A 115,343-nucleotide genomic window follows, 5' to 3' on the forward strand; every position below is an offset into this window, starting at 1 on the left:
GGCAAAGGTTTTTTAGTGAACTGGGGACTGACCTTTGCTTGATAGCCATGGCGTTTGGCGAGTGTCTCAACAATCTCCCCAACAGTTTTGTGATCAAAATGTTCACTCATCTGTTCTTTGAGCTCTTTACGCATCGAGGCGCTTTTACCACAAAGGCGCAAAATCTCTCCATCACTGCCCCCACAATTTACAACCGATTCGACAACAAAACACCCCATAAAAGCACTGATGCTGTTCTCATAGCCAAAGATCACCTGGAGCGCACTGTTGCTCTGTGGAACCTCTAAATCATTGCCGTTATCATCAAATTCTGCTTCAAATGTATCGGCTTCATTACCGGCATGGTCCGTAATGGTTGCGGTTAAAAGACGTTGGTAAAAAACCGCGTGAACAGGTTTGTCTCCCACCTTGACCACAATAAAGGGGTGTGTACGCATTAATCCCATAGCCGCTTCACCGTGCTTTGGGGATTAGACAACACAAATTCAGGCAGAATGACCTTCAAGCCCCGCGGTAAAAGCACACCATATTGGGCAATCTCTGGATTGGCTTCCAATGTAGCTTCTAAAAAGAGGTATTGGAATAGTAATGACAAAAATTGCTATTGAGCATTTAAAAAGAAAGAAATATCATGTTATTGGTATGCAAGCCTCTCACGAGGGAATTGGCATTTATAAAAAATTGGGTTTTATAAAATTTGGTGAATTCAAAGTTTGTTCCAATAAACACATAGCGGTTTAGCTATGAACTCTTTTTTTGCTAATCTACAAGAGAATTTATTATTTTCAGCAAAACTCAAATATAGAAAACAAATCTATACAACCAAGAAAGTTTAGCCAATCTCCTTTAATACTGATAGTGAAAAGCTAACAGCAGTTATTACAAATATAATTATTTCAAATGACTCACTCAAATTTTCTTACTTTCATGATTTTCAGGGTCATTGTCTTAAAAAAGATATCTATCACAGATCTAAGCTTAACAAGTGAATTTTTTTATTTGATATGATCGATAATTTACTGTTTGTTACTCATATTTATGAAGAACTCGAAAGCAAATATTTAAAAATACAGTTGCATCATATTTTTTAGATAGTTACTCTGTTAGTCAATTAATAGAAAAAATCAATGTTAGATATATTCAATAATTTTGATACCGATTTTGGCTCATCCTGTTTTGCCACCAATATAAGAAACAGCAAATATAGTGGGATCAGCCAGCTTTAATATCGCCTTGTAAAAAGTCTTTCCTTCTATCCTTTTTGCTATCAAATTCTGATTTTACAATTCCTAGCTCTCTTTTTTATACTCAAAATTGCCTCTGAAACAGGGTACATTAATCTTAAAAAATATATAAAAGAAGCAAATTATAACATTTTTCTCATCCTTCTTAATACAAAATAACTGTTAAACTACAATGCGCTAATACTTAACAGTCATACCTCCAAAACAGCATATAATGACAAAACAAATTCATAAAGTGAAGATTTTTCACAATCAATTGTTGTATTAATCTTTCCATAATGCATAAAAATGATGAAGCGGCCCTCGCCCTTTACCTACTTTTAAAGCATTTGAGGCAGTTAAAGCGCCATGCAAATAATCTTTTGCTTGTTTAACAGCGCAATCCAAAGGTTGGGTAGGTAACAGAGCTGCAATAGCGGCAGAAATGGTACACCCTGTCCCGTGATCATGAGTGGTTGAAAGACGAGAAGCTTCAAGCATAACAAGGTTTTCACAATCACAATAAAGATCTGGACTAGAACAATCGTAATTTTCTGTACTATTTCTGCTAAGCGTATTCAAATGCCCCCCTTTTAACAAAACTGCATGACACCCTAGCGCCAAAAGTCGTGGAGCATATTGATACATACTCTCTAAAGACCATTGCACTTCACCTCCCAATAACAGTGCAGCTTCAGGCAAATTTGGCGTGATCAAAGTTGACATCGGCACAAGAACGTCACGCATAATTTCAATTGCATCAAACTTTAAAAGAACATCACCACTTTTTGCAACCATAACCGGATCAAAAACAATGAAACGCGCTTTATGATAAGCAAGACGCTCTGCAATAACCTGTGCAATCTGAGCATTTGCAACCATACCAATTTTAACGGCATCAACATGGATATCCTCAAAAACAGAATCAATTTGATCTGCAACAAAAGAAGCATCTAATGCCTGAAAAGAACGCACACCCTGAGTATTTTGTGCAACAACAGCTGTAACCACACTCATACCATAAGTTTTCATAGCTGAAAAAACCTTCAAATCCGCCTGCATTCCAGCGCCACCAGAAGGATCTGTTCCCGCAATAGATAAAATCCGTGGAATAAAAAGTTTATCTTTTTGTAATTCCATCAACCTCTTTCCTTCTGTTTTTAAATATCGGAAAATAAGTTACCGAAAAAATAGATGTTTGAAAAAACATAAAGAAGATGTTTTCTCATGTGAGTTATATTATATATGAAGTCTTCTTATAGATATAAAATGGAAAATGTAGTGCTTATCCTTCGTTCTATTCTTTTTACGTTCGCTTTTTATACAACAACTCTCATACAAATGATTCTTTACGCTCCCGTTTATTTTTTAATGCCCCGCAAAAAGGCATGGATTGTCCCTAAAACATGGGCGCGCGTTACACTCTTTTTGCAAAAATACATCGCAGGCACAAGTTATGAGATTGAAGGATTAGAAAATCTTCCCAAAGGACCCTATATCATTGCTCCAAAGCATCAATCGGCTTGGGAAACTTTCAGTCTTGTTCCCTATTTTGATGACCCCACTCTCATTTTAAAACGTGAATTGATGTGGATTCCATTGTTTGGCTGGTATATGGCAAAAACACAAATTATCCCCATTAACCGCACAACGCCCATCAAAGCCTTAAAAATGGTTATACAAAAATCAAAAGAAAAAGTAAAACAAGGGCGCCAAATCTTGATTTTTCCCGAAGGAACACGCCGACAACCTGGTCAAGAACCAGATTATAAGTCAGGAATTGTCGCGCTCTATAATGAATTAGGACTTCAAGTTGTTCCTATTGCACACAATGCGGGTTTATATTGGCCACGCAATAATTTTCGCCGCTATCCCGGAACAATTCGTGTCCGTATTCTTCCCCCGATAGAAGCGGGTTTAAGCAAACGTGATTTTCTAGATCAACTTGTCCAAAAAACTGAAAAAGCGTGTGATGAACTGCTTCTCTTAGCAGCTCAAGATCCCACCCCTCCTCCTATGCCACCATACGCTGTTCAGAAACTGCAAAAACTAAATCATCATGAAACAATGCGCTGATTGATCAGAATAACGTATCACTTTGTATATTGGTATATTGAGCGAAGTATATGGAAACAAAAATATTAAGAAAAATACTTCAAACTTTCTAATTCAAAATTATAAAACACATGTACATGATAAGAAATGATCAATGTGTGATTTTTTTTGAGAAAGAGTTCTTCCTCTCTTTAAAATTGTTTAAATAACATACATCACATTGATTTACAATGATCTTTTATAGCCATTCAACTTGAATGGGAATCCTGAATACCGTAAGATTCTCTCATTTCAAATCTATTTGATGTTGAATCAATTAGAATCATTTGCTTGCACATTACAAGCGGGAATACCTCGTGTGAATAAAATGATATAAGAAAAGATTAAAATGCTTTTTACGAACCTTCTCAATCTCAAGTGCCAAGGGCTATCCTAACAGGAGGACAAGAAAAATGTATGATTATGCCGATTCGTTCCTTCCTGAGAAACATCAATCCCCCCCCCAAGAACCTGAAATCTTGTACAATCTTCATTATTTAACTTGTATAATCTTCATCATTTAAAAAGTATTTCTTGAGATACTTAAGTCATCAAACCAAATTCAAGGGGAAAATAAAAGATGAGTGTTGGTTTTTATCTCTGAGACACAACGGATACAGCAATTAACCATCTTTCCTCCCTATCCTAGACTTAAAAGCTTTGTGTGCTACATTAAAACAATTCTAAATAACGAATAAGAGGGAACTCAATTTAAATTAATGCAACGTCTCTTCTATAATTTATTTTTTTCTTTCATTTTGATTTTATCCAGCGCTGTTGCTCAAGCGCAGCCTTTTATTTCTGTTGATGTTACAACGGGGCATATCTTAAAACATAATCAAGCTTTTGAGCGTTGGTATCCTGCTTCCTTGACAAAGTTAATGACCGCTTATGTTATTTTTCGTGCCATGAGCCGAGGGGAAATTTCACCAGACAAACATATCACCATCAGCGACTACGCCGCAAAAGCTCCCTCATATCGTTCAGGCTATAAAGCTGGTTCTGTACTCACACTTGATACAGCTTTAAGTATCACCATGGTTAAATCGACCAATGATTTGGCCATTGCCATGAGTGAAGCTGTTGCAGGTTCACAGAAAGATTTTGTACGTAAAATGAATAGCGAAGCTAAACGTTTAGGCATGTTTGGCACCCATTTTGCGAACGCAAGTGGTTTACCAGACCCTCAAAACTACTCCACGGCACGCGATATTGCTCTCTTAGCTGTTCAAATACGTCGAGAATTTCCACAATATGCTCATTATTTTTCTATTCCAGCCATTGATTTTGGTAATAATCGAAAAATCCAGCATAACTCAAACAATCTCATTGGCCGTTTTTATGGAATAGACGGTATGAAAACAGGCTTTATTTGTGCCTCTGGTTTTAATCTTGTTGCCTCAGCCACCCGCAATAAACGTACAATTATTGCTGTCATTCTGGGTGCTAACAACATAAGTGAAAGAGAAGAAAAAGCTGCACAACTTCTTGAAATAGGATTTTTGCACCAAGGAAGCCCCCAATTAACACTAGCAACATTAAAACCTTATGGGAGCAACATAACACAAGCCAACAATATGAGACAACAAACATGCACACCTGAAGCCATAAAAATGCATGCAAATTCATATGATGATCAAGGAAATATTATTCTCACTTCTCCTTTTATCACTGCTCCACCTTCTTTTTCTCATCCTTTATCAGTACACCTCATTCGTACGCCACAAACACCTAAAATGACAGTAAAACCACTAAGAAAACCCTATATTCCGTATAAAAGGCACGCAAACCATTCTATAAAAAACCATAAATCATAACCTTACAATTCATTATAATACTTTGATTTATAATGATAAATTAATTATTTTGTACCTTATGTCAGCACCACAAGTATGTAAAATTCTCTCATTTCAAATCTGTATTTGTTGAATCAATAAAAACCAGTCACTTGCGCGCCACAAGGTGGATGAACATGTAGATAAAATAATAAAAACAAAGAATAAAAATTCTTCCTATAAGTCCTTTCAAGAACCAAGAATTATCATAACATTGACGCTAAAAAGTGTATGATATACCATGTGCACTTAACCTTATAAGCGTAAAGATAGTGGTACAATGGATTCATAGGAGATTGACCATTATATCCCTCGTGAATACCATTATAAATTGGTTAGACGTACTAAGATATGTTTTTTTAAACAAAACCATGATTGATGATTAACATGAAAATAAAGCGCATCCCTCTCACGCTTATTACTGGTTTTTTAGGCTCTGGCAAAACAACTTTGCTCAACCGTATGCTACAAGACCCTCTTTTAAGAGAATGTGCTATTATCATCAATGAATTCGGTGAAATCAGTATTGATCACCTTCTAGTTGAAAAAACGACAGAAGGAATTATTGAGCTTGCCAATGGTTGCTTATGCTGCAATTTACGTAGTGATCTCATCGATACATTAATTGATTTAATAAATCGCGTTCAGACAGGACAGATCAAACAACTCCATCATATTATCATTGAAACCACAGGGATGGCTGATCCCGCCCCTATTTTACAAATACTTTTAAGCCACCCGTTATTTATTCAAACATTGTCTATAAATGCTGTTCTTGCAACATTTGATACATTAAGCACACTTTCCATATGTGAGCGCTATCCTGAAATATATAAACAATTAATATTTGCTGATAAAATTATTCTCACCAAAACAGACCTTATGGTCCAACAAACACCTTCAGATACGCTCCTTAACACACTTAAAACAATAAATCCTACAGCACAAATCATTGACGCCCATTCTGAAGATTTTTGTTCAAAGCTGTTAATAAATAACACATTCTGGGATGAAAAAGTAGAAAATACAAAACTTAAACAAAATCTTATGACCACCCCACATGATCATACCCCCCATAAAACCATTCGTACCTTTTCACTAAACTGTGAAGATCCCGTTGATTACACCACAATTGAAGCTTTTTTAGATATCCTACAAGAGCGTTATGGTACAAAATTATTACGTATTAAAGCAATTATCGCATTGCGTGATGACCCTTGTCGCCCACTTGTATTACATGGCGTACAAACATTTTTTCATGCTCCCATAAGATTGCCAGCATGGCCAAAAGGAATAAAACAAACACGTTTTGTCATCATTGCCGATGGTGTTGAAAAAGAAGCAATACAAAAGCTCCTCAATGCTTTTTTTAATAAACCAGCAATAGATACTGCAGACAAAACAGCTCTCTTAGAAAATCCTCTAGTCATTCCAGGAATAAAATTTTAATTTTTTCTCCCCTTCAATGATACAACATTAAATTCATTGGCACCACCATCTTTATGCTTTTAAAGGAGTAAACCAGCACCATCACACACTTTGCTAATTGCCAATGTTGAAACAAAAAGCTCTTGGCACTTTAAATGGTTCGTAAAAAGCATATTAGTCTTTTCTTGCACCGTTTCACCCACATGGCTATCCTCGCTCGTAATGTGCAAGCAAATGGTTTTAATTAATTCAACATAGAAAAGCTTTGAAATGAGAGAATCCTACGATATTCAGAATCCTAATTTAAATCGAATAACGCTAAAATAGCATTATAAATCAATATGTTATAAATATTCTTATTCAAGTTTATTCACATAATGGAATAAAAAATAAGAAAATACATATTTTTAACAATGCTTTCCACACCATAATGCCTCCCATAAAATTATTCCTACCTTTTCACTGGACGGCAAAATTCCCATAGACTACCACAATTGAAACTTTTTAGCTTTCTTACAAAACCGCATGACGCAAAATAACCACGTAGTAAAACACTCCAGCGCTAACATATTACCTTTATTTGTAAAATAATCGCCCTAACACAAAATAGAACATCATTGTATCACGAATTCACGCATTCGTTTAAAAACACCGTCTCTCAATACGCATCATCCCTATTTCAAGACGCTACCCATAAATAATATAATACAAATTCTCCATGAAATGTATGAGCCCCATTCTTCATCTTTACTCCATAAATATGCAAGCTGGTAGCCTCATGCTCTTGCCAGTTGAAAATGCTCTAGAAAACCTTGGTATTTTAGAGTACTCATGAGAAATATCCGTACTCCTTTCTTTAAGAGTTTTGCTCACATACCAATCCAATTTTATGGCGTGCAAAAAATGGTTTTGATTAATTCATTATAAACAGATGTTAAGATAAAAGGATCTGATGATATTGAGTCCATTAACTCAAATTGCAAAATGATAAATTATTATAAATCAAATTGTTATGATGAAAAATTTAATATCCATCAATCTGTAATCAGATTGTTTTCTCTCTAAATGCGCTTCATCTGCAAACCACTTCATGTGATTCATTTCACAAACCGATTGGACAAATTCTTGGTTCTAAAATATTCTGCTCAACTCTATGATTTACTCCAGCTAATTGAAATCAAAATCCCTGTTGAGGCAAAAAACCAAAATCAGACAGAGGCAATATCGCATTTTAAAATATGTGAATGTATCTTATATAACAGCGACAAGATAATATTTTACAGCATGAAAGAATAAAACTCTTTGAAAGAAATAAAAAGAGAGGTACATTTTATGTTAACTTACTCTTCACTAAAAACGAAGATTGGCACCAGTACTGATGTGCAAACAATCCAACTTCTTTGAGAAAATTCCTCTTGGTTTCTCACTTCATCTGATTTACTTTCATAAGACTCTATGAAAAAAATCTGCACTTTAAAATATTGGCCACTCACTAAAAAAACTTATGCGTAAAGTTTTTGCATATCCTGTCGAGATCACCATTTATTAAGTGATAGTGTTTACGGTGCAGTAAGATACAATCACATTCACTGCATTCGAGAAACTGAAGTTTTATCAATATCGTGATTAAAAACGTAACGTTTTCCATAAACTTCAACAGTTGGAGGTTGACGATTTTTTTCAAAAAAATCATAACCTTTCTTAAGCATAACCCAGAATTGATAATGAGGATCATTGCTATGACGTGACATATTATCCTCGGTCATGCGGAAAGGAAAAGCCTGCAACTGAAACTCTGTTTGTCCTCCCTTAAAAGCATCCCGTGCAAACGCATAAATCTGAGCCATGTTCTTATCACTCATAGAATAACAACCTGCGGAAAAGCAAGAACCATGCACCATAAGATTGCTTCCTGTGCGACCATTTTCCTGATCATAAAGGTTAGGAAATCCTATATTAAAAGAAAGATAATATTTTGAATAAGGATTCATTTGGTTTGCGCTAATAGTATAAAAACCCTCTGGTGTCTGAAGATCCCCTTCTTTATATTTAGGTCCAAGCTTACCAGACCATTTGCAAATGCCATAGCGAGCAACCAAGATAAAAGGCCCTGAACGAGATTGCTTCCAAACTTCAGCAAGATTTTCTTCCTTGAAAAATCGCATTACAATTGGTGCATAAGGATCAATATCGTACAAAGCCATTCTATTCTGGATTTCTTGCGGCAACGGCTGCTCAACCTTAGCACGAATAGATGCTGGTAATCTTCCTTCACATGCCGTCAATATTCCCATTACAATCAACACACACACAGCGAGGAATCTGCTAAATGTCATCGAATAAAACTCCAATCAACACCTCTCACAAAAATAATCTATGTTAGAGATCGACCAATTTGAAGGTATTTTTCCCTTCGCTCTTGTTTAAGAGCTTCACCATCTTTTCCAGCCATAGCTTTTAAAGCCTCTGAAATAACATCACCCGTTGCATCAATGACAATCTCTTTGCCACGATGCGCTCCCCCTAAAGGTTCCGAAATAATGCCATCAATAATCTTTAAGCGATACAAATCTTGAGCGGTAATACGCATATTCATTGCAGCATCTTTTGCACGAGCTGGATCACGCCATAAGATAGAAGCTGCTCCTTCTGGTGAAATAACAGAATAAATTGCGTGCTCCAACATATAAACTTTGTTGGCAGCCGCGATTGCTATCGCCCCTCCAGAACCGCCTTCTCCAATAACAACGGAAACCACAGGAACTTTTAGGCGCAAAGTTGCAGCTGTTGATTGAGCAATTGCTTCCGCTTGCCCACGTTCTTCAGCGCTTACCCCAGGATAAGCACCTGCTGTATCAATAAAAGTGAGGAGAGGCAAACCAAAGCGGTCAGCCATTTCCATAATACGTACAGCTTTACGATAGCCTTCTGGACGTGCAGAACCAAAATTATAACGCAAACGTGTTTGCGTATCGTGACCTTTCTCTTGACCGATATAAGCAACGGCCTCACCTTTAAAGCGTGCAAACCCCGCTTGAATAGCCTCATCTTCAGCAAACTTGCGATCTCCGGCCAAAGGCGTAACATCACTCAATAGGCGTTTAGAATAGTCCATAAAATGGGGACGATCAGGATGACGAGCGACTTGTGTTTTTTGCCACGGCGATAATTTTTTATAAATATCGCGCAACGCTGTTTGAGATCGCGCTTCAAGACGAGCAATCTCATCGCTCATATCAAGACTGCCTTTTTCCTGAGAAATTTTTTTTAATTCAAGAATTTTCCCATCAAGATCAGCAACGGGTTTTTCAAAATCAAGATAATTATACATTTGTACCAACTCATTCAGTGTCACTTATACACTTATAATTTGCTTTATAAAGTCTTTTTCAAAAACATCACCTTTTCTTTAACGAGCCTTTTGCTCATCGGCAAGTGGATGATGCTCATTGACTAAACGATAAAGTCCCTCTTCCAACACGTGGGTATAAATCTGAGTAGTAGAAATATCAGAATGACCTAACAAATGTTGAACTGCACGCAAATCAGCACCATTTTGCAAAAGATGGCTAGCAAAAGCATGGCGCAACACATGGGGAGAAAAGCTATCACTTTCTACCCCTGCTCTTCTAGCGAGATTTTTCAACTCCCGCGCAACGACTTGACGAGCAATATATCCTGTCTCGGAATGCGCAGGAAAAAGATAAGGACTTGCGGCATCCTTCCCATGATCACGCAAATCCAACCACTGTAAAAGCACTTGGCATGCTTTTTTTGATAACAGCACCATTCGTTCTTTTTTGCCCTTACCACGAACCAAAACGCTGTACTCCTTCCTTCGAACAGACTGAACCGGCAAACTCACCAATTCACTGATGCGCAAACCCGTTGCATACAGCATTTCAATCAATAGCTGAAGACGCAGTGAACGGAAATACTCTTTGGACCCATAATCTGCTTGATTAACCTCCAACTGTGCCAAATCAAGCAATTTTATCACTGCATCTTCACTCATGATTTTGGGCAAAGGACGCCCCTGACGAGGTGCATCAATATCATGAGAGGGATCATCTGCTCTCAACCCTTCAGCATAAAGAAATTGATAAAACTGACGCAAAGTCGATAAACGTCGCGCTTGCGAAGATGCCGCAAAACCAAAAGTATGCATAAGCGACAAAAGGGTAATTAAATCTTCTTTTTGTGCTGAAAAAAGCGAAACAGAATGTGAAGACAATTCGTCTTGTGCCCACTGCAAATCATGCTGATAAGCCGCAAGCGTATGAGGTGAAGCCCCTCTCTCCGCGCTCATCATCTCAAGAAAATGATCTATCACAGCACCACTTTTCATTTCATTGATTCGCTTCTGTAGAAAGATTCCATGAATCCAAGGGAACATCAATGTACATATCCACACTTACTGGTTCAACCCAAACCACAAGAGCACCCATTATAACGAAAAGAACAGAAAGCAAAATGAAAAGAATCATCAAAAATCTGGTCAATGTTGGCATAAGACAATAACCTACCCAAAAATATTCTATCTTGTATTATGCCTCACAAAGATTAACAGGAATTGACTTTAAGATGGATAAATGCCGAAATAAAGTTATGAAAAGCAATCAACCAAAACGCGTTCCCATAACACAGATAAAGAATCAGCTCTTATCGTCCCTTGATAAAAGAGCACTTGTCCTTGTTGGTCTTATGGGGGCAGGCAAATCAGTGATCGGAAAACGCGTTGCCACCATGCTTCGTTTACCCTTTTATGATTCTGACCAAGAAATTGAAAAAGCTGCACAAATGACAATCACTGAACTCTTTGAAATTTATGGTGAATCCGAATTTCGTGCTCTTGAACAGCGTGTTATTCTAAACCTCATGAAAAAAAGTCCCCTTGTTTTAGCAACAGGTGGTGGTGCCTACATAAATGAAAATATCCGAAAAGCCATTCACAAAAATGGTATATCCATATGGCTAAAAGTCGATCTTGATATCCTCATGCAACGTGTCTCAAAGCACCCAACACGCCCCCTGCTTCAAACAGCCAATCCTAAAGAAACCATGCAAAAACTCATGGAACAGCGTTATCCTATCTATGAAAAGGCAAATTTAACAATTAACAGCCATAAAGAAAGCCGTCATACCGTAGCACAAAATGTTATACGATCTGTACAGCACTACCTATACACAGAAATTAAAAATAGGGATAACCAGCATGCAAACTAAAACAGTCACCGTTAAACTGGACAAACGCTGTTACGATATCATCATTGGTCCGGGTCTAATTGCACAAGCTGCTTCACAGATTAAAAATGCTCTTAACAAAAAAGATCCTCATCCAACGCGCTTGGCACTTGTTACAGATACAAATGTCGCGTCCCTTCATTTGGAGATACTACAAGCAGAGTTAACAAAAAATAACATTCATACTATCCCTATTATTGTAGAAGCGGGAGAACAATCAAAATCATTTTCAACCCTGCAAGTTGTCATCGATCAAATTCTTGCCGCGCGTTTAGAAAGAGGCGACTGTGTTATTGCTTTTGGCGGTGGTGTCATTGGCGATTTAGCAGGATTTGCTGCAAGTATAATCCGCCGTGGTATGAACTTCATTCAAATGCCCACAACGCTTCTTGCACAAATTGATTCCTCTGTCGGTGGAAAAACAGGCATCAACAGCCGATATGGCAAAAATCTTATTGGTACTTTTTATCAACCGCAATGCGTTATTGCTGACACCTGTGTCCTTGATACCCTATCGCTGCGCGAATTTCGTGCTGGTTACGCGGAAATGGTCAAATATGGACTCATTAACCAGCCTGATTTTTTTGAATGGCTTGAAAAAAATGGACAAGAAGTCTTTTCTAATGGCCCTATACGAACAGAGGCCATTGTCCGCTCCTGCCAATTTAAAGCTGACATTGTAGCACGTGACGAACACGAAACAGGAGAGCGCGCACTCTTAAATCTCGGCCATACATTTGGACACATGCTTGAAACAGCAACCGCTTATGACTCAAAACGTTTAATTCACGGTGAAGCTGTATCAATTGGAATGATTCTAGCGCATCAATTTTCTGCTCAACTAAATTTAATAAGCCCCGCACTTACACAACGCATTGAAGCGCACTTCAAATCTATAGGATTACCTACACAATTAAAGGATATCCCAGGGTCTCTACCAGATTCTGAAACTTTCATGACTCTCATTGCTCAAGATAAAAAAGTTTCTCAAAACAATTTGACCTTCATCTTAACACGCGGACTTGGTCAATCATTTATTGCAAAAAATGTTTCACCAGATGCAGTTTTGACTTTTCTGGAACAAAAATTAGCAGAAATCCGTTAATTCATATTGAATATAATTGATTCGTTTTTATACTTCTATTAAAGGTTAAATATGATGATGTCTGCGTAGCTCAGTAGGATAGAGCACAGGATTCCTAAAGAAATTGGGCACTTTAAGGAGAAATCCTCAAAGTGGATCTGCTCAAATTCGGGGAAAGCTTCATGGGAAACTATATGCCAATCCCGAGCCAAGTCTCTCTTAAAATGAGAGAAAGGTGTAGAGACTGAACGGGCAGCACCTAAAGAGCTAAAAGCTTCAAGGTGAAGAGACAGTCCAGACCACAAACAGTCGATAAGGCTGGCGGTGAAAATCGAAGTGGTATGAATCCTGGGGTCGCAGGTTCGAATCCTGCCGTAGACACCATCGTATCAATCAATTATTCTTTGTGCGCAATATAGGAATATAGGGAAGCATCATGAAAAAAACTTTACACTTTTTAGGATTTTTCACCGCTTTAAGTTTATCGCTCTTCAGCTCAAACAATAGCTTAGCTGGTTCTTTAATCATTGAAGTACCAGATAATCCAGAACCAACAACCCAGACTGTTACCTACCAATGCGATACTGGAACAACTAAAGAACGCGTTGAGGCAGTCTATCTTAATGCTGACAATATTTCGTTGGTTGATTTCAAATGGAAAGGTGATCGCGTCATTGCTGCTAATGTCATCGCTGCGACAGGAGCAAAATTTGCAGGAGCTCAGTATATCTGGTGGGAGAAGAACAACGAAGTCACGCTTTATGACCTTGCTCAGGATCCAGAAGAAAAAACACCTATCCTCTGTAAAGATGAGTCAACATTATTATTTTAAATAACACGGGAAATATTATGAAAAAAATTTCTTTTACTAAACAATTTTTCATTACGTTAAGTGTGTTCCTCCTAGGTTCAATTAATGCATTAGCAAGTTCTTTAGTCATTGAAGTACCAGATGATCTAGAACCAACAACAGAGACCGTCTCCTATCAATGCGATATGGGAACAAGCAAAGAGCATGTTGAGGCAACTTATCATAATGCTGGCAATATTGCGCTTGTTGATTTAAAATGGAACGATAAGCGCATCATTGGTTCTAATGTAATTGCCGCTTCTGGAGGAAAATATGTGGGTGGTCAATACATTTGGTGGGTAACTAAAAATGAAGCCATATTTTACGATCTTATTAATGATCCAAAAGAAGAAAAGCCCATCCACTGTGTAGAAGAAAAAAGCACAGAATAAGGAAGGTTCTTACATTTCAAGAACCGCGCTGGCTCTCATCGCTTGATGTTCCTTCTGACATGGATAATTTTTTCTCCGTCTGGTGTGATAAAAGAGCCAGCGGTTTTTCTGACTGTTCTTCTGAATGATGTCGATAAGCTGCTGTATGTGAAAGCAACATAGAAGCTACTGGTGCCGTTAAAAATAAAAAAAACATCAGCAAAACTTCATGAAAAGCAAAATAATGATCCACAAATATTGAATAAAGAAATGAAGAAATGAGAATGCTATAAGCGCCCCAACTCGTACATATTGAAAGCATATGCAAACGCTTATAAAAATTGGAAAAACGCACCAAGCCTATCGTTGCGATCAGAGTCAGTCCAGACCCTAATATTAAGAAAACTGTGATAGCAATAGCAACTACAAGCGATACATCATCTTTCATTCAATAATCTCCCCCCGCATGAGAAATTTCGCCAAAGCAATACTCGAGACAGGACCCAACAACCCAATAATGAGAGCTGCTACGAAATAAATGGTTGTTCCTGAACGGATATCGAATGTAAGAAATAAAAGAATAGTGGTTATATAAAGAGCATCCAAACCAACAATCCGATCCTGCGCCCGTGGACCACGAATCAACCGAAACAGCGCGAAAATCACCGCTAAACTTAAAAAAAACTGTGAAAAGAAAAGCCCCCAATAAAGAATCACCATACTCATTAAAAAATCTCCAAAAGCAATTGCTCATACCGTTGTTTGATCAACTGTTTGTAATCATACCCATTTTTAAAATTTAAGACATGGAGCAAAAGTTCACCCTTTTTACTATTATAGGCAACCCAAGCCGTTCCAGGAGTTACCGAAAGAATGCATGCTAAAATAGCCAAAGCAGTGCGATTATGAAGCAGAAGAGGTACTACAATAAAACCAGATTTCTGCTCTCGAGACCTCTTTGTTAAAACAAACCAAGCCACCGAAATATTTGAGAATATAGAATCTATAAATACTCGAAAACCGAGACGAAAAACCGCACTCCAGCTTTTAATAACAGCCTTCTCTGGCTCCAAAAGCCATATCATCCAACCACAAAACAAAGCGGTTAAAATCCCTAAAAGCAATTGCCCTAAACTAAAACCATTTAAAATAAGCCACATAAGGACAATGACACCGCTGAAAAAGGGGGAAGGACAAAAACGATTCATTTATTCATCTCCCTATTTTCGAGAGAAAAATCCGTTAAAACGCCCTCAATATAATTTTGAGGTTCATACAAAGACTTAGCGGTTTCAGACATATAATGACTAACAGGACCGGCTACAATTGTTATAAGAAAACACAAAGCAAGGAGAACGGCAATAGGTGCAAATTCTATCACCTGCACACGGGGAACGCGCCCTTCAAGAGAAACCCAAAAAGTTCGGATACCCGTTCGTGTCAATGCAATCAAAGCCGCAACACCAGAAAGAGTGACAAAAACAACAAAAAGCCAATCTTGGTAAACCGGAAGAGAAGCAGAAAAATCCTCTCTACTGTGGTTTAAAATTGCCATGAACATCATAAGTTTAGCAACAAAACCAGAAAAAGGTGGCAACCCAACAATCAACATGGCACAGATACCAAAACACGCTCCAAGAATTGCCAGGGTTACTGGAAAATAGGTACCAACTTCATCCTCTTCCTCCTCTTCATCGTCACCATACACCTCCATTGTAACAGCAAGAACATTAGCAGCCACATCTTGACAGCGCTCAACCAACTCTACCAAAAGAAAAAAAGCTCCCAGTGCTAAAGTTGAAGAAACAATATAAAAAAGTGCGCCTGCTGTCAGTGCTGCATTGCCGATCCCGATCGCAGCCAACAACGTACCAGAAGAGACAAGGACACTATAAGCTGCCAAACGCACCAAAACTTGGCTCGCTAATACCCCAATAAAACCAACAATCATAGTGGCAAGCCCACCATAAAACAAAACCGTATGACCAAAATGGCTAAAATATACACTTTCAGGACCAAACCATAGCAGCGTTAAACGTAAAATAACATAAATACCAACCTTGCTCAAAAGTGCAAAAGAAGCTCCAACTGGCGCTGCTGCTGCACTGTAAGTTGGTACCAACCAAAAATTAAGCGGCCACATACCCGCTTTAAGCAAAAAAGCAATACCTAAAAGTGCAACACCTATTTCGAACAAAACAATATCTGTAGAAGATATATATTTTATTTTAACAGCCAAATCGGCCATATTAAGAGTACCAACGACTCCATAAATGAGCGCTATACCAACTAAAAAAAATAACGAAGCAACAAGATTAACCACGACATAATGCAACCCTGCGCGCACGCGTGTCTGACCAGAACCATGCAAAGCAAGCCCATAGGAAGCCGTTAACATAACTTCAAAAAACACAAATAAATTAAATAAATCGCCGGTCAAAAAAGCGCCATTTATCCCCACCATAAAAAATTGCATCAGTGACTGAAAATGAGAACCAGCTTTGTACCAATGAGCCCGCGCAAAAACCAACACGCTAGTCACCAACAAGCTGGAAAGTAAAAGCATCATAGCGCTTAAGCGGTCAAGGACTAAAACAATTCCGAAGGAAGAAGGCCAATTGCCAAGTCGATAAACATCGCAAGCCGGTGCTATTTCAAGAGTACGCATAACCAATAAAATGGCAGTAACGACCAACAGTCCAGCAGAAGAAAGACTGATGAATGATTTAAATTTTGCACGACGTTCATCATAAAAAAGAAGAAGTGCTCCAGTGATTAACGGCAAAAGAATAGGCAAAATAAGGAGATGATGCACCCCTACTTCCATTATTGCACCTCACGTCCATCAACGTGATCAGAACCCGTTAAACCACGTGAAACCAGAAGAATAACTAAAAATAAAGCTGTTGTTGCAAAACCAATCACAATCGCAGTTAAAACCAAGGCTTGTGGGAGAGGATCGACATAATTAGCTGGATTAATAACAGTGTTAGGATCAACAATTGGGGCAGCATTACTACGCGGTCTACTCATTGAAAACATAAAAAGATTCACACCATAGGAGATCAAAGACAAACCAAGAATGACTTGAAAAGTACGTGGACGCAAAACAAGCCAAATACCTGATCCAACAAAAACACCGATACCTAAAGAAAGAACAATTTCCATTAATTTTTCTTCTCTTTTAAAACAGGTTTCTTACCGATTCGGTAACTCCGAATTGACTGGTGTGCAAGTGCAATTAAAATGAGAACAGTTGCCCCTAACACAAGAGAAAGCACACCAAAATCAAACAAAAAAGCAGATGCCATGGGAACTTTTCCAATTAACGGAAGATGAATATATCGAAAAAAGGATGTTAAAAAAGGATATCCAAAAAACCAAGAACCCATCCCCGTTACGACTGACAACAATAAGCCAAAGCCTATCCAACGCAAAGGTAAAACTCTCAAATGCGTTTCTACCCACCGAATATCGCGTGCAAGATATTGTAAAATAAATCCTATCGCCAAAGTAATACCACCGACAAATCCGCCTCCTGGCAGATCATGCCCTCGCATGAATAAATAAATAGCAAAAGCGATAATAACCGGAAAGAACCAACCCATAATAACAGCAGGAACAGTGAGATAATTCAACACAGTATCCCCTACATTTCGATTAGGCTGTGCTATATCAAAAGCTTTCTGAATACGCTGTTGAAAAGGCGCATCAATACTCTCAGGCGCAGGACGAAAACGCCGTAAGAGGGCAAAAACAGTAAGGGAAACAACACCCAAAACCACAATTTCTCCCATGGTATCAAAACCACGGAAATCAACCAACAACACATTCACAACATTGCGACCACCAGCATCTGAGTAAGAATGTGTTAGAAAAAAATCAGAAATCGTTGTACCTTGAGGGCGTGTCATCACTGCAAAAGAGAGCCATGCTACACCAGCACCTCCTACAAGGGATATGATGAAATCACGGAGACGACGCAAGCGAACCCAAAAATGAACAGCAGCTGGCCTAGGATCATGCAAACGTTTGGGTAACCACCGCAAACCAAGCAATAATAAGACGACTGTAACAACCTCAACAACCAATTGTGTTATTGCTAAATCAGGGGCAGAGAGCCATAAAAAGGTTGCACAAGTCATCAAACCAGCTCCTCCTAAAAGCATAAGTGAAGCAAGACGATGAAACTTTGCTCGCCAAGCAACTAACAGCGCACATAATCCGCCAACCAACCAAAGAGCGAGAAAAGGAATATCAACTGGAAAAAGCGGTAATGCCCCCACTGAAATGAACCCATCGCACCAAAGTAAAAGACCAACAAATGCAAAACACACCCAAAAAATCCAGTGCAACTGTATCTGCAAACGGCGTGTTGACAAAACAGATTCCACCGCACGTGCCCATTTCCAAGAAATAATCACGAGAATGCGTTCAAAAATACGCGGTCCCTTTAAGTGACGGAAAAAAGGAGCCCCATCATCACAGGATAAAAAATAACGATGCCCGACAGCATAGAGCAATCCGCCTCCTAATAATGCAACAAAACTCATCACTAATGGAGTGTTAAACCCATGCCAAACAGCCAAACTATAAGGAATTGTCATTGGTCCTAAAACAGATACGACCGCATTATCTAAAATAGGTCCTATTGTTAAATTAGGAAAAATACCAACTGCTAAACAAATAAACACCAAAAGCTCCATTGGTAAACGCATAAAATGCGGTGGTTCATGGGGAATTTTGGGTAAATTTTCAGGCTTTGGTCCTAAAAAAACACCATGAATAAAGCGTATAGAATAGGTCACACTAAACAGACTAGCTAGAGTTGCCACATAAGGGGCAATCCAATCGAGCCATGATTCCATATGCGTTTCAACAGCTTCAGCAAAAAACATTTCTTTCGATAAAAAACCATTCAACAAAGGAACTCCAGCCATCGCTGCGCTTGCAACTAAAGCAAGAGTTGCTGTAATAGGCATAGAACGATAAAGCCCTGACAATTTACGCATATCACGTGTTCCCGTCTCGTGATCAATAATGCCAGCAGCCATAAATAAAGAAGCTTTAAAAGTAGCATGATTGGCCATATGAAAGATCGCTGCAACACAAGCAAGTGGACTGCCAAGACTTAAAAGCGTGGTAATCAAACCAAGATGACTAATAGTCGAGTAAGCAAGCAACCCTTTCAAGTCTTGCTGAAACATGGAAAAATAGGCCCCAAGAAGAAGAGTTGAGAGTCCTGAAAAACCAACCAGCCAAAACCAAGATTCTGTTCCAGAGAGCACAGGCCATAAACGAACAAGCAAAAACAATCCTGCTTTTACCATTGTTGCCGAATGCAAATAAGCCGATACGGGGGTTGGAGCAGCCATCGCATTGGGTAGCCAAAAATGAAAGGGAAATTGCGCGCTTTTTGTTAATCCCCCTAATAAAATACAAATAAGGATAGGACTATAAAGAGAACTTGACCGGATCATATCTCCAGACTGAAGCACCTTATCCAAATCAAAACTGCCAACAATATACCCAATCAATAAAACCCCAATAAAAAGGGCAAAACCACCAAAACCTGTGATCGTTAGAGCCATACGCGCACCCTCACGCGCACTTGCATTATGATACCAATAGCCGATCAACAAAAAAGAAAAAATACTGGTGAGTTCCCAGAAAACAACCAAAAAGACGAGATTACCTGATAAAACTATTCCTATCATTGATCCCATAAAGGCCAAAAAAAAGGAAAAAAAACGCGGTACAGAATCCGCCGGATCCATGTAATAACGTGAATAAATGACAACAAGCAGCCCAATTCCTGTAATAAGCAAGCAAAAAAGCCACGACAAACCATCTATACGGAGAATCAAATCGCTCCCCCATTCTGGAAGCCAAGAAATATCTAAACGCACTATGTGGTTTCCGCGAACTTCTGGATAAAGCATTATTGTAAAAATAAGACAGAAAAGTGCAACAATCCCAGCAAACCACGCTTCATTATTTTTTGCTGTCGAACGAAAAAAGCCAATGACAGCACTTCCACCAAAGGGAAGCAAAACGAGCAATACCAACATTGCTTCCCGTGTTGTCATTCTTTAAACTCCATTTTGCCTTAATATTTTGTCATCGACAAAACAAAAACTTATATTCTCACCCCCCCATTCCACACTTAATGATAATAAGATTTAATAAAACTTAAAAGCATTTAAATTTTAAAAAAAACAATGCTTGCATAACAATACTGCGCACCACACAAGTTTTCTCTTTATTGTAAGAACAATAACGCCCACGACAAGAAGCAATTAAAATTTTATTTAATTTCTATCCTTTAAAAAAGCGTGATAAACACTGCTTACGCCCCCCATGAAAAGGCTGAAAACTATTATCAATTTTATTATAAGAGCGATAACGCGCACGGCAAGATTCAATATGTTGTTTAAGCATCCATGGCTCTTTTTTTTCTAATTTTTCCGAAGAAGACGTTAAAAATACTTTTTTAGCATTTGATACAACTTTTAATGATGCGCCTTTTGTGCTTAAGTGCGGTGATGTAACAAATGCCATTTCAGGATACCACCAATTATCACTGTATTTACGATAACCACGCCGATAATGACGATAACCTTTAAAACCATTAATTTCTCTACGCCCCGTAAAAATCAAAGGCACCGAACTATCTTGGACAGAAGTCTGAGTAACCAGTTTGGCTTTAGCATCACTCCTATTTTGCCCCCAATTAACAAGAGTGGTTGTTATAATGAAAAAACTGCTAACAAATACAAAAGCTAAAGCGTAACATAATTTTTTTTTCATACTCATAACAAAAAACTCAACATAATAAATAACAGTAATTACAGAAAGCCTTTCTCTTGCTAGACAGAAACAGATTCTTTTCTTAAGACTCTTTTTTCTTGAGACATTCTGTTACTCTTTGTACTAAACGTTGATCTTGGCAATAAGATCCTTCAAAAAAGAATGAATAAATGATGATAAAAACCCCCTATTACCTTATAGACAAATCGAAACTCATCAAAAACATGCAAACAATTTCTCGTTTACGGGAAATGTCCGGAGCTAAAATTTTACTTGCTTTAAAATGTTTTGCCACATGGAGTGTTTTTGATTTAATGTCTGAATTCATGGATGGAACCACATCATCATCTCTGTATGAATTGCGTTTAGGAAGAGAAAAATTTGGCAAAGAAACCCATGCCTATTCGGTTGCTTGGGCCGATCATGAAATTGATGAAGCCTGTGGCTATGCAGACAAAATTATCTTTAACTCAATCCAACAGCTTCAACGTTTTTCTGATGCAACAAAAACCATTCAAAGAGGTTTAAGGTTAAATCCAGGAATCAGCGCATCCAATTTTGATCTTGCCAACCCTTCCCGCCCTTTTAGCCGCTTAGGCGAAACCAATCAAAGCGCTATTAAAGAAGTTCTACCCCTCATAAATGGCCTGATGATCCACAACAATTGCGAAAATGCTGATTTTAATCTTTTTAACCAAATGCTTGGGTATATGGAAGAAAAATTTGCAGAACTTTTCGCTGCGGTTGACTGGATAAGCCTTGGCGGTGGTATCCATTTTACGGCTGAAAATTATCCTTTAGAAGCTTTCGCAAAACGCTTAAAACAATTTTCTAAAACCCATGGTGTTACTCTTTTTCTAGAACCAGGAGAAGCTGCTATTACCAAAAGCACCACATTAGAAGTCAGTGTTCTTGACACATTGTATAATGAAAAGAATCTAGCCATCGTCGATAGCTCCATTGAAGCTCATATGCTTGATCTTCTCATTTATCGTGAAAATGCCAAATTAGAACCCAATCAAGGACCACACGAAATTATGATTTGTGGAAAATCTTGTCTTGCCGGCGATGTTTTTGGAACATTTCAATTTCAAAAACCTCTTAAAATAGGCGATAGACTGTCTTTTCAGGATGCAGCAGGTTATACAATGGTCAAGAAAAACTGGTTTAATGGCGTTACAATGCCTGCTATTGTTCTCAAAGAGTACGATGGTACATTAACACTTCAACGCCAATTCAGCTATAACGACTATCAGGAAAGCCTTTCATAAAGATAAACCATAAAAAACGTCATGCAACAGTATTAAAAAGGAGATGAACCTACAATGAAAAAAAATGTTCTCATTATTGGTGCTGGAGGTGTTGCACAAGTTGTTGCACACAAATGTGCTCAAAACAACGATATTCTTGGTGAAATTCATATTGCTTCACGAACACTCAAAAAATGTGAAGCCATCATTGCTTCTATTAAAGAAAAAAACACAATGAAAGAGCAAGGTGTTCTCAAAAGCCATTCGCTCAATGCCATGAATGTAGAAGAAACTATAAAGCTCATCCAAAAGACCAAATGCGAAATTGTCATTAATGTTGGTTCTGCCTTTCTTAATATGTCTGTTCTTTCAGCTTGTATTGAAACCAAATGCGCTTATATCGATACCGCAATCCATGAAGACCCATTGAAAATTTGTGAAACACCTCCTTGGTATGGCAATTATGAATGGCCTCGGCGTCCAGAATGTGAAAAAGCTGGTATAACCGCTATTTTAGGAGCAGGTTTTGACCCAGGTGTAGTGAATGCTTATGCAGCATTAGCGCGCGATGATTATTTTGATAAAATCACAGATATTGATATTATTGATATTAATGCCGGAAATCATGGGCGTTGGTTTGCTACAAATTTTGATCCAGAAATTAACTTCCGTGAATTTACAGGACAAGTATGGTCATGGCAAAATAAAAAATGGACTTCCAATAAAATGTTTGAAATCAGCCATGAATGGGATCTTCCCGTTGTTGGAAAACAAAAAGCCTATATGACAGGACATGATGAAATTCATTCACTTTCCAAAAATCTTGATGTAGAGAATGTTCGTTTCTGGATGGGATTTAGTGATCGTTATATCACTGTTTTTACGGTTCTAAAAAACCTCGGACTCTTATCTGAACAACCCATTAAAACGGCAGAAGGTCAAGAAGTCGTGCCCTTGAAAGTTGTGAAGGCCGTCTTACCCGACCCTTCCTCTCTCGCCCCAGACTACACAGGAAAAACCTGTATCGGAGATCTTATTAAAGGCGAAAAAGATGGACACTCGCGAGAAATTTTTATCTATAACATAGCCGATCACAAACAAGCTTTTCATGAAACTGGAGCACAAGGCATTTCCTATACAGCTGGCGTACCAGCAGCCGCAACAGCCCTTCTTATTGCCACAGGCGAATGGGATGTTAAAACTATGGTCAATGTAGAAGAATTATCACCCCGCCCTTTCCTTAAATATCTTGATCATATGGGGCTTCCCACTTTTATAAGAAAACAACAAGAGGATACAAAATTAGAATTTTAACTTACACCTATAGAAAGCATATGCTTGATTCTTTAAGTTATCATAAAACAACCTACTGAAAACAAATTTAATATTCTCATGTAATTATGGTTTTCAAAAAATTTTAGCTATTCGTTATATTTTGGCAACATTGCGATTTCTTAACAGCCTTAAAGAAGAGACATATCATCTTTTTAGACATAGCGATGATCAAGAAAAACAGAGAAGAAAAAGCTAATTTAATCACACTGTATAACTTGTCATTATCATCAAAAAGATAGTGTCATAAACAAAAGATATAAAAATACCGCTCTTTTAAAGAAGAGCGGTATTTTGTAGAATATACAACCCCTCCCCTCTTCATCTTAAATGACAAAGATCCTTAACCCACACCAATCATTAAACAATTCAATTTCTTTGAACAAATTCCTCTTGTCTTCCCTCTTTATATGATTCATCATCATATATAACATGTTGATTTATAACAATAAAACATCATTTTAACTTGATTCATAACGCTGAATACTGTAAGATTCTCTTAATCACAAACTCTCTCACATTGATGCAATTAAAATATTTTGTCTGCACATCACAAACAAAACGAGCGTGTGAGGTAAAATGATAAAAGAACAGAATAAAAATTCTCTTATGAAAACTCTCAAATAATAAAGAGCTTTAGCAATATTGAGAAATGAAAAAGTGTATTATAATGCCAGTGTGTACTTTTACTAAACAGAAAGATGATAGTGCACAATAGATCTTATAACAGTTTGAATGCAATTTATATATTTCAAGAGGAACTTTACAGCGATACCATTCACGATCACCATCGTGAAGTGGATTTGTGCATTTTGAGAGATGTTTTCTTAAAACAAAGCACGCAAATAAACTCAGAATCCTATCTTAAATATTTTATAACAGTATAAAAACCACCCTATATGTAAAACTTTACATAAACCAAACACCACCGCTCTAAACAATAGTGTACAACAGGATAATCAATCAAAACTATACAACAGAGTTCTAAAACAGTAATTATCGAAAAGCATACAACAAATGGAACACTTCAATACAATTGGTTATATTCCTTTTTAAAGTTTTAAAATATTGTTGCATGCTTCACAAATATTTTCTGCTCCCAGAACCTTTTAAAATGTACTTTCTAAAAGCTTTTTAAATATGAAGTGGTTTAGCAAATGTTGCCAAAGCTGCCTCACGCACGGCTTCTGATAAGGTAGGATGCGCATGGCAACAACGTCCCAGATCTTCTGATGAACCACCAAATTCCATCAAAACTGCAATTTCATGGATCATTTCACCAGCACCAAACCCAAGAATATGCCCCCCTAATACCCGATCTGTTTTTTTATCAGAAAGGATTTTAACGAACCCATCACTCTTTTGCATTGCACGTGCACGACCATTGGCCATAAAAGGAAACTTGCCAACATTATATTCAATACCAGCAGTTTTTAGCTCTTCTTCTGTTCTGCCTACACTCGCAATTTCCGGCTGTGTATAAACAACACTAGGAATAACATCAAAATTAACATGCCCTTTTTGACCTGCCAAAATTTCTGCCACCGCAACGCCTTCTTCCTCTGCTTTATGCGCTAACATTGGCCCTTTAACGACATCACCAATCGCATAAATTCCTGGAACATTCGTCTGCCAATGGGCATCAATTGCAATAAAACCACGTTCATCTAACTGAACACCAGCCTCTTGTAAGCCAAGCCCCTCTGTATACGGAGAACGCCCAGTAGCAATGAGCACAACATCAGCCTCTAAAGTTTCAGCTGCACCACCTTTGACGGCTTCAAAAGTCACCTGAGCAGTTGAGCCAGATTGTGTAATAGCTGTTACTTTTGTTCCCGTCTTATATTCTATTCCCTGTTTTTCCATTAATTTCTGAAATTGCCGTGAAACTTCACCATCCATTGAGCCCAAAACTTTATTAAGATACTCAATAATGGTCACCTTAGCACCTAAACGGCTCCAAACTGATCCAAGTTCTGAACCAATGACACCAGCACCTACTACAATCATATGCGCTGGTACTTTTTCAAGTGAAAGAGCTCCCGTAGAAGAAACAATAGTCTTTTCATCAATTTCAACATTCACCCCTGGAATGCCTGAACTCTCTGAACCGGTAGCAATAATAATATTTTTTGTTTCAATTGTTTGTTTATGACCATCTCTGGCAACAACTTCCACATGACCCGCACTCAAAATTTTGGCTGTCCCAAAAAAAGTATCAACTTTATTTTTTTTCATCAAAAAAGAAACACCACTTGTATTGGCTGTCACCACAGCCTTCTTATGAACCATCATTTGTTCAAGATTAAGCTTAGATTTACCAATAGAAATACCAAGCGTTTCAAAACCATGCTGGGTTTCAGAAAACACTTCTGAAGCATGCAACAACGCTTTAGAAGGAATACAACCAACGTTGAGACATGTTCCTCCTAATGTTGTACGCTTTTCAATAATCGCTACTTTAAGTCCCAGTTGTGCCGCCTTTATTGCTGCTACATAACCACCTGGACCTGCTCCGATCACAGCCACATCATAAGACATCCGTTTCTCCTTTCATCCTGAAAACTGTATTTTACAAATCAAGAACAAGGCGTTCCGGATCCTCTAAGCTTTCCTTAACACGTACAAGGAAAGTTACAGCTTCTTGCCCATCCACAATACGGTGATCGTAAGAAAGCGCTAAATACATCATGGGGCGGATCACAACTTGGCCCTCAACAACCATTGCTCGCTCTTTAATCGCATGCATTCCCAAAATACCAGATTGTGGTGCATTCAAAATCGGTGTTGACATCAACGATCCATACACACCACCATTGGTAATGGTAAAAGTCCCGCCCTGCATATCAGAAACGGCTAATTTTCCATCACGCGCAAGGCGCCCCAAACGCCCAATTTCCTTTTCAATCTCTGCCAATGACATTTGATCTGCATCTCGCACGACTGGAACAACAAGCCCTTTATCCGTTCCAACAGCAATTCCAACATTGACATAGTTTTTGTAAACAATATCTGTCCCATCAATCTCGGCATTAACAGCAGGAAGTTCTTTTAATGCATGACAAACAGCCTTGGTAAAAAAACCCATAAAACCAAGTTTAACACCATGTTTCTTTTCAAAAAGATCCTTATAACGCTTACGCAAATCCATCACAGCTGACATGTCAACCTCATTAAATGTGGTTAACATTGCTGCTACATTTTGTGCATCTTTAAGACGGCGAGCAATTGTTTGACGCAATTTCGTCATGCGAACCCGCTCTTCACGTGTTTCTTGGACAGGAGTTGCCGAAGAACTTGTCGCAGAAGAAGAGGGTGTAGGGGCATTTGTACTTTGTTTTAATCCACCAAGAACATCTTCTTTAAGAATTTGTCCACGTTTTCCAGAACCTGAAATATCGCTTTTTGTAACATTATTTTCAGCCATCAATTTTGCTGCTGAAGGAGACGGAGGCATTGTACTGCTCGAAGCAGACTTCTCCGATTCAGATGAAGCCACTGGAACAAGTGTAGCAGAAGGTGAAGATGATTGGGAGACACCAGCTTCTCCAGCTTTCACCACTCCTAAAAGAGCCTTTACTTCAACCGTATCGCCTTCTTTTGCAATGATTTCGGATAATATCCCTGCAATAGGAGAAGGAACTTCAACGGTTACCTTATCAGTTTCTAATTCAACCAAAGGCTCATCCATAGCGACAGCCTCGCCAAGTTTTTTAAACCATTTGCCAACCGTTGCTTCGGTAACCGATTCGCCCAAAGTAGGAACACGAATTTCAGTAGTCATAATATTTTTCCATACATCAGAGTAGTAATAAATTAAGAACCTAACGCGTCTTTAAGAAACGCAGCCAGTTGTTCAAGGTGTTTCACCATTAACCCAGAGGCTGGTGACGCACTCGCAGGACGTCCTGCATAACGAGCACGTGAATATTGCGCATTAATATGCGTCAAAACCCATTCCAAATAAGGCTCAATAAATGACCAAGCCCCCATATTTTTTGGTTCCTCTTGGCACCAAAAAACTTCCGCCTGCAAAAAGCGCGACAACACATTCACCAAAACTTTTGCAGGGAAAGGATAAAGCTGTTCAACACGAAGGAGATAAACATCATCAATACCCTTTTTTTCACGTTCTTCATAAAGGTCGTAATAAACCTTACCAGTACAAAGAACGACACGGCGAATTTTATTATCTTTTTGCAACTTAATGACAGAATCTTTGAGACATTCTGCATCATCAAGCAATACACGACAGAAACTTGTTTCTGGTCCCATTTCATTGAGAAGTGAAACAGCTCGCTTATGACGCAAAAGTGATTTCGGTGTCATTAAGATCAATGGCTTACGGAAATCACGCTTAATTTGTCGACGCAAAATATGAAAATAATTTGCAGGGGTTGTACAATTAGCAACCTGCATATTATCTTCCGCACAAAGTTGAAGAAACCGTTCTAAACGTGCAGAAGAATGCTCCGGCCCTTGCCCCTCAAAACCATGAGGCAATAAACACACAAGACCAGACATACGAAGCCACTTACGCTCTGCAGATGAAATAAATTGATCAAAAATGACCTGTGCACCATTAGAAAAATCACCAAATTGTGCTTCCCAAAGTGTTAATCCTCGTGGTTCAGCAAGAGAATATCCATATTCAAAACCAAGAACAGCTTCTTCAGAAAGCATAGAATTAACAACGTCATAAAGCGCTTGCCCCTTTTGTAAATGATTCAAAGGAATATAACGCGCCTCATTTTCTTGGTCATAAAGAACGGAATGACGTTGTGAAAAAGTTCCCCGCTCAACATCTTCACCGGAAAGACGAACCGGTGCTCCTTCCAAACAAAGTGAACCAAAAGCTAAAGCTTCAGCGGTTGCCCAGTCAACACCTTCACCAGTTTCAAAAATTTTAGCACGATTATTTAAAAAACGTTGAATGGTTTTGTGAACATGAAAATCTGACGGAATTTCAACAATTTTCTGACCAATTTCCTTTAAAATTTTTAATTCAACACCGGTTGTTCTAGAATGCTGCTCATCAGAACTACTAAAAGCTTTGAGTCCCGTCCAGCTTCCATCAAGCCAATCAGCCTTATTAGGTTTATAAGAAGCACTTGCCTCAAGTTCACCTTCAAGCTTATCGCGCCATAATTTTTTTTGTTGCTCAATCTCTTCTAAAGAAACCACCCCTTCTGCTACCAATTGGTCACTGTAAAGTTGAAGTGTTGTTTTATGATTACGAATTGCTTTATACATAAGCGGCTGCGTAAAGGAAGGTTCATCACCTTCATTATGCCCATAACGGCGATAACAAAACATATCAATAACCACTGGTTTATGGAAAATTTGGCGAAATTCTGTTGCTATTTTGGCAACAAAAACAACTGCCTCAGGATCATCGCCATTTACATGGAAAATTGGTGCATCAATCATTTTTGCGACATCTGATGGATAAGGCGAAGAACGCGAAAAACGTGGAGATGTTGTAAAACCAATCTGGTTATTAATAATAACATGAAGTGAGCCTGCAACACGATAACCTTTAAGACCTGAAAGACCAAAAGTTTCTTGGATAACGCCTTGTCCTGCAAAAGCAGCATCACCATGAATAAGCAATGGCATCACTTTTGAACGCTCACTTAATGGGAGTAAATCAGTATGCGCAGGCCCCATAAGTTGATCTTGTTTAGCACGTGCTTTTCCCATAACAACCGGATCAACAATCTCAAGATGAGATGGATTGGCCAACAGCGATAAATGAACTTTTTTACCATCAAAGTCCAGATCAGCGGTAGTTCCCAAATGATATTTAACATCACCGGATCCCTCCACATCATCAGGCTTATAAGATCCTCCTTTGAATTCATGAAAGATAGCCCTATGCGGCTTGGAAAGAACTTGTGAAAGAACATTTAAACGACCACGATGTGCCATTCCTAAAATAACTTCCCTAACCCCTAAAGCACTACCACATTTGATAATCTGTTCAAGAGCGGGAATCAGCGCCTCACCACCATCGAGTCCAAAACGCTTTGTACCTTTGTATTTAGTGTCTAAAAACTGTTCAAATCCCTCTGCCTGAATAAGCTTATTCAAAATAGCTTTCTTGTCTTGTTGTGTGAAAGAATTTTTTTTATCTCTTCCTTCAATGCGTTCTTGAAGCCATGCTTTCTGAACCGGATCAGAAACATGCATATATTCCACACCGATTGTTGAACAATAAGTACGGTTGAGAATTTCAAGCATTTGTGGAATAGTTGCATACTCCAACCCTAAAACATTATCAATAAAAATGGGACGCTCGTAATCATCTGGAGTAAAACCATAAGCTTCTGGAGAAAGTTCCTTATAATCTTCTTGTTTTTCGGCCAATTGAAGAGGGTCTAGCTTTGCCCGAAGATGCCCCCGTGCTCGAAACGCACGAATCATCATAATTGCATGAACGGAATCACGTGTTGCACGAATAATATCTTGCTCGCTGGAAGTTTTTCCCTTTTGTGCAGCACCTGTTATTGCTTTTTCCTTTAATTTATCACCAAGATATTTTTCAAGAGAAGACCAATCACCATCAAGAGCAGAAACCAATTCTCCATTTGCCTTTACTGGCCAATGATCACTTTGCCATGTCGCCCCTTCAGCATTTCTGAGAACATCTTCTTTATTATCGTGAAGTCCTTCAAAAAAAGCACGCCACTGTGAATCAACACTGGTAGGATCTTTTTCATATTGAGCATAAAGTTGATCTATATAATCCGCATTGCCACCATAAAGAAATGATGTCTGTGCAAAAAGGCTATTTATTTCGTCCTGCCTTGCCATATACCTCTCCGGAACATCTATTCCGTCTCCTTATATCTCTTTTCGACCTTTAAATGCTTACAAAACAAGCAATGATTCGAACATTTAAAAAAGTTTTACCTTTTTATACTCAAGTTTTTTTCACCTGAATCTAAGAACTTTTTCTTATCCAGGTGAAATTTTCTTTTAGCCTTTCAAAACTGACATCAAGGTCTTACCTATCTGTGATGGTGAAGGAGACACTCGAATCCCCGCTGATTCCATTGCCGCAATTTTATCTTCTGCTCCACCTTTACCACCAGAAATAACAGCACCAGCATGTCCCATTGTACGTCCTGGAGGAGCTGTACGGCCAGCAATAAAGCCAACAACTGGTTTTTTACGACCTTTTCTTGCTTCATCTTGCAAAAACTGTGCTGCTTCTTCTTCAGCAGAACCACCAATCTCCCCAATCATAACAATAGACTGAGTTTCATCATCCGCTAAAAACATTTCCAACACATCAATAAATTCAGTGCCCTTAACAGGATCGCCACCAATCCCTATCGCTGTTGTTTGCCCGAGACCTTCCTGACTCGTCTGAAAAACGGCTTCATAAGTTAAAGTTCCCGACCTCGAGACAACCCCAACAGAACCTTTTCTAAAAATAGAACCAGGCATAATACCAATTTTACATTCATTTGGTGTAAGAATACCGGGACAATTCGGACCAATAAGACGTGATTTTGAGTTTTCTAATCGCGCCTTCACTTTAACCATATCCATAACGGGAATACCTTCCGTAATACAGATAATTAAACGAACTTCAGCTTCTATAGCTTCTATAATAGCTGCTGCAGCCCCTGCAGGAGGAACGTAAATAACGGAAGCGTCTGCGCCTGTTTTTTCTTTTGCTTCTGCAACATTAGCAAAGATCGGAAGAGTTTCGCCTTTTGAACCTTCCCATGTTTCTCCACCCTTTTTAGGATTAACGCCACCAACCATTTGCGTACCATGATAAGCAAGCGCCTGTTCTGTATGAAATGTTCCTGTTTTTCCTGTAAGCCCTTGAACTAGAACTTTTGTCTCTTTATTAACAAGAATCGACATAGCTTAAGCTCCCTTCACGGCTGCAACAATTTTTTGGGCAGCATCATCTAAATCATCAGCAGGAATAACATTCAAACCACTTTCATTGATAATTGCTTTACCCTGCTCAACATTAGTGCCTTCAAGACGAACAACTAAGGGAACCTTTAAACCAACCTCACGAACAGCAGCAACCACACCTTCAGCAATGACATCACAACGCATAATACCACCAAAAATGTTAACCAAAATACCCTTAACATTCGGATCGGCCGTAATAATTTTAAAAGCAGCTGTCACCTTTTCTTTTGACGCTCCACCACCAACGTCAAGAAAATTTGCAGGCTCAGCTCCATAAAGCTTAATGATATCCATCGTTGCCATAGCAAGACCCGCACCATTAACCATGCAACCAATCGTACCCTCAAGAGCAACATAAGCAAGATCATGCTTTGATGCTTCAATTTCTTTTGGATCCTCTTCTGAAAGATCGCGTAATTCTAAAATATCTGGATGACGAAACAGAGCATTATTATCAAAAGAAACTTTCGCATCAAGAACACGTAAACGACCATCTTTCATCACAATAAGCGGATTGATTTCTAAAAGGCTCATATCTTTTTCACAAAATGCCTTATAGAGAATTGGAAAAAGCTTTTCACCATCTTCTCGCGCAATACTTTGTAGTTTCAACGCATCACAAAGTCTTGCACAATCAGCAGAAGTAACACCCTCTACAGCATCAATCGGAAGCGTGAATATTTTTTCTGGTGTCTCTTCAGCAACCGTCTCAATATCCATTCCACCTTCTGTTGAAACAACAAAAGCAATTCGACCAACACTACGATCAACCAAAAGCGAAAGATAAAGCTCTCGTTCAATATCGGCACCGTCTTCAATATAAAGGCGGTTGACCTGCTTACCCTCTGGACCTGTTTGTTTGGTTACCAAAGTTTTTCCAAGCATTTCTTGAACATTTGCAACAACTTCTTCAACAGATTGTGCAAGCCGAACACCACCCTTTGCATCAGGACCAAGTTCTTTAAACTTACCCTTACCACGGCCACCAGCGTGTATCTGACTTTTAACCACATAAAGAGGTCCGGGCAATTTTTCCGCCCATTTTTCAGCTTGCTCTACAGAATAAACAGCAACACCATTTGCAATTGGTGCTCCATATTCATGAAGCAGACGTTTGGCCTGATACTCATGGATATTCATGCATTTGTCCTTTTCTTTTATGGATCATTATTAATCCTAAAGTTTTAATATTCTAAATACTTATTTTAATGAATTAAATCTTATTCAATTTACTTGAGACTAGGCACAAGAGCAATACAAGCTTCACAAAGCTTTTTAACCGCATTTACTGAATGATCAAAAGCACCTCTTTCTTCTTTATCAAGATCAATTTCAATGACTCGCTCAACACCACCTGCACCAAGTACAACAGGAACACCAACGTAGGTATCATTAACTCCATATTCTCCTGAAAGATAAGCTGCAACAGGCACAACACGCTTAGTATCCTTTAGATAGGCTTCAGCCATAGAAACAGCAGAAGCTGCTGGTGCGTAATAAGCAGAACCTGTTTTTAACAAACCAACAATTTCTGCACCGCCATCACGGGTACGCTTGATAATTTGATCAATTCTTTCCTGTGTTGTCCAGCCCATTTTTACAAGATCAGGCAAAGAAATACCACTAACCGTTGAATAACGCATGAGAGGAACCATTGAATCACCGTGGCCCCCTAAAACAAACGCTGTCACATCTTTAACAGAAACCTTAAATTCCTCAGATAAGAAATAACGAAAACGTGCTGAATCAAGAACACCGGCCATACCAACCACTTTATGAGTAGGGAGACCTGAAAATTTTTGCAATGCCCACACCATCGCATCAAGGGGATTGGTAATACAAATAACAAATGCTGAAGAAGCGTATTTTTTAATTCCAGCGCCAACTTGTTCCATAACCTTTAAATTAATGCCCAAAAGTTCATCACGGCTCATACCAGGTTTTCGCGCAACACCTGCTGTTACAATAACAACATCAGCGCCTTCAATTGCTTCATAAGCATTAGCACCTTTTAGACTGATATCAAAACCGTCAACAGGTGAAGATTCGGCGATATCTAGAGCCTTACCTTGTGGTACACCTTCCGCAATATCAAATAAAACAACGTCACCAAGTTCTTTAAGCCCAATAATATGTGCTAAAGTACCACCAATCATACCTGAACCAATGAGAGCTATTTTTTTTCGTGCCATTTTATTTTTTCCTAACTTTTAGATAATTCAGCGCACACCCATCAGCGTCCCTATACTGAATATTTTTGACTTCAACCATATTCAAACAATATCATAAAAAGGAGTAAAGAAATGAAATTTACAAATTTTTCTCCTTACAGAAACAACAACCCTCCGCTGAAACAACTATTAGAAAATTATCACGATGTATCGATAAAGTGAATTTAAAAAAAATACAACAGAATTATTACATTTCTTTAATTTCAAAGAGTTATTGTTTTTACAGTTTACGTAAAGGTAAAAGTATAATCAATGCTTCTTCTTCAAAAGAAAATGTTCTTCCCAAAGTTTTAAATAATCGTGACTTTGCATTTCAAAAAGACGTGACTGTGTTCTTTGAAATTCAAATGTTTCCGTAATTTGCGCATGCCCTTTATACAAATCCCCCACCTCTGCCGCTGCCGACATAAATAACCGTATGTGGCGCTCATAAAGAATATCAATAAGCAAAATAAACCGTTTTGTTTCATTGCGACATGTATCATCCATAACCGGTACATTATCAATAAAAATCGTATGATAACGCTCCCCTAATACCAAATACTCAGCCGCTGCCAAAGGCTTTGCACATAAATCTCTATAATCAAAGCGTGCACATCCTGCACCAACGCGCGGAATAGGAATAAGGCGCCCTTTTATAGAAAGCTCATCAGATATCTCCTTATGTCCTTGTAATACAAGTGCCCATGCTTGATCCATATATTCATTTGCTTGAACCCCCAACGGCGACACATACACCTGTTGTAGATTTGATTTTTCAAGGCGGTAATCTGTTTTTGCATCAAGATTAACAACACGAACATATGCTTTCAAAACTTGAATAAAAGGCAAAAAGAGTTCACGATTTAAACCATTACAATAAAGGTTATCCGGCGCCACATTTGAGGTCGCAATAAAGAAAACTCCTTTATCAAACAAAGCAGAAATAAGCCGTCCCAATACCATAGCATCAGCAATATCCGTTACACTAAACTCATCAAAACAAAGTACCTTTGCTTCTCGTGCAAGATCTTCAGCAACAGCTAAAATAGGATTATCTTGTTTAAATTTTGCACACCCAGATTCTTGACGATAAAAATTAATACGTTCATGCACATCAGCCATAAAATCATTAAAATGGGCACGCTTTTTATGATCTTTAGGCAAACAAGAAAAGAACAAATCCATCAGCATGGTTTTGCCCCGTCCTACTTCACCATAAATATACAATCCCCGAAAAAAACCTGTTTCATCTCCTTGTTTTACAACACAAGAAGTACTTTGTTTTTTCCTTTTAAATATTCTATTAAAGAAAGAGAAAAATATCCAAGTCCAAGGACGAGAAATGTTTTGTTCCTCAATTTTTTTTAATAAATGATCAAAATATTCTGTTATAGCTAATTGAGCGGGATCAAAACACACCTCTCCTTTAGAGACAATCTCTTTATAGCGTTTTGAAACGAGAATCATCCAAAAAACCTTTTTCAAACCGATCTCAATGAAAAATACAAAGACTTTTCACGAATCTGTCCGTCTAACTTATTTTTTTGATAAACGATCAAAAATGATTTAACGACTTAAAACAACGGGATGATCATCAAGTGTACGTCCCTCAAAACGATCAACATTTGAAGAATAAAGGACAAGGATAACACGTCCAGAGTTATTATAAAAATATAATCTTTTTCCTTTAACAGCCCACGATCTCACTTGGGAAGCAATTCCTGGACAGTGTAAAGGACCAGCACGATACCCTTGTCCAAACTTTGTTTGCGGCGTTGCAATCCGGCAAACTTTTCCCCCCATAGAAAGATTCCATACGCCAGCAATACTAGCAGGAAATAAATCAGTAGCATTACTTGGCAATTCGAGACTAGCCATTCGTCCATCGCTCTGAGAATCTCCTTTTTCATACATCGAAGCGTTTGCATCTTCAGATATTGACGAAGAAGTAGACGACAGATCAGACGCTTCCAATATTGTCATTTGTTGAGATGGATAAAAAACTTCTAATGCGTTACTATCGTCATTACCGTCAAACCGTGTTGTTGAACATCCCCCTAAAAGCATTACAGTTGATAGTGCAACGAAAAACGAAATTTTTGAAAACGACATATCTGTACTCTCTCCCACGACAATAAATAAGTTCACAAAAAAATTAAGTGAATATTTGTTATAGTTACAAAGATAAATTAACAAATTAAAAAAAACAGGTTAAAATCGCTTATTTTAAAAGAAATAATTTATGTACCTGATTTTATATTTATTAAACACTAGAAATTTATAAGATTTTCAGCCATATATCCCTTTATAAGTAATCATTAGAAATAGAGAAGTTTCATGAAAACGCCATTTAGCAAAATGGACGGTCTTGGAAATCAAATTATTGTTGTTGATATGCGTGAAAGCACTCATGCTCTTACACCACAAGCAATCCTTGCTTTGTCAGCAGATCCTGAAATGCATTTTGATCAAATCATGGCTATCCACACACCAACCCAGAAAAAAGCCGACTTCCGGGTCGAAATATGGAATACCGACGGATCAATGGCTAAAGCTTGTGGTAATGGTACCCGCTGTGTCATTGCATGGCTTAAAGATCACAATTTTGGTGAAAAATTTTGTTTAGAAACTCCCACTGGAATTATTGAAGGGAAATACCAAACCGACAATCTCATTTCTGTTGATATGGGATGTCCAAATTTCAATGCAAAAGAGATGCCTGTTTCACGTGAAATAGTTGATACCAATCACGTAGAAATTACGGCTGGTCCCCTAAAAGATGCTTGTCTCATATCCGTTGGCAATCTCCATGCTATCTTTTTTGTTGAAAATGATATTCAACATATTCCATTAGAAAAATATGGGCCAAAACTTGAACATGATCCGCTGTTTCCAGAACGGTGCAATATTTCCATTGCTTGCATAACGTCAAAGAAAAGTCTAAATTTACGTACATGGGAGCGAGGAGCAGGATTAACACAAGCATGTGGGAGTGCTGCTTGTGCAAGTGCAGTGGCCGCTTATCGTCGTGGTCTTACACAACGCCATGTTGATGTAAACTTACCAAAGGGAATACTTAATATTTTTTACCGAGAAGACGATCACGTTATTATGACAGGACCAATAAAATATCAATTTAGTGGTTTTTTAAGCCCTTTAACAGGGTGCTACAAAAAGGATCACTCCTGATGGCTATAGAAATTGTAACTTTTGGTTGTCGACTTAATAGTTACGAATCAGAAATCATTCGCAAAGAAAGTACTTCTTCAGGGCTAGATCAGCTTAAAGATGGTGCTATTATCTTTAATACCTGTGCTGTCACTGCCGAAGCCGTACGACAAGCAAAACAAGCTATCCGTAAAGCACGACGTGAAAATCCTCATGCGCGTATCATTGTAACAGGGTGTGCAGCCCAAATAGAAGCACAAAATTTTGCCTCCATGACAGAAGTGGATCTTGTTTTAGGAAACGAAGATAAACTTCACGCCCATTCTTATCGTCAACTTCCTGATTTTGGCATTAATCATTCTGAAAAGGTGCGTATTAATGACATTATGGAAGTACAAAAAATTGCTCCACATATGGTCAGTGCAATGCAAGAGCGCACCCGCGCTTTTGTACAGGTACAAAATGGATGTGATCATCGCTGTACATTTTGCATTATTCCTTATGGACGAGGACCATCTCGTTCAGTTCCCATGGGCGCTGTCATAGAACAAATTAAAAAGCTGATAGATGACGGTATCCAAGAAGTGGTCCTTACAGGTGTTGACCTTACAAGTTATGGCCACGATCTTCCTGGAAAAGCTACTCTAGGAAAATTAACTTCAGCAATTTTGCATCATATCCCTGACTTAGCGCGATTACGCCTCTCATCTATTGACTCTATTGAAGCAGACGAAGAACTCATCAATCTTTTAGCTTATGAAACAAGGATTATGCCCCATTTGCATTTATCTTTGCAAGCAGGTGATAATATGATTTTAAAACGGATGAAACGGCGACACTTACGCGAACATGCCATTCAATTTTGCCAAGAGTTGCGTGCCAAACGTCCTACAATGGTTTATGGTGCTGACTTAATTGCTGGTTTTCCTACGGAAACAGAAGAGATGTTTCAAAACAGTCTTGTTTTAATCAAAGATTGTAATTTAACCCATCTCCATGTTTTCCCCTTTAGTCCAAGAGAAGGAACACCTGCCGCACGTATGCCACAAATAAACCGTAAAATAGTTAAGATGCGTGCTGAAAAATTGCGTAAAGCAGGTGAGGTGGCTTACCAAAAGCATCTTGCTCATTTACAAAACAGTCTACAAACAATTCTCGTTGAAAAAGATGAAATCGGACGAACAGAAGATTATACTCTTGTACAAGTTAAAGGTGCAAAAGCAGGAACAATTGTTCAAGCCCTTATCGTTGATCATGATGGCAATAAATTGATTGCTGTCCTTCCAAAATTAAACGCTGCTTGAGCAGGAAAATTCTTATGACTAAATCTTTTATTAAAAAAATATTCTCTTTTAACAAATCTCAAGAGCAGGAAATGGAACAACAGATTTCTATTCCTGATAAAAGCGATATAATAGAAGAGAATAAAGACAAAAATGAAAGGACAAAAAATAACCAAATTTCTATAGACACAGAAAAAGAAGAACAAACAAAAAATAGAGAGTCAACACTTACAAAATATAATGAAAAATCTCCATTTCTAGAATCCCATTCTGATAAAATTCCCTTTTCTGGTAAAATTATTGTCACAGACAACATCCGTGAAAAAACGAATGAAGAAATTTTATCTGAACCTTCTGTTGAACAAAAAAAGATAGCGTGGTTTGGGCGCCTTAAAAAAGGTCTGTCGCTTTCTTCACAACGCCTAAGCGGATCAATTGGCGATCTCTTTGTTAAAAGAAAACTTGATGAAGATACATTGCAAGAGCTCGAAGATATCCTTATCCAAGCTGATCTTGGGGTAGAAACGGCGACACGCATCACAAATGCTTTAGCTTCCAGTCGTTACGGAAAAGACCTCTCTCCAGATGATATTCATACTATTGTAGCCGATGAGGTCAAAAAAGTTCTGGAACCTGTTGCAATACCATTAGAACTTGATCTCAGCTGTAAGCCTCATGTTATTTTGCTGGTAGGTGTAAATGGCACTGGAAAAACGACAACAATCGGAAAACTTGCAGCAAAATTAACAGCAGGGGGATTAAAAGTTATGCTGGCAGCTGGTGATACTTTCCGAGCCGCAGCTATTGAGCAACTACATATTTGGGGTAAACGTACTGATTCTCCTGTTATTTCGACAAAATTGGGGGCAGATGCCGCCAGCTTAGCGTTTGATGCTTATGAAAAAGCAAAAAAAACAAACAGTGATGTATTAATTGTTGATACAGCAGGGCGTTTACAAAATAAATCTGAATTGATGGATGAGTTGGCAAAAATTATTCGTGTTTTAAAAAAACACACCCCCCAAGCACCCCATACAATCCTTCAAACACTTGATGCAACTACTGGACAAAATGCACTTAACCAAGTGGAGATTTTCCGTGAGATTGCTGGCGTTAATGGTTTAGTCATGACAAAGCTAGATGGGACTGCACGAGGAGGAATTCTTGTCGCTATCGCAGCAAAATATAAATTACCCGTTTATTTTATCGGTATAGGAGAAGATATTGAAGACCTTCAACCCTTTTCTGCTTCTGACTTTGCCGAAACTATCGCAGGAAAACATACATGAAACAGCCTTTATCTAACCCTAATTCACACAATAATTCTGAAAAAAATATGAATAACAATAAGAAACCCTCTCTCTCACCAACATTTAAGTTTTTTTTGGAAATGGGTCCATTGGTTGCCTTCTTTTTTGCCAATTATAAGGGAGAGTGGCTGATAAAAAACATTGGATTTTTTCAAAACTTTAACAAATCTATTTTCCCTGCAACAGCTATTTTCATGGTAGCGATTATTATTTCTCTAAGCTTATCATGGATCCTTGCAAGACAAATTCCTATTATGCCTCTTATTTCTGGAATATTTGTTTTAGTTTTTGGCTTTCTAACTCTCTGGCTTCATAATGAAACTTTCATAAAAATGAAACCAACAATCATTAATAGCTTATTTGCTTTTATACTTTTTGGTGGGATGTTTTTTAAAAAACCACTTTTACGTTATGCTCTTGATTCTACCTTAAAACTTGATGATTTAGGTTGGCAAAAACTTACCTATCGTTGGGCGTTTTTTTTCATTTTTCTTGCCCTTTTGAATGAAATAATTTGGCGTAATTTTAGCGATAATTTCTGGACAAGTTTCAAAGTATTTGGCGTCATGCCTATAACAGTCCTTTTCATGCTTACCCAAATGCCTATAATTATAAAACATTCAAAAGGACTTTTTACAGAAGAGGAAAAATCTGATTCTTAAAAAAATCACTACTACCGATTATTTTATAGATTCATCACCAAACACTGTTCAGGAGAAAAAACATGTTGATTGAACAGTTTATTTGTCGAGAAGACAATTTCGGTGTACTCATTCATGATGAAAAAAGTGGTATGACAGCTGCAATTGATGCGCCTGAAAGTGAAGCAATTCATAAAGCCTTAAAACGTCGTAACTGGACACTTCAGACTATTTTTGTAACTCATCATCATCATGATCATGTAGAAGCCCTAGAAGAATTAAAACAAGTTTATAAGGCTATCGTTATTGGACCAGAAGCAGAGAAAGAAAAGATTAATCATCTTGATCGAACACTTCAACCTGATGAAAATCTTTTCTTTGGCACGCACCCGCTTTTAGCTCTTTCAACACCTGGTCATACTTTAGGCGCATTATCTTATTACCTTCCCGAGAAAGGTGTACTTTTTGCTGGAGATACACTTTTTTCACTTGGTTGTGGACGTCTTTTCGAAGGAACAGCTGCACAAATGCTAAATTCTTTAAAAAAACTTCGTAACCTTCCTGATGAAACACTTCTCTATTGTGGACATGAGTATACAAAAAACAATGCTTTTTTTGCGCTAACAATTGATCCACATAATAAAAAGCTCCACCAAAGAATAGAGGAAGTTTTTTTATTGCGTGCAGGAAATGCCATGACTTTACCTGTCACTTTAGGACAAGAAAAAACAACAAATCCCTTTCTTCGTTGGGATAATCCTGCAATCAGAGAGAACCTCTCAATGACCAATGCTACAGATGAAGAAGTTTTTGCTGAAATTCGAAAAAGAAAGGATAAATTTTAACCATGCTTAAGTTCGTATTACGTTTGTTTCTCTTTTTTCTTTTCGTGATACATATTCAACTAACAATGGCAGAAGAAAAGGAAACAAATAATTCTTCTCTTATATCACCTCTCATTGCAAATTATCCCTTAACAGAAGATTTTCTTTTAAAGCTGGAAAAAATCGAAAAAGAATGTAAAAATTTACTTCCAGAAACAAAAAATGATCTTATCACTTATGATTCTATTATCCACTCTAGTATTGAAAACTATGCTACTTATATTTCTAGTAAACCAAAATTTGTAAATATTTTAAAAGAAAATAATATCACGCCAAAAGATTTTGCTGCAGGAACCTTAGCACTCAAAGAAATATCAACGCTTCTTACATTTGTACCTGAACAGGAATATTCTACTGAGAAAAATACTATCTTTTTAAACAATATTGAATTTGTTAAAAAACATTTTTACAAAGCAACATTTCTTTTAGATAGCTGTGAAAAACTCATTTTGAGCAACTAATCAGTTATGAAAGGTTAGAAAATATCATCCCACTAATCTAATAAAGAAGTCAGTGCATCAAAAAATCACAGTGTTTTATCATTCCTAATAATCGTTTTATTTCAATTATATTTACAAATATTTTTCTACAAATAAAGAATAACAGATGAAAAAATATTTATTGAAATTCAAAAAAGAAAGGAGAATTTTTAGTCATGTTTAAATTTTTAGTGTGTTTTTTCTTTATCTTTTCTTTTGTATCATATGCTCAAGAAAATAAACAAGAAATAGATGATCCTTCTTTTATACCACCTTTCATTGCAAATTATCCCTTAACAGAAGATCTTCTTTTAAAGATGGAAAAAATCAAAGCAGAATGTAGAAAATTACCTTCAGAACCAGAACAAACAAATACAAAAAGTGATCTCAGTACTTATGATGACAATATTGAAAAATACGCTGCCTATATTTCTAATAATATTTCTAATAATCCAAAACTTGTAAATATTTTGAAAGAAAATAACCTCACACCGAAAGATTTTGTTGTTGCTCACCTAGCTCTTCAAGCTACATTGTATGTACTTACTGATGAGAAAAAATCTACTTATGAAAAAAACGTTTTGCCTTCAAGCAATATAGAATTTGCTAAAGAGCATATGTATAGAATAATCAAAATTTTAAAAGATAACTGTTAAAAAAATCTTTTTAGAACAATTGATTAACTTTGTAAACGTCGACAAATTTCATCTAATTGTTCTAATGAAGAGTAATGTATTTTTAAATCGCCACCTTTCTTACCATGTCGAATAATAACTTTCATTCCTATCACATCTGCAAGTAATTTTTCTAAAGATTTTGTTTCAGTATCTTTTTCCGTATTGGTACGCTTTTTAGCTTTAGGATTGGCTTTCTCATATGCAAGTATTTCTGTTTGACGTACTGAAAGCCCTTCACTAATAATTTTCTCAGCTAAATTTTGTGGATCATCAACGGTTATAAGACAACGTGCATGACCTGCAGAGAGTTGTCCATCAATTAAGAATTGTTGTACTTTTTCTGGAAGTTTTAACAAACGAAGCGTATTTGCAACATGACTACGACTTTTTCCAATAACTTGTGCTAAATCTACCTGTGTATAATCATGTTCATTTAGGAGCATATCATATCCTTTTGCTTCTTCTATAGGATTAAGATCTGCTCGCTGAACATTTTCAATAATAGCCAATTCCAAAGCAGTTTTATCATCTACATCTCGAACAATAACCGGTAATTTATTTAAATTGGCTCGCTGTGCAGCACGCCAACGACGTTCACCAGCGATCAATTCAAACCGATGAGGATAATCTTTTAAAGGTCTTACAATAACAGGTTGGACAACACCGTGCTGACGAATTGATTGTGCTAAATTATCAAGTTCTGAATCAGTAAAATGGCGTCGCGGATTATGTGGATTGCATGAAATAGATTCAAGTGGAACAAATCGTTCAGAAATAGGAGAAACTATATTGGACTCTATAAATTTGTCAGTATTTGATGAACGTGTAAGATCATTGTTTAAACTGATATCCCCAATTAATGCCGCTAATCCACGACCCAGTCTTTTTTTTGATTGATCATCATTCATAATTTTGCTCTTTGAGTTTTCTTATAATTTTTTTACATTTTTAAGCAGCAGCACGTGCTTGTTTTTCACGTTGAATCATTTCTGATGCTAGACGCAAATAAGCTTGGCTCCCAGCACATTTGAGATCATAAAGCAATACAGGTTTTCCAAAAGAAGGCGCTTCTGATACTCTTACATTTCGTGGAATAACAGTACGATAAACTTTATCTCCCATAAAAGAACGTACATCTTCAACAACTTGATTTGAAAGATTATTACGTCCATCATACATTGTTAGAACAATACCTTGAATTTCTAAAGATGGATTAAGTACGGATCGCACTTGTTTTACTGTTTCAAGTAATTGACTTAAACCTTCAAGTGCTAAAAATTCACACTGCATAGGCACTAAAACAGAATCTGCGGCTCCCATAGCATTAAGTGTTAAAAGATTAAGGGAGGGAGGACAATCAATTAAAATATAATTGAATTTTTTTTCCATTTCCGGATCATCATAGAGAGCCTTACGTAAGCGTTGTATGCGATCTTGTGATGAAGAAATTTCCATTTCCACCCCCAAAAGATCAAGTGTAGAGGGAACTATATAAAGATTGGGTACTGCTGTTTTTAAAGCCGCCTGTGTAATTGAAACGCCCGAGACCAAAACATCATAAGAAGACAAAGGACGGTTATTACGATCAATCCCTAAACCTGTACTAGCATTACCTTGTGGATCAACATCCATAATCAGGACATTTTCACCAATAGCTGCTAAAGCTGTTGCAAGATTAATTGCTGTGGTTGTTTTTCCGACTCCACCCTTTTGGTTTGCAATAGCGATAATTCGTGTTTCGCTCATTTTGCTCTACCCTCTATATGACCGAATATGAGAAATTTCTAAAATAACAGAATTTTCATCAACTTTACTTTTATGTTTTAACAGATCAAAGTGCCAATTGGCAGAGGCATTTTTTATTTCTGTAGCGTAATCCCTACCTTTTTGCAAAAGAGCGATTGTTTTTTCTGTTAATAACGGAAAAATAAGTTGTAAAAGAGTATTGAGCGGCGCTAATCCCCGTGCCGTTATAATATCAGATATGGGAATTTTTTGATATACATCTTCAATTCTAGCGTGATAAACTGTTGCTGGAAGATTAAGTTGAGCAATGACTGTTCTCAAAAAAGCAACTTTTTTTCCATTGCTTTCAACAAGATTAATATGTCCTGCTCTTTTTTCTTTCAAAAAGATAGCAATCACAATTGCAGGAAAACCTCCTCCTGATCCTAGATCACACCAATGCAAAGAATGAGAATACAAAGGAAAAATTTGTGCTGAATCTAGAATATGCCGTGTCCATAGATCTGGTATTGTTGTAGCAGATATCAAATTAATATGCGCATTCCATTGAAGTATTAAAGACTCAAACTGAATTAAATTTTCCATCGTTTCACGTGAAACAGAAGGAACAATATTTAATAATTGTTGATATTTTTTTTCTGTAGAAAAATTCATTAAGCTATTTTAGCCTTTTCACGTCGTTTACGTTGAATATATGTAATAATAAGCGATAACGCGGCGGGTGTCATACCATCAATTTTTTGTGCATCAGCAATTGAACGCGGCGACACTTCTTTAATTTTTGATTTAAGTTCATTTGAAAGACCTGAAATTGCTTGAATATCAAGAGAAGAAGGAATTTCTAAACGCTCATCTCTCTGAAGAGAGGCAATATCTTGTGCTTGTTTATCTAAATAAACCGCATATTGTGCTTCAATTTCTAAAGATTCTGCTGTTTTAGAATCAATTGTTTGTAATTGTGGCCAAAAATCTGAAAGACGCTCTAAAGTCATATGAGGATAAGCAAGAAAATCATAAGCCGAACGCCGAATTCCATCATGATTAACGTGTAATCCATGAGCAGAAGCTTCATTAGGTGTTAAAAAAAGATTTTGACATATTGATCGCGCTTGATCAAGCCGTTGTTGTTTTTTCTGATAACATTCCCAACGTATTTTACTAACAATACCCCATTTTTGTGCCAAAGGTGTTAAACGCGCATCAGCATTATCAGATCGTAAAGATAAACGAAATTCAGCACGTGATGTAAACATCCTATAAGGTTCACAAACACCACGTGAAACCAAATCATCAACCATAACACCAATATAAGCAGTAGAACGACTTATAAATATTTCATCTAATTTACCTACTTTACGTGCCGCATTTAATCCAGCTAAAAGTCCTTGTGCTGCTGCTTCCTCATATCCTGTTGTACCATTAATTTGGCCTGCTAAGAACAAACCAGGTAAAGAGCGTAATTCTAAGCTTCTCGTTAATTGTTGTGGATTAACAAAATCATATTCAATAGCATAACCAGGTTGTAAAACTATAGCATTTTCCAATCCTTCAATGGTTTTTAATAGAGAAATTTGTACATCTTCAGGAAGAGAAGTAGAAAGACCATTTGGATAAACAGTATCATCATTTAATCCTTCTGGTTCCAAAAAGATCTGATGTCCATCACGTTCTCCAAATTTAACAATTTTATCTTCAATAGAAGGACAATAACGTGGTCCTAACCCTTCAATATTTCCAGAATATAAAGCAGAACGATAAATATTCTCGCGAATAATTTGATGTGTTTTCTCATTTGTACGTGTTATTGCACATTCAATTTGTTGTTGTTCAATTTTCTCTGTTAAAAGAGAAAAGGGAATGGGATTTTCATCTGCTTGTTGTTTTGGAAGATGATCCCAGGCAATTGTTTTTTTACTCAAGCGAGCAGGAGTTCCTGTTTTTAATCGACCAAGTTTTATATTATAATTTTTTAAACGTTTAGCAAGTTGCACACTTGACTGATCTCCCATCCGTCCAGCAGCCCATGTTTTATCACCAATATGAATAAAACCATTTAAAAATGTCCCTGTTGTTAAAACAACAGCTCCAGATAAAATTGTTCCTTGTTTTTTTAAAATAACACCTGATACACAATTATTTTTAACGACCAGATCAATAACTTCATCCTCAATAAGAGTAAGATTTTCTTGTTCTTTTAATAATTCTTGAATTGCTTTTTTATAAAGTCGTCTATCCGCCTGTGTCCGTGGTCCTCTTACTGCCGGTCCTTTACGTCTGTTAAGTAGTCTAAACTGAATTCCAGCAGTATCTGCTGCTCTTCCCATGAGACCATCCAACGCATCTATTTCACGAACTAGATGCCCTTTTCCAAGACCACCAATAGCAGGATTACACGACATTGTTCCCAATGCTGATATTTTATGTGTAACAAGCGCTGTTTTGGCTCCTACACGCGCTGAAGCTGAAGCCGCTTCACAGCCAGCATGACCACCACCAACAATAACAACATCATATGATTGCATTTAACTCATTCCGTAGAAAATATTCTAAGGTTTCACGTGAAACAGTATATAAATTACATAATCTTTATAATCTGTCTATGAAATAATCAATGTTTCACGTGAATCATTATTTACCAACACAAAACTCTGAAAAAATAATATCGAGTAAATCTTCAACATCAATATCTCCCGTAATTCTCCCAAGAAAATCACTCGCACAACGGAGATGTTCTGCACGTAAACTGAGGTCAAGAGAATGATAATTAAGAGAAAATTCAATCTCTTTAACAGCCTCCTTTAACAATTGAAGTTGTCTTTTACGCGCCGGAACAATATTTCCAATTTCAGAAGCACGATGATAACAAAATGATTCAAGTTCTTTGATAAAATAATCAAAATTTAAACCAGTTAATGCGGAAAATTGTATAGACCAACGCTGATCATTTTTTTCATAAAGATCAAGCTTATTGCCAACACACCATATTTCAGCCGATGTTTCTGGTAAATCAACCTGCTTAGGATTTCCTATATCATAAACCAGAATAACCAAATCAGCTTCCCTAACATGCTGTTTAGCAATTTCTATTCCCATTTGTTCTATTTTATTTTCTGTTTTTCTAAAACCAGCAGTATCCGTTAAAAAAATAGGTAACCCACCAAGAATAATTCTCGTTTCTAAAGCATCACGAGTTGTTCCTTCTTCTTCCGTCACAATAGCAACAGATTTTCCTGAAAGACGATTCATAATGCTTGATTTTCCAGAATTTGGAGCACCAGCAATAACAATTTTTAATCCATCACGTAAAATACTCGCACGCTCTCCTTCAATAATATATTTTCGAAGAGAAGTACAAAGATCCTCAACATCTTCCCAAATTTTATCAGATATTGCTTTAGGAATATCTGCTTCATCAACAAAATCAAGTTCTGCCTCAATAAAAGCACGCGCCTTCATAAGTTTATGACGCCAATCACGATAAAGCGTCGTTAAATGTCCACTTGTACCCATAACAGCTAAACGCCGTTGGCTTTCCGTTTCTGCCTCTATTAAATCAGCAAGACCTTCTGCTTGAACAAGATCTAATTTTCCTTCTATAAAAGCACGACGTGAAAATTCACCTGCCTCTGCAATACGACATCCAGAAAATGTCGACAATTCATCTAAAAAACGATTAACAACTGCTTTTCCTCCATGTAAATGGAATTCTGCACAATCTTCCCCCGTAAAACTATGAGGGGCAGGAAAAAAAACAGTTAAACCAGAATCTAAAAAACTACCATCACGAGCAGTAATATTTCCATAATGCATAAAACGTGCTTTAGGTAAACGACCACAAAGCGTTTTAACTATATCCACAACATGCGGACCAGAAAGCCGAATGACTGCAACCCCTGAAGGTAACAATCCACTCGAAACAGCAAAGATTGTATCCACAGGTTTTATCCTAATAAAAACTTTAATGACTTTACGTATTCATTGAATCAAAAAATTCACTATTGTTTTTTGTTTGCTTTAATTTATCAATCAAAAATTCAATTGCATCTGTGACATTCATAGATGCTAAAATACGACGAAGAACAAAAATTTTATGCAAATCTTGTCGTTCTACCAGAAGTTCTTCCTTACGCGTTCCTGACTTTAAAATATCCATAGCAGGGAAAATACGCTTATCAGCAACTTTTCTATCAAGAACAATTTCTGAATTACCTGTTCCTTTAAATTCTTCAAAAATAACCTCATCCATACGACTTCCTGTATCAATCAAAGCCGTTGCAATAATGGTTAAAGATCCGCCTTCTTCAATATTACGTGCTGCACCAAAAAAACGTTTTGGACGCTGAAGGGCATTTGCATCCACACCACCTGTTAAAACTTTACCCGAAGAAGGAACAACTGTATTATATGCACGCCCAAGACGTGTAATAGAATCGAGGAGAATAACAACATCACGCCCATATTCAACAAGACGTTTGGCTTTTTCAATGACCATTTCTGCCACTTGTACGTGACGTATTGCAGGTTCATCAAAAGTAGAAGAAACCACTTCTCCTTTTACTGAACGCTGCATATCAGTAACTTCTTCTGGTCGCTCATCTATTAAAAGAACAATGAGATAACATTCAGGATGATTAGTAGTAATAGAATGAGCAATATTTTGAAGTAAAACTGTTTTTCCCGTCCGAGGAGGAGCTACAATTAACCCTCTTTGTCCTTTTCCCAATGGAGATATCAAATCAATCACGCGTGATGACATATCTCTCTCTGTAGGATCCTGTATTTCCATTTGGAAACGCTCATTTGAATAAAGAGGTGTAAGATTATCAAAGTGAATTTTATAACGAATTTTTTCAGGTTTTTCGAAATTAATTGTATTAATTTTAAGGAGAGCAAAATAACGTTCTCCCTCTTTTGGACTGCGTATAAGACCTTCAATTGTATCACCTGTTTTTAAAGAAAACGACTGTATTTGTGCAGGTGAAAGATAAATATCATCCGGACCTGGAAGATAATTAGCATCAGCAGATCTCAAAAATCCAAATCCGTCTTGTAAAACTTCAACAACACCCTCTCCTATGATTTCTACATCTTGTAGAGCAAGTTTTTTCAAGATAGCAAACATTAATTCTTGTTTGCGCATAAGGGAGGCATTTTCAACTTCTAATGTTTCAGCAAAAGAAACAAGTTCAACCGGATTTTTGCTTTTAAGCTCTTGTAGTTTCATTTTTTGCATGAAATATGCTCTTTGTAATTTAGGAGAAGATTATCTTAAATAATTTATGGAAATTTATGAATGAAATATTCTTAAGAAAAAAATATTTTACACTCAATTTTTTCAATCTGCAAGTACCATTTATATGAAATTTATTCCTGTGATATTGAGTAATTATATGAAAAACTTTTTAAAATATAAAAATACAAATAGTATTTAATTATTTTATAACAAAAATGTGAATTAAAGTTATAGCATTAATGAAACACTATTCAAAAGTATTTTTCACAGAAATTTATATTAATAAATTTATATTAAAAGAGAGATTCTTCTTATTTATAACTGTGTTTAGTGTGGATTATTATTTATCCTCAATTTTATCCACAAAAGGAAATAAAAAAAGAATAAAAATAACACTATCTTAAAGATATTATCCCCATTTTTTTTATAAAAGGAATTAATTTATCACAAGCATTTTATTTGTGCATAAAAACGGAGAATTTTTCCTAAATTTTAGTTTTATAAAAAACGGCAAGGATATATACACATATCTTAACAAGGAGTTAAAATTTTTGTGATAAAAGAAAAAAAGTTCTTTCATTTACACATGCTTTCTGATGCAACGGGAGAAACATTAATCTCTGTTGGAAGAGCTGTAGCATCACAGTATGCAATGAGTCAGGCAACAGAACATATCTATCCTATGATTCGTAATAAAATGCAGTTACAAAAAGCTCTTGATGAAATACAACAAGAGCCAGGTATTGTTCTTTACACAATGATTGATGAAGAATTTAAACTTCTCCTTCAAAAAAGGTGTAAAAAAATAAAAGTTCCCTGTATTGATATATTGCATCCTGTTTTAAATGCTTTTCAGTCTTACCTTGGAATGCCAACACATTTACGTGCGAGCGCACAACATGATCTTAATGCAGATTATTTTCGCCGTATTGAGGCACTGGATTTTACAATAGAACATGATGATGGACAATCTTCCAGTAGCTTATCCGAAGCAGATGTGATCCTTGTGGGAATTTCAAGAACATCTAAAACACCAACAAGTATCTATTTAGCAAATCGCGGAATAAAAACGGCTAATGTTCCTCTTATTCCTAATATTGATTTGCCAGAATCCCTTTTAGAGGCAAAAAATTCTTTAATTATTGGTTTAATTGCTTCAGCTGAAAGAATTTCACATATTCGCCAAAATAGAGATTTGGGAGAAGGTTTTGCTCTTGATAGTTATACAAATCGTATCAACATAGCTGAAGAATTAATCTATGCAAAACGCATTTGCGAACGTTTTGGTTGGCCTATTATTGATGTCACAAGACGCTCTATTGAAGAAACTGCTGCTGCAATATTTGAACTTTTATCACGATTTCGTGAAGGAAAATGAGAGAAAATTCTTATGAATGCAGATACATTAATATTAGCATCTCTTAGTTTGTATCGTGCAAAATTATTAAAAAAAGCAGGTTTAAATTTTTTCATTGAAGGGGCTTCTTTTGATGAAAGAGAAGTAGAAAAAAAAGCAAAAGAAAAAACACCTAAAGAACTCAGCTGTTTTCTTGCGAGCGCAAAAGCAAAAAATGTTTCAGATCGTTTTCCTGATGCTTTCGTTATTGGTTGTGATCAAGTGCTTGATTTGGAAGGTAAAGTTTTTCATAAAGCAACAAATATTAAGGAAGCACATCAACGTTTATGTAAGTTATCAGGAAAAACCCATTCTCTTCATAGTGCAGTAGCTTTATTTAAAAATGGTCAAAAAATTTGGGTTGAAGCTTTTAGTGCACATATGTCTGTTCGTTTGCTCTCGTCAGAATTTATTGAACATTATTTAGCACGCGTAGGAAAAGATGTTCTAAATAGCGTGGGAGTATATCAAATTGAAGGGGAAGGGATTCATCTCTTTGAAAAAATTGATGGAGATTTTTTTACCATTGTTGGTTTACCTTTGCTACCTCTACTTATAAAACTACGTCATTTAGGAATTATTGATGGTTGACTTAACAATAAAAAAAACAAATTATCCGCGTGCTTTTGTTGTTGGTTATCCAATTAATCATTCAAAATCGCCAAAAATTCACAATTTTTGGCTTAAGCAATATGGTTTACAAGGAGAATATCTTGCACAAGAAGTAACATCTGAAGAATTCAGTCATTTTATTGCGTCTTTACAAAAAATAGGCTTTTGTGGAGGAAATGTTACTTTGCCTTATAAACAGGAAGCTTTTCGTTTAGCAGATTATAAAGATGAGAAAGCAACAATGATTGGTGCTGTTAATACACTTTGGTATGAAGGAGATAAGCTTTGTGCCACGAATAGTGATGCCTATGGTTTTAGTGCTAATCTTGATGATTTTTCATCTGATTGGGGAGGGGAAACAGCTCTTGTTTTTGGAGCAGGTGGTGCCGCACGCGCTATCATATATGCCTTAAAAAAACGCGGATTCGAACAGATTTATTTGATTAACCGTACAAAACAACGCGCTGATAATTTAGCTCAGCATTTTGGAAAATTCATTAAAGTTTACGATTGGCATAAAATCCATGAAATACTTCATCAAGCTGATTTGATTGTTAATACAACATCTATTGGCATAAAAAATCCAGAAGAAAAAAGTGATTCTTTTTTTTGTGATTTTCATAAAGCAAAAAAAACGGCGTTAGTAACAGATATTATTTATACACCATTGATAACTCCTTTTTTACAACGGGCAAAGGCTTGTGATCTCAAGACAGTTGATGGGCTTGGAATGCTTCTACATCAGGCTGTTATAGGGTTTGAACAGTGGTTTGGAATAAGGCCACAGGTAACAAAAGCTTTACGGACAGCCATTTTAGAGGATATGAGTGAAAAGAAAGAATGAAAATCATAGGATTAACGGGATCAATTGCTATGGGAAAATCAACAGTTGCTGATTTTTTCAAGCAAGCGGGTATTTCTGTTTTTAGTGCTGATGAAGCAGTACAACAGCTTTATAAAAGTGAGCCAGCTTTGTCATTTATAGAGCGTATTTTTCCTGGTGTTGTTGAAAACGGTGAAGTTAACCGTTTAAAACTTTCTGAAATTTTGATTGATGATAAGGAAAAATTACAAGCATTAGAAAAAATAATTCATCCTTTGGTGCAAGAAAAAGAAAGGGAATTTATTGATATAGCGCGTAAACAAGGGGAAAAATTAGTTATTCTTGATATTCCACTTCTGTTTGAAAAAAATGGTGAAAGTCGTGTGGATAGCGTTATTGTTGTTTCTGCTCCAGAAGAAATACAAAAAGAACGTGTAATGATTCGCCAAGGTATGAATGAGAAAAAATTTGCCTTTATCAATGCTCAACAAATGCCGGATGAAAAAAAACGAGAACGTGCTGATTTTATTATTTATACAGGGAAAGATTTAGAGAATACACGTCAACAGGTTTTTGATGTGATAAAAAAACTAAAGAATTGAAGTCATGCGGGAAATTATTTTTGATACAGAAACAACAGGTTTAGATAAAGAAAAAGATCGCATAATCGAAATTGGTTGTGTAGAAATGGTTGATCGTTATCTTACGGGGCGCCAATTTCATGTTTATTTAAACCCTGAAGGCGTTATTATTCCTGATGAAGTTGTAGCAATTCACGGATTAACCAATGAACGCCTAAAAAACGAGAAAAGTTTTAGTGATATTGTTGATGAATTTTTGGAATTTATCAAAGGCGCGACAATGATTGCGCATAATGCGAGTTTTGATATTGGTTTTATTAATGCAGAATTAAAACGCGTCAACAAACCGCTCATCAGTGTTGATAATATTCTTGATACATTGGCTATGGCACGGCGTAAATTTCCTATGGGTCCTAATTCTCTTGATATTTTATGCAAACGTTTTGGAATTGATAACAGCCATCGTATTCTTCATGGTGCTTTGCTTGATGCAGAGATTCTAGCCGATGTCTATATTGAACTGATCGGTGGAAAGCAAGGTGTATTGGGTTTTGATAACAAAAGGGGACTTGATGAACATATCCAGAATGATAAAGATACATCTTATGCAGTTAAAATTCGCCCACAGGTTTTACCTTCAAGATTGAGTCCGCAAGAAAAAAGGTTGCACGCTGATTTTATCAACAATATGGGTGAAAAAGCTCTGTGGAATAACTTCAAAATTCATGAATAACATCATCTTTTCTCTAAAAAAATCACTCTTTAAATTAAAGAATATGGATGTCAAAAAAAATGGTCGTTGTGGGGAGGGGAACACCACAACGACCCTGTCGCTACATCGTACCTCAGCTATCATAGGAGGAGCAAAATGAAAGCTATTAATCCTGTAACAGCAAAGAAAAGCTCTAGGTACTTAATATAAAGTGCAACGACTTCATGTCTTATGGAAAGAAAAAATGGCTTTTTAGAGGCAAAATGAAAAAATAAAAATAAAAGTGAAAAAAATATATACAGGTAATTTGCTTTTTAGCTGAAATGGAGAAATAGAATTGTCATGAAAGCAACAGATCATCTTTTTTTGGTTGACGGATCAGGCTATGTTTTTCGTGCTTATTATGCTTTGCCGCCTTTAAAACGTAAAAAGGATGGACTTCCTGTAGGAGCAGTAGCTGGTTTTTGTAATATGCTATGGAAATTACTTTGTGATGCTCGTAATACAGCTACGGGTGTTGTTCCAACGCATTTTGCTGTTATTTTTGATTATTCATCTGATACTTTTCGGAAACAAATTTATCCTGAATATAAAGCAAATCGCGCTGAACCTCCTGAAGATCTAATTCCTCAATTCGCGCTAATACGCCAAGCAACGAAGGCTTTTAATTTACCTTGTATTGAAAAGGAAGGCTTTGAAGCGGATGATTTAATTGCTACCTATGCAAAATTGGCAACAAAGGTTGGGGCAAAAACAACCATTATTTCTTCTGATAAGGATCTTATGCAACTCGTAAATACGCATGTATCTTTGTATGATGGAATGAAAGACAAGCATATAGGTATCTCAGAAGTTGTAGAAAGATGGGGTGTTGCGCCTGAAAAAATGATTGATTTACAAGCATTAATTGGAGATTCAACGGATAATGTACCGGGTATTCCAGGCATTGGTCCAAAAACTGCAGCTCAGTTGTTAGATCAGTTTGATTCTCTTGATCTTTTATTGCAAAACGTAAAAGAAATTAAACAAACAAAACGGCGTGAAAACATTCAAGCTTATAGAGAACAAGTTAAAATTTCTCGTGAACTTGTTAGGCTTAAAACAGATGTTCCTATAGATAATGATTTAGATGATTTTATTTTGGAGCCACAAGATGGTCCACGTTTAATTGCTTTTTTGAAAGCGATGGAATTTTCAACATTAACGCGTCGCGTGGCAGAGGCGACGTCATGCGATGCAGCTGTTATTGATGCACTTGATATAGATGTTGAATGGGAAAAACTGAGCCATGGGCATGATTCTGATATCAAGAATATTGAGCGCACATCTCTTCACAATTTTTCTGAAAATTCTCCACAAGTTTTTGCACAAAAACGTAAAGATCAAGCACTGACTCAAAAAATTACAAGAGATGCTTATACAACAATTCTTGATGAGGAAGTTTTAAAAGAGTGGTTATCACAAGCACAAGAGCAGGGTTTTTTTGCATTTGATATCAAAACAACATCTCTTGATCCGATGCAAGCAAAGCTTGTTGGTTTTTCATTCGCATTACAGCCGGAAAAAGCAGCTTATATACCTCTTGAACATTTTGATGAAGGAGAAGAGGACCTTTTGAGGGGTGGGCGCATTGCCTCGCAGATTGAGACCCAAAAAGCTTTAGCACTTTTAAAACCGATATTAGAAGATTCAGCGGTGTTAAAAATTGGTCATAATATAAAATATGATTGGTTGGTGATGAAGCAATACGACATTATGATAAGCTCTTTTGACGACACCATGCTTTTATCATATGCTTTTGATGCTGGAACGTTAACCCATAATATGAATGATTTGTCTGAACGTTGGCTTGAGCATAAACCAATTGCCTATAAAGATTTAACGCATAACGGAAAAAAAATTACTTCTTTTGCACAAGTAGATTTAAAACAAGCAACTCTTTATGCGGCGGAAAATGCTGATATAACGCTACGTCTTTGGCAAGTATTGAAACCGCAACTTGTTGCTCGTGGAATGACAAAAATTTATGAGCGTCTTGATCGCCCCCTTGTAGAAGTTCTTGCAAGAATGGAAAAACGTGGAATTCTTATTGATCGGCAGATTTTATTGCGTCTTTCAGGAGAATTGGCACAAGCTGCTTTGATTCTAGAAGAGGAAATTTATAAACAAGCTGATGAAAAGTTTAATCTTGCTTCGCCAAAGCAATTAGGGGATATCCTTTTTGGTAAAATGGGATTGCCTGGAGGCGCTAAAACCAAGGGTGGACAATGGTCAACTTCTGCACAGACCTTAGAAGAGTTAGCTGCTGAAGGTCATATTTTACCGCGTAAAATTATTGAGTGGCGTCAACTCACAAAGCTAAAATCTACCTATACAGATGCCTTGCCTTCTTATATTTTTCCAAAAACAGGGCGAGTTCACACGAATTATTCTTTGGCAATAACATCAACAGGGCGGTTATCATCATCAGAGCCAAATTTGCAAAATATTCCAGTGCGAACTGCTGAAGGACGTAAAATTCGAACAGCTTTTATTGCTCCCAAAGGACATGTGTTACTTTCTGCTGATTATAGTCAGATTGAATTGCGCATTCTTGCACACATTGCGGATATAAAAGCATTAAAAGAAGCTTTTGCTAAAGGGCATGATATTCACGCTATAACGGCATCACAAATGTTTGGTGTTGCGATAGAAGGAATGCATTCAGATATACGACGGCGTGCAAAAGCGATTAATTTTGGTATTATTTATGGTATTTCAGCTTTTGGATTAGCCAATCAATTGGGAATTTCACGCCAAGAAGCAGGTCGTTATATTCAACTGTATTTTGAAAGATTTCCAGGAATTAAAGATTATATGGAGAAGACCAAAATCTTTGCACGTGAAAATGGTTATGTAGAAACAATTTTTGGACGTCGTATCCATTATCCAGAAATAAAAGCAAAGAATGTAAAAATTCGTTCTCTTAATGAGCGAGCAGCTATCAATGCTCCAATTCAAGGTTCTGCGGCCGATATTATTCGCCGCGCTATGATACATATGGAAGATGCTTTAAAAGAAGAAAAACTATCAGCAAAAATGTTGCTGCAAGTGCATGATGAACTGATTTTTGAAGTACCAGAAGAAGAAAGTAAAAGAACCATGGCTGTTGTTAAAAATGTTATGGAAAATGCTACAATGCCGGTTTTATCTTTATCTGTACCGCTTGAAGTAAAAGTCATGACGGCTCAAAATTGGGATGAAGCACATTAATTTTTTTATTTATTTTTAAGAATGTTGATTGCGTTGGAAAGATTAAGATAGGCTTTGATAGGCAAATGATCTGAAGCAATACGTGCAAGCGGTGAATGATGATTTTCAATACTTGTTACCAATTGGTGGGGAAAAGAAAAAACGCGATCAAGGGCTAACAAAGGAAAGCGAGAGGGAAAGCTTGGTACAACTTCAAAAGTGCTATCAAAATAGGGAGAAAAATGATTTAAAGATGAGCCTTTTCCCATCCGCCATTCATTAAAATCTCCTATGAGGAGTGTAGGCATAAGAGAGCGTTTTTGAAAAATTTCAAGGAGCATTTTTGTTTGTTGTTTACGAGAGTAACGTAATAAGCCAAAATGAGCCGCAATAATACGAATAGGGCCTGCTGCCATTTCCAACTCTACAACTACAGCCCCACGTGGTTCAATACTAGGAAGAGTGACTTGTAAAGTATCACGTACATATCCCTTTCGCAAAAAAAGAGCATTCCCATGCCAACCATGGCCATGAGGTGACATAGTATTAAGAGGTACAGGAATCAAACCGGTTTCAGCTTTTAATAGCTGAAGATTAATCAAACCGATACGTTCTCCAAAACGTTTATCTGCTTCTTGAAGAGCAAGGATATCAACTTGTAATTCAGTAATAACACGGACAATTCTTGTAGGATTAAAAATTTTATCAACACCTACACATTTATGCACATTATAGGAAGCAACGGTCAGATCATAATTACTATTTTGATTGATGATGTTTGATTGATGATGAGAGCGGCTGTGAATTGCATTTAAAAGGGAGTTATGGAGTTTTTGTTGGATAAAACCGGTAAACCAAGGGAATTTTTGCTTATAAGGTATTTTTGTCATTTTGCGAAAAGAATAGTCTCTAAGAGGCCAAGAGTAAAAACTTACACTAAAAACAAAAGAACCTTGTCTCTTTTAGAAACAAGGTTCTTTAATTAAGTTATGATTTTTGCAATCAATCACGGTTTGAGCCAAGAAACTGTAGCAAGAAAACAAACATATTGATGAAATCAAGATAAAGATTCAACGCGCCCATAATAACTTTACGTCCTCTGGTGTCGCTTTCATCTCCTTCGTAATACATCAACTTAATGCTCTGGGTATCGTAGGCTGTCAAACCAGCAAAGATAAAAACACCAATCACAGAGATAGCAAATTGCAAAGCGCTTGATCCAAGAAAAATGTTCACAATCATGGAAAGCAGCAAGCCGATCAATCCGATGAATAAGAATGAACCGATTGCTGTGAGATCACGCTTTGTTGTGTATCCATAAAGTGAAAGAGCTCCAAAAGTTGCGGCGGAAATGACAAAGGTTTGCACAACACTTTCTGTCGTATAGCGCAAAACAATTGAAGACAGTGAAAGACCAACCAGAGCAGCATAACCAAAAAAGAGACTACGAGCAGCATTTGTGCTCAATGTATTAATTCTAAAACTGAGGAATAAAACTGCTATGAGTGGTGCAAACATAACAATATAAGAGAATGGTGATGTATAAAATGTTACTCCAAATGGTGTTAGATAAACACTGCTATTGATTTGAGCTGCTGCTTGGTTCATATCTGTTGTCGTTGCTAATGATACAATTGCATAAGCGGCAGCAGCTGTAATAAGCAAACCAATGGCCATTGTATTATAGACACCCAACATATAGTCGCGTAATCCCTGATCAATTGATGCATCGGCATGAGAAGCAGGTGCCGAACGTAAATCTTTAAAATTAGCCATAATATAAAATCCTTTAGCATATGTTCCGTCAGGTATAGGGCTTTAAAAGTGTCTCTGTCATTACACAGATAAGCTTGGCATAAGCCTTAATTGGGCAAATACAAAAACCCTCAAGAATCACTGACAGAATTCCAGTATACCTGCCCTTATTATGGCAATTTATTTAAAAATTACAAGAGATTTATATAAGCAAGGAACCTTACAAATTGGTAAGGAAAGAGTTCATTTTAATAAAAAATATTTCCATTTTTGCCATATTTTTGCAAGATAAAAAGACTATACTTAAGAATTTTCTATTATTCACGGGAATATGTAATACAATCATTTATAAAATATCCACTATCTTTACGCTTATAAGAAAAGCGGCAAGTATCATTGCACTATTTTTCAGCCTCAGATTATTGCATCTGTTTTGTATGGTTAGAAGACCTATTGAATTAGATTTTTATATAATATATTGATATATAATGATAAATTGTCTTTTTTGAATGCTAAATGACACTCCGAAAATCGTAAGATTCTCTGGTTGCAAATCTGCTTATTTAAATCAATCAAGATTATTGATTTGCTTGTGTCTTGCAAGAAACATGGTTTTAATGGATTCAGCATGAACAGATTCCAAATAAAAGAGATTTAGGATATTAAAGGCTCCCATTCAATAGGAAAAACGGTATTTTATATTTATAATCAATATGTTGCTTTAACAAGACACCGTTGAAAATAGTTAAAAAAAATGTTTTTTATTAAACAATATATAAAATAAAAAAGGAGAGCTTTTAAACGAAGTACTTAAGAAAGGCTCTGTAAAAACGATACCTGTAAAAACTAAAGAAACATGCGAAAAGCAATTGTTCTAATCAAATAAACAGAACTTTAAATGCTGTGAAATATTTCCTCAAAATTATGATGTAGGACACATGGATAAAAAATATTGATTTCTATATGAGTTTATTTCTTTTGCATTAACCAAGTGTAGAATGTAAGGTTGAAAAGAAAATAAGAGCTTATAATTTTATGAAAAGAAACACGTGAAATAACGAGCAACAAGAACTGATTAAGAAAAATCAATGTGTAATCATACTTGTGATGGTCAATAATCTCTATTTTCTAAAGAAATGAGTATATCAATGAGAAGATGTACTGTTGGAATGACGTTTTGCTTTCATCCAAGTACGCAATTCTTCAATGAGGATGGCAATAACACCGAGAGTGATAAAACTATCTGCAAGATTGAAAATAGCAAAATAAAAAATATCATCAATATGAAAAAGTATATAATCAGTGACATGATGAAAGCGAATACGATCAATGAGATTGCCGATTGCTCCCCCAATAATAAGAATAAGGCCAAAGCGCATTAAAGACTTATTATATTCAGTATTTTTCCATAACCATAGAAGGAAGATAATCACAATGATCGTGATGGCGATGATTCCCCACTGAGAAAAGGAAGAAAAAAACGAAAATGCAATGCCAGAATTGCGCACATGATAAAGGGAAAGAAAAGGAATAAGCGAAATTTCTGTTCCTAAGGGCATATTGTGCATAATCCAGTATTTGACAACTTGATCAAGTACTACTGTCAAAGCCAAGCCCAAGAGAAGAAAAGGGAGTGATTTACGAATCATGTTTTTCCTCAGATGGTTCCAGTATTAAATAGGGGCGACGGATTTCATAAAGCATAACAGCTGTTGCTACAGCTAGATTAAGCGAGTCTGCTCGTCCGCTTTGTGGAATACGCGTAAGTTTATCACACCGATTTGTAAGAAGATCTGATAATCCCTGTTTTTCATTCCCCATTAAAAGGATAATAGGGCCATTTTTGAAATCAAGTGTGCGATAATCCTGAGACCCTTTGAGATGTGTTCCAACGACCATACCTTTAAAGTGAGAAGACCAATTTAAAAAGGCGCTTTCATCAAAACGATAAAGTGGTACAGAGAAAATAGACCCCATGGTTGCACGGACCGTTTCAGGCGAGAAAGGGTCTGTTGTTTCGCCAATTAAAATAACACCTTTAGCACCTACAGCATCAGCGGTTCGAATAATGGTACCAAGATTTCCAGGATCACGTACACGATCAAGCGCGATGTAAACATCTTTAATCTGTCCTTTTATCATTTCAAAAGAGTGCCATTTTTGCTTGAAAATACCAATAACTGTTTGTGGATTATCGCGTCGGGTAAGTGATTCCATAACCTTTTGTGAGGCTTTAATAACAAAACCACCGTTGGCTACAGCACGTGCAGCAGTATTTTCGATAGCAGCATTACCAATTTTACTTTTAGAAAAAATAAGCGTCTGTATTGTCCAGCCGAGATCGAGAGCATCAATGACTAATTTCAATCCCTCTGCCATGAAAAGACCTTCTCTATTACGATTTTTCTTTTGGCTAAGTGCTTTAAGATCTTTTATGATGGGGTTGCTAAGAGAGGTAATTTCTTTCACTCTGCCAGTTTTGGGTCTACACATATTCAAGCAATCCAACGGCTAAAAAGAGAAGTAGAAAGAGCACGTCCTGCAACTTCTTCACGCAAAATGAGTTCTCCTGATTCGACCGTACCATCAAGATTTACAAATGCATCACGCATTAAAGCATGAAGTGCAAAGAAGGAAGCACGAATAGAATAAGCTGTAAGGACAACAGAGAGCGGTTTATCAGAGAGAAGTTTACGACAATTTGTGATCATAGCGGGCAAATGATCAAACAGTTGCCAAATTTCACCATGGGGTCCACGCCCATAAGCGGGAGGATCAAGAAGAATCATGTCATAGCTTTTCTTACGACGCAGTTCACGCTCGACAAATTTCATAGCATCATCGCAAATCCAGCGAATAGAATGATCTGGTAATCCTGCTCTTTCTTGATTAGCTTTTGCCCACGCAATGGCTTTTTTAGAAGCATCAACATGGGTAACATTCGCACCCGCTCGCGCCCCAATCAAAGAGGCGATACCTGTATAGCCAAAAAGATTCAACAATTTTATAGGACGTTCGGCTTTAACAATTTGTTCTTCCATAGAGCGCCAATGGGCATCTTGTTCAGGAAAAACCCCCACATGCCGAAAGGAAGTAAAACGGCCTAGAAAAGACAATCCATTCCAAGCAAGAGTCCATGTTTCATCGAGTGGCTTTTTAGGAAAATGCCAACGACCAACCCCTTCTTCATCAAGGTTTCCTGTGAAAATAGCATCAACATCAGCCCATTGTTTTTGTGGTAAAGCGGGTTTCCATAGTGCTTGACCTTCTGGTCGAATAATGCGGTAAGCTCCATAACGTTCTAATTTTTGTCCATGACCAGAATCAATGAGAGCATAGTTTTCGCTTATACCCGTTTCTAAAATAAGGGGCAGCTTTTCCTGCGGATATCTATTGTTATGGGAAGATTGAAAGCATTGTGCGGGCATGTTTTGTATCACGGTTGAGGTATGAAAATATATTATAAAGTTCTTAAGTGTTTCGTAAAAGTGCAAAAGAGCTAAAATCAATTAAAATATGTATAAAAAAGAAAAAGAGCACTTTTAACTCTGTACTGAATATCAAATACAGAGAGAAAAGATTTCATTTAAATACCATTACACCAGATTTGTGATAGACGTTTTCAATTTTTCAATCTCGGCGTTACTTTTTTTGAGAGCTTTTTTGTATTTGTGATAGGAAAACCAACTGATCAGATTTCCTAATAAAATACCAAAACCAAAGAAAATAAAGAGCCATATAAAGAGGGGAGCATGATAAGTAAAACTTTCAGAATCTGCTCGAAAAGGATCAAGGGTTAACGGAACCATTTGACGATTAGCCACGATAAAAACAATCAAAAACGCTGCGAGAATCACACCGATACTTGTTAGAAGAATACGTTTAATTATCATAAGTTTCTCACTGATTAAGACGGTCGCGTAAATCCTTGCCAGTTTTAAAAAAGGGAATCCACTTCTCTTCAACAGAAACGGCTTCACCTGTTCGTGGATTACGTCCATTACGGGCTGAACGGCTTTTTACAGAAAAAGCTCCAAATCCTCGAAGTTCAACGCGATTGCCATTTGCAAGTGCTGTTGAAATTTCCTCAAAAATAGCGTTTACAATATTCTCCACATCCCGTTGAAAAAGATGCGGGTTATGACGAGCGATAATTTGCACGAGCTCTGATTTTACCACAATAGCCTCACTTTCACACAAATTTTTTTCGTAATTGTGCACTTCATGCATATTACAATATATAAACGGATAAAAGCAAAATAAAACCAAGAAAAAACAAATTGCAAGAAACAAAATTTGAAAATACCTTCTATAAAGGTTATACAGATTAAAAATGCGGAGTATTTAAGAGATTAGGAGAGTATGTCCGTACACAATCATTATGAAGCTTTTCCAACGCAATCATCTTTTGGAGATGTTTTTAAAAAAGCATCCCGTCATTCGCGTCGCATTAGCATATTAAAAATTTTTTTACCTCTTTTAGCGTTGATTTCAGCGCTGGTTTTTTGCTGGTTTACGTTTTTCTTGGTTCCTGTTACTTCTGATTCTACGCCTTTGAATCATGAAGAAAGTGGCGTGATGAATTTGACGATGCTCAATCCAAAATTAGAAGGGTATACGCGTGCTCATGAACCTTATTGGCTTAAAGCAGAAAAGGCATTTCAAGACCATACACACGCTGGAATGATTGGATTGCAAAACATTACAGCTAAAGCATTTATGGGCCAACAAAGACAGGTTTTTCTCGCAGCGCAAGGGGGGGTTTACGATAACATTAATGGTTTTTTACAGTTGGACAAGCCATTTACCATTACGACGAATGATGGGATGATGGTACAGTTTATGTCAGCTAGTATTAACTTATCCGAGGGACAGTTAAAAACAGATCAACGTGTTAATATTCAGCAAGCTGGTTTGCATCTTGCCGCAAACGCCTTACAAATTCGAGAAAAAGGAAAAAACATGTATTTCCATGGTGGTGTGCATCTAGTGTTTCAAAAGCAATGACGCAATATCAATACGAATCTTTAGAGGATATTTATAAAGAGAAGTACATGTATATACAAACAGAAGAATTGAAATAATGAAATCATACAAAAGATGGATAGGTGTGATGTTGGCTTTTAGCATGGGAATGTTAGGAGGAGGAGCTGTTCTAGGATATGCTGAAGTGGCCCATTTTGGAATAAGTCTATCAAGCGACAAAGAACCGGTAGAACTTCATGCAGATTCTTTGGAAATACGTGATAAAGAAGGGATAGCGCTTTTTAAGGGTGATGTTTCAGTGGTGCAAGGTGAACGTCTTTTAAGAACGGCAGAATTAGTTGTTTACTACGATAAAGCATATAAAGAAATTGATAAAAACAAGAAAGATACAAAGGCATCATCTGTTTCTTTATTTGGTTCATCAGGTATACAAAAAATGGAAGCTTTGGGAGAAGTTTATATAAAAATTGCTACGCAAATTGCTACGGGTGATAAAGGCGTTTTTGATGGAAAGTCAAAAATGATGAGTTTGACAGGGAATCATGTTGTGTTAACTGATGGTGACAATGTGGCAACGGGGTGCAAACTAACGGCAAATATGGAAAGCGGAAAGGCTTTTTTAGAAGGTTGTGAGACGCCTAAGAAAAAGGGTCGTGTTTCCATTATTTTAAAACAAAATCAAAAGAATGGCCATTAAGATTTCATGTTTGGAATCAAAAGAAAAAAACAGACCGATAGGTATAATCTTGAAAGTGAAGCTTCAAAAAATCCCTTAAAAGGGACCTTGATTGCCAGTAATTTGATTAAAGTTTATCGAGGAAGACGAACTGTTAATGGTGTTTCTTTTGGCATTCGTACAGGAGAAGCTGTTGGCATTTTAGGGCCCAATGGGGCAGGTAAAACAACTTGTTTTTATATGGTTACGGGGCTCATAAAATCTGATGGAGGATCCATTAAAATTGATGGATTTGATATTACGCATCTTCCGATGTATCGACGTGCGCGTTTGGGTATTGGATATCTTCCACAGGAGGCTTCTATTTTTCGTGGTCTTTCAGTAGAAAATAACATTAAAGCTGTTTTAGAGGTCGTTGAAAAAGATCGCCTTAAACAGCGTGAAGAGTTAGATAGCCTTTTACATGAATTTAAAATTGATCATTTACGTAAAATGTCTGCACTTTCGTTATCTGGAGGTGAACGTCGGCGACTTGAAATTGCGCGCGCTTTAGCTTCTCGTCCCCATTTTATGTTACTTGATGAACCATTTGCAGGAATTGATCCTATAGCTATTTTCGATATTCAACAACTTATTCGTCATCTAACTAGGCGTGGCATTGGTGTTTTAATAACGGATCATAATGTGCGTGAGACATTAGGGCTTGTCGATCGCGCTTATATTATTCATACAGGGCGGGTATTAGTTCACGGCTGTCCTAATGATATTATCAACAACGTTGATGTACGCAGGATTTATTTGGGAAATCAGTTTTCCCTTTGATTTTACAGTTTTCACGAGTTTCGATTTAATTTTAATCAAACATTATTACTGAAAATCTCCTTATTTATGCCAAAACTTCTTTTATGACTATAACCTTAGAATGTTTTTATTGAGTGGTGAAAAAGGATTCATCATTAAAGGGTTAGTTTGTTGTTTTATAAGTTTAGCTTACTCATGATTGTATCATAGAAAAAATATCACTAGATTAACTTGATAATGAGTGATAAACGAAGCTCGCAATAAATGCGTGTATTATTGAAAGGTAAGAGATGTTTATCATATTTTTCTCTGTCGAATCAAATAATATATCGATGATGCTGTTTTAGGTATTTTGATGGGAGCACCGGTTATTCAATGTGAGTTGTCGTATTTTATTGTTTTATATGGCCTATTTAAAAATAGGAGCTCAGCTACAGATATCAGGCTAAATCTATAAATTTTTAAAGTAATCATTAAATCTCTAAAACCTTTATATTCTTGTTATAAGGCGATATTCAAGCTATACAGTAATTTTCAAAGTAAAGGTCCATTTTGCGCAGTACGCTTTTCATCTTAATTTAAGGGATCATTTTTAAAGAAAGAAAAACTCTGATGGCGAATTATACATCAACCCTTATGACAAGTTTAATAAATTTATGAATAATGACCTTTTCTAGAGTCGTAAGGAAATTAACTTTATGAACAACTTCATTTCTTCGTTTTCTCATGCCGTTAATGAGGAGCTAAATACTATTTATTGTTCTGTTAAAAGTGATATGACATGTATTGAGTTATCACCTGCTATAAATTGAAAAATAAAACACATGCGATGTTGCGAAAAGTGAAAAACATTAAATGTCTATACCGTTTATAGGTTTATTTATGAGCATTTGAGCGTGTAAGAGGAAAATTAAAGTATGAATTTGAGTGAGTTAATAGCACCGGAAGCGATCATTCCGGCTCTTAAGGCTAATTCGAAAAAACAAGTTCTACAAATTTTAGCAGAAAAGGCTTCTAAGCTGACAGGTCTTAGTGAGCATGTAATTTTTGATGTTGTTTTGCAACGCGAGAAGCTTGGTTCAACGGGTTTGGGTGGTGGTATTGCGATTCCTCATGGGAAATTACCTAATATTAATCGGATTATTGGTATATTTGCACGTCTTGAAAGTCCTGTTGATTTTGAAGCTCTCGATGACGAACCTATAGATCTTGTTTTTCTCCTTTTGGCACCTGAAAATGCTGGTGCAGATCACTTAAAAGCTTTATCACAGATTGCACGTGTTTTGCGTCATGCTGATGTTGTGCAAAAGTTGCGCAATACGCATAATGCCAATGCGCTTTATGCTTTATTGATTCAAACTTCAGAATCAAATGCAGCTTAAAAGGTATTATGGGTGTATAAATTGCGAGGTATGCATCACAGAGCGTGGGAAATAATATAATTTGCATCTTAAGACTAATAACAAAAGATTATGTCATGAGATTTAAAAAATAATTTCTAAGTGAACCTTCTTGTTAAAGAATAAGCAACAAAAACGAAGGACTTGTCCTTTCTTGTTCTCGTATATTAAAGCATCTAATTATTATGTTCGTGGATTCTTTTATCCTGTTATACTGTAAAAACACTATCGTTTGAGGTGTGGTGAGATAAATCCTGTAAGTCTTCTTAATATATTAAGTGCTTTTAGAGTGCGTAGTAAATATTCTTGAGTAGGACTTGTCTATAGATCCTTTAGTTAAGTGAATCACATGAGTGGGAAGGCAAGAGGAGACCGCTCGACAAGAATACAAACTTTTTCAGTCAAGATTGGATTAAGAATCTTCGTTCTTTGAGGCTGGAGAAGAAATCAATAGGAAAGTTTATTTGTGCATTGAATCTTTTTGTAATTTAAATTTGGGTATTTAGGGATAATATTATTAAGGTTCAAGTAGACAATAAGGGATATTGTATCCTGTATGTATTAGTAGATTGATTTTAAATATAAATCACTATTTTTCATGTTGGATGAGAGATCTGAATATTGTAAGCTTCTCTCATTCCAAATTTGTTTATATTGAATCAATAAAAATCATTTTCTTGCACGTTATAAACGGAATTAGCGTGTGGATAAAACTGTATAAGACAAGGAGTAAAAATGCCTCTTATGAACCGTCTCAAGAGCCAAGGGCTGTAGCAATATTAGAAGCTGGAAATAGTGTGATGGTGCCGGTTTGCTTCTTCAAAATGGGAGATATCAATTATTTTAATAGGTATGATTTAGATGTCAGCTGTTGTATAGAGCTCATACTAAAAAATAATTTTGTACAGTAAGAATGAAAATTATATATTTAGATTGGGTGAAAGAGCTTTGTGCATGGGAAGACTTATACAGATCCACTTTAATTGATTAAAATGTTGTTAAAAAACGATAAAGTTAGAATTGCTGTAGAAAAAAGTTTTATATTTTTGTTTATAAATTACTGAGAAACAAGAGAAGGAAACTTTCCAAAAGAATTTTTAAGAAGCTTTTTATAACAGAAAGAAAAATATCGTCTAATACATTAAAATAATATGATTAAGATATTATAAGCTACTGAAATCAGTTTAGAAATTAACAATTTGAGATGAAATATATAGGGAAATAAGATCAAAAGAAACAAAGTTGTATGTGATTATTGAGATAGAATCAAAATTCTTTATGTTTTATTATTAATATCTTGATAATATTCTATTATTTTTTCAAGATATTTTGAAGATTATGAAAGGGCGGTATGGGGATGATGTTGAATACGAAGTGTGAATGCACTATAATGGGTGAAAGGTAAGGTATTTACGAACATAAATGTATTGAATGTGTGAAGTCGAAAAGTGATATTCGAAAAGCTGTGAAGTTTTTTGGGAGTACGGGGTGTATTTTCAAAATTTTGCAGAAGATTTTTTGTGATATAAAGAGTATAGTTTTTTTCTTAATAGAGTGGTGGTGTATTTTCATCTTGTTATGAAGTTTTATTGCTTGAAGAAATCGTTTTTTACACAAAAACGAAATGAGTAGCATAAAATGAAAATGTTATTTTTTAATGTGGTTATTGAATAAGAAGTTTATATTTTGGTAAAAACTAAAAGGTCACAATGAAACATAGAAATCTATTCTGATGGTGTGAAAATATTTCGCTTATTGGAGGAATTAGGACAGTGATACATGGGTATAGAGAAGTTTTTTGAATTTTTCCAATGAAGAGAATCTTGTTAGAGACTAAAGAAGTGAGCTAAATAAAGATGTTTGAAAAGACTGTTATTACTGCATCTGTAATGGTTCTGGTTACAGCTGGGGCAACATATGCACAAACGCCAAATCGTTTAAATCAATTTGAAGCGTGGGGGGCCTATTCTTATAAATCGCCCAAAAATACGATTTGCTATGTGTTATCTGTACCTTTGAAGGCTCTTCCAACAACGGTTAATCATGGTGATAACTTTTTCTTAATTACCAAGCGTTCTCATTCACCTGTTTCGTTTGAACCGCAGTTTATGGCTGGTTATAAGCTTCAAGAAGGGTCGAGAGTGACAGTGACCATTGGAAATAAGGACTTTGATTTTTTCACGAAGGATTCCTCAGCTTGGTTGGCATCATCAGAGCTAGAAAAGCAGCTTGTTTCTGCTATACGTGCTGGAAACAATATGACAGTGCAAGCGATATCAAAACGAGGAACGCATACTACCTATACTTATTCCTTAAAAGGGGTTACTGCTGCTTTAAATGCAGCTCAAAAGTGCCATTAAGGTTTCGATAATTTCTAAAATAGTGATGTGAATTGGAAAGCAATGGCCATTTCCTATGACCTTAGACCAGTTGGTTCATGTTTTGCGCGAGAAACAGATAATGTGGTCGTGAAGGAGAGTTCTAAGCTCTCTTTAATTGGTTTGTCGCAAGATGAGATGGTGCAAGCTTTAAAGACAGTTGGTGTACCAGAGCATCAAACGCGTATGCGTGTGCGTCAGCTTTGGCATTGGCTTTATGTGCGTGGTGTTTCAAATTTTGATGAGATGCTGAATATTTCCAAAGCAATGCAAGAGACACTTAAGTGTCATTTCTCCATTGCGCGCCCAGAAATTGTTGGAGAACAAATATCAAAAGATGGTACGCGTAAATGGCTCTTACGTTTTCCTGCGCGTGGAGCTGGAAAGCCTGTTGAAATTGAAACGGTTTATATCCCTGAAGAAGGACGTGGTACTTTATGTCTTTCATCGCAAGTAGGGTGTACGTTAACTTGCTCTTTTTGCCATACGGGAACGCAGATGCTTGTTCGCAATCTGACTGCGGAAGAAATTTTGGCACAATTATTGGTTGCACGTGATTGTTTAGGTGATTTTCCTGATAAAAATACCCCTGATGGGGCAATAGTTCCCCTTGAAGGTCGCAAAATTACCAATATTGTTATGATGGGGATGGGAGAACCTCTTTATAATTTTGAAGCTGTTAAAAAAGCTTTATTGATTGCTTCTGATGGTGATGGGCTTTCTTTATCAAAACGTCGGATTACGCTTTCAACCAGTGGAGTTGTTCCTGGAATTATCCGAACCGGAGAAGAAATTGGTGTTATGTTAGCTATTTCACTCCACGCAGTACACGATACATTAAGGGATATGCTTGTTCCTATTAATAAAAAATATCCGCTTGCTTTACTCATGGAGGCTTGCCGTAATTATCCTGGTCTTTCTAATGCAAAACGAATCACTTTTGAATATGTTATGCTTAAAGATATCAATGATAGTTTAGATGACGCTAAGCGATTGATTCAGTTATTGAAAGGGATTCCTGCTAAGATCAATTTAATCCCTTTTAATCCGTGGCCAGGGAGTAATTATCAGTGTTCTGATTGGGAGCAAATCGAACGTTTTGCTGATGTCGTTAATCAAGCGGGCTATGCTTCTCCTATTCGGATACCGCGTGGACGCGATATTTTAGCGGCATGTGGACAACTTAAATCAGCTTCAGAGCGTTTACGGAAATCTGAACGTTTGCGACTTGAAAATGCCATTGGTCATTAGTTAATCCAACTTTCAGCGACATTAAAGCCTATGCTTTTTTTCAGTAAATCAGCATATAATAGCATGTGTGAGACAGAGATTAAGATGGATAAGTGCGAGACGAATAGTTTCAGCTTTTATAAGCTAAATAGGGTAAGATATTGCCTATAATTTGTTTGCATAATCTCTGAAATAAGAAGGAAGCCTAATTTAGAGGGAATATGAAGTGTAAGGATTGTAATTAATTTACACCTTATTATCATACCCTTTAATTCGGTTTTATGACTTTTAAAAGCATTCACGGTAATATCCTTTAAAAAGTGGAGATTGTGCCTTGCCTCACTTTTTTGTTTGTTACGTTCTTTAACAAGATTACGCCTCACACACAAAACGGAGTTTCTAAAATATAAATACCATTGTGTTGTCTATTGACATGTTTTTAAAAAAGTATTCTCTAATGTACTCCCCATTTCATGATAAGGCTTATGAAGAGTATAAAACAAAGGAATCTATGGAATTACGATATTACCTCACTCTTACATTTAATAAAGGTGTCAATTGGTACCACCATTTAATTTTTTAACTCTAAATATTGTAACGCTTTTGGCACTTGAGATAGTTCATAAGAGGTATTTTTATTCTTTTCTTAGATAGTTTTTATCCATACGAAAACTCCTGCTTCCCTTGTGATGTACAAAGGAAATGTATTGTTTTATTCAACATAAACAGGTTTTAAATGAGAGAATCCTACGATGTTTGGGTTCTTATTTAAATTAAAAACGATACATTACACTTATAAATCAATGTTTTGTAACTATAAGGAGATGAAGGGCAAAGCTGGTAAAAGTACCAGCAATAAGCCAGTCGAGAAAGCGAATATAAAGAGGATTTTTCTTGAGAATTTTGGTAAGTTTATGCGCTGTAAAAACGACAGAAATTGTAATAGGAAAAGAAATAGGAATATAAGAGAGTCCTAAAAAGAGTAGCTTTTGTGTTGCCATAGGATCATTCGCATTGATAAATTGTGGTAAGAATGTCGCGTTAAAGAGTATAACTTTAGGATTTAGAAGATTGATTCCAATACCAGCAAGATAGTTACGTTTAGCGCTTTGAGATTTAGAAGATGTCTGTTCAAAGGAAAATGTCGGATTTCTCCGTAATGCTTGAAAGGAAAACCATAAAAGATAAAATGCGCCGGCAATTTTTAGAAGAATAAAAGTGTGTGGCGCGGCAAAAATAAGTGCTGATAAGCCAAGTGCTACAGCGGTAACCTGAATGGCAAACCCTGTTGCACTTCCCAAGGCGCACATAATTCCAGCTTTTTTGCTTTGTGTAATGGTTCGTCCTACAGAAAGCATCATATCTGGTCCTGGAATAAGTGCTAAAATCAACGATGCTAAAGCAAATTGTACAACAATAGACCACTCCGGTAGAAATGACACGTAAATCTCCTTTTATTTTTAACCAGTGTTCACTATTTATACTTTTAGACGCCTTTATTTACGCTTTTTGCGTCTTTTTAATGTTGCTTAAAAAGAATTTATTTTTATACTTCTTGCATCGTTTTGATTTCTGGGTAGAAATAAATGAGCAGCTCATATAGAACTTTGAAATGAAGAAGTGGCAAAATATTAGAAAAGTTGTTTTGGCTTATTCAGGGGGATTGGATACGTCAATTATTCTCAAATGGTTGCAAAGTACGCTAAGCGTTGAAGTTGTAACTTTTACAGCAGATTTGGGGCAGGGGGAAGAGCTAGAATTTGCTCGTCGTAAAGCTGAAATGCTAGGTGTTAAAGAAATCTACATTGAGGATTTGCGCGAAGAATTTGTGCGTGATTTTGTGTTTCCGATGTTTCGAGCCAATACCGTTTATGAGGGGACTTATCTTTTAGGAACATCAATTGCACGCCCACTTATTTCAAAACGGCTTATTGAAATTGCTAAGGAAACAGGAGCAGATGCAATTGCTCATGGGGCAACGGGCAAAGGCAATGATCAGGTACGCTTTGAGCTTTCCGCTTATGCTCTTAATCCTGATATAAAGATTATTGCTCCATGGCGTGATTGGGATTTTAAGAGTCGGACAGATCTGTTTGAATTTGCTCGTACACATCAAATTCCTGTAGAAAAGGATAAGCAAGGCGAAGCGCCTTTTTCAGTGGATGCAAATTTATTGCATTCTTCATCAGAAGGAAAGATTTTAGAAGATCCAGCACTTCCTGCTCCTGAATATGTCCATATGCGTACTCTTTCGGTGGAAGATGCTCCAGATCAAGCAACCAGAATCACTCTTGGCTTTAAAAAAGGTGATGCTGTTTCAATCAATGGAAAAAATTTATCTCCTGCAACTTTACTTGCAGAATTAAATCATTATGGGCGCGATAATGGCATTGGTCGGTTAGATTTGGTGGAAAATCGCTTTGTGGGTATGAAGTCGCGGGGTATTTATGAAACCCCAGGGGGGACCATTCTTTTAACGGCTCACAGAGCTATAGAATCTTTAACGCTAGATCGTGGTGCAGCTCATTTAAAAGATGAATTGATGCCACGTTATGCAGAACTCATTTATTATGGATTTTGGTTTTCGCCGGAACGTAAGATGCTGCAGGCAGCCATTGATTTATCTCAAGAACATGTTGAAGGTGAAGTCACGTTAAAACTCTATAAAGGAAACGTGATTGTTGAAGGACGCCAAAGTAAAAAATCACTTTATTCGAATGAGTTGGTAACTTTCGAGGATGATCAAGGTACTTATGATCAAAGAGATGCAACTGGTTTTATTAAATTAAATGCTCTACGTTTGCGTACATTAGCAATGCGTCATCAAAGTGATAAAGAAAAGAAATAGAAAATTACGGTGACAAGTGTAGTGTGGATTAATGCTTTTGTGTGAAATGCCTAACTTAAGCATTTTATCTGTTGGTTTTTACCATTCTTTCATTCAATATTGGAAGCTTATCTTTTGTGCTAATAAATATAATAAGCAAAACCCATGATGATAATAGCAATGAAGGCTTCAATAATCAAAAACAAGTCAATTTTGCTTTATAATATTGAATGTTTTTGATTTTATCAGAATAAAATATGTTTATAGCGAAGGCAGTTTTTGTATTGTGACTTAAGAGTATAAAGAAATTTTCATCTTTTTGCTTGCTATTATTGACGAATAAATTCAAGAACCATACACCCTATTTTTAAAGAGTGTAATTTTTAGGATAAATAATGATGCGTGATCAGTGTGATACCCTCAGCCTTACGCCTGAATTAAAAGATGCAGCTTCTCAATCGAGAACTTGGCCATTTGAAGAAGCACGTAAGATTATCAAACGGTATGAAAAGACGGGTTATCCAGACAGTGTGATATTTGAAACAGGTTATGGACCTTCTGGTTTACCGCATATTGGAACTTTTGGGGAAGTTGCACGTACAACTATGGTGCGCCATGCATTTCATATTCTTACGGACAATAAAGTAAAAACAAAATTGCTTTGTTTTTCTGATGATATGGATGGTTTGCGCAAGGTTCCTGAGAATGTGCCTGATCGCGAAAGGATGGAACATTATCTTGGTCAACCGTTGAGCCGTGTACCAGACCCTTTTGGAGATGATTATCCTTCTTTTGGGGCAGCAAATAATGCGCGGTTACGGGCTTTCCTTGATCGTTTTGGTTTTGATTATGAATTTGCAAGTGCTACGGATTATTACAGTTCCAGTCGTTTTGATGAAACGCTTTTGAAAATTCTTGCCTGTTATGACAAGGTTATGGCAATTATTTTACCAACATTAGGTGAAGAACGGCAAGCGACCTATTCACTCTTTCTACCGATTTCTCCCTTTTCTGGAAAAGTATTACAGGTGCCGATGATTGCGCGTAATGTTGAAAAAGGTACAGTCACTTATATTGAGCCAGAAACAGGAGAAACCATAGAAACAGAGGTTACAGGGGGCAAGGTTAAGTGTCAGTGGAAGGTAGATTGGGCAATGCGTTGGACAGCGCTTGGCGTTGATTATGAAATGGCAGGAAAAGACCTTATCGATTCCACAAATCTTTCTTCTAAAATTTGTAAAGTATTAGGTGGAAAGCCCCCAGAAGGATTCAACTATGAGCTCTTTTTAGATGAGAAAGGGCAGAAAATTTCCAAATCCAAAGGAAATGGCTTAACCATTGATGAATGGCTTACTTATGCCCCAACAGAGAGTTTAGGGCTTTATATGTTTTCAAAACCGAAAACAGCAAAAAGGCTTTATTTTGATGTTATTCCCAAAGCTGTGGATGAATACTATGCGCATCTTTCAGCCTATGGTCGCCAAGAATGGAAAGAGCGTCTGAATAACCCTGTATGGCATATTCATAATGGTTGTCCACCGCAGGTTGATTTGCCTGTATCCTTTGCGATGCTCCTAAATTTGGTAAGTGCTTCAAATGCGGAGAATGCAGAAGTTCTTTGGGGTTTTATTTCTCGTTACGCTAAAGGAGCAAATGCACAAACTTATCCAGAACTTGATCAATTGGTGAAGTTTGCTATTAAATATTTTGATGTTTTTGTTAAACCAAACAAGAAATTTCGTATACCAGATGATAGTGAACGAGCAACATTAGCACAAATTGATGAAAAACTAGCTAATTTACCTGAAACCGTTGATGGTAACATATTACAAAATATGCTTCTTGATGTTGCACGGTTAACGGAACGCTATCAAGATCATAGCAAAAAAAGCCCTGAAGGTGGGCCTGGTGTTTCCAATGTTTTTTTTCAAATGTTGTATGAAGTCCTTCTGGGACAAGAGCGAGGTCCACGATGGGGATCATTTATAGCGCTTTATGGGATTGATGAAATGCGTGCACTGATTGCTGAAGCGCTTGCACGGCCGACGGAGGAATAATGGAACGAAGAGTGCAGGAAGTAAAGCGACGCCGTACATTTGCAATTATTGCTCACCCAGATGCGGGGAAAACAACATTAACAGAAAAGCTTTTATTGTTTGGTGGTGCTATTCAACTTGCAGGAGAAGTAAAAGCCAAAAAAGATCGTATTCAAACCCGTTCTGATTGGATGAATATTGAGCGTGATCGTGGTATTTCCGTTGTGACTTCGGTGATGACGTTTGAATATGAAAATCATATTTTTAATCTCCTAGATACTCCAGGACATGAGGACTTTGCGGATGATACGTATCGCACTCTCACAGCTGTTGATAGTGCTATCATGGTATTGGATGGGGCACGCGGGATTGAGCCAAGAACACTGAAATTGTTTGAAGTGTGTCGGATGCGGGATATTCCTATTGTTACGTTTATCAATAAAATGGATCGTGAGGCGCGTGATCCTTTAGAGCTTTTAGATGAAATTGAAGAAAAGCTTGCTCTTGATACTGCGCCTATAACATGGCCAATTGGTACGGGTAAAGATTTTGTTGGTACCTATGACCTTCATCATAATCGTTTTCGTCAAAAAGATGATGAGATAACACAGCGGATAGTTTCAAATCCCAGAGAGGTTGTCCATTTACTCCCTGAATATCAACATTCAACTTTTATTGAAGGGGTAGAACTCGCTCAAAGTGTTTGCAAGAATTTTGATCTTCAAGCTTTCCGTGAAGGTCATATGACTCCGGTTTATTTTGGTTCAGCTTTGCGAAATTTTGGTGTTCGTGATTTGATCAATGCGCTTATTGATTTTGGTCAAAGTCCTCGTGATCAAAGTGCAGATCAGCGCAATGTCATAGCCATGGAACCTAAAATGACGGGTTTTGTTTTTAAAATTCAAGCGAATATGGACCCTAATCATCGTGATCGTATTGCATTTTTTCGGGTGTGTTCGGGAACTCTTGAACGTGGTATGAAAACAAAGTTGGTTCGAACAGGAAAACCGATGACACTTTCGGCTCCACAATTTTTCTTTGCGCGTTCACGCCAAATTGCTGATCAAGCCTATGCCGGTGATATCGTAGGGATTCCTAATCATGGAACATTGCGTATTGGCGATACTTTGACTGAAGGAGAAGATATCCTCTTTAAGGGAGTACCAAATTTTGCACCAGAGATTTTGCGTCGTGTTTGTTTAGGCGATCCAATGAAAGCAAAAAAGCTCAAAGAAGCTTTGCAACAAATGGCTGAAGAAGGGGTTGTACAATTGTTTATTCCTGATGATGGGTCGCCTTCTCTCATTGGTGTTATTGGTGCTTTGCAAATTGATGTTTTAACGGAACGACTTAAGGTGGAATACTCTCTGCCGGTAAGTTTTGAATCAGCGCGCTTTAATTTATGCCGTTGGATTTCAGCGCAGAGCAAAGATGAGTTGCAAAAGTTTCTCAGCAATCACCGCTCTGCTATTGCGTATGATTTAGAAGGTGATCCAGTTTTTTTAGCAGAAAATCATTTTTCATTGAATTATGAAGCAGAGCGGGCACCGAAAATAAAATTTGCAGCTTTTAAGGATTATCAAGTACGCTCTTAAAATAAAGAAAAATATTTTCTACAATAATTTGATTTATAATGATAATTTATCGTTTTTCATATTGAAACAATCAACATCATTTGTTTTCACGTCATAAGTAGGATTGGTGTGTGCGTAAAAACACTTGAAGCAAGAAATACAAAGCCTCTTATAAACCTTCTCTATAGCCAAGAGCTTTCAAAATATTGGATGAGGGTAAAAAAGTGATGATGGTAGTGTGTGACGTATCTTATCCCATTCACGGAAGTTACATTATACTATTCATTTATATTATTTACGGGACGACATTACGAGGTAGGCTCAAGTACAATGAAAGATGTCTCTTTAAAAACAAATATATAAAATTGCAACATAATGATATTTTTGGGCATTCTATTTTTCATCAGGGATGTGATCCTAGCAAGATAGAGGCTTGCACAATAAACTTTTGCAAAATTCTCTCCATAAAAGTAATCTATTTTCGCTGTTAAAGGTGGACATATTATTTTTTTCCAAGCTTTTTATGAGCTATGAGCTTCGAAAATATTATTTATGAAACTGATTTTTTAAATTTTGCAATATCATGATATCTATTTTTCTCTGAAAATAGTTGAGTATGTAAAGGATATTTTCAGATTGCACTGTATAAAGAATACGGTAAATTCATTATATCCAAATAGTTATAATGCATTGGTGCCCCTAGCACCTTTTAAAACTTGAATATTTATTTTTATATTACCTATTTGAGTTAGAGAATAAACTGTAGCCAATTCTACGTTGAAAAATATCAAAAAAATTTTACATATTTTTTCGCGATGACTTAAGACATATAATTTACTTCAATATTTTTTTAAACTTAAGCTAAAAAATCTGCTGTATAAATATAGCTTTTCAGTTTTTCATTGTATAAATATTGTATACAGTCAAGATTATACAAATAATCAATAAGCTGAAATTTGTTATCCCAAATATGAGATCATATGACCTATAAACCGCGTGTCTTTTCTATTTCTCCGGGAACTGCTTTTTTGCCTCACTTTGTTGATGCACTACTCTCAGGTAGCCTTATTGATAATTTCGCTTCCAGTGGAGATATTCAAACTGCCCTTGCTGATAGTCTTATTTATGTTCCAACACGTCGTGCTGCTCGCGCTTTGCGTTTAGCTTTTGTTGAAAGAAGTGATACACAATCAACATTTTTGCCAACCATTCGTGCTCTAGGAGATGTAGATGAAGACAGTTTCCTTTTTGTTGAAAATCATACCAGCGCTCTCGATCCGCCTATTGGAGAAAGCGAACGTCTTTTACTTTTAGCGCGCCTTATCCGTCCATGGCGTGAAAATTTGCCTGCGCATCTGCGTGCCATGTTTGGTACAGAAGATGTGCTTATTCCGGCTCATAGTGCTGATGCTATTTGGCTCGCGCAAGATTTAGCACATTTGATGGACGAAATTGAAACAGAAGGAGCAGACTGGTCAAAACTTAAAAATATTGCACCTGATATGGTCGCTGAATGGTGGCAAATAACGCTCGATTTCTTGACTATTGTTACGCAAAATTGGCCAAAAATCTTGAAAGAAAGACAACGAAGTAATCCCGCGGAATGGCGTAATCAAGCACTCACAATGCATGCAGAGACTTTACGACGTATGCCGCCTGATAAACCGGTCATTGCAGCTGGTGTGTCAGGTTCTATGCCCGCAGTTTCTCATCTTTTAAAGGTTATCGCTTCTCTACCAAAAGGGGCTGTTGTTCTTCCTGGCCTTGATCTTCATATGGATGAAGAACAATGGAATGCACTAAGCACAAGCAATGAAGAAAAAACAGCTTGTGACTTTTTTGATCTTGCAGAAAATGTTTTTAGCCATCCTCAATATCATTTAAAAAAACTTCTAACTCTCATGGAGTGTCAACGTCATCATGTTTGCGAAATTGGCCAACAAAGTATAACAAAGAAAAGACGAATGGCTCTTTTATCAGAAGCACTCCGACCTGCTTCTACAACAGATAAATGGGTACAAATTGTTCGTAATGATTATGAAAATCTTTGTGCAGATTGGTCATTTATTGAAGCTATAAATGAACGTGAAGAAGCTCTCGCTATAGCTGTTACCTTACGCAAAGCTATTGAAGAACCCCAAAAAACTGCAGCCCTTATTACAAACGACCGTAATTTAGCACGCCGTGTTGCTGTGGAATTACAGCGATTTGGAATTGAAGCAAATGATTCAGGCGGAATACCACTTGCACAAACATTGCCTGTAACTCTCTTACGACTTATTTTAGAAAATGTGTTTCAACCTGATGATCCCATTGCTTTTCTTTCTCTTCTTAAACATCCACTGACAACACTCCAACAAAACCGTCATCGTTTACGGGAAATGGCAGAAAATTTTGAACTTTTTGTTCTTCGAGGGAATACAGGGCGCATCAATCTTTGCGAGTGTGATCAATTTCTTGAAAAATGGATTGAAACATACTTTCATAATAGTTCTGAAATCAACGCTCTTGATCAGCAGAAATGTGAAGAAGCACGTTTCCTTTGTCGTCTTTTGAGGAAAGCAGTTGAACCTTTAACATCTCTTATGAAAAAAGAGAAAGAATGCACCATCAACGAAGCTGCGATAGCAACTGTTGAGGTTTTTGAAAATTTTGGTCGCAATGAGGATAATTCTCTTGCACATCTTTATCAACACGAAGCAGGACAAGCCCTATCAAAATTTTTACGTGAATTGGTCAGTGATCAATCCGGATTAACATTTCATCTTTGCGAATGGCCCGCTATGTTTTCTGCCATAATAGCAACCCGTTCTGTCACACCTTCGCCTGGAGGACATCCACGTTTATTCATCTGGGGTACGTTGGAATCACGTTTGCAAACGGTTGATACAGTGGTCATCGGCGGTCTTAATGAAGGGTCATGGCCGATATCAACCCGAAATGATGCTTTTTTATCGCGACCGATGAAAATGATGTTAACTCTGGAACCACCAGAGCAGCGTATTGGTCTTTCTGCGCATGATTTTCAATGGGCGATGGGAATGGATAAAGTGGTGATGAGTCGCGCATTGCGCGTTAATCATACGCCTTCCATTCCTTCACGCTGGCTACAACGCATGGAAACAGTTGTAGGAAAACAGGTTTGGGAACAAATCCGTGAACGAGGTGAAATACTACGCCATTGGGCAAAGATGCTTGATCATACAAGCATAACTTCTGAGGTGGAACGTCCTTGTCCTGCTCCACCTCTTGATATACGTCCGCGTCATTTTTCGGTCACTGAAATAGAAACATTGCGGTATGATCCTTATGCTATTTATGCTAAAAAAATCTTACGGCTCAAACCACTTAAAGAACTTATTCATGATCCTAGCGCTTCAGAACGTGGAACACTTTATCATGCTATTCTTGCGGCTTTTTGTACACAAATAAAAAATCCAAATGCTGCAAATGCACTCAATGTACTGCTTGCTATTGGACGCAAAGAGTTTGATAAATTCAATTTTCCACCCGATATTGAAGTAATTTGGTGGAATAGTTTTGAAAATCTTGCTCCGCGCCTTATTCAATGGGAACAAAGTTTAGGACTGCGAGAGCGATATTCGGAAGTGGTATCACAAAAAATCCCTATAGGAACAACAGGGGTAACCCTTTCAGGACGTGCTGATCGTCTTGATGTTTTGCCAGATAAAACGGTTGAAATTCTAGATTTTAAAACCGGAACCCCTCCTTCGTCAAAACAAGTTCGTGAATTATTATTTCCGCAATTGGCTTTAGAAACAGCTTTACTCATGCAAGGGGGATTCCCAGATTTTCAAGATTTTACTCCCTCAAATTTATTTTACATTCCTCTTAACAAAAAAGGTGAAATTAAATCCCAATCAATTCTTTTAAAGAAAAAAGACGGCAAAACTCACCTAAGTGCTGTTAATCTTGGTGAAAATGCATGGGAAAATCTTATCGCACTCATAACTTATTATCAAAATCCACAACAAGGCTATCTCTCACATGCTGTTCCTATGTCAAAACGATATGAAGGTGACTACGACCATTTGGCTCGGTTGTGGGAATGGTCAAGTGGTTTTCATAAAGAAGAGTAATCATGACGTTTTTTTCTATTCCTGAAGCCGCTCTGGATGCACAAGCAACGGCAACACATCCCCAAAAAAACGTGTGGGTTTCTGCAAATGCTGGATCTGGAAAAACTCACGTTTTAAGTGAACGTGTTATCCGTTTGTTATTAAACGGTACGCCTCCAGCACGTATTTTATGCCTTACTTATACCAGAGCTGCTGCTGCTGTTATGCAATCACGAATTTTTCGCACGCTTTCTAGTTGGAATGAACTCGATGATGCACAGCTGCAAGAAACCTTAACACGGTTTGAAAAAAAACCTGTTAATGCGCAAAAACTAACTTATGCACGACAACTCTTCGCGCGTGCTCTCGAAACGCCTGGTGGCTTAAAAATCCAAACGATTCACGCTTTTTGTGAATCTCTCTTGCATCAATTTATGTTAGAAGCCAATATTGCAGGGCATTTTGAACTTCCCGATGATATCAGTCGAAAAAAATTACGACAAGAATCCCGTCGTCAACTTTTAGCCCGTCGTGATGTACAACCTGCTTTGCAACAGTTACTTCAAGTTATTAGCGAACATACTTTTAACCAATTGCTCTATGAAGCAATGGAAAAGCAACATAAACTCTCTGATTTTTTATCTTCTCTTCTATCTGAAAATGGAGAAGAAAAATTGCGCGCGCTTTTTAACTTAGCATCTGATGAAACAAATCAATATCTGCTGGAACAAATTAAACAAACAGCGCGCCTTCCTCTTTATGCTTTTAACCATTGTGAAATCAATGGTAGTCAAAGCTTTAAGGATATGGTGGAAAAACTTTCCCAATTAGAAAAGGTGCATGATGAGACAAATATTCTCAATATTATTTCTGATATTTATTTTACAACAAAAGGTGAGCCGCGTAATTTTTCACATTTATCTCGTAAAAAATCAGATGAAATTTGGCCTTTTATTCAACAAATGCTTGAAGATAAACAAAAAAAGCTTTCTATTCTTTTAGAGAAATATCAATGCGCAAAAGTTGCTACTCTCAATATGGCTGCTTTTCAGTTATGTGCTGTTTATCTCAAAATCTATACGAATCTAAAAAAGGCCAATGGCTTCTTAGACTTTGACGACCTTATTGAGCGTACACTTCATTTGTTACAGCGTAAAGGTGCAAGCCAATGGGTGCATTATAAACTTGATCGTGGGCTTGATCACATTCTACTTGATGAAGCACAAGACACTAATCCTGAGCAATGGCAAATTATTCAACTGTTGGCACAAGAGTTTTTCTCAGGTTATAGCCAACGAACAAATATACGGACTCTTTTTGCTGTTGGAGATGAAAAGCAATCTATTTATTCTTTTCAAGGAGCAGCTCCAGAAAATTTTGATGAAAATGGACGAATCATTCAAAAAAAAGTGCAGCAAACAAATCAACAATTTGAAAAAATACAACTGCATTACTCTTTTCGCTCTACAGCGGATGTTCTTAAAAGCGTTGATATTGTTTTTGAAACACCAGAAAATTATAAAGGACTTTCGGCAGAAAATACAAAAACGGTGCATGAAGCTATTCGTGTTCATAGTCCCGGTGAAGTTGTTATATGGGATGCAATTTCTAGAGAGATGAGTGAATTTCCTCATGATTGGCATTTAAGCGTTGATCATTTAGATACCCCTGAAGTTCGTTTAGCAGAAAAAATTGCTGAAACTATTGCCAACTGGTTACAAAAAGGTGAAATGCTTCCAGCAAAAGGACGCTTAATACGGGCAAGTGATATTATGATATTGGTTCGTAAACGTGATCAATTTGTCTCAGCTCTTACCCGTGCTTTTAAACACCGCAATATTCCCGTAGCAGGGGCTGATCGTTTACAGCTTACCAAACATATTAGTATCCGTGATTTAATGGCGCTTGCACGTTTTGTTTTGCTGCCACAAGATGATCTTTCTCTTGCTTGTGTTTTAAAAAGCCCCCTTTTTTCTTTTAGTGAAGAGGAACTCTATCAGCTTGCTGTACACCGCACCGGCTCTCTTTGGCAAAGCTTATGTACGCACGCATCATCGCAGGTATCTTTTAAAGATGCTTTTGAAAAGCTAAACCATTATCGCGCTTTAGTGGATAAAATACCGGTTTTCGAGTTTTATAGCCATATTTTGAATAATGATAAGGGAAGACAAAAAATTCTGTCTCGTTTAGGATCTGAAGCAAATGATGTGCTCGATGCTTTTATGGATTATACGCTCACTATTCAAAAAACAGGATTACCAGGATTACAAGCTTTTTTAGAAACATTAAGTGCAAGTGAACCAGAAATTAAACGTGAATTTGAACAAAACAATGAAGAAATTCGCATCATGACTGTTCATGCTGCAAAAGGACTAGAGGCTGCTATTGTGTTTTTAGTTGATCCTGGTAGTGCGATTTGGCATCCTCAGCATGCGCCTCACTTGCTTAAAGTTCCTTTAAACAATGCACAATGGAACGGAAAACAAGCCTTTATTTGGCGTCCCAATGAAAAGTTTGACACAAAACTCTCTAAACAAGCAATTTCACATTTAAAAGAGCGTGCAGAAGAAGAATATAGGCGCCTTCTTTATGTAGGAATGACACGTGCTGAAGATCGCTTGTTTATTTGTGGATATAAAGGTCAGAAAACGCAATCGCATACATGGTTACAACTGGTAAAAAAAGCCCTCGAACCGCATGCTCTTGTTATAAAAGATTCTGCGGAAGATATTGCAGCTTGGCGTTTTTGCATCACACCTCCTTCTTCTGCTTCTATAAATCAAGAAGCTCCCCGCGCTGAATGCGAAACATTACCACCTTTGCCTGCTTTTTTCTCCCATAAAGTACCAGAAGAACCAGTGCTACCAAAACCGTTAAAACCCTCAGTCGCGAGTCTTTCCATTGAAGCTGATACAGAGCTGTCCTCGAGTCCAAAACAGCTTACCATCTCACCTGTTTTAGGAGAAACAAATACCAACAGAGCTTTTTCCATTGAATATGGTAATCTCATTCACCGATTGTTACAATATTTACCCGATTACCCCTTACAAAAACGTCAAGATTATGCTCGCAACTATCTCAATATCAAAGCCTCTCATTGGCATGAAAACCAAAGAGAAGATGCTCTTCGCCATGTTTTGAAAATATTAGATCATGTTTACCTCAAGCCTCTTTTCTCTGAGCATTCACGTGCTGAGGTCTCCTTAATGGGTATTGTGAAAATTCGTGGAAAAAAACAAGCAATTTCTGGTCAAATTGACCGTCTCTACATCACGCAAAACAGCATTATCTTTGCCGATTTTAAAACAGGAACCCCGCCAGAAAATGAAGCCGCTATTGCTTCCCATCACTGGTTGCAAATGGCTCTTTACCGAAAATTGTTGCAAGCTATTCATCCCGATAAAGATATCCAAGCTCTGCTTATCTACAGTAAAGAAGCCAAAATTTTTAAACTTTCTCCAGAAAAACTCGAGACATTTCTTGGTGAAGTTGCCTTATAAGTTACTCCTTTTCTTCAAAGGATCCTTATAATTTTTTACTTTCATAAAATCATCCAAACAAACACAATGCACGATCCCTGGTGTAAAAAAGTTCTTTAATAATTTATCTTTGCAATAACTTGATATGAATTGTTATCATACCAATCTATAAAAAGTGAATATAAAGGATAAATCAATGACGTGTATAAAAGTTGATAAGGACAATTTCGAAAGTGAAGTTCTAACCTCTTCCACCCCAGTTGTGGTTGATTTTTGGGCAGAATGGTGTGGCCCTTGCAAAATGATTGCTCCAATTCTGGATGAAATTTCAATGGAAATGCAAAATCAAGTTAAAATTGCTAAGGTAAATATTGATGAAAATCCGGAATTGGCTACCCAATACGGAGTACGTTCTATCCCTACATTATTAATGTTTAAAAATGGAAATATTTCATCGAATATGGTTGGCGCTACCTCTAAAGGACGTCTTTCTGAATGGATAAAAGATGGGCTTAGTTAATTCCACATATAATCACTCTAAAGGAGAGAAGTTTTGTCTCTCCTTTAGACTTTTTTAAAACATTCTTTTTTTGCAATATATTGTAATGAAAAGACAATAAAATAAAAATGTTAGATAAATTTAAGAATTCGTACTTTTATGCATGATTCAATTGCCCATTTTTTATAAAAAAATTGCTCTGTATGAAGAATATAGGCAATTCTTTCCTTATATGCGCGTCAAAAATGTTAGGTGAATGATAATTTCATAACGATATTTTCTTCTTGGATAAGATTGTTGAGATAGATAGTGCTTTCAACACATAAAAAGGCAGTATCAAGCTAGCAATAAGGAGATTTTTGTTTGGAGTCCTTAGCAATTATAAAAGGAGATTTTAAGCAAGAACTTTGCAAATTACCTTTCTGAAGTTTACAATTTTTAAGCAGAAAGAAGCAAGCAATTCCCTACAGATTATATAATGCTCTTCTAAGGGTTACCACTTCAATTTAAAATTCCTTTACACTATTCTGTAGAATCAAAAGACTTTTTTCGAAGCCTTTAACGAAAATATGAAAGGCAAAAAACATTTTCTAAAATAAATTGATGAATTCCTATAAATTAACGGCTGTCCTTTGCAATTTATGTCATTGTTATATGAAAGAGTCAGTATTTCGTGGCATCTGCATGGTTGATGCATCCATGAGGGACTTCTTTGTGTTATTCATCATCTCAAATTTCATAGGTACGTACTGAGGTATTATCAATTAAAAAATGATGATGTCTATGCTCATGTTGATGTTTTTTTTAAAATGTACGAATTACAAAAGATTGTTGCAAACGTTCAATGGAATGTTGTGCTGATCTAACTGTTACATGACGCCCATGTTCTTTATAGTGTAAGGTGAGTGCAAAAGTGGCGAGCTCTAAAAGAGCTGTACTTCTTTCTGGCCATTCAACAAGTAAAATATTTTTCTCACGAGCTTCGTGAAGCCCTAATTCATCAATTTCTTCTTCCATAGAAAGGCGATAAAGATCAGCATGAATAATTTCAAACTGTGGAAGTTGATAGCTTTGCACAAGAGTAAAAGTAGGGCTTGGAACATCCATAGTGTTATCGTTCGCAAGTGTTTTGATGATTGTACGTGCAATGGTTGACTTTCCAGTTCCAAGATCCCCTTGCAGCGTTACAAGATCTCCTGGCTTTAAAGAAAGAGCTAAATTTTGTGCAAAAAGCTTTGTTGCCTCTTCATTTTCAAGAAAAAAACTAAAATTCATTAAGAGTTCCATGAAATGGATGAAAAACTTTTGTTATCATAAAGGTTAAAATTAAAAAATCTTATCTCCTTTGGAAAGTGGGAAAAAACATTTAACTGTTGTTCCTTTTCCAGAACCGGTAAGAATTTCAACATGTCCACCGTGTAGTTCAACGAAACTTTTCACAAGGGAAAGTCCAAGACCCGCTCCTGCACGCCCACCATGGTGTGAATGAGAAGAAAAACGTTTAAAAATACGATCAAGGACGTCTTCTGGGATGTCAGAGCCTTCATTGTGAACGCTAAAGACAATGTTATCATCTTGTTCATCGACGCAAAATTCAATAGTGCTTGCCTCCGTTGCAAAATTAATAGCATTACTCAGTACGTTCACAAAAATTTGATGTAAGCGTTTTTCATCAGCAGAAATAGAATTTAAGGAAGGAGAAATTTGTTGTAAAAGCGTAATATGACGTCCATTAAGGCGATCTTCTACACGTGCTACTGCTTGTATCATAGCATCGGCAATGTTAACCGATTTTATGTCCAACTCCATAATGCCTGCATCAAGGGTAGCAAGATCAAGAATATCGTTAACAATATTTAAAAGAGTTCCTGATTCTGAATGAATGTGCCCAAGATATTCTTGTTGACGTTTATTAATAGAGCCGAAAATTTGATCACGTAAAATATCGGAAAATCCAATAATATTGGTAAGAGGTGTACGCAACTCATAAGAAACATGTTGGACAAATTCATTACGCAAACGATCAGCACTTTCTAATGCTTCATTTCTTTCTTGAAGAGCACGCGCAACATGGACAGTATCCGTAACATTTACAAAAGTAAGCATCGTTTGTCCATCGGGAAGAGGGACCAGAGTATAGTCAATAATCATATCATTTTTAAGCTCTATACGACCTGAATATGTTTCACGTTTTTCAGCAAAACCGGTAATGAATTTGGTAAATTGATCCCATTCTTGTCCTAAGGTTAAGGCTGAACAATGGCTTTGTAACTGTGTAATATGGGTCCCTTCTACCAGTAAATTATAAGGAAGCGACCACAATTTCGACAGGGCAGGATTCGATAAACGAAGGCGTCCATCAGTACCAAAAACGACCACGCCTTCGGAAAGTTTATCAAGTGTTTCACCTTGTATTTTAATAAGTGTATTATAACGGCGTTCAAGATCAATTTTTTCTGTAAGGTTTTCGTAAAGCCAAGTGACACCTCCTTGTGGATGAGGATTAGAGACAACACGCACCGTACGTCCATCTGGAAGATTCCAAATTTGTTGGTTCGATTCTGTTTGTCTATAGGCTTTAAAAAGTTCTTCTTTCCATGCGCGCCAATCGGGGTGTTCAGCAATGAGCCCTTTTTCACGTAGACGTTCAAGAAATAATGTATGGCTTGGTTCACTTTCTAAAAAGGAAGTCTCCAACGGCCATAAAATTTTAAAAGCATGATTACAGAATTTTAATTTTTGGTTTGTATCAAAAATGGCTACAGCTGTTGAAATTTGGTCAAGTGTTTCACAATGGCTTTGAAGGACATATCTTAATTCATGAGCAAGATTTTCATATGCGCTGTCATCACGTGCAAAAGCTGCCATCCCTTCAGATGTTGTAATACGCGTGAGATGAAAACGATGCCGTTCTCCATCAATAACTGTGTGAACATGTTCTTGAAAAATTGTTTCTGTTTCATCTGTTTTGCGTTGTGTATTTTCATTGAAAAGATCCCCCACTTCATCACTGTCTTCACGAAAGTCTGTCATTTCTCTAAAGGCGCGATTGATAAAACAAACTTTTCCTTCACAATCTTTTATCCATACGGGCTCTTGAATAAGATCAAGAAGATTACGCTGCATTCTCAGTTCAGTAAGAAGGCGGGCGATATCTTTCTGTAAACGAGCATTTTCACTCTGTTGTTTTGAGACATCTTGAAAACGAGCAATAGCGACTGTTCCTGCGATGACTCCTGTAACTTGTAGCAGCACATTGTTTGTGGTGGTGATAGAAAGATCAAAAGGGTGACATTTATAACGTAGTTGAGTCAATGAATAATCAAGTTCTCGCAGAGAATTTTCTTCAACCCAGAGCTCAAAACGCTGAAAATCTTTCTGATCGATTCCTATTTTTTGCAATGCAGAAAGAGCACCAACGACACGGGGTAAGGTTGTTGGATTTTCCCAAATAAGAAGGAATTGCTCGGTTTCTTCCAGAAGCCATTCATAATATCTAAGTTTTTCAGAAAAATTTGCCTGAAGTATCTTCAAAGGCTTCTGTGCAGTTTTTTTTGCACGCGTGATAACAGCCATGCACGTGAGAAGTGAAGCACAAGAAATTCCTCCACACAGTGCCAAAAGCAGCCATGGACCATTGGGCAAAGTGAAAGCAAATGGTAAATAACTTTCCAATGACTGAGAAACAGCGCGTGTCGGAGAAAAAAAGAAAAAAAGGCAAAATATACACGTATAGATTCGGATCATTTCTTGAGCTTTTTCTCTGGGGTTATAGTCACCAAAGCTGAGCACGGCATCTTTCCCTTTTTTAACCCAAGGAAACGTATTAGTAACGGTAATGGTTTGGTTTATAAGGTCCTTGTGGTGTGACTCCAATATAGGCGGCTTGTTCTTCTGATAAAACACTTAATTTTATTCCTAACCGATCAAGATGTAGACGTGCAACTTTTTCATCAAGATGTTTAGGCAAAACAGTGACTTCATTTGTATAGTGTTCTGCACGGGTAAAAAGTTCAATTTGCGCTAAAACTTGATTAGTAAATGAAGCTGACATGACAAAAGAGGGATGCCCAGTCGCATTCCCGAGGTTTAACAAACGCCCTTCAGAAAGCAAAATGATGCGTTTTCCATCGGGAAAGGTGATCATATCAACTTGTGGTTTAATATTCGTCCATGGCAAATTTCTAAGGGCTGCGACTTGGATTTCGTTATCAAAATGACCAATATTTCCAAGAATACACATATCCTTTACTTGTCGCATATGATCTAAACGAACAACATCTTTATTGCCTGTTGTCGTGATGATAATATCAGCACTGGCAGCATCATCATCCAAATTAACAACTTCATAGCCATCCATAGCTGCTTGAAGAGCGCAAATAGGATCAATTTCTGTTACTTTAACACGAGCCCCAGCACCAGAAAGAGATGCTGCTGAACCCTTTCCTACATCACCATAACCACAGACAATGGCAGTTTTACCAGCGATCATCACGTCTGTTCCACGTCGAATACCATCGACTAATGATTCTTTACATCCATATTTATTATCAAACTTTGATTTAGTAACGCTATCATTGACATTAATAGCAGGAAAAGGCAGAAGCCCTTCTTTTTGTAACTGATAAAGACGATTTACACCTGTTGTGGTTTCTTCGCTTACACCTTTAATTGCTGCGCGCTGTCGTGTAAAAAATCCTGGCGTTGCATCCATACGCTTTTGTATTTGTTTGAAAAAAATTTCTTCTTCTTCTGTTTTGGGATGCGAGAGGATATCTTTATTTTGTTCTGCACGACTTCCCATTAAAATATAGTTTGTGGCATCAGCTCCATCATCTAAAATAAGATTAGAAGGATTACCATCTGGCCATTGGAAAATTGCATCTATATAAGTCCAATATTCTTCCAATGTTTCACCCTTAACGGCGAATACAGGAATACCAGTTGCGGCAATAGCTGCTGCTGCATGGTCTTGCGTAGAAAAAATATTGCTAGAGCTCCACCGTATATCGGCGCCAATTGCTTTTAATGTTTCAATTAAAACAGCTGTTTGAATTGTCATGTGCAATGAGCCAGAAATACGCGCTCCACGCAAAGGTTGATTAGAGGAAAACTCCTTGCGACAAGCCATCAAACCAGGCATTTCAGTTTCAGCAATATCAAGTTCTTTACGACCATAAGCGGCAAGTGCAATATCTTTGACAACAAAATCTTGAGCTGCCATTTTTCATTCCTTTAAAATAAGTTTTTCCAAGACGGTAGGAGAAATTAAAAAAAAATGCAATACAAGAAGAGGACTTCTTTATGTGAAAAAGCGCTTTTAAAATTTCCATAAATTTGTGCAACAAATATACATTTATAGATCGGAGTAATGATGTTACTGACAGAATAAAAGATCTTCATGATAAGTCTTATTATATAAACAAAACTCTATCCTTTTCACGTAACTTTAAAGCTTTTAAAAATCTCCAGAGGGAATACCTTTTAAATAATAAAAATGGTGCATTGCTTCACAGTTTTTATATCGATTTTTTAAATGGGATAATATCGAAAGTAATATACTCGTATTCTACTCACTTATGCAGTTGTTGAAAAGGGAAGTATTACCTTACTTTAATCTCATGACTAAGCTTTTTAGCAAAATAATATAATGCAAAGCCATAGGCTATCATGTTTATGAATAGACAATTCAGAATCGGTTTTTTAGGATTCCAATGTTGCATCTGCTCTTGGATAAAAACAGTTTATAAGAAGTGCTTTTCTCCTGTTTTCAGCGATTTTTATCAAAATATTATAGACATACGATTAAAAATTTTTTGTGACTCTGAATAGAGCATTTAAAATGCAAAAACATTATTCTATTGAGCATTCTGATTTTAAAACCGCTAACAACGAGCTATGAATTATAAATCAAATAATTAACTCAGTTTTGGAAGAATTTATTCTAGACGAGTAAGTTTTGGGAAAATTGACCATGTGGACGAAATCGCCATAGATAACTTGGCAAAAATGCAGCCATTGCTCTGGGGGTAATTCCCACACCTTCTAGAGTATATCCATTCTCTATAGCCTCTTTAGAAACAATGTTATCCATTTGCAAAAAACGTATCTGATTGGCTGTTATAAGTGTTGGTACAAAAGGCAATTTACCAATAGTTCCCAAAATTCCCCCAATCAATAGACCAACAGAAAGAGGCATGGATAGGATTGTTTTTTTACGGTGAATAATTTTGAGTATATTTTCAAGAGTATTTTGGAAGGTGATAATCTGGGGACCGCCAAGATCATAATTTTTTCCCCAAGCAACCTGTCCATCTAAAGCGCGCGCGATAAACTCAGCAACGTCACCAACATACACGGGTTGCAATTTGCTTTGCCCACCCCCAAAAAGAGGCATAATTGGTAAAAAACGTGACAAATCTGCTAAGGTGTTAAAGAAACAATCCTCTGGTCCAAAAATAACGGATGGACGGATAATAATTGCTTGAGGATGCTTGTTATGAATAATTTGTTCACCCATAAACTTAACACGTGCATAAAGACATGAAGCATTCTCGTTAGCCACAAGTGTTGACATATATATGAGTGGAATAGCAGCTTCTGCTGTTAATTCAGCAACATTGTAAACACCATCAATTTGTGTGTTTTTAAAATTCGATTGATTTGCTTGTTTTAAGCTACCAGGTAAAAATACTGCCGCATCAGCTCCAAGCAATGCGCGTGCAACAGAGGCACGATGCTTGATATCTGTTTTAAGCATTTGGGTTTGTCCTACTTCTCCTATTTGGAGCATGTAATAAGCTTTTTGTGGACAACGAACAGCGATACGAACGCGATATCCCCGCTTAGTCAAAGTTTCAACGACATGTCGTCCTACAAAACCAGATCCGCCAAAAACAGTAATAAGTTTAGGATGTTGATAAAGTGCACAATCAAGTTGCATGATTAAAAAGTCTATCTTTCAAAGCTTTTAAAATAATCGATTCCTAACACGGAGGTGTTTTATTGTCACGCAAAATATCGCCCGCAAGATAAAGGGAACCACCAATAAGGACAATTGCCTCTTTATATTCCGCTCTAATCTTATGCAAAGCATCTTGTAGATGTGCTTGTGGAGTAGCAAAAATTCCTGCTTTTTGCGCTGATTCAGCTAATTTTATTGGAGAGATACTGGCATTATTGTTAATTAGCGGTATCGTATATATTTTATCGACAAGGTTCGCTAAGGAACGAAAATAACCGACAGCATCTTTGGTATTGAGCATGCCAGCAATCATAATAATCGGACGATCTGTTTTTTTTCTCCATTGTGCAAGTTCTACTGCAATAACTTTTCCAGCAGCAGGATTATGACCACCGTCTAACCATAAATCAATATTAGGAGACAGTTGATCAACCAAGTGTCCTTGGATAAGACGTTGCATCCGTGCGGGCCAATAAATATTTTTCAAAGCATCATTTATGGCTTGTTCTGAAAGTCGAAAACCTGCTTGACAAACTGCTTCAAGAGACGCGCCGGCATTGGCGATTTGGTGGTCTCCAATAAGGTTAGGAAGGGGAAGATCCATGAGACCTTGATTGTTTTGGAAAACCATACGTCCATGTTCTTTATAACTTTGATAATCTTGATCAAATAGAGAATAAGGTGCTTTATTTTTATTAGCAAGAGGTATTAAAGTAGCAAGAGTTTCTTCATAATTTTGCTTCCCGATGACTACTGGAACGTTTGGTTTGATAATTCCCCCCTTTTGAAAAGCGATTTGAGCAATTGTGTTTCCAAGAAAGGTCTCATGATCATAATCAATGGGCATAATAAGCGATACAGCTGGTTTATTAATGACATTGGTAGCATCAAAACGTCCTCCCAACCCAACTTCTAAAATGACAACATCAGCTGGATGTATACTAAACAGCATAAAGGCAGCGGCTGTAAAAATTTCAAAAATAGTAATCGGCTCTTGACGATTTACTTTTATAATTTCACTGATTGTTTCAGCCAATTGGTTTTCTGTAACAAGTTGACCACCTCCTTTTTGACCTATCCGGCAGCGTTCATTCCAGTTGACGAGATGAGGTGAGCTATAAACATGAACGCAGTATCCTGCACTTTCCAAAAGAGCACGGCAAATTGCTGAGGCAGATCCTTTGCCATTTGTTCCAGCGATGTGAATAATAGGGGCAAGTTTTAAATGTGGATTACCAAGACGCTCTAAAAGGTGAACAATACGCTCTAAAGAAAGATCAAATTTTTTCGGATAATTTTTTAGTAAATCATCCACCACCCTTTGTATTTGACTTTGTTGCATAAACTTAAGCTGCTTTTGTCCTAGAAAGCGATGTTTGAAAGTCTGTTGGGGATGGATCGGAAGGGTTAAAAACAGCAGGGCGTTTCATCATCAAGCGTAAAAGACGTGCAATGGTTGTTTTCATTTCTAAACGCGATACAACCATATCAATCATACCATGTTCGAGCAGATATTCACTACTTTGAAAGCCTTCTGGTAGGGTTTCACGTATAGTTTGTTGAATCACACGTGGACCAGCAAAACCAATCATAGCGCCAGGTTCGGCAATGTGAATATCACCAAGCATGGCGTAAGAAGCAGTAACACCACCGGTGGTTGGATTAGTCAGCACAACAATATAGGGAAGTTTTGCTTCTTTCAACATTTCAATCGCTACGGTTGTACGAGGCATTTGCATCAACGAGAGCGTTCCTTCTTGCATGCGTGCGCCACCAGAAGCAGAAAAAAGAACTAATGGGCGCTTTTCGGCAATGGCAGTATCAAAAGCTTTGATAATAGCTTCCCCTGAAGCCATACCGAGTGATCCACCCATAAAGGCGAAATCTTGAACGGTTGCAATAATTGGTAAGCCTTCAATCGTACCACGTGCACTTAAAATATTGTCATCAACACCAAGTTTAGAACGATAATCTTTTAACCGGTCAATATAGCGTTTTTCGTCACGAAATTTTAAAGGATCTGTTACAACTTTTGGATTTTCAAGAGTTGTATAAACACCATCATCAAAAAAATGCATGAGACGATTTTTCGCGCTGATACGCATATGATGGCCAGAATTGGGAGCGACAAATTGATTAGCTTCCAGATCTTTATGGAAGATCATTTCACCACTGGTAGGATCTTTAATCCATAGATTTTCTGGAATTTCACGGCGCCCCAATATAGAGTTAATTTTAGGACGAACATAATTTGTAATCCAGTTCATCTTTATAACCTTCCTTTAAATATTACACATCTTTCGCATAATTTGAAAGAATACGAACCTAAACAGTCACATTTGCTTTACCGGTGGAACAAAGAAGCCTATTTAATACTTTTATCAGTGTACGTATAGCTTGTTTTTTAATTTTTCCAATATCATAACAATTATATCTATGAAGAGTGTTCCCTATAACAAATTTCTTATAAGTTTAAAGAACTTATATGTTTTTATTTTTTACTTTGGTATTTAAATTCACTCCTTGCGATGGTTAACAAATCCTTTATTTTTTAATAAAAATGAATATCCAATTAATCATTCGTATCAACAGTTTTGAAGAAAAGAAACCTTATAATATAAGGCGTTAACAAGGCTAAAATAACCCATTTAAGATAAGGATATAATAACACCATATTAGCGAAACGCTAACATCAGAGCAAGATTTTTTTCAAAAGGTTTCTTTAAAGCGCGCGCTTTTCACAATTAAAATAGAATACTCTCAAAAATGCTATTATATTACTCATTCATGTGCTTGTTTTACACAGACATTTTTCAATAATCCCCAAAACTCTCTTATGATGGTGCTCAGAAGAGTATATCTCTCCATAAATGATATAAAATACATTATGCTCTCCATTTTTACTGAAATAGAAGGTACAAATCGATACCATCATACTCTTTTCCAGTTTTTAATGTGACGAAAATGTTTGCATTGAGAGAATTCATAAAAGATATTTCACGCCTTTTTGAAAGTACTTTTATCCACACACCATTTCCGTTTGTGATATATTAACAAACGATTTCACTTGATCTAATATGAATAGGATTAAAATGAGAAGCCTCATGATATTTAGGTTTTTCACTCATGTTGAGTAATGATAATTATTATTATAAATCAATATATTACTTTAATAAAAGATAAAGCATAAAATTTTATATTATGCTTTTTTAGCTGGCAAGTTTTATTAACCTTAAAGTCAAGGAACATTATTTTTGTGTAATGCGTGCCATGGTTTTTTGGGAAAGCATTTTGTGTAAATATGTCATAAAGGCGGCTGCAAAAAGCGGTGTTGCTAAATTAAGAATTGGAATTGAAACAAAAAGCGCTATCAATAACCCTGCACCAAAAACCGTTGTGTAATGAGTATGTAAAAAAGCACGTGCATCTTGCTCTGTTCGAAAACGATAAGCAGCAAACAAGAAATATTCATGACCAAGCAAATAACCATTAATAACATAAAAAGCAATTAAATTAATACCTGGTATGAAGAATAAAATAAAAGCAATTCCATTACCAAGAAGGCTTAAAATAACGAATTTTAAGGAAATGATAAGAGAACGCTGAAACGGTAAAGCTTGTCCAATAGGCTCGTTTGGATAATCCTCTTTTTCAATGACTTCAGCAGCAGAGTCAATGAAAAAACCACCAATCATAGCTGCGATTGGTGCAATTAAAAAAGCCAACAAAAGAGCTAAACCAAGATTAAAAATGATAAGCATGCTAAACCCAATCCATCCCGCCCAACTAGGGAGTCCAGGAAGGAATTGAGCAATCCAGGGCCAAAAGTAAGACACAAAAAGTTGGTGCACACATAACCATAAAATTGTGAGAATGAAAAAAGTAACCCCCAATGCTTTCAGTATCATAATACGATATTGCGAAGTCAAAAGACGTTGTAAAGCACGATAAGAAGCAGTAAAAATCATAGATTAATAAACTAAGGAAAGAAGCAAAAAAACAAGAAATATATTTAAAGAATGTAGAGTGTAATTTTTTCTTTTTTAAATTTCAAGATTTCTTTTCAAGAACATTATAAAAAACGGCTAAGGCTTTTTTGTTTAAAATAAAATTTGAATAAATAGAAATTTTGAATTTTAAAAACCAAGAATAATTTAAAAAACAGCTGTTTTAGAAGAAGTTTTGAATATTTTTGTATAGAGTGTAGATTATTGCATTTGTATGATATATGTGAAAAATTAAGGAATAAGAACTATTTGGGAGGAAAGTTGTTTACTTCTATTTATTCAGTAGAGTTGTCTAGCTTCGTTTATCTACGTGCTTAATTATTTTGCACAATTCCTAATACTCTGTACTTTTCTACTATTTGACGGCATGCTTTTGCCTCTCGCTTTTATTCAAAACAATATTGAGTTCAATGGAATAGGTCCATAGATATTCTGATTTTGGGTAACAGATTAATATGATAGAAGTGGAAAAAATAAGCTTAGGCGATTAACCGCCCATATCCCATGGAAGAACAGTTTCTTGAGAAGAAACAATAGAGTGGGAGACACCACTGATGATTAAAAATGATGAGATTTTAAATTTTAAAAGCTATAAGTGCAACGAAGTAAGAATTCACTGAAGCACTTTTCATACAAATGGTGCACTGTATCAAATAATTTTTAGATAATAACACCATTAATTTATGAAGAGAATTGATCATTTTCAACTTGAATAACAAAATATAGAAATATTCTTTAATTTCAAAGCTTCTGTTCAACATCAAAAAGTTATTTACTTGCACATTACAGGCGAGATCAATGTATGGATACAAAGCTTTCGATAAAGGAATAAAAATTCTTCTCATGAAACATCACAATGTGAAGATATCATGGATCAAATTCTAGTCTTTGTGGTCTTGGTATATTGGAGAGAGGACACGCACATTTAATCTTAAAGACTGATCCATGAGGAAAATAATAAAGACTTCAGTTTTATAAACTTATAGACAGTGGTGCAATGAATTTTGTCTACACTCTTTATGAGCGATTTATAAGTTTTAGTGTGAGGTATGCTTAGAATTGCATTGAGATGTTATAATATATTGATTTATACATTATTTTTCACAGTGAATAAGAACTCCAAATAAAGTTGTCATATTTTCTCATTAGCTGCTCTCATTATGAAACAATCAAAATCATTTATTTGCATATCATAAATAGGACCAATATGGGGATAAAAACATTGAAGAAAGAAAATACTTTTTATAAATTTTATCCAGTGCAAGAGCTTTCTCAAAATTGATAGTAGGCAAAGTGAATGATAGCTTGTTTTTTATAAGCTGGGGAGACAGTGGTGCAATAGATCCTACTTTTATGGAGGCTAGGGTGAGATAGGATTTTAAAAAAAACATTTCCCAACGCTCGTCATACTCATTTCGCAACAGCGCTTGTTAATGGTATAAGGGGAAAGCTCTCGGGAATAATATAAAACTTATAGGGCACCCACTATCTTTACGCTTAATAAAAGGGCACGCCAGCGCCATCATCCTCAGTGTTGCTCGACAACAGCCCTTTGTTTTGAGACGGTCCATTATAAGCATTTTTAGTTCTTTCTCAAACATTTTGTATTCATACAGCTATCCTTGTTTGCAACGTGCAAGAAAATGGGTTTCATTGTTTCATGATGAGAGAGATTGGGAATAAGAGAATCTTACGATATGCGGGATTCTAATTTAATATGAACAACACTAGATTATCATTATAAATCAAAATAATTATATAATAACCGAGGTAGATAGACACTATTTTCAGTTCTATTTTATGAGGTGTTTTAATCAATGCATTTGAAGAGTTATTATGTGGAATAGGGTATATTTTCCTCATGAGGAGTAGGTGTCTGGGGGGCAAAAAATGATACAATCATGTTTGCTAATTTTTGCGCTACGTGCTGTTTACTCATATGGGGCCATTGTTCAACTTTTTCCTTACTCACGAGATAAACTTGATTTGTATCAGCACCCATGACACTTGTTCCATCTAGTTGAAGAGAAATATCATTAGCAAGAATGAAATCAGCTCCTTTTTCAACACATTTTTTTTGTGCATTGGCAATGATATCACATGTTTCAGCAGCAAAACCAATGACCAATGAGGGGCGGTTTGGAGCGTGTCCAATTGTTGCTAAAATGTCAGGATTTTCGACCATATGAAGGGATGGTGGTATTTTATGAGCATTCTTTTTAATTTTGTGTAACGACTGCGTTTGACTGCGCCAATCACAAACAGCGGCAACGAAGATGGCGCCATCAGCAGGCAATGCTGTTTGAACGGCTTGTAACATCTGTTGTGCTGTTTCAACATGAATGGTTTTTACTTCTTGTGGGGCTGCAAGATTAACAGGTCCACAAATAAGTGTTACTTTTGCACCCAAATGCGCAAGAGCGGTTGCGATGGCATGACCTTGTTTACCTGAAGACCGATTAGCAAGATAACGCACCGGATCAATTGGTTCATGGGTAGGGCCAGAGGTAACGATGAAATGGCGGTCAGAGAGAGGTTTTTCATGTACATTCAACAGAGTCTCTATGGTAGCGACAATGTTTAAAGGTTCGCTCATGCGCCCATATCCTATCTCGTCACGTTCAGCCATATTTCCGATTTCTGGTCCAATGATATGAACGCCATCTGCGCGCAGTTGTGCAACATTGCGAATAGTAGCTGGATGCGCCCACATGGACGGATTCATAGCGGGTGCAATTAAGAGTGGACAATGTGCCGCTAAAAGAATGCAATCAGCCAGATCATCTCCTATGCCATTGGCTATTTTTGCAATGCGATTGGCTGTAGCAGGGGCTAAAATAATAAGGTCAGCATTACGTGCTAATCGGATATGTCCAATATCGTGCTCTTCTTCGCGTGAAAATAAATCAGTATATACAGTACCACCGCTTAAAGCTTCAGCGGCTAAAGGCGTAATAAATTTTTGCGCTGCTTTTGTCATCACAACTTTTAAGTGTGCTCCACGTTCTTGTAAACGGCGAATTAAATCAAGTGCTTTATAGGATGCAATACTTCCTCCAATAATAAGAAGGAGTGATTTTGATTTCAATGATTGCACTTCAACAGCACGAGTATGAGAGAGTTGTGCGGTGAAAGGAGGGGGATTGCTTAAAAGGCGTCGGACTTCTTCTTCCATAGAAATACCATTTTGCGCGGCGCGTATGCGCAAAGCTTCTTTGGTTTCAGGAGACAGGTTACGAATAGTAATGCTGGCCATAAAATACCTCCAAGAAATAAAATGCTTGCAATGATTTCATTGTTGATATTTTTAGCATATTAAGGAAATTAGAAAAGATGAAAAAAGTAAAAAGTGAGACAAACGCAACAAAGTGCAATGATGAAAAGGCTATAACGACCATAACGGTTTCTACGACTTTGTTCGACAGCAAGTTGTTTGAGGGTGTCAGGAGAAAGATTAAAACCTGTTTTTCTCATTTGATTAAAATCTTCTTCTATCCGTTGGAAATTTTGAACCAATTGTGGTGTTTTACGTGCCAGCGAAAGGAGAGCTTGCGCTCCTTCACTAAAGTCTTTTGCAACGCCTACGGGTCCTAAATTTTTACTAATCCATTCTTTGACAACAGGTTCAGAAGCTTTCCACATATTAAAAGTTGGGTCTAATGTGCGGGCAACACCTTCCACGACAACCATCGTTTTTTGCAGCAATAAAAGTTCAGGTCGCGTTTGCATGTCAAATAATTCAGTGACTTCAAACAACAATGTGAGCAATTTAGCCATGGAAATGCTTTGTGCTGATTGTCCGTGAATTGGTTCGCCAATAGCCCGGTTGGCTTGCGCAAAGCTTTCAATATTATGGTGTGAAGGAACATAACCTGCCTCAAAATGGGCGCGTGCAACCCGATGATAATCGCGGGTAATAAAGCCATAAAGAATTTCAGCAAGGAAATGCTTTTCTTTTTTGCCAAGCCTTCCTGTAATGCCTAGATCAACAGCAACAATACATCCTTGCGAGTCTACAAATAAATTACCAGGATGCATATCGGCGTGAAAAAAACCATCACGCAATGTATGACGAAGAAAAGATTGAATAAGCGTAATGGCAAGCGCCTGCAAATCAAATCCTGCTTCTTTGAGTTTGGAAATTTCGGATATTCTGATACCATCAATCCATTCCATTGTAAGAACATTACGTCCTGTCCGTTCCCAGTCAATACGTGGAACTCGAAAGCCTGTATCATGTTGAATATTTTCAGCCATTTCAGATATAGCTGCTGCTTCTAAACGTAAATCCATTTCAATGCGTGTTGTTTGTGCTAAAGTATCCACCACACAAACAGGACGAAGCCTTCGAGAGGCAGGGATGTAGCGCTCTTGTAAGTGAGCAATGAGATAGAATCCTCTAAGATCTTTAGAAAAACGTGCTCTGATATTAGGACGAATAACTTTTACAGCACATTTTTTTTTATGACCAGTTTCATCACTGTATTCAGCTGGATGAACTTGAGCAATAGAAGCGGCGGCAATGGGGGGATAAAAATTTACGAATAAATCATCAATAGAGCGACCAAGAGAACTTTCAATTTGAGCAATAGCAGCAGTGCAAGAAAATGTTTGGACACGATCTTGTAGTTGTGACAAATCTTCTGCAATATCACGCCCCACAATATCAGGTCTTGTAGCAAGAAATTGACCAAGTTTTATGTAAGAGGGTCCAAGCTTATTAATGGCATACGAAATATTTTCAGATCGCTGTTTCTTTTTTGTTTTGCGTCGTGCTAATGTACCAGCTATGCGATGACATAGCGCTGGAAATCCTTGAAGATCATCATGAGGAAGAGCACTTAAAACACCTTCACGTGTTAAAACCCATCCTGCACGCATCAATTGAAAGTAAGGGGAAATTTGCACCATTTTTTAAATTTTCCAACCTGAATGCAGCGCTGCAATCGCACCGGTGAGATTGCGGTACGATACCCGCGAAAACCCCGCATTCTTGATCATATGGGCAAAATCATCTTGCCTAGGAAATTTGCGGATAGATTCAACCAAATAACGATAAGCATCGCCATCATTTGCGATAAATTGACCCAGCTTAGGGATAGCATGGAAAGACCAAATATCATAAATTTTATCGAGCCAAGGCATCTCAACATTTGAAAATTCTAAACATAAGAAACGTCCACCGGGCTTTAAAACACGAAAAGCTTCTCTAAGAGCTTGATCAATATGAGGAACATTGCGAATTCCAAAAGCAATAGTGTAAGCGTCAAAGCTTTGATCTTCAAAAGGAAGATTTTCTGCATTGGCTTCAACAAAATCAATCAGAGGGGCAAGACCATTTTTTTGTGCGCGTTTTTTGCCAACGCTGAGCATTGAGCCATTAATATCAAGCACTGTAGCATGGGCTTTTTGGCGTGAAGCATTAAGAATACGAAAAGCAATATCACCTGTACCGCCAGCGACATCAAGAACTTTCCAATGAGAAAGTGCTGGGGGGGAAAGCCAAGCAATCATGGAATTTTTCCACATACGGTGTAGCCCTAAGGATAAGATATCATTCATCTTGTCGTAATTTTCAGCAACAGAATGAAACACACCATCTACCATGGATTGTTTTTGTGTTTCATCTACTCTTGTAAAACCAAAAGAGAGCTCCATGCCACCCTTGGTTCCTACACGTTCTGTTTCAACTGCCATGTGTATGATCTTCCTTATTTTTCTTTTATCGTAAATGAAATAGAGAGGGAATGTTCAACTACGAAAAAACAACGTATAAAACTACGACATTTACACAGCCAAAAGCAGAAGAGTACCTTTAGATATCAAGATTGGCAACGCTTAAGGCATTGTCTTGAATAAAAATACGTCTAGGCTCAACTTCATCACCCATGAGACGAGAAAAGAGTGAATCTGCATCGGTTGCATCATTAATTTTTACTTGTAAAAGAGAACGTGCATTAGGATCAAGAGTTGTTTCCCAAAGCTGTTCAGCATTCATTTCCCCAAGACCTTTATAACGTTGAAGAGTAAGACCTTTTTTACCATTTGTAAAAATGCTCTCTAAAAGGCTAATGGGCCCAAAAATACGCTCTGTTTTATCTTTGCGACGTAAAAGAACAGGAGGGTGGTATATGTCGATAAAATTTTGGGAAATGCGATCAATTTGGCGTGCGTCAGTTGAATTTATAAGCCCCACATCAAGCGTAACAACATCTTTAACACCACGCAAAATACGCTCAAAACATAAGTTTCCATCTGCTGTATATTGTCCACTCCAACCTTGTTCCATATCATCAGCAATCAGATTAAGGCGGTGTGCTATAGTATCTGCTATTTTTTGTGCTTTTTCTTGTGTTGCAAAGACTTCAGGATTAAAAGCGCCAACAATTGCTGCTTGTTCAACAATATTACGGTCATAACGGGTATGAAGACCATTTAAAAGTTGACGTAATATACGAGCATCTTTAGCGAGTTGATACAAATCAGCCCCTGCACGAACTTCTCCTGTTGAAAGCTCAAGCGTTGTTTCTTCTAATCCAGTATCGATCAAGAATTCTTCAAACGCTGCTTCATTTTTAATATATTGGGAAGATTTTCCACGCGATACTTTATAAAGAGGAGGCTGAGCAATATAAAGATGTCCACGTTCAATCAACTCAGGCATCTGTCTAAAAAAGAAAGTGAGCAGCAGAGTACGAATATGAGCTCCATCAACGTCCGCATCCGTCATGATAATAATCTTATGATAACGTAATTTATCCGGTGAAAATTCATCTTTACCGATAGACGTTCCAAGAGCTGTAATAAGTGTTCCAATCATATCAGATGAGAGCATGCGGTCGAAACGTGCTCGTTCAACATTGAGGATTTTACCACGAAGGGGTAAAATTGCTTGATTTTGACGTGAGCGCCCACCTTTTGCTGAACCGCCAGCCGAATCCCCCTCGACAATAAAGATTTCTGATTTTGCAGGATCACGTTCTTGGCAATCGGCAAGCTTTCCTGGCAGAGAAGTGATATCAAGCGCTCCTTTTCGTCTTGTGAGTTCACGTGCTTTGCGTGCTGCTTCACGTGCTGTTGCAGCTTCTACCACTTTACTAATGAGAAGTTTTGCTTCATGAGGATGTTCTTCCAGCCATACTGAAAGACCTTCATTGACCAAATTTTCAACAATAGGGCGCACTTCAGAAGAGACTAGCTTATCCTTTGTTTGTGAAGAAAATTTTGGATCAGGAACTTTGACAGAAAGAATAGCTGTTAATCCTTCACGGCAGTCATCACCGGTTAAGTTCACTTTTTCTTTTTTAGCAATACCTGAAGATTCAGCATAGCCATTAATTTGGCGTGTAAGGGCACTTCTAAAACCTATCAAATGAGTTCCACCATCACGCTGAGGAATATTATTGGTAAAACACAAGACCTTCTCATGATAGGAATCGTTCCACCATAGGGCAACATCAACGCTCATACCATCCTTTTCACTTGCAATGTAAATAGGGTCATCAAGCAGAGCTTTTTTTGATTGGTCAATATATTTGACAAACTCCGTTAATCCACCTTCATAATGCAATTCAACTGATTTAACATCAGCATGACGTTCGTCAACAAGAAGAATATAAACCCCAGAATTTAGAAAGGCTAATTCCCGTAAACGGCGCTCCAAAGTCTCAAAATCAAACTCAACCATAGTAAAAGTTTCAGAACTTGGTAAAAATCTGATTTCTGTTCCACTTTCTTTATCGCAATCGCCAATAACTTTTAATGGAGCATCAGCCACCCCGTGGGTAAAAGATATTTCATGAATTTTACCATTCCGTCTGATTTGCAATTTAAGCCAAACGGATAATGCATTCACAACAGAGACACCAACACCGTGTAATCCACCTGAAACTTTATAAGAGTTTTGATCAAACTTTCCGCCGGCATGAAGCTGTGTCATAATAACTTCAGCTGCAGAAATACCTTCTGTTGGATGGATATCTGTCGGAATTCCACGTCCATTATCACGAACAGAACAAGAACCATCAGCATGGAGTGTGACGTTTACAAGAGTAGCATGACCGGCTAGAGCTTCATCGATAGCATTGTCTACAACTTCATAGACCATATGGTGTAAACCCGATCCATCATCAGTATCACCAATATACATACCAGGACGTTTGCGTACAGCATCAAGACCTTTGAGAACTTTGATAGAAGCGGCGTCATAGTTATTGCTTTGTTCTGGTGAGGTTATTTCATCACTCATAAGTTAGTCCATTCCTGTGTTCAATTTACAATATTTTATCTGCTTTTTTTTAAGCTCAATGTTTTGATCAGTTATTTATGGAATAACCACATTAAATATTTACCGTATATCAGATCTAGATTCAATATCTGTCGATATATAATGGAAAGAATGATAGTGTAGTATTATACAGAAAAATACAGTTTATTTAGGGTGGTGATATAAATATTTAAGCGCTTCCTTGATATATTGTCATCCTTTTATTCAACTTTACAACTTTGAAAACGTTCATGACAATGTTTTTAAATAATAAGGTAATGACACAGTGTTTACGTTTTTTTCTCATTTCTGTAATGGAGGTTACGTCCTCATTTAAAACAACATGCCATTGTGCTACTTATTTACGCACTTTTTAAGAAGCATCTTTCAATGTTCTCAGACTTGTTTTCTATGACGTTTGAATAGCATAAAGTACCTTGTGAATGCTATAAAATCCATTGTCTTATCTTGACAGTAAGGTACAAACCAGTATCATCATTTTATTTTCAGCTTTTAAATGTTGATGCAACCTTAATGTTGAGAAAACCCTTGGCATTTGAGAGGTATTTTTACTCTTTTCTTCAATAGTACTTATATACTCCCTCCGGTTGTGATACACAAAGAAATAGTTTTGATATTTTCAATATAAATAAATTAATATTACAAATCAGTATCTTAATATTTTAAGATACGCGGGATATTTTGATAAAATAGAGTGTATCACTAAAGTATGTACAGCTTATTTCTTATATTTAAAAAATCAAATCGCCTTTCGTTAAAATTACTTTTTATATTCATTTGGGAAAATTAACATCAGAAATCTAAGTATTTTCAGTAGGTTTCAAAAAAATATATGAAAACTGTTAAATTTTTTAACAGTTTTTAAAAATAGCAAGAATTTTATTTATTAAACGCCAGATATTTTGGTGAAGTGCGTTAGATAATAATTGAGAAGAGTTGCATCTTAGTTTTGAAAAATGGGGGAGAAATTTTGAAAATAAAAAAATCTATATATGTAAAACAGCTTCAATCGCGTTTACGGTACTTTTTATTCAATAATCCATATAATATTTTTATTCGTATTTTATTTGTAGCAGGTGGGGTTCTATTTTCCTCTTACGCAGAAGCTGAAAGGTTGCCTTCTTTTTTTGATTCGCATGAACATTTGGTGCAACCTGATACAACGGATATCCTTCGTTTGCGTTTTGTAACAACTTTTGATTTTCCACCTTTTAATTTCCTTGATCAAACGGGGCATCTTGCAGGTTATAATATCGATTTATTGCGCGCTATTTGTTCAAAATTAAAACTAGAGAAGCTTTGTGAAGTAGAAGTAATTCCTTGGAAAGAGCTTGTGGAACATGTTAAAAGTGGTGGTGCAGAAGTCATTATTGCGGGTTTAAAAGAAACAAGTAAAACCCAGCAAGATCTTGTTTTTACAAAGTCATATTTGCGCTTTCCAGCGCGATTTGTTGCTTCTCGATTTTTAAATATCGATGAGCCAATAAGCGATAAATTGCTACACTTAACCAGTGGTGTTTTGTCTAAAAGTGTTCACGAAAAGCTTTTTCATTATTATTTTCCTAAAGCCAAATGGCAAGGATTTAAAAAGAGAGAAGAGCTCTATAAAGCATTACAGGAGCGTAAAATTGACCTTATTTTTGATGATGGATTTGCTTTATCGTTATGGTTCAAAAAACAAAAATCTGTTGATTGCGGTCATTTTGTTGGGGGGGCATATATGGCGCCACAGTTATTGGGACAAGGAATGCAGCTTGCTGTTGCAAAAAAGAATGAAAAATTGGTTGATATACTCAATTATGCGCTGAAATCTCTAGAAGAGGATGGTAAACTTACAGAACTTTATTTGCGTTATTTTCCAATAAGTTTTTATTGATGAATAGTTTTTTAGTTAAGAGCCGTTAATCTTTCTGCGCCTAGTCGATAGGAAATAGCCTCTGCGAGATGATAACGTGAAAGATTATCTGATTCGTCAAGATCAGCAATTGTGCGTGCAACTTTGAGAATGCGATGATAAGCGCGTGCAGAGAGGTGCATTTTTTCACTCACATCTCGTAAGAGTATGGTCGCACTTTTATCGGGAATGGCAATCTGTTCTATAATTTTGGCAGGGCAATCGCCATTGGTACGAATATGATCAAACCCCATTGTTGAAAAACGTTTAGCTTGAATGTTACGGCACCGTGCGACGCGTTCGGCAACGTCGCAGCTTTTTTCTGATTGTTCTGGTTGCATAAGGTCCATAGCTGTTAAAGCAGGGACATCTATCCGTAAATCAATTCGGTCAAGCAGAGGACCAGAAATACGGGACTGATAATCGATTTGACAGCGTATTCCTTTAGGGCAAACATGGTCTTTTTCGCCTGCCATACCACAACGGCAAGGATTCATTGCGGCAATGAGTTGGAAGCGAGCAGGATAGCTAATATGGTGATTAGCGCGGGCGATAACCGATTCTCCGCTTTCTAAGGGTTGACGAAGAGAATCAAGAACCTGCGGAGAAAATTCAGGCAATTCATCAAGAAATAACACACCATTATGGGCAAGGGAGACCTCTCCTGGCCTTCCTTTAAGGCCCCCACCAATCATTGCGGCCATGGAAGCAGAATGATGTGGGGAACGAAAGGGGCAATGAAGTGAGATAGTATTATGAACCGTTTCTCCTGTAATAGAAGCAATAAGAGAGACATCTAAAAGCTCACGGCTATCAAGGGGTGGTAAAATGGAAGGTAAGCGTTGCGCTAACATAGATTTCCCAGCACCAGGAGGACCTACAAACAAAAGGTTATGGCGTCCAGCAGCGCAAACTTCCAAGGCGCGTTTGGCTGTTTTCTGTCCTTTGATTTCGCAAAGATCTGGAAGTTCAGTTTCGATAGTGTATTGGCGCGGTTGTGGACGTTTTTGAATTTGGGTTCCTTTGAAATGGTTGACTATAGTGAGAAGAGTCTCTGGGGCAAGAATATTTATTTCTGCATTTGCCCAGGCAGCTTCAGGTCCACATTGGAAAGGACAAATCAGTCCTTTATCGAGTGATAAAGCTGTCATGGCAGCTGGTAAAACACCATTAACAGCGGTAAGTGAACCATCCAGTGATAATTCTCCTAAAATAATATAGTCTTGCGCTACTTCGGGAGGGAGGATTCCCATAGCAAGCATTAAGCCTACGGCGATTGGCAAATCATAATGCGATCCCTCTTTAGGCAAATCAGCTGGTGCAAGATTAATCGTAATCCGTTTAGTAGGCATAGAAAGTCCACAAGCGTGGAGGGCTGCTTGTACACGTTCACGGCTTTCTGCAACTGCCTTATCAGCTAATCCAACAATAGCCATCCCTATTTTACCAGGGGAAATCATAACCTGTACATCGACAGGAACTGCTTCTAGACCGCGAAAAGCAACAGTTGTAATACGTGCGATCATTTATTTATTTTTCCCCTTTAGACTTGGTAGAGACAATCATATCTATACATAAAAATCAAGAAGCATCTCTATGGTTTTTTTTATAGAGAAATCTATATACATGAGCAGTTTTTAGTGTTCTCATGAAAAGTCATTTGTACAAATTTAACCATGATAGTATGGGACGCAATAAAACATTTATAATAAGCTAAATAAATATGTTAAGAAAAAAGAAAGAGGCTGTTCGTGTTATACAACAGTGCAGAATTTTATGAAAATATAAGGGGAGGGTGACGTTATGTATCGCAGAGTGTTATTTGATGTGATAAAACGTGCAAAATGTGCAAAGTAATTATATTTACCTTTCTTATTTTTATATTATTTAAAGTGTAGTAGACGCAAAGTGTATTATAGGGTATCTGATTTTATGGTATACCAGACAAGAATTTTGTTAAAATCAGGGACTGTGCGCTGTGTATTTATAGGCTTGTGTTTCGCTTTTTCTTTTCCACAGCCACTTGCTGCATTTGATTTTTTCGGCATACCTTTTTTTGGTCAAAAGAAAACAAATGCTTCTTCAAATTATGCCAAAAGTACAGAGAGATTTTATAAAGTTGATGTTGTCGCACCGCCAGGCGCGCCATTAGAAGGTATAAAAATAGTTAAATCTGTTTCTTCTCTTGTTGCTGATAAAGAGAAAGGATCTGCCAGTTCTTCTGGTTTACTAGCCAAGGCGCGTTCAGATTATCGAGCAATTCTTTCTGCTCTTTATGCTGATGGACGCTACGGCGGTGTTATTAGCATTAAAATTAATGGCTTAGAAGTCGCTGATTTAAGTCCGGTAACTCAACTTCCAGCACAATCCAATATTGTCATTACAATTAATGCCGGTCCACAATATGTTTTTAGTGTTGCAAATATTGATAAAGTCGCTCCATTTGAAAAACGTAAAGCGCATAAAATGCCCACAATTGAAGAATTGGGCTATAAAGTTGGGGCGATTGCTAAATCTGAAACCATTTTGAAAGCAGAAAAATGGGCGATAGAAGGATGGCGTCAACAAGGTTATGCTAAAGCTAAAATTATGAAGAGTGAGGTCGTGGCTGATCATGCTGCGTTGCGTGTTGAAGGACGGATTGTTGTTGATCTTGGACAAAAGGCTCATTATGGTCCTTTAAGTGTGCGTAATATAAGTAAAAAACCACGTGTAGATTCAGCTTATATCGCATGGATGACCGGATTGAAGCTAGGACAGAAATACGATTCCGATGCATTAGCTAAGGCAAATGAACGTCTTGCGCGCCTTGGGGTTTTTCGTGCTATCAATATACGTGAGGCTGATACCATTAATCTAGACGGCAGTTTACCGCTTTCACTTGTTGTACAAGAACGTAAACCGCGTCGTTTTGGTGTAGGCGGTAGCTATTCAACATTAGATGGTGCTGGTTTTGAGGCTTATTGGATGCATAACAATCTTTTTGGTCATGCAGAGGTTCTTAAAATTGAAACAAAAATAAGTGGTGTTGGTAGTAATAAAAAGCAATCGTATAATTTTAAAAATTTTGATTATCTTTTTGGTGGCACGTTTATAAAGCCTGGTGTACTCACGCCAGATACAGATCTCAGGTCAGAATTAAAAATACAACAAGATGTTCTAGAAAATTATACGACAAAAGCCATCAAAGGAAGATTAGGTATTACACATATTTTCAATGGTAATCTATCGGGGCAGGCTGCTGTAGAAGTTTCAAATGGTTATTCACGTGATATCTATTTTGGGAGCCGTAATTTTACAACAATAGGTTTCCCTAGCGGTTTGATTTACGATAGTCGTAATAATAAGTTTAATGCAACAAAAGGTTTATATGGGGAAGTTTTCATTGAGCCTTTTTATGAGATGCGTTTTAGCAACTTTGTTGCAAAAGTAACAGCAGAAGGTCGTTCTTATTGGGCGTTGGACGAACGAGATCGTTTTGTTTTTGCTGCGCGGGCAAAGATTGGTACAATTCTTGGGAATGATACAGCACAAATCCCTGCGAATACGCTTTTTTTTGCTGGTGGTGGTGGGTCTGTTCGTGGTTATTCTTACCGTAATATTGGTATCAAAACAGAAAATGATGCGGTTGTTGGTGGACGGGCGGTTGTTGAAGGATCGGCAGAATTGCGTGTTTCTTTAAATGATAAAATAGGGTTTGTCGGTTTTCTTGATGGAGGTGTCGTAGGGGAAAAGGCAAATTTTGATTTTTCTCAAAAAATTAAATGGGGAGCCGGTATAGGAGGTCGTTATATGACGGGTCTTGGTCCTTTACGCGTTGATTTAGCCTTTCCTTTAAAGAGAGAGAAGGGTGATCCTCGCATTGGTTTTTATGTGGGTATAGGGCAAGCATTTTAATGAAAAAAGGTGTACGTTTATCAGCTTTCTTCTTTGTATTTTTGTTTTTTGGGGTGGGTGGTTTTGTTTTTGCGCAAAGAGGAGACATTCTTCCCTCTAGCGAAATGAAAACAGAAGATCGCTCATGGTTTGTTTCTTTAATTGAACGAAAGCTTTCAGCGCCTAATCGTCAAGTTCGTTTACACAATATGCAAGGGACACTGTCTTCTCAAACATCAATTGATACTATTACTGTCAGTGATAAAAAAGGGGTTTGGCTTAAAATTACCAATGCTAAAATGGATTGGAATCGTCTAGCGTTGCTGAGAGGGCGGATGGATATTAACCAGCTTTCGGCAGAACAGGTTACATTTTTACGAAAACCGCAAGGCAATTCTTCTTTTGTTTCTTCCCTTGAGACGGGTAAGTTCTCTTTACCAAAATTGCCGCTTGCTCTTTCTATCAATACGCTTACAGCTCAACATGTGACTTTTGAACAGAATCTTTTGGGTTTTTCTGCTGATATGTCCTTAAAAGGCAATTTCACCTTGGCGAGTGGTAATTTTGATGTCGATATAGCGGCGCACCGTTTAGATGCACCGGGTTCTTTTTCTGTTTTCACCAAGATATCTGATAGTAATCGTACAGCTCAAATTGATATTTCTGCTAACGAACCACAAAATGGTATTTTGGCGAATATTTTTAACATTGAACAACATCCAGCATTAAATCTCGTCGTGAAAGGTGATGGTACTTTTGATGATTTGGTTATCAAACTTACTTTAGAGTCTGATCATCGTTCTATTGTAGATGGTAATGTTATTCTTGCAAGTGTTCCAGAAGGACAGAGTTTGTCTACGAAACTAGAAGGAACACTGAGCCCTTTAATACCTTCTCAATATCGTAGTCTCTTCGAATCTAATATAACATTAAAAGCAAAGGCAAGAAGAACAAAAGAAGGTGTGACACACCTTGATCAGATGGTTATTCAGAACAAAGCAATGAAGGTTATAGCCAATGCTGAAATAACCGCCGATGGATTTTTGCGGCAGCTTTTTGTTGATGGCAAAATGGCTCTTGATAACGAAAAGGAGTCTGTTCATTTACCTGTATCAGAAGTGCCAAAACCTGCGAATACTCTTGCTTTGAACATTGACTATGGTCGCGAAGGGCAACAATCTTGGAATGGGCGGTTGGTTGTAAGTCATTTAAGCAATAAAAATATTTATATTCGCGATGCAATTTTTGATATGGGAGGAGTAAGCGAAAATCTTGATAATGCAGCTTCTCGTCATGTTGGTGTTCAGGTTAAAGGGACGCTTCAAGGGGTTAAAAAGATTAAAGGAGCGTTAGTAGAAAATTTAAGCCAAGCGGTTCATGTGCATTTAGATACGGATATTGTTTCGAATAAACCAATTTTGATTCATGATCTGAGTGTTACGGCTCAGGGTTTTTCTTCTTGGCTAAAGGGGACAATGGAAAATTTTGTTTTTAAAGGCGATCTCGGTTTAAAAGCTCAAACATTAACTCCTTTGGAAGTGTTCAGTAAACAATCACTTTCTGGTAGTGCAGATATTAAAGCCAAAGGAACGATCAATTTATTAAGTGGCATTTTTGATCTCCAATTATCAGGAATGGCTGACGATATGAAAATAGGCGTGCAGTCTTTTGATCGTTTATTCAAAGGAAACATCACTCTTTCAGGTGGTGCTACTCGAAATACGAAGGGTTTTATTTTTCGTCATTTTAATTTGAAAAATCAATATACAAACATAGAGGCTAATGGTTATTTTTCAGATGAAAGCGCTAAAATGGATCTATCTGCTCAAATATCTGATTTGTCCAAATTAGACCCAAAGATAAGCGGTGCGCTTACAATTCAAAGTACGGCGAGAGGGCGCAATAGCCATATAAAACTAAATACACGTGTCCATATTGCTGAGGCATTAATTGTAGGGAAGAAACTTCAAAACACAACACTTAACATAGATGCATTTGTAGATAATACAGCACCAGTTACTTCTTTAACAGGGTTGGTAAAAGGTGAAGGGATTTTTGCTAAGAAACCTTTGCATTTATCGGCCTCTTTTAAAGATTCTCATAAAATTCGAAAACTTGAAAATATCGATATTAGAGGGGGAAGCGCAAAAATAACGGGTGATCTTTCTCAACAACTTGGCGGTTTTTTGAAAGGAGCGCTGCATATTGATGCCGATGATATTTCCGTACTTTCAGCGTTATTTTTGCAGGATGGTAGTGGAAAAGTAAAAGGAGATTTCATTTTTGATGAACAAAATGGTAGACAAAAAACCAATGTGAAGGCGTATGTTAACCATTTGAATTTTTCCAAGAATAAAATAAAAAAATTGGCAATAGATGCTGACATATTCGATCCTTTTGGCAAGACTCAGTTTGAAGGAGTTATCAATGCAGAACATATTCAAACACCTTTGGTAATGGTCAATCGTTTAAATGCTCACGCCGATAGAAATAATGGACAAACGGTTTTTACTGTTCAAGCGATGTTGCATGATACTCTCAATGCTCGGCTTTCTGGTCGTTTAATGGTTGAGGAACTTCCAGAAAGTATAAAACGAGAAGTGCAAATTGAAACTGTGGACCTAAAACAACATACTTTTCATGCAACATTGCCGAAACCATCTATAATTGCTTTTGATAAAGATGGAATAACAATCAATGAATTAGGAATTGCAATAAATGGAGGCAACATCATCTTAGCAGGGAATATTCAAGATACCCTGAATTTGCAACTTACAATGAATGCGCTTCCTGCTACTTTAGTCAATCTGTGGAAATCCGATCTTGGAGCAGCAGGGAGGGTAACAGGGCGGGTTATGATTCGTGGTCATTTTAAAAAACCTGATATAACTTACGATATAAAAGGTGAGGGACTAACAACCGTTGCTTTTCAAGATAAAAAAATTATGCCTTTTTCTCTTTCTGCTACGGGAAACACTGTAGATCAAAATCTTACTTTGAATGCAAATTTAACAGGAGAAGGAGTGCAAGCACAAGCTCAGGGGCATGTATCTCTAGAGAAAAATACGCTTGATCTTCATGTTAATTTGCAAAATTTATCTGCACGTTTGGCGAATGGTTTTATTGCAGGACAAGCGCTTGATGGGACACTGATAGGCAAAATTGATATTGGTGGAACAATGAAGGATCCATCTGCTCATTTTGAGCTTTCTAGTCAAAATTTAACCGCTATGACGCATAAAGGACCAATGTCAATCAATATGAATGCTCGTGGTTCTTATAAAAAATCGACATTTCATATTGAAAATATGATAGCTACTGGAGATAAAGGGTTAGATCTTTCCGTCCATGGGCCTGTATCTCTTAATGGTTCAGAGGCAAAATTAAACGTTAAAGGGATAATGCCTCTTGATTTTGTTAATCTCTTATTAGCTAAGCGTGGTGCACATATAACGGGTACAGCAAGAATTGATACAGTTCTTAATGGAACGTTATCAAAGCCACAATTGATAGGAAATATTTCTATAGGCGACGGTAGCTTTTTTGATTCACAAACAAATGTGGGATTGAATAATATAACGCTTGAAGGCAAATTGAATGGTGATCATATCCTTATAGAGAAAGCTTCAGCTTCTTCGTTTGAGGGGGGAGGGATTTCTGCTTCAGGTCGTATCTCTAATGGTCTAGAGACAGATTTGATATTTCATCTTGATAATGCCAATTATAACGATGGTTCTATGATTCTGGCAACATTATCAGGTGAGATGACAATGAAAGGTCATTTTTTAAATGATCTTGTTATTGGTGGTGATATCATCGTTGAAAAAGCTGAAGTTTTTGTTCCTGATCATTTTAAAAGTGCTAAGTTTCTTGATGTTAGAAATAAGAATTTAACTAAATCGATTCAAACAACACTTGAACGTGCTGATGTTAAGAAAACGAGCAAAAGCCGTATAGTTACACAAGAATCTTCATCTGTCGTGTTATCAAATATGAGTATTACAGCACGCAATCAATTTTTTGTACGCGGAAAAGGCTTAGATGCTGAACTTGGAGGACGCATTAATCTAGCAGGCCCATTGAATGATGTGCATCCAGTTGGTGAATTTAGAATGATTCGTGGACGTTTTGATATTCTTTCGCAACGTCTTAATTTTGATCAAGGGCAAGCGAGTTTTAGCGGTAATCTTAATCCTACGGTTTATTTTGTAACCAACAATAACAGTGGTGATATTCGCGTCACTGTAACGGTAAGTGGGACGATTGATAATCTTGATATTAATTTTTCTTCACAACCGAATTTGCCTCAGGATGAGATTTTGGCGCGTTTGATTTTTAATCGCTCTCTTAATGAATTATCACCATTTCAGATTGCTCAACTTGCAGCAGCAGCGGCTGATCTTGCAGGTGCTTCTAATACATCTTTGTTGAATACTTTACGAACTAAAATTGGGCTTGATGATCTTGATGTTATCGTTAATGAGAAGGGTAATACAGGCTTACGTATTGGACGCTACATACACAATAATATTTATTTGGGCTTTGAAGCAGGGTCTGATGGAACGACGAAAGGGACAATTAATTTAGATATTTCGCGTCATCTCAAAGCTAAAGGTGCCATAGGAAATGAACAAAATTCTAGCATTGGTCTCTTTTATGAAAGGGATTATTAAATATTGAATTTTAAAAAACAAATTCTTCGTTTTTTGTCTCTCATTTCTAAATCTGAGCAAGCAGACATAGACTAGAAACTCTATAAAAGAAGAAGCTTTTTATTGAGACGTGAAGAGATATATCTAAAAATTCGATTTTTTATTTATGCTATTCTCTAAAGGGACAAAATCTTCACGAAAAATAGTATGTTATTTTGCTGTTATATACTTATTGTAGAGAAATACCTTACCTTGTTCTCAAGCCCATCTCGTGCTGTTGCCTAAAGAATGTAGTGTATGCAATATATTGATTTATAAAGATAATTTATCATTATTCAATTTGAATTAGAACTTTGAATATCGTATGATTTTCTCATTGCGAATCTCTCTCATGTTGAATCAAATCATTCACCTTGCATGTTATAAGCGGGGAATCCTGTGTGGATAAAACTATTAAGAAATGACTAAAAATGCCTCTTATGAACCATCTCGAGAGCTAAGCCTGTCGCAACATTAGGGGCTGGCAAAATAGTGTGAATGGTGCTGGCTTGTTACTCCATAAGCGTAAAGATAGGGGGGTAATGGATTTCTCGTTATACAATTCACGGACGTTATCGCGAAATGGGCTTGGGGAAGACTTTGAGAGAAGTCTCTTTAAAACAGGCACCTGAATTTGCAACACAATGGCATTCTGTTTTTACGTGAAGGACATGATTCCATTAAAGAACGTGATAAACAAAAGCGTGAGGCAAGCGGAGAATTCATAAGATATCGATTTTATTGTCAAACGCATTTAAAGCAATATTTTTTAATAATAAAAATTACCTATCTGGACTAGCTGTCATGACGTATTCAACTGCTAGTACAGCGTCTTTACGTCGTTTTTCTGGTAGCAAATTGCGCATTTTTCCCATTGCTTCACTGGATGATTGGGATACATGCTGTTCGTTGTTTTGTGTTTGATCCTTATCAGCATTTGGTGTTTCTCGTTCACGGTAGCAGTGTTGCAGAGCAGCAGCCACACAGCCCATTGTTGCTAGCTTTTTACAACCGCATGATCGCATATACCGCCATGTCTGCCCCTATCTGTTATTCAACCGTTTTACTTGGGGCATCGCAAGGCGGTACCTCCGGTGGTCCACCATAAATGGTGTAACTCACTAGACTTTATTACATAAAGTCGTTCGTGGCTAAAGCCCTTTTTGATGCTGGCTAGCAGAAAAAAGCACTTCCTCCTTATCATGATTCCGGAGCTGTGCGGGAACGTAAAAACAATCCATTAGGTTCTGGGTCAAGGTCGCCGTTAGGCGCCCCGAAGGGGTTGCCTTGAACCTAAGAACCAAGGATTGTTAGTTCCCAAAAGCACGGCTTTTAGATCATGATTTTGGTGAGTGTACGGAGAGTTTGAGAGGCGGTAGCCTCTCATTACTCGTTTGAATCATCAAACATATCTAGGGTACTATCGTCCTTTTTTTCGTTTCTTCTTCGT

The 115,343-nt window shown here is 37.0% G+C and carries 86 protein-coding genes and 3 pseudogenes (1 of these 89 running past the window's edge); 39 read left to right on the forward strand and 50 right to left on the reverse strand.

Features of this window, described 5'->3' with window-relative positions; genetic code table 11:
* Together ACFIKU_RS00005 and ACFIKU_RS00010 are read right to left on the reverse strand one after the other, a co-directional pair.
* Positions 1 to 437: pseudogene (locus tag ACFIKU_RS00005) on the reverse strand (late control protein); the annotation flags it as partial.
* Positions 437 to 571 (reverse strand): annotated as a pseudogene (locus ACFIKU_RS00010) (tail protein X); the annotation flags it as partial. The pseudogenes ACFIKU_RS00010 and ACFIKU_RS00005, both read right to left, overlap by 1 nt.
* A 17-nt stretch (positions 572 to 588) precedes the next feature.
* Here ACFIKU_RS00010 and ACFIKU_RS00015 point away from each other — a divergent pair.
* The gene (locus tag ACFIKU_RS00015) at positions 589 to 741 is read left to right on the forward strand and encodes a hypothetical protein (RefSeq protein WP_375641208.1); all 153 of its coding nucleotides are present in this window, start codon (positions 589 to 591) and stop codon (positions 739 to 741) included.
* A gap of 767 nt (positions 742 to 1,508) precedes the next feature.
* Here the strand turns inward: ACFIKU_RS00015 and thiD are convergent.
* Positions 1,509 to 2,363, reverse strand: a complete 855-nt coding sequence (gene thiD / locus ACFIKU_RS00020; protein ID WP_375656319.1) for a bifunctional hydroxymethylpyrimidine kinase/phosphomethylpyrimidine kinase — start codon at positions 2,361 to 2,363, stop codon at positions 1,509 to 1,511.
* 129 nt (positions 2,364 to 2,492) lie between these two features.
* Here thiD and ACFIKU_RS00025 point away from each other — a divergent pair, with 129 nt between their 5' ends.
* The 3 genes from ACFIKU_RS00025 to ACFIKU_RS00035 all read left to right on the forward strand — a co-directional run bounded on the left by ACFIKU_RS00025 (position 2,493) and on the right by ACFIKU_RS00035 (position 6,601).
* Positions 2,493 to 3,299 carry a lysophospholipid acyltransferase family protein gene (locus ACFIKU_RS00025; protein WP_375656320.1) on the forward strand — a complete coding sequence of 269 codons (807 nt, stop codon included), beginning with the start codon at positions 2,493 to 2,495 and terminating at the stop codon, positions 3,297 to 3,299.
* A gap of 737 nt (positions 3,300 to 4,036) precedes the next feature.
* Entirely contained in the window at positions 4,037 to 5,134 is a 1,098-nt protein-coding gene (locus ACFIKU_RS00030) for a D-alanyl-D-alanine carboxypeptidase family protein (protein WP_375656321.1), read from the forward strand.
* 405 nt (positions 5,135 to 5,539) lie between these two features.
* A complete protein-coding gene (locus ACFIKU_RS00035; RefSeq protein ID WP_375656322.1) occupies positions 5,540 to 6,601 on the forward strand; it encodes a CobW family GTP-binding protein in 1,062 nt (353 codons plus the stop codon).
* Between the two features lie 59 nt (positions 6,602 to 6,660).
* Here the strand turns inward: ACFIKU_RS00035 and ACFIKU_RS00040 are convergent, their stop codons facing one another.
* The 4 genes from ACFIKU_RS00040 to ACFIKU_RS00055 form a co-directional block, all read right to left on the reverse strand.
* Positions 6,661 to 6,783, reverse strand: a complete 123-nt coding sequence (locus tag ACFIKU_RS00040; RefSeq protein WP_375656323.1) for a hypothetical protein — start codon at positions 6,781 to 6,783, stop codon at positions 6,661 to 6,663.
* A 1,383-nt stretch (positions 6,784 to 8,166) separates the two neighbouring features.
* Positions 8,167 to 8,916 carry a L,D-transpeptidase family protein gene (locus ACFIKU_RS00045; RefSeq protein WP_375656324.1) on the reverse strand — a complete coding sequence of 250 codons (750 nt, stop codon included), beginning with the start codon at positions 8,914 to 8,916 and terminating at the stop codon, positions 8,167 to 8,169.
* Between the two features lie 38 nt (positions 8,917 to 8,954).
* On the reverse strand, positions 8,955 to 9,911 hold the full coding sequence (locus ACFIKU_RS00050; RefSeq protein ID WP_273722483.1) for an acetyl-CoA carboxylase carboxyltransferase subunit alpha: 957 nt from the start codon (positions 9,909 to 9,911) through the stop codon (positions 8,955 to 8,957).
* 78 nt (positions 9,912 to 9,989) lie between these two features.
* Entirely contained in the window at positions 9,990 to 10,928 is a 939-nt protein-coding gene (locus ACFIKU_RS00055) for a site-specific tyrosine recombinase XerD (protein WP_375641215.1), read from the reverse strand.
* 260 nt (positions 10,929 to 11,188) lie between these two features.
* Between ACFIKU_RS00055 and ACFIKU_RS00060 the strand changes: the two genes are divergently transcribed.
* From ACFIKU_RS00060 to ACFIKU_RS00075, 4 genes are all read left to right on the forward strand, one after another.
* Positions 11,189 to 11,806, forward strand: coding sequence for a shikimate kinase (locus ACFIKU_RS00060; protein WP_375656404.1), 618 nt, complete (start codon positions 11,189 to 11,191; stop codon positions 11,804 to 11,806).
* A complete protein-coding gene (gene aroB / locus ACFIKU_RS00065) occupies positions 11,796 to 12,929 on the forward strand; it encodes a 3-dehydroquinate synthase (RefSeq protein ID WP_375656325.1) in 1,134 nt (377 codons plus the stop codon). Before ACFIKU_RS00060 ends, aroB begins: the two co-directional genes overlap by 11 nt.
* Positions 12,930 to 13,344: 415 nt before the next feature.
* Positions 13,345 to 13,740 carry an MliC family protein gene (locus ACFIKU_RS00070; protein WP_375641217.1) on the forward strand — a complete coding sequence of 132 codons (396 nt, stop codon included), beginning with the start codon at positions 13,345 to 13,347 and terminating at the stop codon, positions 13,738 to 13,740.
* Positions 13,741 to 13,757: 17 nt separating this feature from the next.
* Positions 13,758 to 14,150 (forward strand): MliC family protein, encoded by a 393-nt coding sequence (locus ACFIKU_RS00075; protein ID WP_375641218.1) that lies wholly within the window; start codon positions 13,758 to 13,760, stop codon positions 14,148 to 14,150.
* A gap of 16 nt (positions 14,151 to 14,166) precedes the next feature.
* On the opposite strand, the gene mnhG is transcribed toward ACFIKU_RS00075, so the two are convergent.
* The 7 genes from mnhG to ACFIKU_RS00110 all read right to left on the reverse strand — a co-directional run bounded on the left by mnhG (position 14,167) and on the right by ACFIKU_RS00110 (position 20,945).
* A complete protein-coding gene (mnhG, locus tag ACFIKU_RS00080) occupies positions 14,167 to 14,577 on the reverse strand; it encodes a monovalent cation/H(+) antiporter subunit G (RefSeq protein ID WP_375656326.1) in 411 nt (136 codons plus the stop codon).
* Positions 14,574 to 14,855: a K+/H+ antiporter subunit F gene (locus tag ACFIKU_RS00085; RefSeq protein WP_273790147.1), complete on the reverse strand. Its 282-nt coding sequence runs from the start codon at positions 14,853 to 14,855 to the stop codon at positions 14,574 to 14,576. Before ACFIKU_RS00085 ends, mnhG begins: the two co-directional genes overlap by 4 nt.
* A complete protein-coding gene (locus ACFIKU_RS00090; RefSeq protein WP_375656327.1) occupies positions 14,855 to 15,337 on the reverse strand; it encodes a Na+/H+ antiporter subunit E in 483 nt (160 codons plus the stop codon). The genes ACFIKU_RS00085 and ACFIKU_RS00090 overlap by 1 nt, the downstream gene beginning before the upstream one ends.
* Positions 15,334 to 16,956, reverse strand: a complete 1,623-nt coding sequence (locus ACFIKU_RS00095; RefSeq protein WP_375656328.1) for a monovalent cation/H+ antiporter subunit D — start codon at positions 16,954 to 16,956, stop codon at positions 15,334 to 15,336. Before ACFIKU_RS00095 ends, ACFIKU_RS00090 begins: the two co-directional genes overlap by 4 nt.
* The gene (locus tag ACFIKU_RS00100; protein ID WP_375641225.1) at positions 16,956 to 17,297 is read right to left on the reverse strand and encodes a Na+/H+ antiporter subunit C; all 342 of its coding nucleotides are present in this window, start codon (positions 17,295 to 17,297) and stop codon (positions 16,956 to 16,958) included. The genes ACFIKU_RS00095 and ACFIKU_RS00100 overlap by 1 nt, the downstream gene beginning before the upstream one ends.
* Positions 17,297 to 20,218 carry a monovalent cation/H+ antiporter subunit A gene (locus ACFIKU_RS00105; protein ID WP_375656329.1) on the reverse strand — a complete coding sequence of 974 codons (2,922 nt, stop codon included), beginning with the start codon at positions 20,216 to 20,218 and terminating at the stop codon, positions 17,297 to 17,299. The genes ACFIKU_RS00100 and ACFIKU_RS00105 overlap by 1 nt, the downstream gene beginning before the upstream one ends.
* 229 nt (positions 20,219 to 20,447) lie before the next feature.
* A complete protein-coding gene (locus ACFIKU_RS00110; protein WP_375641228.1) occupies positions 20,448 to 20,945 on the reverse strand; it encodes a BA14K family protein in 498 nt (165 codons plus the stop codon).
* 167 nt (positions 20,946 to 21,112) lie between these two features.
* Here ACFIKU_RS00110 and ACFIKU_RS00115 point away from each other — a divergent pair, with 167 nt between their 5' ends.
* Positions 21,113 to 22,210, forward strand: a complete 1,098-nt coding sequence (locus tag ACFIKU_RS00115) for a carboxynorspermidine decarboxylase (protein ID WP_375656405.1) — start codon at positions 21,113 to 21,115, stop codon at positions 22,208 to 22,210.
* A gap of 54 nt (positions 22,211 to 22,264) precedes the next feature.
* Positions 22,265 to 23,503 (forward strand): saccharopine dehydrogenase NADP-binding domain-containing protein, encoded by a 1,239-nt coding sequence (locus ACFIKU_RS00120; protein WP_375656330.1) that lies wholly within the window; start codon positions 22,265 to 22,267, stop codon positions 23,501 to 23,503.
* 1,152 nt (positions 23,504 to 24,655) lie between these two features.
* Here the strand turns inward: ACFIKU_RS00120 and lpdA are convergent.
* From lpdA to ACFIKU_RS00160, 8 genes are all read right to left on the reverse strand, one after another.
* Positions 24,656 to 26,062 (reverse strand): dihydrolipoyl dehydrogenase, encoded by a 1,407-nt coding sequence (gene lpdA / locus ACFIKU_RS00125; RefSeq protein WP_375656331.1) that lies wholly within the window; start codon positions 26,060 to 26,062, stop codon positions 24,656 to 24,658.
* 31 nt (positions 26,063 to 26,093) lie between these two features.
* Positions 26,094 to 27,305 carry a 2-oxoglutarate dehydrogenase complex dihydrolipoyllysine-residue succinyltransferase gene (odhB, locus tag ACFIKU_RS00130; protein WP_375656332.1) on the reverse strand — a complete coding sequence of 404 codons (1,212 nt, stop codon included), beginning with the start codon at positions 27,303 to 27,305 and terminating at the stop codon, positions 26,094 to 26,096.
* Positions 27,306 to 27,337: 32 nt separating this feature from the next.
* A complete protein-coding gene (locus ACFIKU_RS00135) occupies positions 27,338 to 30,337 on the reverse strand; it encodes a 2-oxoglutarate dehydrogenase E1 component (RefSeq protein ID WP_375656333.1) in 3,000 nt (999 codons plus the stop codon).
* A gap of 165 nt (positions 30,338 to 30,502) precedes the next feature.
* Positions 30,503 to 31,405 carry a succinate--CoA ligase subunit alpha gene (sucD, locus tag ACFIKU_RS00140; protein WP_375615683.1) on the reverse strand — a complete coding sequence of 301 codons (903 nt, stop codon included), beginning with the start codon at positions 31,403 to 31,405 and terminating at the stop codon, positions 30,503 to 30,505.
* Between the two features lie 3 nt (positions 31,406 to 31,408).
* The gene (gene sucC, locus ACFIKU_RS00145; RefSeq protein ID WP_375656334.1) at positions 31,409 to 32,605 is read right to left on the reverse strand and encodes an ADP-forming succinate--CoA ligase subunit beta; all 1,197 of its coding nucleotides are present in this window, start codon (positions 32,603 to 32,605) and stop codon (positions 31,409 to 31,411) included.
* An 89-nt stretch (positions 32,606 to 32,694) separates the two neighbouring features.
* Complete coding sequence (mdh, locus tag ACFIKU_RS00150; RefSeq protein ID WP_375641242.1) at positions 32,695 to 33,657, reverse strand: malate dehydrogenase; 963 nt, start codon at positions 33,655 to 33,657, stop codon at positions 32,695 to 32,697.
* A gap of 288 nt (positions 33,658 to 33,945) precedes the next feature.
* Entirely contained in the window at positions 33,946 to 35,145 is a 1,200-nt protein-coding gene (gene zapE / locus ACFIKU_RS00155; RefSeq protein ID WP_375656335.1) for a cell division protein ZapE, read from the reverse strand.
* Positions 35,146 to 35,244: 99 nt separating this feature from the next.
* A complete protein-coding gene (locus ACFIKU_RS00160) occupies positions 35,245 to 35,790 on the reverse strand; it encodes an AprI/Inh family metalloprotease inhibitor (RefSeq protein WP_375641246.1) in 546 nt (181 codons plus the stop codon).
* Between the two features lie 225 nt (positions 35,791 to 36,015).
* Between ACFIKU_RS00160 and dapF the strand changes: the two genes are divergently transcribed.
* From dapF to ACFIKU_RS00195, 7 genes are all read left to right on the forward strand, one after another.
* Positions 36,016 to 36,867 (forward strand): diaminopimelate epimerase, encoded by an 852-nt coding sequence (gene dapF / locus ACFIKU_RS00165; RefSeq protein ID WP_375656336.1) that lies wholly within the window; start codon positions 36,016 to 36,018, stop codon positions 36,865 to 36,867.
* Positions 36,867 to 38,150 (forward strand): tRNA (N(6)-L-threonylcarbamoyladenosine(37)-C(2))-methylthiotransferase MtaB, encoded by a 1,284-nt coding sequence (mtaB, locus tag ACFIKU_RS00170; RefSeq protein ID WP_375656337.1) that lies wholly within the window; start codon positions 36,867 to 36,869, stop codon positions 38,148 to 38,150. Before dapF ends, mtaB begins: the two co-directional genes overlap by 1 nt.
* A gap of 14 nt (positions 38,151 to 38,164) precedes the next feature.
* Positions 38,165 to 39,418 carry a signal recognition particle-docking protein FtsY gene (ftsY, locus tag ACFIKU_RS00175; protein WP_375656338.1) on the forward strand — a complete coding sequence of 418 codons (1,254 nt, stop codon included), beginning with the start codon at positions 38,165 to 38,167 and terminating at the stop codon, positions 39,416 to 39,418.
* Complete coding sequence (locus ACFIKU_RS00180) at positions 39,415 to 40,101, forward strand: septation protein A (RefSeq protein WP_375641254.1); 687 nt, start codon at positions 39,415 to 39,417, stop codon at positions 40,099 to 40,101. Before ftsY ends, ACFIKU_RS00180 begins: the two co-directional genes overlap by 4 nt.
* A gap of 62 nt (positions 40,102 to 40,163) precedes the next feature.
* Positions 40,164 to 40,925 (forward strand): hydroxyacylglutathione hydrolase, encoded by a 762-nt coding sequence (gene gloB / locus ACFIKU_RS00185; protein WP_375656339.1) that lies wholly within the window; start codon positions 40,164 to 40,166, stop codon positions 40,923 to 40,925.
* A gap of 65 nt (positions 40,926 to 40,990) precedes the next feature.
* Entirely contained in the window at positions 40,991 to 41,425 is a 435-nt protein-coding gene (locus ACFIKU_RS00190) for a hypothetical protein (RefSeq protein ID WP_375641258.1), read from the forward strand.
* Between the two features lie 194 nt (positions 41,426 to 41,619).
* A complete protein-coding gene (locus tag ACFIKU_RS00195) occupies positions 41,620 to 42,099 on the forward strand; it encodes a hypothetical protein (protein ID WP_375656340.1) in 480 nt (159 codons plus the stop codon).
* Positions 42,100 to 42,122: 23 nt separating this feature from the next.
* Here the strand turns inward: ACFIKU_RS00195 and ACFIKU_RS00200 are convergent, their stop codons facing one another.
* The 6 genes from ACFIKU_RS00200 to rho all read right to left on the reverse strand — a co-directional run bounded on the left by ACFIKU_RS00200 (position 42,123) and on the right by rho (position 49,099).
* On the reverse strand, positions 42,123 to 43,028 hold the full coding sequence (locus ACFIKU_RS00200) for a ParB/RepB/Spo0J family partition protein (RefSeq protein ID WP_375641261.1): 906 nt from the start codon (positions 43,026 to 43,028) through the stop codon (positions 42,123 to 42,125).
* Between the two features lie 40 nt (positions 43,029 to 43,068).
* Positions 43,069 to 43,866 (reverse strand): ParA family protein, encoded by a 798-nt coding sequence (locus tag ACFIKU_RS00205; protein ID WP_273722360.1) that lies wholly within the window; start codon positions 43,864 to 43,866, stop codon positions 43,069 to 43,071.
* A 6-nt stretch (positions 43,867 to 43,872) separates the two neighbouring features.
* Entirely contained in the window at positions 43,873 to 44,520 is a 648-nt protein-coding gene (gene rsmG, locus ACFIKU_RS00210) for a 16S rRNA (guanine(527)-N(7))-methyltransferase RsmG (RefSeq protein WP_375656341.1), read from the reverse strand.
* Positions 44,520 to 46,388, reverse strand: coding sequence for a tRNA uridine-5-carboxymethylaminomethyl(34) synthesis enzyme MnmG (mnmG, locus tag ACFIKU_RS00215; protein WP_375656342.1), 1,869 nt, complete (start codon positions 46,386 to 46,388; stop codon positions 44,520 to 44,522). The genes rsmG and mnmG overlap by 1 nt, the downstream gene beginning before the upstream one ends.
* A gap of 106 nt (positions 46,389 to 46,494) precedes the next feature.
* On the reverse strand, positions 46,495 to 47,802 hold the full coding sequence (gene mnmE / locus ACFIKU_RS00220; RefSeq protein ID WP_375656343.1) for a tRNA uridine-5-carboxymethylaminomethyl(34) synthesis GTPase MnmE: 1,308 nt from the start codon (positions 47,800 to 47,802) through the stop codon (positions 46,495 to 46,497).
* 31 nt (positions 47,803 to 47,833) lie between these two features.
* Positions 47,834 to 49,099 carry a transcription termination factor Rho gene (gene rho / locus ACFIKU_RS00225; protein WP_375641269.1) on the reverse strand — a complete coding sequence of 422 codons (1,266 nt, stop codon included), beginning with the start codon at positions 49,097 to 49,099 and terminating at the stop codon, positions 47,834 to 47,836.
* Positions 49,100 to 49,652: 553 nt separating this feature from the next.
* Between rho and ACFIKU_RS00230 the strand changes: the two genes are divergently transcribed.
* The 6 genes from ACFIKU_RS00230 (at position 49,653) to polA (ending at position 56,475) form a co-directional block, all read left to right on the forward strand.
* Positions 49,653 to 50,477 carry a pyruvate, water dikinase regulatory protein gene (locus tag ACFIKU_RS00230; RefSeq protein WP_375641271.1) on the forward strand — a complete coding sequence of 275 codons (825 nt, stop codon included), beginning with the start codon at positions 49,653 to 49,655 and terminating at the stop codon, positions 50,475 to 50,477.
* Positions 50,478 to 50,489: 12 nt separating this feature from the next.
* Complete coding sequence (locus ACFIKU_RS00235; protein WP_375641273.1) at positions 50,490 to 51,086, forward strand: Maf family nucleotide pyrophosphatase; 597 nt, start codon at positions 50,490 to 50,492, stop codon at positions 51,084 to 51,086.
* On the forward strand, positions 51,079 to 51,951 hold the full coding sequence (locus tag ACFIKU_RS00240; protein WP_375656344.1) for a shikimate dehydrogenase: 873 nt from the start codon (positions 51,079 to 51,081) through the stop codon (positions 51,949 to 51,951). The genes ACFIKU_RS00235 and ACFIKU_RS00240 overlap by 8 nt, the downstream gene beginning before the upstream one ends.
* Entirely contained in the window at positions 51,948 to 52,532 is a 585-nt protein-coding gene (gene coaE, locus ACFIKU_RS00245) for a dephospho-CoA kinase (RefSeq protein WP_375656345.1), read from the forward strand. Before ACFIKU_RS00240 ends, coaE begins: the two co-directional genes overlap by 4 nt.
* Before the next feature lie 4 nt (positions 52,533 to 52,536).
* Positions 52,537 to 53,244, forward strand: a complete 708-nt coding sequence (gene dnaQ, locus ACFIKU_RS00250; RefSeq protein WP_375641279.1) for a DNA polymerase III subunit epsilon — start codon at positions 52,537 to 52,539, stop codon at positions 53,242 to 53,244.
* Positions 53,245 to 53,565: 321 nt separating this feature from the next.
* Positions 53,566 to 56,475 (forward strand): DNA polymerase I, encoded by a 2,910-nt coding sequence (polA, locus tag ACFIKU_RS00255; protein WP_375641281.1) that lies wholly within the window; start codon positions 53,566 to 53,568, stop codon positions 56,473 to 56,475.
* A 5-nt stretch (positions 56,476 to 56,480) separates the two neighbouring features.
* On the opposite strand, the gene ACFIKU_RS00260 is transcribed toward polA, so the two are convergent.
* From ACFIKU_RS00260 to ihfB, 7 genes are all read right to left on the reverse strand, one after another.
* A complete protein-coding gene (locus ACFIKU_RS00260) occupies positions 56,481 to 57,344 on the reverse strand; it encodes an endonuclease/exonuclease/phosphatase family protein (protein ID WP_375641283.1) in 864 nt (287 codons plus the stop codon).
* A 112-nt stretch (positions 57,345 to 57,456) separates the two neighbouring features.
* Entirely contained in the window at positions 57,457 to 58,230 is a 774-nt protein-coding gene (locus tag ACFIKU_RS00265) for a Bax inhibitor-1/YccA family protein (protein WP_375641285.1), read from the reverse strand.
* A 1,124-nt stretch (positions 58,231 to 59,354) separates the two neighbouring features.
* Entirely contained in the window at positions 59,355 to 59,858 is a 504-nt protein-coding gene (gene lspA, locus ACFIKU_RS00270; protein ID WP_375641287.1) for a signal peptidase II, read from the reverse strand.
* Positions 59,848 to 60,702 (reverse strand): TrmH family RNA methyltransferase, encoded by an 855-nt coding sequence (locus tag ACFIKU_RS00275; protein ID WP_375641289.1) that lies wholly within the window; start codon positions 60,700 to 60,702, stop codon positions 59,848 to 59,850. Before ACFIKU_RS00275 ends, lspA begins: the two co-directional genes overlap by 11 nt.
* 2 nt (positions 60,703 to 60,704) lie before the next feature.
* Positions 60,705 to 61,637, reverse strand: a complete 933-nt coding sequence (locus tag ACFIKU_RS00280; RefSeq protein ID WP_375641291.1) for a class I SAM-dependent methyltransferase — start codon at positions 61,635 to 61,637, stop codon at positions 60,705 to 60,707.
* Between the two features lie 168 nt (positions 61,638 to 61,805).
* The gene (locus ACFIKU_RS00285) at positions 61,806 to 62,102 is read right to left on the reverse strand and encodes a LapA family protein (protein WP_375626136.1); all 297 of its coding nucleotides are present in this window, start codon (positions 62,100 to 62,102) and stop codon (positions 61,806 to 61,808) included.
* A 7-nt stretch (positions 62,103 to 62,109) separates the two neighbouring features.
* Entirely contained in the window at positions 62,110 to 62,388 is a 279-nt protein-coding gene (ihfB, locus tag ACFIKU_RS00290; RefSeq protein WP_012754445.1) for an integration host factor subunit beta, read from the reverse strand.
* 183 nt (positions 62,389 to 62,571) lie between these two features.
* Here ihfB and lptC point away from each other — a divergent pair, with 183 nt between their 5' ends.
* The 6 genes from lptC to rlmN all read left to right on the forward strand — a co-directional run bounded on the left by lptC (position 62,572) and on the right by rlmN (position 69,701).
* Positions 62,572 to 63,216 carry an LPS export ABC transporter periplasmic protein LptC gene (gene lptC, locus ACFIKU_RS00295; RefSeq protein WP_375641294.1) on the forward strand — a complete coding sequence of 215 codons (645 nt, stop codon included), beginning with the start codon at positions 62,572 to 62,574 and terminating at the stop codon, positions 63,214 to 63,216.
* Positions 63,217 to 63,292: 76 nt separating this feature from the next.
* Positions 63,293 to 63,892, forward strand: a complete 600-nt coding sequence (locus ACFIKU_RS00300) for an LptA/OstA family protein (protein WP_375641295.1) — start codon at positions 63,293 to 63,295, stop codon at positions 63,890 to 63,892.
* Positions 63,893 to 63,898: 6 nt separating this feature from the next.
* A complete protein-coding gene (gene lptB / locus ACFIKU_RS00305; protein WP_012754448.1) occupies positions 63,899 to 64,693 on the forward strand; it encodes an LPS export ABC transporter ATP-binding protein in 795 nt (264 codons plus the stop codon).
* An 896-nt stretch (positions 64,694 to 65,589) separates the two neighbouring features.
* Complete coding sequence (gene ptsN, locus ACFIKU_RS00310; RefSeq protein ID WP_273722380.1) at positions 65,590 to 66,054, forward strand: PTS IIA-like nitrogen regulatory protein PtsN; 465 nt, start codon at positions 65,590 to 65,592, stop codon at positions 66,052 to 66,054.
* A 1,874-nt stretch (positions 66,055 to 67,928) separates the two neighbouring features.
* On the forward strand, positions 67,929 to 68,432 hold the full coding sequence (locus ACFIKU_RS00315) for an invasion associated locus B family protein (RefSeq protein ID WP_375641297.1): 504 nt from the start codon (positions 67,929 to 67,931) through the stop codon (positions 68,430 to 68,432).
* A gap of 42 nt (positions 68,433 to 68,474) precedes the next feature.
* Positions 68,475 to 69,701: a 23S rRNA (adenine(2503)-C(2))-methyltransferase RlmN gene (gene rlmN / locus ACFIKU_RS00320; RefSeq protein WP_375641298.1), complete on the forward strand. Its 1,227-nt coding sequence runs from the start codon at positions 68,475 to 68,477 to the stop codon at positions 69,699 to 69,701.
* A gap of 779 nt (positions 69,702 to 70,480) precedes the next feature.
* On the opposite strand, the gene ACFIKU_RS00325 is transcribed toward rlmN, so the two are convergent.
* The gene (locus tag ACFIKU_RS00325) at positions 70,481 to 71,122 is read right to left on the reverse strand and encodes a LysE family translocator (RefSeq protein WP_375656346.1); all 642 of its coding nucleotides are present in this window, start codon (positions 71,120 to 71,122) and stop codon (positions 70,481 to 70,483) included.
* A gap of 170 nt (positions 71,123 to 71,292) precedes the next feature.
* Here ACFIKU_RS00325 and ACFIKU_RS00330 point away from each other — a divergent pair, with 170 nt between their 5' ends.
* The 6 genes from ACFIKU_RS00330 (at position 71,293) to trxA (ending at position 84,195) form a co-directional block, all read left to right on the forward strand.
* A complete protein-coding gene (locus tag ACFIKU_RS00330; RefSeq protein WP_375641301.1) occupies positions 71,293 to 72,528 on the forward strand; it encodes an argininosuccinate synthase in 1,236 nt (411 codons plus the stop codon).
* 374 nt (positions 72,529 to 72,902) lie between these two features.
* Positions 72,903 to 74,564: a lysine--tRNA ligase gene (locus tag ACFIKU_RS00335; RefSeq protein ID WP_375656347.1), complete on the forward strand. Its 1,662-nt coding sequence runs from the start codon at positions 72,903 to 72,905 to the stop codon at positions 74,562 to 74,564.
* Positions 74,564 to 76,138: a peptide chain release factor 3 gene (locus tag ACFIKU_RS00340; RefSeq protein ID WP_375656348.1), complete on the forward strand. Its 1,575-nt coding sequence runs from the start codon at positions 74,564 to 74,566 to the stop codon at positions 76,136 to 76,138. The genes ACFIKU_RS00335 and ACFIKU_RS00340 overlap by 1 nt, the downstream gene beginning before the upstream one ends.
* A 959-nt stretch (positions 76,139 to 77,097) precedes the next feature.
* On the forward strand, positions 77,098 to 80,217 hold the full coding sequence (addB, locus tag ACFIKU_RS00345; RefSeq protein ID WP_375656349.1) for a double-strand break repair protein AddB: 3,120 nt from the start codon (positions 77,098 to 77,100) through the stop codon (positions 80,215 to 80,217).
* Between the two features lie 2 nt (positions 80,218 to 80,219).
* A complete protein-coding gene (gene addA / locus ACFIKU_RS00350; RefSeq protein WP_375656350.1) occupies positions 80,220 to 83,696 on the forward strand; it encodes a double-strand break repair helicase AddA in 3,477 nt (1,158 codons plus the stop codon).
* Positions 83,697 to 83,871: 175 nt separating this feature from the next.
* Positions 83,872 to 84,195 carry a thioredoxin gene (gene trxA, locus ACFIKU_RS00355; RefSeq protein WP_012754458.1) on the forward strand — a complete coding sequence of 108 codons (324 nt, stop codon included), beginning with the start codon at positions 83,872 to 83,874 and terminating at the stop codon, positions 84,193 to 84,195.
* A 783-nt stretch (positions 84,196 to 84,978) separates the two neighbouring features.
* On the opposite strand, the gene tsaE is transcribed toward trxA, so the two are convergent.
* From tsaE to gyrB, 11 genes are all read right to left on the reverse strand, one after another.
* Entirely contained in the window at positions 84,979 to 85,449 is a 471-nt protein-coding gene (gene tsaE / locus ACFIKU_RS00360; RefSeq protein WP_375656351.1) for a tRNA (adenosine(37)-N6)-threonylcarbamoyltransferase complex ATPase subunit type 1 TsaE, read from the reverse strand.
* Positions 85,450 to 85,500: 51 nt separating this feature from the next.
* A complete protein-coding gene (locus ACFIKU_RS00365) occupies positions 85,501 to 87,966 on the reverse strand; it encodes a PAS-domain containing protein (RefSeq protein WP_375656352.1) in 2,466 nt (821 codons plus the stop codon).
* Between the two features lie 34 nt (positions 87,967 to 88,000).
* Entirely contained in the window at positions 88,001 to 89,398 is a 1,398-nt protein-coding gene (gene ahcY, locus ACFIKU_RS00370) for an adenosylhomocysteinase (protein WP_375656353.1), read from the reverse strand.
* Between the two features lie 720 nt (positions 89,399 to 90,118).
* The gene (locus ACFIKU_RS00375; RefSeq protein ID WP_375641310.1) at positions 90,119 to 91,117 is read right to left on the reverse strand and encodes a complex I NDUFA9 subunit family protein; all 999 of its coding nucleotides are present in this window, start codon (positions 91,115 to 91,117) and stop codon (positions 90,119 to 90,121) included.
* 43 nt (positions 91,118 to 91,160) lie between these two features.
* Positions 91,161 to 92,480: a bifunctional folylpolyglutamate synthase/dihydrofolate synthase gene (locus tag ACFIKU_RS00380; RefSeq protein WP_375641311.1), complete on the reverse strand. Its 1,320-nt coding sequence runs from the start codon at positions 92,478 to 92,480 to the stop codon at positions 91,161 to 91,163.
* Between the two features lie 4 nt (positions 92,481 to 92,484).
* Positions 92,485 to 93,405, reverse strand: coding sequence for an acetyl-CoA carboxylase, carboxyltransferase subunit beta (accD, locus tag ACFIKU_RS00385; protein ID WP_375656354.1), 921 nt, complete (start codon positions 93,403 to 93,405; stop codon positions 92,485 to 92,487).
* Between the two features lie 981 nt (positions 93,406 to 94,386).
* Positions 94,387 to 95,106 (reverse strand): sulfate transporter family protein, encoded by a 720-nt coding sequence (locus ACFIKU_RS00390; protein WP_375641313.1) that lies wholly within the window; start codon positions 95,104 to 95,106, stop codon positions 94,387 to 94,389.
* 1,873 nt (positions 95,107 to 96,979) lie between these two features.
* Positions 96,980 to 98,401: a bifunctional phosphopantothenoylcysteine decarboxylase/phosphopantothenate--cysteine ligase CoaBC gene (coaBC, locus tag ACFIKU_RS00395; protein ID WP_375656355.1), complete on the reverse strand. Its 1,422-nt coding sequence runs from the start codon at positions 98,399 to 98,401 to the stop codon at positions 96,980 to 96,982.
* Positions 98,402 to 98,469: 68 nt separating this feature from the next.
* A complete protein-coding gene (ubiB, locus tag ACFIKU_RS00400) occupies positions 98,470 to 100,056 on the reverse strand; it encodes a 2-polyprenylphenol 6-hydroxylase (protein WP_375656356.1) in 1,587 nt (528 codons plus the stop codon).
* Between the two features lie 3 nt (positions 100,057 to 100,059).
* A complete protein-coding gene (gene ubiE, locus ACFIKU_RS00405; protein WP_375656357.1) occupies positions 100,060 to 100,842 on the reverse strand; it encodes a bifunctional demethylmenaquinone methyltransferase/2-methoxy-6-polyprenyl-1,4-benzoquinol methylase UbiE in 783 nt (260 codons plus the stop codon).
* Between the two features lie 118 nt (positions 100,843 to 100,960).
* On the reverse strand, positions 100,961 to 103,393 hold the full coding sequence (gene gyrB, locus ACFIKU_RS00410; RefSeq protein WP_375656358.1) for a DNA topoisomerase (ATP-hydrolyzing) subunit B: 2,433 nt from the start codon (positions 103,391 to 103,393) through the stop codon (positions 100,961 to 100,963).
* A gap of 1,009 nt (positions 103,394 to 104,402) precedes the next feature.
* Here gyrB and ACFIKU_RS00415 point away from each other — a divergent pair.
* Positions 104,403 to 105,308 (forward strand): transporter substrate-binding domain-containing protein, encoded by a 906-nt coding sequence (locus ACFIKU_RS00415; protein WP_375656359.1) that lies wholly within the window; start codon positions 104,403 to 104,405, stop codon positions 105,306 to 105,308.
* A gap of 11 nt (positions 105,309 to 105,319) precedes the next feature.
* Here ACFIKU_RS00415 and ACFIKU_RS00420 read toward each other — a convergent pair whose 3' ends face one another.
* A complete protein-coding gene (locus ACFIKU_RS00420; RefSeq protein ID WP_375656360.1) occupies positions 105,320 to 106,852 on the reverse strand; it encodes a YifB family Mg chelatase-like AAA ATPase in 1,533 nt (510 codons plus the stop codon).
* A 406-nt stretch (positions 106,853 to 107,258) separates the two neighbouring features.
* Here ACFIKU_RS00420 and ACFIKU_RS00425 point away from each other — a divergent pair, with 406 nt between their 5' ends.
* The 3 genes and pseudogenes from ACFIKU_RS00425 to ACFIKU_RS00435 all read left to right on the forward strand — a co-directional run.
* The gene (locus tag ACFIKU_RS00425; protein WP_375656361.1) at positions 107,259 to 109,223 is read left to right on the forward strand and encodes an autotransporter assembly complex family protein; all 1,965 of its coding nucleotides are present in this window, start codon (positions 107,259 to 107,261) and stop codon (positions 109,221 to 109,223) included.
* Positions 109,223 to 113,875 (forward strand): translocation/assembly module TamB domain-containing protein, encoded by a 4,653-nt coding sequence (locus ACFIKU_RS00430; protein ID WP_375656362.1) that lies wholly within the window; start codon positions 109,223 to 109,225, stop codon positions 113,873 to 113,875. Before ACFIKU_RS00425 ends, ACFIKU_RS00430 begins: the two co-directional genes overlap by 1 nt.
* 449 nt (positions 113,876 to 114,324) lie before the next feature.
* A pseudogene (locus ACFIKU_RS00435) lies at positions 114,325 to 114,605 on the forward strand (Arm DNA-binding domain-containing protein); the annotation flags it as partial.
* 70 nt (positions 114,606 to 114,675) lie between these two features.
* On the opposite strand, the gene ACFIKU_RS00440 reads toward ACFIKU_RS00435, so the two are convergent.
* Entirely contained in the window at positions 114,676 to 114,918 is a 243-nt protein-coding gene (locus ACFIKU_RS00440; protein WP_375641325.1) for a hypothetical protein, read from the reverse strand.
* A 361-nt stretch (positions 114,919 to 115,279) separates the two neighbouring features.
* Positions 115,280 to 115,343 carry the 3' portion of a replication/maintenance protein RepL gene (locus ACFIKU_RS00445; RefSeq protein WP_342752785.1) on the reverse strand. It continues 161 nt past the right edge of the window, so only the last 64 of its 225 coding nucleotides appear in the window; its start codon lies beyond the right edge, outside the window; its stop codon occupies positions 115,280 to 115,282.

This window comes from Bartonella sp. CM120XJJH, from assembly GCF_042194715.1.
Classification (GTDB): domain Bacteria; phylum Pseudomonadota; class Alphaproteobacteria; order Rhizobiales; family Rhizobiaceae; genus Bartonella.

Excerpts from the sequence above, each read along its gene's own strand:
- ahcY (WP_375656353.1), bottom strand. The coding sequence starts at position 89,398 with ATGGCAGCTCAAGATTTTGTTGTCAAAGATATTGCACTTGCCGCTTAT.
- ACFIKU_RS00195 (WP_375656340.1), top strand. The coding sequence starts at position 41,620 with ATGTTTAAATTTTTAGTGTGTTTTTTCTTTATCTTTTCTTTTGTATCA.
- accD (WP_375656354.1), bottom strand. The coding sequence starts at position 93,405 with ATGAACTGGATTACAAATTATGTTCGTCCTAAAATTAACTCTATATTG.
- tsaE (WP_375656351.1), bottom strand. The coding sequence starts at position 85,449 with ATGAATTTTAGTTTTTTTCTTGAAAATGAAGAGGCAACAAAGCTTTTT.
- odhB (WP_375656332.1), bottom strand. The coding sequence starts at position 27,305 with ATGACTACTGAAATTCGTGTTCCTACTTTGGGCGAATCGGTTACCGAA.
- ACFIKU_RS00390 (WP_375641313.1), bottom strand. The coding sequence starts at position 95,106 with ATGATTTTTACTGCTTCTTATCGTGCTTTACAACGTCTTTTGACTTCG.
- ACFIKU_RS00315 (WP_375641297.1), top strand. The coding sequence starts at position 67,929 with ATGTTTGAAAAGACTGTTATTACTGCATCTGTAATGGTTCTGGTTACA.
- ubiB (WP_375656356.1), bottom strand. The coding sequence starts at position 100,056 with ATGGTGCAAATTTCCCCTTACTTTCAATTGATGCGTGCAGGATGGGTT.
- ACFIKU_RS00085 (WP_273790147.1), bottom strand. The coding sequence starts at position 14,855 with ATGAGTATGGTGATTCTTTATTGGGGGCTTTTCTTTTCACAGTTTTTT.
- ACFIKU_RS00235 (WP_375641273.1), top strand. The coding sequence starts at position 50,490 with ATGAATGCAGATACATTAATATTAGCATCTCTTAGTTTGTATCGTGCA.
- mdh (WP_375641242.1), bottom strand. The coding sequence starts at position 33,657 with ATGGCACGAAAAAAAATAGCTCTCATTGGTTCAGGTATGATTGGTGGT.
- dnaQ (WP_375641279.1), top strand. The coding sequence starts at position 52,537 with ATGCGGGAAATTATTTTTGATACAGAAACAACAGGTTTAGATAAAGAA.
- ACFIKU_RS00180 (WP_375641254.1), top strand. The coding sequence starts at position 39,415 with ATGAAACAGCCTTTATCTAACCCTAATTCACACAATAATTCTGAAAAA.
- addB (WP_375656349.1), top strand. The coding sequence starts at position 77,098 with ATGACCTATAAACCGCGTGTCTTTTCTATTTCTCCGGGAACTGCTTTT.
- lptC (WP_375641294.1), top strand. The coding sequence starts at position 62,572 with ATGTCCGTACACAATCATTATGAAGCTTTTCCAACGCAATCATCTTTT.
- sucC (WP_375656334.1), bottom strand. The coding sequence starts at position 32,605 with ATGAATATCCATGAGTATCAGGCCAAACGTCTGCTTCATGAATATGGA.
- ACFIKU_RS00425 (WP_375656361.1), top strand. The coding sequence starts at position 107,259 with ATGGTATACCAGACAAGAATTTTGTTAAAATCAGGGACTGTGCGCTGT.
- gloB (WP_375656339.1), top strand. The coding sequence starts at position 40,164 with ATGTTGATTGAACAGTTTATTTGTCGAGAAGACAATTTCGGTGTACTC.
- ACFIKU_RS00280 (WP_375641291.1), bottom strand. The coding sequence starts at position 61,637 with ATGCCCGCACAATGCTTTCAATCTTCCCATAACAATAGATATCCGCAG.
- ACFIKU_RS00260 (WP_375641283.1), bottom strand. The coding sequence starts at position 57,344 with ATGACAAAAATACCTTATAAGCAAAAATTCCCTTGGTTTACCGGTTTT.
- ACFIKU_RS00025 (WP_375656320.1), top strand. The coding sequence starts at position 2,493 with ATGGAAAATGTAGTGCTTATCCTTCGTTCTATTCTTTTTACGTTCGCT.
- ACFIKU_RS00015 (WP_375641208.1), top strand. The coding sequence starts at position 589 with ATGACAAAAATTGCTATTGAGCATTTAAAAAGAAAGAAATATCATGTT.
- ACFIKU_RS00115 (WP_375656405.1), top strand. The coding sequence starts at position 21,113 with ATGATAAAAACCCCCTATTACCTTATAGACAAATCGAAACTCATCAAA.
- trxA (WP_012754458.1), top strand. The coding sequence starts at position 83,872 with ATGACGTGTATAAAAGTTGATAAGGACAATTTCGAAAGTGAAGTTCTA.
- ptsN (WP_273722380.1), top strand. The coding sequence starts at position 65,590 with ATGAATTTGAGTGAGTTAATAGCACCGGAAGCGATCATTCCGGCTCTT.
- ACFIKU_RS00335 (WP_375656347.1), top strand. The coding sequence starts at position 72,903 with ATGATGCGTGATCAGTGTGATACCCTCAGCCTTACGCCTGAATTAAAA.
- ACFIKU_RS00120 (WP_375656330.1), top strand. The coding sequence starts at position 22,265 with ATGAAAAAAAATGTTCTCATTATTGGTGCTGGAGGTGTTGCACAAGTT.
- rsmG (WP_375656341.1), bottom strand. The coding sequence starts at position 44,520 with ATGAATTTTTCTACAGAAAAAAAATATCAACAATTATTAAATATTGTT.
- ACFIKU_RS00430 (WP_375656362.1), top strand. The coding sequence starts at position 109,223 with ATGAAAAAAGGTGTACGTTTATCAGCTTTCTTCTTTGTATTTTTGTTT.
- ACFIKU_RS00055 (WP_375641215.1), bottom strand. The coding sequence starts at position 10,928 with ATGAAAAGTGGTGCTGTGATAGATCATTTTCTTGAGATGATGAGCGCG.
- ACFIKU_RS00375 (WP_375641310.1), bottom strand. The coding sequence starts at position 91,117 with ATGCAACTTGATTGTGCACTTTATCAACATCCTAAACTTATTACTGTT.
- rho (WP_375641269.1), bottom strand. The coding sequence starts at position 49,099 with ATGCAAAAAATGAAACTACAAGAGCTTAAAAGCAAAAATCCGGTTGAA.
- ACFIKU_RS00095 (WP_375656328.1), bottom strand. The coding sequence starts at position 16,956 with ATGGAAGTAGGGGTGCATCATCTCCTTATTTTGCCTATTCTTTTGCCG.
- thiD (WP_375656319.1), bottom strand. The coding sequence starts at position 2,363 with ATGGAATTACAAAAAGATAAACTTTTTATTCCACGGATTTTATCTATT.
- addA (WP_375656350.1), top strand. The coding sequence starts at position 80,220 with ATGACGTTTTTTTCTATTCCTGAAGCCGCTCTGGATGCACAAGCAACG.
- lspA (WP_375641287.1), bottom strand. The coding sequence starts at position 59,858 with ATGATTCGTAAATCACTCCCTTTTCTTCTCTTGGGCTTGGCTTTGACA.
- ACFIKU_RS00340 (WP_375656348.1), top strand. The coding sequence starts at position 74,564 with ATGGAACGAAGAGTGCAGGAAGTAAAGCGACGCCGTACATTTGCAATT.
- polA (WP_375641281.1), top strand. The coding sequence starts at position 53,566 with ATGAAAGCAACAGATCATCTTTTTTTGGTTGACGGATCAGGCTATGTT.
- coaBC (WP_375656355.1), bottom strand. The coding sequence starts at position 98,401 with ATGGCCAGCATTACTATTCGTAACCTGTCTCCTGAAACCAAAGAAGCT.
- gyrB (WP_375656358.1), bottom strand. The coding sequence starts at position 103,393 with ATGAGTGATGAAATAACCTCACCAGAACAAAGCAATAACTATGACGCC.
- zapE (WP_375656335.1), bottom strand. The coding sequence starts at position 35,145 with ATGATTCTCGTTTCAAAACGCTATAAAGAGATTGTCTCTAAAGGAGAG.
- ACFIKU_RS00060 (WP_375656404.1), top strand. The coding sequence starts at position 11,189 with ATGAAAAGCAATCAACCAAAACGCGTTCCCATAACACAGATAAAGAAT.
- sucD (WP_375615683.1), bottom strand. The coding sequence starts at position 31,405 with ATGTCGATTCTTGTTAATAAAGAGACAAAAGTTCTAGTTCAAGGGCTT.
- ACFIKU_RS00285 (WP_375626136.1), bottom strand. The coding sequence starts at position 62,102 with ATGATAATTAAACGTATTCTTCTAACAAGTATCGGTGTGATTCTCGCA.
- ACFIKU_RS00380 (WP_375641311.1), bottom strand. The coding sequence starts at position 92,480 with ATGCAACAAAGTCAAATACAAAGGGTGGTGGATGATTTACTAAAAAAT.
- ftsY (WP_375656338.1), top strand. The coding sequence starts at position 38,165 with ATGACTAAATCTTTTATTAAAAAAATATTCTCTTTTAACAAATCTCAA.
- ACFIKU_RS00420 (WP_375656360.1), bottom strand. The coding sequence starts at position 106,852 with ATGATCGCACGTATTACAACTGTTGCTTTTCGCGGTCTAGAAGCAGTT.
- coaE (WP_375656345.1), top strand. The coding sequence starts at position 51,948 with ATGAAAATCATAGGATTAACGGGATCAATTGCTATGGGAAAATCAACA.
- ACFIKU_RS00070 (WP_375641217.1), top strand. The coding sequence starts at position 13,345 with ATGAAAAAAACTTTACACTTTTTAGGATTTTTCACCGCTTTAAGTTTA.
- ACFIKU_RS00300 (WP_375641295.1), top strand. The coding sequence starts at position 63,293 with ATGAAATCATACAAAAGATGGATAGGTGTGATGTTGGCTTTTAGCATG.
- mnhG (WP_375656326.1), bottom strand. The coding sequence starts at position 14,577 with ATGAAAGATGATGTATCGCTTGTAGTTGCTATTGCTATCACAGTTTTC.
- ACFIKU_RS00265 (WP_375641285.1), bottom strand. The coding sequence starts at position 58,230 with ATGGCTAATTTTAAAGATTTACGTTCGGCACCTGCTTCTCATGCCGAT.
- ACFIKU_RS00330 (WP_375641301.1), top strand. The coding sequence starts at position 71,293 with ATGAAGAAGTGGCAAAATATTAGAAAAGTTGTTTTGGCTTATTCAGGG.
- ACFIKU_RS00275 (WP_375641289.1), bottom strand. The coding sequence starts at position 60,702 with ATGTGTAGACCCAAAACTGGCAGAGTGAAAGAAATTACCTCTCTTAGC.
- ACFIKU_RS00440 (WP_375641325.1), bottom strand. The coding sequence starts at position 114,918 with ATGCGATCATGCGGTTGTAAAAAGCTAGCAACAATGGGCTGTGTGGCT.
- lptB (WP_012754448.1), top strand. The coding sequence starts at position 63,899 with ATGTTTGGAATCAAAAGAAAAAAACAGACCGATAGGTATAATCTTGAA.
- ACFIKU_RS00200 (WP_375641261.1), bottom strand. The coding sequence starts at position 43,028 with ATGAATGATGATCAATCAAAAAAAAGACTGGGTCGTGGATTAGCGGCA.
- ACFIKU_RS00105 (WP_375656329.1), bottom strand. The coding sequence starts at position 20,218 with ATGACAACACGGGAAGCAATGTTGGTATTGCTCGTTTTGCTTCCCTTT.
- ACFIKU_RS00205 (WP_273722360.1), bottom strand. The coding sequence starts at position 43,866 with ATGAGCGAAACACGAATTATCGCTATTGCAAACCAAAAGGGTGGAGTC.
- ACFIKU_RS00240 (WP_375656344.1), top strand. The coding sequence starts at position 51,079 with ATGGTTGACTTAACAATAAAAAAAACAAATTATCCGCGTGCTTTTGTT.
- ACFIKU_RS00110 (WP_375641228.1), bottom strand. The coding sequence starts at position 20,945 with ATGAGTATGAAAAAAAAATTATGTTACGCTTTAGCTTTTGTATTTGTT.
- ACFIKU_RS00050 (WP_273722483.1), bottom strand. The coding sequence starts at position 9,911 with ATGTATAATTATCTTGATTTTGAAAAACCCGTTGCTGATCTTGATGGG.
- mtaB (WP_375656337.1), top strand. The coding sequence starts at position 36,867 with ATGGCTATAGAAATTGTAACTTTTGGTTGTCGACTTAATAGTTACGAA.
- mnmG (WP_375656342.1), bottom strand. The coding sequence starts at position 46,388 with ATGCAATCATATGATGTTGTTATTGTTGGTGGTGGTCATGCTGGCTGT.
- rlmN (WP_375641298.1), top strand. The coding sequence starts at position 68,475 with ATGGCCATTTCCTATGACCTTAGACCAGTTGGTTCATGTTTTGCGCGA.
- lpdA (WP_375656331.1), bottom strand. The coding sequence starts at position 26,062 with ATGTCTTATGATGTGGCTGTGATCGGAGCAGGTCCAGGTGGTTATGTA.
- ACFIKU_RS00045 (WP_375656324.1), bottom strand. The coding sequence starts at position 8,916 with ATGACATTTAGCAGATTCCTCGCTGTGTGTGTGTTGATTGTAATGGGA.
- ACFIKU_RS00030 (WP_375656321.1), top strand. The coding sequence starts at position 4,037 with ATGCAACGTCTCTTCTATAATTTATTTTTTTCTTTCATTTTGATTTTA.
- ACFIKU_RS00190 (WP_375641258.1), top strand. The coding sequence starts at position 40,991 with ATGGCAGAAGAAAAGGAAACAAATAATTCTTCTCTTATATCACCTCTC.
- dapF (WP_375656336.1), top strand. The coding sequence starts at position 36,016 with ATGAAAACGCCATTTAGCAAAATGGACGGTCTTGGAAATCAAATTATT.
- ACFIKU_RS00075 (WP_375641218.1), top strand. The coding sequence starts at position 13,758 with ATGAAAAAAATTTCTTTTACTAAACAATTTTTCATTACGTTAAGTGTG.
- aroB (WP_375656325.1), top strand. The coding sequence starts at position 11,796 with ATGCAAACTAAAACAGTCACCGTTAAACTGGACAAACGCTGTTACGAT.
- ACFIKU_RS00100 (WP_375641225.1), bottom strand. The coding sequence starts at position 17,297 with ATGGAAATTGTTCTTTCTTTAGGTATCGGTGTTTTTGTTGGATCAGGT.
- ACFIKU_RS00160 (WP_375641246.1), bottom strand. The coding sequence starts at position 35,790 with ATGTCGTTTTCAAAAATTTCGTTTTTCGTTGCACTATCAACTGTAATG.
- ubiE (WP_375656357.1), bottom strand. The coding sequence starts at position 100,842 with ATGGCAGTTGAAACAGAACGTGTAGGAACCAAGGGTGGCATGGAGCTC.
- ACFIKU_RS00035 (WP_375656322.1), top strand. The coding sequence starts at position 5,540 with ATGAAAATAAAGCGCATCCCTCTCACGCTTATTACTGGTTTTTTAGGC.
- ACFIKU_RS00090 (WP_375656327.1), bottom strand. The coding sequence starts at position 15,337 with ATGAATCGTTTTTGTCCTTCCCCCTTTTTCAGCGGTGTCATTGTCCTT.
- ACFIKU_RS00135 (WP_375656333.1), bottom strand. The coding sequence starts at position 30,337 with ATGGCAAGGCAGGACGAAATAAATAGCCTTTTTGCACAGACATCATTT.